Below are 115,343 nucleotides of genomic sequence, written 5' to 3' on the forward strand. Positions count from 1 at the left end.
AAGTTAGGAATGATAGGTTGGCATCATTCACTCCATCTATTTTTTTAACAGCCTCTTCAATCTTTGCTGCACAATTTGGGCATAGGTCATCACTTTCTACTTTATATTTAACTTTCATTATATTCTCCTATTCTTTTATTCTTTAATATGTTCTAATCCTGTCATAAAAATCGTCTTGACGTGGTCATCGGCAAGTTCGTAGTATATTGACTTGCCACTTCTCTTGGAACTGACCAAATTGTTATCCTTCAAGCTCTTTAGCTGGTGGCTTATAGCCGACTGGCTCATATCCAAGATTTCTGCAATTTCGCCTACAGAAGTAGGCCCACTAAAAAGCACATTCATGATTCTAATCCTAGTCGAATCACCAAAAACCTTAAAAAGATCAGCTAAATCAAATAAAATTTCCTCATCTTTGATAGTTATCATTATCACCTCCGTTCATATGAATATATGCTTATATGAACATTATAGCATATGTCTTTCTAATGTCAAATTTATATGTGAATAATTTTAATATATGAATATTTGACTTCTGTCTTTGTTTTAAGTCTAATAATCCTATCAATAGTTCTAATTTTGAGTATAAAGTAAATATATGATAATATAAGAAAAGAATAAATATGGATAAAGCAAAAATTGAAAAAATTATTGGTATTATAGCTATGCTATTCTCTGTTTATATGTTTTTTGATAAGAGAGGCGGACTTGGTTTTATCGTACTTCTAATAGGTGCCGTAGTTTATGGACTAGACAAAAAGGAAGAAGATGGCAATCAAAGATACGTACCTAATTAAGTTGACTAATCTCCCAAGAAAGGGAGATTTTTTATATATTCATAAACCTATAGGCAAAAAGCTAAAGCGAAAAAAGCTTCCTTGGCTGGAGTGAGTGTAAATGAACGTAAACAAGAGGTCCATATAAAACATCCTTCCTCGAATGTATCATATAAAAAATCAGAGATGCCAAAACAAAGATCCTTCCTCGACTGGAGTGGATGTAATAAACGCAATGGAGAAGCCTCTTGAGATATAGTAAAAGTATAATTCTTTTAGACCCAGCATTATAGTAATTCTCATAATTACCCCCATCTCGAAGGAGGCACGACTGAGAGATCTACAGTCTGTGATGACATGCGGGTATAAAAGTTCAAGTTATCTACTTAAATAACTAAATAACAAAAACTCAAATCAAGCACGTCTCAAGGTTCTGTAGACCTCTCACATAGTCCTCTATGAGCCGGACGGGCTTTTTTCGAGGTGGCGTAACTAGGGGATTTTTAATAAGAATAAAGATTATGTTAAGAGGTGCCTCGACTACGCTAGACATAAGGGGAAAGAAAACGAAGTTTTCTCTCCCCTTCCCTTGCTTCGACCAAGGTGGAGAAGCCTCTAGCATTTACAAATATCAAAACAGTATATACCTTCAGATAAACTTAAACAGAAACTACGCCATCTCGAGCTTGTCGAGAGATCTACAGTATATGATGACATGTAGATATAAAAGTTCAAGTTATCTACGTAAATAACTAAATAACTAAATCTCCAATAAAACACGTAGACCTCTCGTCGCTTCCCTATATAAGCTCTGTCGAGGTCGCGGAATGAGGAAATTTCTAATAAAAAATTATATGGTAGGAGATGTCTCGACTACGCTCGACATAAGGGGTAAGAAAACGGAGTTTTCTCTCCCCTTCTATTATTTAGAAGCAAGCCCGTCCGGCTCAAGAAGGACTGTCGAAACCTCGTGCAATTAAATATATTATAAGAACATCAAACATAAGTTGATAACATAGTCAAAATAGTATCATTTACAAAATATTTTCTTAGGATTTTATCCACCTATAGTAAATAATTGTTTATTAACTATCCCACTTGGGTATTATTTTTACTAGTAAGAAAGAATAATAATTTAAGGAGTTTTTATGAAAATTCAAGATAGATATGATTTGTATATTAATGGCGAATGGATTAAGCCAGCATCAGGCGAGTATATTGATGCGATAAATCCTGCTACAGGTGAGAAAATTGCTGAGTTTGCTACTGCAAACAATGAAGATGTAGATAGGGCGATTTCCGCTGCTAGGGCATGTTTTGAAGGAGAATACGGATCTTTCTCTAAGGAAGAACGTGCAAGCCTCCTATTTAAGATAGCCGATAGGATCGAGGAAAACTTAGAAGACCTTGCCACAATCGAGACTATGGATAACGGTAAGGCAATTCGTGAGACTAAGACAGTTGACCTTCCTTGGGTTGTAGATCATTTTAGATATTTCGCTTCCCTCTTAAGAGCTGATGAAGATGAAATTTCTAAGCTAGACGGAAGATTTGTTTCAATTAGAAAAAGAGAGCCACTTGGAGTTGTAGCTCAAATGATTCCTTGGAACTTCCCACTTCTTATGGCTGCCTGGAAGCTTGCGCCAGCTATAGCCGGAGGAAACACTATAGTAATCTCCCCTTCTTCAAATACATCTATAGGTCTACTTGAGATGATCAGAAGAATCGAAGACCTCCTTCCAAAGGGACTTATCAATGTTGTAAGTGGTAGGGGTTCTGTTACTGGGGAATACCTCCAACACCACAAGGGCGTGGATAAGCTTGCCTTTACAGGTTCTACAAGTGTTGGCCGCCATATTGGTATTTCTGCAGCAGAAAACTTGATTCCTTCAACACTCGAGCTTGGTGGAAAGTCAGCTCATATCATCTTTGACGATGCCGATATAGAAAAGGCCCTAGAAGGTGCGCAAGTTGGAATCCTATTCAATCAAGGAGAAGTTTGCTCAGCAGGATCTAGACTCTTTATTCAAGAAGGAATCTACGATGAATTTGTAGAAAAACTTGTTAAAGCCTTCGAAAATGTAAAAGTAGGCAACCCTCTAGAAGAAGGCACACAAATGGGTGCTCTAAGAGATGAGAAGAGAATCCCAGTTATAGAAGAATTCATCAAAAAAGCAAGAGATGCTGGAGCAAAAGTTCTTACAGGTGGTAAGAGACTTACAGAAAATGGCCTAGATAAGGGAGCCTTTTTCGCACCTACTATCCTTGCCGACGTTCCAGAAGATAATGATGCTTACAGAGAAGAGATTTTTGGACCAGTTGTTGTAATAAAGAAATTCAAGGACGAGGACGATGTTATTAGAATGGCTAATGACTCCCACTACGGCCTTGGTGGAGGAATCTACTCCAACGACCTATATAGGATAATGGATGTTTCAAATAGACTCAAAACCGGAAGAATTTGGGTTAACACCTACAACCAATTCCCAGCAGGCGCACCATTTGGTGGCTACAAGGATTCTGGTATAGGTAGGGAAACAGATAAGCTTGCCCTCGATGCCTACAGCCAAGTTAAAAATATCATCATAGATTCTTCCAAAGAAAAATTGGGTTTCTATTAAAATACTGAAATTAAAATACGCATGTTAAAAGCCAACCCTTTATTAGATTTGCTCAGAGGGTAGGCAAAGTAGATTTGATTGAAACTTATCCTATCGTGAAGCTACCCTTATCTCGACTAAGCGAGCGAAGCGAACGCATGGAGAGATCTCATTAGATTTCTCCACTCACTACGTACTCTGACTCGTTACTTAGTAACTTTTCCGTGCTTTCGCACTAGTCAGAGGGGTAAATAGCCAATTCAATGGCTATTTACCTGGTCGAAATAAGGGCGATTTTTACTTTTGTCTACAGTTTAAGCCAACCCCTTAGTGGATTGGCTTTTACTTTTAGAATGAAACTTTAAATATCAAGGCTATGACGCAAAGTATAATAGCAATTGGTGTATAGATATATTTTCCAATCTTGTACCAGCTATCACCGTATTTTTTAGAAGACCCTTGATTGATCTCACCTATTAGCTTATCCTTAGCCAATACATAAAACCAAGTCACAGCTCCTATAGAAGCTCCAATTGGAATGATGTAGATTGAGATTATGTCCATAAATGGTCCCCATTGGCTAATCATTTCCATATTGACTCCCAAGCCAAAAACGAAAATTCCAATTAAGACTAGGGCGATATTTCTTTTTATCTTTGGATACCTGTTCATAAGCGACTCTGCTACTACTTCAAACATATTTTGTAGGGATGAAATACCTGCAAGGATCACCGCAAGATATAAGATTATTGCAAATAATCTACCTAAGAACATATCTTGTAGGATGGTTGGTAAGACTTGGAACAATAAACCTGGCCCTCCCGCCTGATCCATCTTGTAGACCATTATAGCAGGGATTATAACGCAGGATGATAATAAGGCCGCTATAGTATCTAGAAGACCAGTCATTTTTGATGAAGATACAATATCTTCGTCCTTGCTTAGGTAGGCTCCACAAACTATCATTCCAGACCCTGTTACAGAAAGGGAGAAAAAGGCCTGGCCCATTGCTTGGACTATGGTATTTATATTAAGAGCATCACTGTCATATCTAAACATATATTTGTAACCTTCGATTGCCCCATCTAGAGTTAAAATCTTAATTGCCAAAATAACAAAAAGAACAAAGAAAGTAGGCATCATGAACTTATTAGATTTCTCTATCGTCCTAGCCCCTCCTATACAGGTAATTAATGTTAGCACAATAATGGCAAGGTGAAATCCAACTACTGAGTAAGGATTTTGGGAGAAGCTATCAAACCAAGTCGCTGTATCAGCTTCCATCAATGATCCAGTAAGAGAATCGATTAAGGCCTTACTTATATAAGAAACAATTACAGCATAGCCTACTGCTATAAGCAAGGAACCCAATAGAGGGATAAATCCTATATATTTTCCTATAAGGGTATCCTTATTCTTACTTTTAAAAGATTTATAATAAGCACCCAAGGTTCCAGTCCCTGCAAGTCTACCAACAGCAAACTCACTAGATAGTCCAACATAGGAGAAAATAACTATAAATACCAAATAAGCTAGGAAAAATACTAGACCTCCTTGCTGGAACTTGTAAGGAAAACCCCAGACGTTTGCCATGCCGACAGCAGAACCAACCGCTGTCAATATAAAACCAATTTTTGAATTAAATTTATTCATATAAACTCCTTAACTTTAATATGTCTATATCGCTTTAAAGTATGTTAGTATTATATCCCAAACTTTATATAAGTAAAGTTTTTTCTAAAATTTCCATTTAAAAAATCCCCGAGGGGATTTTACATTATTATTGTCAAAAGACAAATCACTATAACAAGTGGTGTATAGAGATACTTTCCTATCCTATACCAACTCCCACCATATCTTCTAGTAGAACCTAGGTTGATCTCTTCTATTAGAGTCTTCTTGTCCAGAACATAAAACCAAGTTATAGCACCAATCATAGCCCCTATAGGAATGATGTAGATTGATATAATATCCATAAAAGGACCCCACTGGCTTATTTTTTCTATATTCATACCTACTAGAAATACCAAGGTCGCTATTGCTATTAGGACAATTTTTCTATCCAATTTTTTAAATACATAAGTCACTGACTCTACTACTACCTCAAACATTATTTGAAGTGAAGAAATACCTGCAAATAATACAGCAAGATAGAGGATGATTGAAAAGAACCTTCCTCCTTCTATATTTTGTAGGATGGTAGGTAAAACTTGGAACAAGAGCCCCGGACCTCCTGCCTGATCCATAGAGAAAACTATGACAGAAGGAATCATCACAAAGGCAGCAACCATTGCAGCTATTGTATCGAGAAGTCCTGTCATCTTAGATGAATATATTATATCCTCGTCCTTGTGAAGATAGGCCCCACAGATCATCATAGCAGAGCCTGTAATAGATAAGGAAAAGAAGGCCTGACCCATGGCTGATACTACATTTCCAGTACTTATCATCGACCTATCCATCCTAAACATATACTTATAACCTTCGATAGCGTTTGGTAGGCTGATGATCTTGATAGCAATAACAATAAAAAGGATGAAAAAGGCTGGCATCATAAATTTACTTGATTTCTCTAAAGTTTTGGCAGAACCAAGACAGTTAATCAAGGTCAAAATAATTACTAAAAGATGATAAGGCCAAACTGAAAAGTCCCTTTCAGATAAGTCCCTGTACCAACTTCCTACATCAACATTCATCAAAGTCCCAGTAGCAGAATCAACCAAGGCCTTGAAAATATAGGCAACTACAACTGCATAACCAATTGTAAGAAGTATAAGGCCAATAAGAGGAAAAATTGATATGGCTCGTCCAAGCCTAGGGCTTTTTCCCTTGCTTTCAAAGGCCTTCTCGTAAGATCCGATAGTGCCTGCCTCAGCAATTCTTCCTATAGCAAACTCACTTGAAAGCCCTACATAGGAAAAAAGACCTATAAAGAAGATATAGATTAAGAGGAAAAAAAGTCCCCCTTCCTGGAGCTTGTAAGGAAAGCCCCACACATTGGCCATACCAACAGCAGATCCCACCGCCGTTAGTATAAAGCCAAGTCTAGAATTAAATTTGTTCATATTATTCCTTTCTATAAATAAGCTAGTAAAAGTAAAGATTAAACAAAATCTCTACCCATTAATGCCTATGGCTTAATAATCATTAAGAGATCTCTCGACTGCGCTCGAGACTAGGGTATGTAAGAAAACGAAGTTTTCTAAAATTATTAGAACTCCATTCGGCCTTCTTTTGACCTTTGTTTCTACAAAACAAAGGTCACTACACTATTTGTCTATAAGACAAACAGTAGCCCAACAGGAGGGCGACCTTATTTCGACTGAACGAAGTGAATGGAGAAATCTAATTGTATTAAAGATATCAGAATATAATCGTGTATACATTTATATAATAGTTAAACAACGAATACGCCATCTCGAAGGAGGTACGACTGAGAGATCTACAGTCTATGATGACATGTAGATATAAAATTTCAAGTTATCTACTAGAATACCTGACTAACAAAGTCTCAGACCATACACGTCCCAAGGTTCTGTAGACCTCTCACCTAAAGTTCGAGGTGGAGGAATTGGGAATTTTTAATAAAATATATTATATAGTAAGAGATATCTCGACTTACGCTCGACATAAGGAGAACTTGATGAGATATCTCGACTACGCTCGATATAAGGGCAATGTGGGAAAGCTAGCTTTCCTACCCCTTCCCTTGCTTCGACCAACGTGGAGAAGCCTCTAGCTTTTACCAATATCAAAACAGAAAAGTATAACCTTGAGATAAACTTAAACAGGATTTACGCCATCTCTAATGGAATTGTCACAGTAAGCATAGCTAACTGATGAAACCGTGCCGGGCGGTCGGGCTTCGATTTGGAAAAAATCGAATTAGTGGGACTTATTTGAAAAATAAGTTCCAAGAACTCGAAGAGTTCAAAATCGAGGCTTTGCGAGGCGAAGTCCTCCTAGAGCCGGACGGGCTAGTCTCTGAGCCCGAAAACTACCGTCGACAGAGCGCAGCGACGAGAGGTCTAAAGTCTATGATGGCATGTGCATTATAAAGATTAACCTATCTACGAGAATACCTATCTAACAAAGTCTCAGACCATACATGTCCCATAGTTCTGTAGACCTCTCACATAAAGTTCGATCTACTGTAGATTATAGTTTTCTATATTAAGAGATATCTCGACTACGCTCGAGATAAGGGAATGTAAGAAAACGAAGTTTTCTAAAATTATTAGAACGCCATTCGGCCTTCTTTTGACCTTTGTTTCTACAAAACAAAGGTCACTACACTATTTGTCTTTCAGACAAACAGTGGCCCAACAGGAGGGCGACCTTATTTCGACCGAACGAAGTGAATGGAGAAATCTCATGAGAAATAGTAAAAGTATAATTCTTTTAGTCCCAGTATTATAGCTAGATACAGCCACCTCGACAGAGCGCAGCGACGAGAGGTCTCCAGTCTAAGATGACATGTAGATATAAAAGTTCAAGTTATCTACGCAGACACCTAAATATCCAAATCTCCAACCAAACATGTCCCAAGGTTCTGTAGACCTCTCGTCGCTTCCACGTGGAAGCTCTGTCGAGGTGGATAACTGGAAAAATACCCTCTCGCCAATTATTATACATAAACTGTAGTTATGAGATGTCTCGACTTAAGCCATCCATAAGGCTAGAGGGAAACTCTTATTTATATTTTTCCTGCAAGCTTTGTACTAGCTTATCATCTTCGAAGTAGTTGATGCCCATGGCTTTTTTTACTTCTTCGACCTTTTCTCTTCCAGCTTCTCTTGCTTTTGCTGTTCCTTCTTCTAGGATTTTAAATACTTTTTCTAGGTCTTTTTCGTATTCGGCACGTCTTTTTCTAATTGGCTCTAGTTCATCTTCTAGGACCTTGATTAGGAATTTCTTTACCTTGACATCTCCCAGACCTCCCCTTCTGTAATGGTCTTTGAGGGCGTCTAGGTTTTCGTAATCTGGAAGGAATTCCTTAAAGTGCTCAGGTTTTGAGAATACATCTAGGTAGGTAAAGACGATATTTCCTTCAACCTTACCTGGATCTTCTATATTGATATGGTTAGGGTCTGTGTACATGCTCATTACCTTTTTTTTGACAGTTTTTTTGTCATCTGCTAGATAGATTGCATTTCCCAAGGATTTACTCATCTTAGCCCCTCCATCGATTCCTGGCATACGTCTTGCGATTTTCGCTTCTGGAAGAACTGCCTTAGGTTCTACGAAAGTCTCTCCATAGATGTGGTTGAAGCTTCTAGCAATCTCTCTTGCTTGCTCAAGCATTGGCTCTTGATCTTCTCCTACTGGAACTATATTAGCATCAAAAAGAAGGATATCAGCGGCTTGGCTTACAGGATATATTAGAAATCCTGCTGGTAGGGATGTTTCGAAGTCCCTTAGTTTAATTTCTGACTTAACTGTTGGATTTCTCTCAAGTCTTGATAGGGTTACTAGATTTAGGAAGTAGAAGGTAAGCTCTGTTAGCTCTGAGACTTGAGATTGGACGAAGAATGTGACCTTTTCTGGATCAAGTCCCACACTTAGATAGTCTAGGGCTACTTCAATGAGATTTTCCCTGATTTTTCCAGGGTTGTCGAAGTTATCTGTGAGGGCTTGACTGTCTGCGATCATGATATACATCCTATCGTAATTACCCTCATTTTGCATAACGACTCTGTTTTTTAAGCTTCCTACGTAGTGTCCTAGGTGAAGTCTGCCTGTTGGTCTGTCACCTGTTAGTATTATATCTTTCAAAATTCCTCCTTATTTTAAAAAAACGGGCCTGCCCTATGAAAGCGCCCCATCAGAGAACTTCCTATAATTCTCTGACAGGATGCAGCTATCATTTTATAAACAGTCCCGATTATTTATCAGCAAGGAAAGCATCTATAAAGCCTTGGATGTCTCCATCCATCACAGCTTCCACATTTCCCATCTCAAATCCCGTCCTGTGGTCTTTGACCATGGTATAAGGTTGGAAAACATAGGATCTGATTTGACTTCCCCAAGCAATTTGGGAATAGCTTCCTTGTATGTCTTCGATTTTTTCTCTTTGCTCTTCTTCTTTGATCTGAACAAGCTTACTTTTCAAAAGATTCATTGCTGTCTGTCTATTTTGGATTTGGCTACGCTCTGCCTGACTTGTCGCAACTACTCCAGTTGGTATGTGGGTGATTCTTACGGCAGAGTCGGTCTTGTTTACGTGCTGACCTCCTGCTCCACTTGCCCTGTAGGTATCTATTCTTAGGTCTGATGGGTCGATATCAAGTTCTATATTATCATCAAGCTCTGGGAATACATCCACAGATGCAAAGGAAGTATGTCTTCTGGATTGGCTGTCGAAAGGGGAAATCCTCACAAGTCTGTGGACTCCCTTCTCCGCCCTAAGATATCCGTAAGCATAAGGACCAGTAACATGCATGGTGGCTGACTTGATTCCACCTGCTTCTTCATTGTTTAAATCTTTGATCTCATACTTAAAGCCGATGCTGTCGAAGTATCTCTTATACATCCTAAAGAGCATATCCGCCCAGTCTGTAGCCTCAAGCCCACCTGCACCTGCATTGATTGATATATAGGCATTGTTCTTGTCATATTCCCCATCAAGTTGGGTCCTAAGCTTCATCTGAGTGGCAAGCTTATTAAGCTTTTTTAGGGAATCTTCGACTTCTTCTATTGTATCTGTCTCTTTCTCTTCGCTCATCTCCACAAGATCAAGCATATCGGTATTGTCTACTATTCCACTTTCAAGCTTCTTGTAGTCAGCAAGTTCATCTTTTTTATTTGATAGGTCCGCCATTATCTTTTGGGCCTTATCAGAATCATTCCAGAAATCAGGGCTAGCAGATTGTTTCTCGAGTTCTTTTATCTCTTTTTCCAAGCTAGCTGGGTCAAAGAGAGTCTCCGATTAGTTTTAGTTTTTGGCTTAGATCTTCTATATCAGATCTTAATTCAAATATTTCCTTCATATTATTTCTTTATATTACCCTTTTTAGCTTCACGTTCGAGTCTTCTGCGTTCTGCTCTATTAAGACCTTCCAAGTCTTCTTCCTCTTGGTCTTCTAGGCGTTCTTCGCTAGGTCTTAGGACTTGTTTCCTTTCAATGTTTTGTCTGATCTCAACGCTTAGCATGTACTTAACAGTGTCTTCTTGGATTGATCTTGTCATATCTTCATACATGTCGAAACCTTCGTTAGTGTAGGCTCTTACTGGGTCTTCTTGTCCCATAGCTCTTACACCGATTTCTTTTCTCATTTGATCCATAGCATCGATATGATCCATCCATTTTTGATCTATTACCCTAAGTAGGATTACCCTTTCTACCTCTCTCATATTCTCAGATCCGAAGGTCGCTTCCTTGTCTTCGTATTTGGCAAGAGTCGCATCTGTAATATAATCGATTAGGTCTTGTTGGCTGTAAGAGTTGATGTTTTCGAAGTGAAGGCTCTTTACAGGCATAGCAAGTCCATGGAGATAGTTTAGTAGGGCTGTCATCTCCCAGTTTTCTGGTTTGATCTCTGGGTTAGTAAAGGTGTAAACAGCATTTGCTATTACATCTTTCATCATTGCTACAATAGTCTCTTTCATATCTTGACCAAAGAGAACTTCTCTTCTTTCGTTGTAGATGATAGTTCTTTGCTTGTTCATAACATCGTCATATTGGAGGACTCTTTTTCTTGTAGCGAAGTTGTTAGCTTCAACCCTTGTTTGGGCACGTTCTACAGACTTAGATACCATCCTAGAAACTATTGGCTCATTTTCGTCATAGTTGTATTTTTCAACAAACTTAGCCACTGCTTCCCCACCATTAAGTCTAATTAGATCATCTTCAAGTGATATGAAGAATCTTGACTTACCTGGGTCTCCTTGACGTCCTGAACGACCTCTAAGCTGGTTATCTATACGACGAGATTCATGTCTTTCTGAACCTATGATATAAAGTCCGCCCGCTTCCTTAACCTTCTCAGCTTCAGCCTTGATTTCAGGTCTAAAGACATCCTTGTAGTGTCTATATTTCTTTCTAGCATCAAGGACAGCTTGGTCGGTAGTTTCTGCAAATGAATCTACTTGTTCAAGCACATCCTCTGCCACACCCTCTCTTTTTAGCTTAGTCATAGCCATATGGTCCACGTTACCACCGAGCATAATATCTGTACCACGTCCTGCCATGTTGGTTGCGATAGTAACTTGGTTTAATCTACCAGCTTGGGCAACAATATCAGCCTCTCTCTCGTGGTTTTTCGCATTGAGGACTGTATGAGAAATACCAGCCTTTCTTAGGGCATTGGACAATCTCTCACTTGCTTCTATAGAGATAGTACCTACAAGTATTGGTTGACCTGTAGCGTGCACCTTGTTAATCTCATCTATAATTGCGTTAAACTTACCTGTTTCGTTGATATATACATAGTCTACATCATCTTGTCTTTGAATAGGTCTGTTGGTTGGGATTTCAACAACGTCAAGCTTGTAGATTTCGCTAAACTCGTCTTCTTCTGTCATAGCTGTACCTGTCATACCAGATAGCTTGTCATACATCCTAAAGTAGTTTTGGAAGGTAATTGTAGCAAGAGTCTTGCTTTCTGCCTTAACCTCAACTCCTTCTTTGGCCTCTATGGCTTGGTGAAGACCATCTGAGAATCTCCTACCTTGCATGATACGACCAGTAAACTCATCTACGATTTCAACCTCGCCGTGATTTACTACATAGTCGATATCTCTTGTCATAGTAGTATTTGCCTTTAGGGCATTGTTGATATAGTGGGCAAGCTCGATATTATCAGTATCGGATAAGTTTTCTATGCCAAAGAACTTCTCTGCCTTGGCAGTTCCCTTTTCTGTAAGGTTGGATGATTTTCTCTTCTCATCTACTAGGAAATCAACATCTTCTACCTTAAACTCCCTGTCGAATGGGTCGATATCAGCATCCTCATTAGGATCAAGGATTCTTCCTTCTAGGGTTTGGATAAACTCATTTGCCTTAACGTAAGTATCTGTAGACTCATCTCCTTGGCCAGAAATAATAAGTGGAGTTCTAGCCTCATCGATTAAGATTGAGTCGACCTCGTCAACTATTGCATAGTGAAGGTCTCTTTGAACCATATCGTCCTTGTAGATTACCATGTTATCTCTTAGATAATCGAAACCAAATTGGTTGTTAGTTCCGTAAGTGATGTCTGCAAGGTAATTCTTTCTTCTTTCAGAATTAGTTAGACCATAAACAATACATCCTACAGTAAGACCGAGGAAGGTATGTACCTTACCCATCCACTCTTGGTCACGCTTAGCTAGGTAGTCGTTTACTGTAACTACATGGACTCCCCTACCAGTTAGGGCATTAAGATAAGAAGGAAGGGTTGCAACAAGTGTCTTACCTTCACCTGTCTTCATCTCTGCGATCTGTCCATTGTGAAGAACAATACCACCTAAGAGTTGGACAGGATAGTGCTTCATTCCAAGAACTCTAGAACTTGCTTCTCTAACAACAGCAAAAGCCTCAACCAAAAGGTCATCAACAGTCTCGCCTTGGCTTAGTCTTTGCTTAAATTCACTAGTTTTGTTTTGTAATTGTACATCTGTCAGTTTTTGCATTGATTCATCTAGGGCAAGAATTTGATCGACAAGTTTCATATTTTGATCAATTTCTTTTTGGCTAAATGACTTAAAAAAATTAAATAATGCCAAATTATTCACTCTCCAATTCTCCTACGAAAGCAAATTATGTAGCTTCCTATAGGTTTTTCTATATCTTAAAGCATAAATGTGATTTATCAAATGTTTACACTTCAAATATTCGCTCCTACTACTATACCAGTTAATTTCGATAAAAAAATACTTCTTTGACATTTTTCACAAAATTTAAATACACTATTAATTATAAGGAAATTATAGATGAAAATAGGTAAAAACAAGAAGAGATGTCTCGACTTCACTCTACGGTAGGTGTATTAAATAGATCTCTCGACTTACGCTCGAGATAAGGGATTGAAAGAAAACGAAGTTTTCTCTCTCCTTCTCCCTTACCTCGACCGCAGCGGAGACTAACTATCGGAAGTCAAGTCGAAAATTAAAAAAATTAACAAATTAAAATTCATAAAAAGTTGAATAAAAACTTAATTTATTCATCAAGAATTGACTTCCGTTAGGTTAAATAACGAATTATTGGCATGACAAATAAGCTATCGTTTTTGATAGCTTAAAATTTTCTTTAAATTTCATATCTTTTTAGGACGTTTGGCTTACAAATTTCTGATTTCTATTTAGAAGGTGAAATATTACTCTAGTTAATTTCCTGGCTACGTGTGTCAGGGCTACGTAATGGTGTTTACCTTCATTTTTCTTTTTCTCATAGTAAATCCTAAATGTTTCGTCATTTTGGCATATTAAAAATGCGGCTATGAATAGAGCATCTCTTAAGTATGAACTACCTCTTTTGCTCATACTACTATAGTTTGAATGCATTGTTCCTGATTGACTGATTGATGGATCTAGACCTGCATAAGCCAATAGTTTACTTGGATTTTCAAATTTTTCTATGTTTCCAATCTCAGCTATTAGACTAGGGCCTATCTCTATTCCTACACCAGGTATACTCATTATTGGACTATCTAAACAATCTAAGAGAGGCTTAATTTCCTCATTAACTTCTTTGATTTGTTTACATAAGAATTCCAAGGATTTAATATCTTGAACTAATCTAAAAGATACAGCAGATGAATCAATCCCTATTGACCTTCTTGCAGCATTCCTAATCTCTATTGCCTTGTCTTTAGAGTGACTTCCTTTAGAAGCTTTTTTAATTATGTTGCTTAACCTTGTTAAGTTTGCCTTAGCAATCTTATCTGCAGATGGATATTCTTTTAATACCTCTAGAGTGTATTTACAAAATACATCATTGCAGATGCTACTTAATTCAGGAAATACTAAATCTAAGTGGCTTACAATAGCATTCTTTAACTTAACCCTATCACTTTTTAAAGAAGATTTGTATCTAGTTAGTGACTTAAGTTCGTAATTATGATACAATTCATTGTGAGTAGGATTAGAGTCAGTAGCTCTTAGAAGCTTTGCAATGAAGAAAGCATCAACCTTATCGGTTTTTGTATTTCTAAAACTATCAGCCTTTCTGTAAAGACTAGTTTGATAAGGGTTAAAGAAATGAATGTTAAAATTCAAATCTAGTAGAAATCTTGAAAGATTGAGATGATAGTGACCGGTGGATTCTAATCCTATTCTAATTTTATCCTTATCAAAATCAGAAAGTTTTTTTAGTAAAAAATCAAAACCATCTCTTGAATTCTTAATTTCAAAATGACACCCTTTATCAAAATTATCCTCAACAGCAAGATAGCAGTTATGCTTAAATTTAGAAACATCAATACCCAAATAGATCATAGAAAACTCCTTTAAAATTATTGTTGTGCTTCCACATAAGTTATGTCTCGTATCCTTGTACAATAAATCGTCTAGCGATATCTAACTAATTAACAAAAAAACATAGTTATGTGGTTGTAGTCTCCGCGAAATAGTCAAAGCTATAGAGATCTCACACATTCCACAACACTATGTTTAATGTATAGTATTCCATTGTTTTTTCCATAGAATGACTATAGTTATATGATACAAGAGGTCTCCCGAGAAATAGTGAAAGTATAATTCTTTTAAGCCTAGAATTAAAGCAAGCTATACTATTACCGCCATCTCGACAGAGCAAATGAAATGAGCGACGAGAGATCTACAGTCTAAGATGACGCATAAATATAAAAGTCAAAGTTATTTACGTAAATAAATAACTACCACACTCTCCAACCAAACATGTCCCAAAGTTCTGTAGACCTTTCACCTAAAGTTCGAGGTGGAGGAATTGGGAATTTTTAATAAAAAATACATTATATGGTAAGAGATATCTCGACTTCACTCTACGGTAGGTATATTAAATAGATCTCTCGACTTACGCTCGAGATAAGGGATAGGAGAATATACGCTTGAGATAAGGGATTGAAAGAAAACGAAGTTTTCTCTCTCCTTCCCTTGCTTCGACCAAGGTGGAGAAGCCTCCCACTTTTACCAATATCAAAACAGAAAAGTATAACCTTGAGATAAACTTAAACAGGATTTACGCCATCTCTAATGGAGTTGTCACAGTGAGCATAGCGAACTGATGAAAATCCTTAATCGAGGATTTGCGAGGCGAAGTTTAGCTGAGCCCGCAAACTACCGTCGAACGAATGTGAGAGATCTACAGTTTAAGATGACACGTAAATATTAAAGTCAAAGTTATCTACGTAAATACATAACTAACAAAGTCCAAAGAGATGTCTCGACTTCGCTCGACATAAGGGGAACGTGATGAGATCTCTCGACTACGCTCGAGATAAGGGTGGGTAGGGAAGCTAAATATCACAAAAGAAAATCCCTCAAGAAAAGAAGGCCCCTAGGGGCCTTCCTTCCATCTATAAGTTTTATAATGTATAAGTTATCTTCTATATATTATTTAAGCCTAGGAATGATTTGTCCGTAGTCTCCTTTTCTTCTCTTGTATACTACTCTTACGTCTGCATCTTCACTGTCTAGATATACGAAGAAATTGTGGTCTAGAAGTTCCATTTGTAGGATTGCTTCCTCGGCTGACATTGGCTTAACGTGGATTTCCTTTACTCTTTTGATGTTTATATTATCATCGTTTTCCTCTTGTTCATAAGGCTCTAGATTTTCGAACTTTATGCTTTCTCCGCTTTGCCTATCTCTCATAAGTTTTGTCTTATTCTTCCTTATTTGGCGGAGCAGACCGTCGATATTTCTATCGATTGCTGTTGGATAAGTTTCATCACTGGTTTCAGATCTTAGGATTCTACCATTATCTAGGAAGGCTGTAGTTTCAACTACGAAGTCATTTCCTTCTTTGGCAAACCTAACATCCATTTCTTGTTGGTCATGGAAGTATTTATCTAGCCTATCAAATTTCTTTATAGATTCATTTCTGATATCGTCTGTTAGTGTAAAATTCTTGGCTATTAAATTTAATTTCATAATACCCTCCTATTGTCTTTTTATTATTTTACCCATAATTACAATTAATAAACGTTTTCTTAGAATAATTAATCACTTTTTTTATGATTTCTATCCTTAATATTACTAATAATAGTGTTTGATATTTTTAATAAAGTATAATGAAGAAAGATATGTAAAGGAGTAAGAATGAAAGATACAAAATTAAGAGATATCTTAGACTATGAATTCTTATCTAGCCTAGATATTTCAGATGATTATAGAAAAATTTCCTACAAGAAGACTATAGGAAATTATAAGGAAAATAGATACGATAGCAATTTATGGATTTATGATACCGAAACTAAGGAGAACTATCAGATTACTGATGACAACAAGTCACAAATTTCTACCTTTAACAAGGATTCTAATATTGTCTACAAGAAAGAATCCACAGACGAGTCTGATATTTTCTATGTAAAAGACGGTACGGGTCTAGGACATAAGTACTTTGCTATTGACAAGGATGTCGATATGATAAAACACTTAGGAGATGACCTTTTTCTCCTAAAGGCTAAGGATAAAATAAGTAAGGAAGATAAGGAAAAGGATAAGGAAGACTCCTACTTTAAGGAAATCGACAAGCTACCTTTTTACCTAAATGGCGCTGGCTTTATTAAAGACAGGGACTCTGCCCTATATTTTTATGATAGAGAAAATGATAAGCTTGAATTGATTAAAGACCTTAAGGCAAAGGATAATCTATACTTTGTCGATATAAATGAGGATAATAGCAAAATCCTTCTCCTTGGGGGTAATTACACAGATAATTCTGTAATGGAGCTTAAGGAAGACCTCCTTCTTCTCGATACAAAATCAGGGGAAACAACTCTTCTAATAGAGAACGAATTCTCCTACTATACTGCGAGATTTATCGAAGATAGGATAATCTTTGTGGCAAGTAATATGAAAAAGGGCGGGGTCAATGAAGATTGTTTTATTTATTCATGTGACTTTGAGGGAGCTTATGAAAAAATAAGCCCAGACGATTTCGATATGGCCTTTGGTAATTCTATAGGTACTGATGCAAGATTCGGCTCATCTAAGACCTTCGCTGTAAAGGACGACAGGCTATATTTTGTAGTTACTGACTGTGAGAAGTCCAAACTTTTATCTATTAGTCATGCTGGTGATATCAGAGAAGAAATCTTAGAAGGCGTTGAAGACTTCGTCCTAGCAGATAATGATATATACTACCTTGCTATGGGAGCTAGTAGTCTATCTGAGCTTAAGAAAAAGTCTACAGGTGAAACTCTTATAACAAACAAAGTGCCAACAGAAGTCCTCCCTATTGAGACTTTTGACTTCATATCAAATGGAGACGAACTTACCGGATACGTCCTCCTACCAAAAGACTTCGATAAGAATAAGAAATATCCAACCCTTCTTTCTGTCCATGGTGGACCAAAGACAGAGTTTTCTGACATCTTCCACCACGAGCACCAAATGTTTGCAGCAGCAGGCTACATGGTAATCTACACCAACCCACACGGATCAAGCGGTAGAGGGGTCAAGTTCTCCGACATCCGTGGTAGATACGGAGATATCGACTACGATGACCTCATGACCTTTACCGACCTTGCCATAGAAAAATACCCACAAATTGATACAGACAAAATGGGAGTCTATGGAGGAAGTTACGGTGGATTTATGACAAATTGGATCATAGGTCACACCGACCGTTTCTCGGCAGCTTGTAGCCAAAGATCTATCTCAAACTGGACAAGCTTTTATGGAGTATCAGATATTGGATATTACTTCGCTCCTGATCAGACAGCAAGCGATATGTGGGACAATCTAGATAAAATGTGGGACCAATCTCCAATCAAATACGCCCCAAAGGTCACAACTCCGACCTTATTCATCCACTCTGACGAAGACTACAGATGTCCACTAGAGCAAGGGCTTCAAATGTATACTAGAATCAAGGAAAATGGCACAGATACTAAGATGTATATCTTCCATGGCGAAAATCACGAACTATCTCGATCTGGAAAACCAAAGGGCAGGATCAAGAGACTAGAATCGATCAAAGAGTGGTTTGATAAGTATCTCAAAGATGAGTCAAAATAAGCCTAAGACAAAAAAGTTTTTCCTAAATCTAATAAACAGGGTAGCAAATCATGACATAATGACCTACTCTGCAGGTCTATCCTTCTACCTCTTACAAGCATCCATACCACTTATGATGGTTCTCGTAAGTGTACTGTCCTACTTTATATCAGGTAGAGAGGATATCATATATAGATTTTTGGACTTTTTACCCAATACAACAATAGAGCTAATAGCGGAAGTGATAGATATCCTACTTATCTCCTCCCAATCTCCAACAGTAACCACCTTGACGATACTTTTTGCCCTATGGTCTGCGACAAGTGGTATCAACAAGCTAGTAAATGCGATAAATCATGCCTATGGACTCCACAAACAAAAACAAGCCATCAAACAAAGACTAATGAGCGTAATCTTTACCCTCATCTTTATAATTTTGATAGTCTTTATGTTGATATTTCAAATATATGGAACTAGTATATTGAAAATATTTAATGCCCATATCATAGGCAAACTCAACATCCACTTGGGCACAAATATCCAAAAAGCCCTAGATATGATATCATCGCCAATATTTAAGCTAATAACCTTTGTCCTTCCCTTTCTCATAATGGCCATAGCTGTCGGAGTATTCTACAGATACTCCCCTTCCAAGGCCAACAACAGAATAAGCGTCAAGGAAGCCTTCTGTGGAGGATTATTTGCAACAGTCGCCATATTTATAGCAAGCTTTATCTATTCCTACTTCGTAAACAACTTCTCCAACCAATCGCTTGTCTACGGAGCACTTGCAGGAATCCTTGCCCTATTTATCTGGCTACTAATGGTATCAACCATTCTAATCCTAGGAGCAGAATGTATAGCAGCCTACAGGGAAGGATACAAGGAAGACTATTTTGACAAAAACACCAATGCAAAAGAGAAATCTTCCCTTAAGGATAAAATAATCAAATTGATAAGGAAAAATAAGAATGAAAAATGAAATGCGAAGATTCTTCCTAAACCTCCGTCGTGAGATGGGAAAGGAAAAAATCGAGGAATATTCAGAGAAAATCTACCAAAACCTAATAAAAACCGACCTTTACAAAAATGCAAACACAATCTTTGTCTATGTATCGATGGATAAAGAAATAAATACAGAAAAAATCATCCGAAAATCCCTAGAAGACGGCAAGGAAATCTACGTGCCTTTCATAGAAGGAAAAGAAATGAAGGCAAAAAAACTAGAAAAATACGAAGACCTAGTAGAGGGAAAATTCAAAATAAAAACCACAAGATCAGATATCTCAATAGAAAACCCAGACCTAAGCCTAATCCCAGGACTCACTTTCGACAAAAGCAAACATAGGATAGGCTACGGAGGAGGCTACTACGACAAGTTCCTAGAAAAGAGCAAAACAACAAGCCTAGGCCTATTCATGAGCCCCTTCGAATCAATAGAAATCCCAACAGAAGAATACGACATGGCCCTGGACTATATACTTACAGAAGAAGGATTGTTCTAAGAAAGATATCAAAGGAGATGTCTATACTAGGCTTGACAGTAGGTAATTTAAATAGATCTCTCGACATGCTCGAGACTAGGGTAAGGTGGGAAAGCTAGCTTTCCTTCTTTTTTCCCTTATTTCGACTGAACGAAGTGAATGGAGAAATCTCTTAAGAAATAGTAAAATAATAATTCTTTCAGGACCAGAATTGTAGTAATTCTCACAATTACCGCCACCTCGACAGAGCGTAGCGACGAGAGGTCTACAGTCTATAATGACACGTGGATACAAAAGTTCAAGTTATCTACGAAATCCAAAGAGATATCTCGATTTGCGCTCGATCTAAGGGGGAAGAAAACGAAGTTTTCTCTCCTTTTCCCTTGCTTCGAAGAAAGCCCGTCCGGCTAATAGAGGACTGGAGAAGCCTCCCGAGTAGAAGTAAAATCATAATTATTTTAAAACTCATAATTAAATCAAAACTACAATTACTGCCATCTCGACAGAGCGAATGGAATGAGCGACGAGAGATCTCCAGTCTATGATGACACTTGGATATAAAAGTACAAGTTATCTACGTAAATAACTAATTAACCAGATCTCCAACCAAACACGTCCCGAAGTTCCGTAGACCTCTCGTCGCTTCCCAGTGGAAGCTCTGTCGAGGTGGCAGAATAAGGAAACTTCTAATAAAAAGGAAACTATATTGTAAGAGATGTCTCGACTACGCTCGACACTAGGGAAGGGGGGGGAAAGCTTGCTTTCCTTCTTTTTCCTTATTTCGACTGAACGAAGTGAATGGAGAAATCTCACACAGTTACCAATATCAAAACAACAAAGTACATATCTTGAGGTAGACTTAAACAGAAATTACCGCCATCTCGAACGTATGTGAGAGATCTACAGTCTAAGATGACATTTAGATATAAAGGTTCATCTTATCTACGTAAATAAGAAAATAACAAAATCCATAGAGATGTCTCGACTACGCTCGACATAAGGGTAATGTGAATGAGATATATCGACTTCGGTCTAGATAAGTCCATAAAAAAACAAATCCCTTTATCTCAATCTTCCTATCCCCCCCTTTTTTTATTTCATTTTTATTTGACAAGTTCCAAAAGCCCATGTATAATTTGAATCAAGAAAACAAACTATGATAAGAAAAGTAGATTTGATGGACCTACACAGAGAGGCTATGGTTGGTGAGAATAGTCTAGAAAAGTCGAATTGAAAATGGCCTTTGAGTTTCTTGCCCGATATTTAAGGCAAGACGTGTTCGCACGTTATAGCGATAGGGTATGTTTGTACCCGATGAGTTATTAATCGCAAGATTAATATAAATTAAGGTGGTAACACGAGCTTTAAGCTTCGTCCTTTGGGGACGGAGCTTTTTTTGATATAAGGATACATAGTTAAATTTTCTAATGGCGCCAAATTGTTAACCTGTCCCTTCCTATATACCAAATATATTATGCATGGTATAAAATTATTAGAAAATATTAAAGAGGTAAATTAATATGTCAAAAAGATTTTTAACTGTTGGATCATTACTAAGAAACGAAGAACTACTAAAATACAAGAGAGAAATTGAAGGAAGAGAAGATATCACCTATCCTTTCTACGACGACCTTCCAGGTTACAAGGAATGTGAAGATAAGTCGGTAGCAGAGATTGTCGAAAAAGAACTCGACCACGGGCTCGTTCAAGTAACAGATGGTGAATATTCTAAGTCCCTCTGGCACCTTGACTTCGTTTGGGGACTAGATGGATGCGAGAGATTCATCAACAAGACTGGATATTTCTTCAGAGAAAAAGATTCTGATGAGAAGTTTGAGACAAGAAAAGATATTGGGATTAAAATCACCGGCAAGATTTCTGGCAAAAACCACGTCTTTATCGACCATTTCAAAAGATTAAAGGACCTTGTCGATGGAAGAGCTGAGGTTAAACAATGCATCCCTTCCCCATCTCATATCTATGGCGAGTTAACAAACTTTGGATTTGTGGAAGAGTCTTCTTACTACAAGTCAGAAGAAGACTTCATCAAGGATTTAATCCAAGCCTACAAGGAATTCCTAAACGACTACAAAAACGCTGGTGGAGAAATTATCCAATTTGATGACTGTCTTTGGGAACAATTCGCAAAGGAAAACAAGGAAAACCAATACGATAACAACCAAACTGACCTTGATAAGGACCTAGCCCTTGCCCAAAAATACATCGACATCAACAACGAACTAATCGATTACGGTCACGAGCATGGCCTTACAGTCTACACCCACAACTGTAGAGGTAACTACTCATCTAGAAACTTCTCAGATGGAACATATGAATCAATCGCCGACCTATTTTTCAAAAATCTAAAATACGATAGGTTCTACCTAGAATGGGACGACGAAAGAGCTGGATCAGTTAAGGCACTCGAAGCCTTCAACAACAGAGACAACGTAGAAATCGTCCTAGGCTTTCTATCAAGCAAGACCAACACCCTAGACGATGAGAAAAGAGCCATTAACCTTCTAGAAGAAGCTAGCAAAATCATCGACAAAGACAGACTCTACCTCTCCCACCAATGTGGTTTCGCTTCATGTGACTGTGGAAACGAGCTTACAGAAGAAGAACAATGGGCCAAAATCGATCAAGGACACAGGATTGCAGAAGAATTCTGGGGTGAATAATGACAGATACTTCCAAGCTATTAAGAGAACTAAAAGATAAGAAGTGGATAAGCCTAAGTCATGTCGTAACAAGTGACATCCCCCACTTCGAGGCCTTTAACGAACTAAGAACTAAAGACATAGCTACAATAGATGAAGACGGATTTTGGGGTAACGAAATTACAATAGGAAGCCAATACGGCACCCACATCGACGCCCCAAACCACTTCGCCAAAGGCACAAGAGATCTCCTCCAAATCCCCTTTGCCGAAAGATTCCTTCCCCTATATGTAATAGATATCTCTAATAAAGTAGGAGAAAACCCTGACTACGAGATCACAAAAGAAGACATCCAAGAATTCGAAAAAGAAAATGGAAAGATCGAAGCTAAGTCCTTCGTAGCCCTAAGGACCGACTGGTCCAAGAAGTTTGGCGACAAAGACGCCTTCATAAACAAGGACGATAAAGGAATCGAGCATACTCCTGGCTGGTCCCTAGAAGCCTTACAGTTCCTAAACGAAGAAAGAAACGTCACAGCCATAGGCCACGAAACCCTAAACACCGACTCAGGCCTCAAACTCTACGAAAACAAGGCCCTAGAAGCAGAATACTACTGGCTAAGCCAAGACAAATACCAAGTTGAAGTCCTAACAAATCTAGACAAACTCCCACAAACAGGAGCAATAATAACAATCTCCTACCCACAAATATCAGAAGTCTCAGGATTTTCCGCAGAAGTTAACGCAATATACTAAACAATTACAAACATTTAATATCTCCTACAAGGCCCGGCAAAGCCCGGGCTTTTCATGTGGGGAAAAATGAAAAGAAAAAATACATATGACTCCACTAAGCTAGAAGTTATATAAATTATATGAGATCTCTCGACTACGCTCGAGATAAGGGGTAAGAAAACGAAGTTTTCTCTCCTCTTCCCTTACCTCGACCGAAGCGGAGAGGTCTCCCGAGAAATAGTAAAAGAATAATTCTTTTAAACCTAGAATTATAGCAAGCTATACTATTACCGCCATCTCGAACGAATGTGAGAGATCTACAGTCTATGAAGACATGTAGATATAAAAGTTCAAGTTATCTACGTGAATACCTAAATAACATATTCTAAAACCATACACGTCCCAAGGTTCTGTATACCTCTCGTCGCTTCCTTGTGGAAGCTCTGTCGAGGTGGGGAAATAAGGAAATTTCTAATAAAAAAGAATTTATATTATAAGAGATGTCTCGACTACGCTCGACACTAGGGTAAGGTGGGAAAGCTAGCTTTCTAAATAATTAGAACGCCATTCGGCCTTCTTTTGCCCTTTGTTCCTACGAAACAAAGGGCACTACACTATTTGTCTTTCAGACAAACAGTGGCCCATCAGGAGGGCAACCTTGCTTCGAAAAAAGCCCGTCCGGCTCATGGAGGACTGGAGAAGCCTCCCGAGTTATAGTAAAATCATAATTATTTTAAATCTTACAATTAAATCAAAATTACAATTAACAGATTGTTATTCAAAACATCATTTCAAGTACATTTTTTCAAGCATATCCCTTATCTTGTTATCTATATTGACAAATAACCCCATCACTGATATCATATATCCATCAGAAAAGTTAGGAGGCAAAATGAAAAAATTATCTATAGAAAAATTGGCAGATACTGTCATTAACAAGAGAAAAGAAAAAGGAATAACTCAAAAAAGTCTTGCTGATACTACTGGTATCAACAGGGCTATGATCAGTCGTTTGGAATCATGCGACTACACACCTTCTATCGACCAGCTTCAAGCCATAGGAGGAGTCTTGGACTTTGAAGTAGTCGATATGTTTGAGGAAGAAACATACGAAAAAGAGATTAAAGCTAACAAGAGCTACAAAATTGCCGTTGCAGGAACTGGATATGTAGGAATATCCATTGCGACTCTCCTATCCCAACACAATGAAGTTACTGCAGTTGATATTGTAGAAGAAAAGGTAGAGAAGATTAATAATAAGATCTCCCCTATCCAGGATGATTATATAGAAAAATATCTCAAAGAAAAGGACTTAAATTTAAGAGCAACCCTAGATGGCGAAGCTGCCTATAAGGATGCAGACTTTGTAGTAATCGCAGCCCCTACTAACTACGATAGCAAGAAGAACTTCTTCGATTGCTCTGCTGTAGAGGATGTAATAGAACTTGTCCTTAAGGTAAACCCAGAAGCTACTATGATTATCAAATCCACCATCCCAGTTGGTTACACTAGAGAGATTAGAGAAAGATATAAGAGTAATAATATTATCTTTAGCCCAGAGTTCCTCCGTGAATCCAAAGCCCTTTATGACAATCTCTATCCTTCAAGAATCATTGTATCCTGTGATGATCAAAGTAGGGACAAGGCAGAAATCTTTGCCTCCCTTCTTACAGAAGGCGCCATCAAAAAGGACATCCCTACCCTCTTTATGGGCTTTACAGAAGCTGAAGCAGTCAAGCTTTTCGCAAACACCTACCTCGCCCTTCGCGTATCCTACTTCAACGAACTTGATACCTACGCTGAAAGCAAGGGACTAAATACAGAAGAGATCATCAACGGAGTATGTCTCGATCCAAGAATCGGCACCCACTACAACAACCCTTCCTTTGGTTATGGTGGATACTGCTTGCCGAAAGATACTAAACAGCTTCTAGCAAACTTCGACAAGGTCCCACAAAACATGATCTCCGCAATTGTCGATTCCAACAGGACCAGAAAGGACTTCATAGCAGATCAAGTTCTAAACATAGCAGGCTACTACGATTACAATTCAGACGACCAGTACCAACCAGAAATGGAAAAAGACTGCGTCATAGGAGTCTACAGACTAACCATGAAGTCAAACTCAGACAACTTCCGCCAATCCTCCATCCAAGGAGTTATGAAAAGAATCAAGGCCAAGGGAGCAAAGGTAATAATCTACGAACCAACCCTAGAAGACGGAGACACCTTCTTCGGATCTTTAGTAGTCAACAACCTAAGCAAATTCAAAAAAATGAGCCAGGCAATAATAGCTAACAGATACGACGACAGCCTGGACGATGTGATAGATAAGGTATATACTAGGGATATATTTAAGAGAGACTAGAAGATTTTTGAGATGTCTCGACTAGGCTCGACGGTAGGTAAATTAAATAGATCTCTCGACTTACGCTCGATATAAGAGGAAAGAAAACAAAGTTTTCTCTCCTTTTCCCTTACCTCGACCGAAGCGGAGAGGTCTCATGTGTTGTACTAAAATTACAAATAATTAAAAACTTGTAATTATAGCAAGCAAACAATTACCGCCATCTCGAGCTTGTCGAGAGATCTCCAGTCTATGATGACATGTAGTTATAAAAGTTAAAGTTATCTACGTAAATATCTAAATAACCAAATCTCCAACCAAACATGTCCCAAGGTTCTGTAGACCTCTCGTCGCTTCCTCGTGGAAGCTCTGTCGAGGTGGCATGTAAGGAAATTTTTTTTAAAAAAAATACAGATTATGGTACGAGATATCTCGACTACGCTCGACGGTAGTTTGCGGATTCGACTTCGTCTCATGCTCGCAAAGCCTCGATTAAGGTCTGTCATCAATTCACTAACGTTCATTGTGACCAGAACCATTAGATATAAGGGGTAAGAAAATGAAGTTTTCTCTCCTCTTCCCTTATTTCGACTGAACGAAGTGAATGGAGAAATCTCTAGCATTTACCAATATCAAAATAACAAAGAATATACCTTGAGATAAACTCAAACAATAGCTCCACCTTCAGTGGCCCAATAGAAGACTTCCCCATCAAAAAACACCAGCCCGCAGGCTGGTGTTTTTTCCTTTCACTTATCCAATATTAAATTCTTGAGTTTCTACATTTTCCAAGTAGGCTTTTACTTTTCTACTTACCTTGCCGTCTTTGGTGGCGAGTGTTTCTGATGCTATGATTTCATCCATAGCTTGGTTTACTCCTGCATCATCGATGTTCTCTTTTGGGTTGTCGATTGAAATCATTCTTTTTGTTCCTTTTTCGTCTGCGAATTGTAGTTTTAGTCTTTTAGTCATATGCTATTACCTCCTTAAGCTAGTTCTCTTGTTTCTATCTTGTATGCCTTGTGCTCGTTCGCATTAGTCAAAGCCACATAGGCTTGGGCGAATTTCTTTAGGCCTTCGTCTGCTACTCCTTCTACTAGGCTTGAAAATGTCCTAGATAATGACTTTGCCTTCCCACTTATTTCTTCTACGATGTCATAAACAATTTTTAATTTCATATTTTCTCCTTTAATTTTCTTATTTTGTAGGCCCTACACTTATATATAGAATTTTTCGTCAAATCTTCCCGACTTTTTTGTTATTTTTTTCTAGATATCTATCCAAGTATTGCCATCGCTGTCTTTGTAGGCGACATATCTTCTAAGTCCACTGTCTTTTCCTATATAAGATAGCCAAAAATATCCTTCATTTTCTAACAGATAATCATAATATATCTTATCTCCAGGACAATAGTGGGTTATGATAGCACTATTTGTCGAGGGTCTCTCCCTAACATTAGTTATAGCATGGACTAGGGCACAGCCCTTCTTCCACACTCCCCTACTTGGAGAGATTTTCCCAACAGGTCTAAAGTATCTCTCCTCGGCTGATCTCCTACAATCTAGATAATATCCTATAAAGGAAGTCTCATCGTTTATTGAAACACCATTGTTAGTGTAGTTGCAATGAATTATGGAGCCCTTCCTTAGAAATATCCCCGTATGGCCATAGGCCCCGGCGGAATGGCCCTCGATTCCTCTTATGAATATGTCTCCCCTTCTTACATCCCTATAATCATAAATCTCCCTAAAAACTCTTCCCTTAAGCTTATATAGAGATTCAGTATTGCCAACCCTCGTCCCCCTTGGGAGAAAGCCTCCAGCTATCAAAGCATAATAGACAAAGGACGAACAGTCCAAAGCCTCTGGCCCCAGCCTTTGGGGATAGGACATTGAGTAGGTCACCTTGTGATGCTTGGATAAGGCGAAGGCAATCATTCTATCAACACTTGTCATAAATCCTCCTCTGACCTGGCCCTAGGCCAGGCTCTTCTTAATCTCATTAGTATCGATCAATATCCTGTCTATCTTCCCATTGATTTGGAAGATTAAAATAAGACAAATGGCCACAGGAAAGCCTAGTTCACTAATAATTTTAATGATGTCCATATCTTATTCGGCTTAGGATGTTCTGATGATTATGCGATGGAAAATCCTTCCATAATCAAAAGACACAAGTCCTCTTCTTCTAGTCTCATAAGTCCAATGTTATGAGAGAAGACAGAAAGTGCGCCACTCCTTTCTTTTTTATTTTTTTGCCTAAAGGCTAAACCTCCTTTCACTTATATATAGAAAAATAAGCCCAATCTTCCCGATTAGGCTTCTGGACTTTTATTGTCTGTTTTTATTTCATAAATGACTTTTAGGCAGATTAAGACCTAATAAGAGCACTTTATCCAATTAAACTTTTCTTTCCAAATAGTCTATTATGTAGGTGTCGACACAAAGAGAGCTCTCGGAAAGGAAATATTATGAAAATAACTTTGGACAATTCCGAGAAAATACTAGCAGCCTACAAGCCGCTAATACTAAAGACAGTCAAACAATTTGGTGCCTTTGAAGAAGAAGAATCCATAGACGAAGCAAGAATGATTCTTATAGATGCCATAGGGACATACGATGAGAGTAAAGGCACCTTCGGCAACTACCTCAAAAACCTCCTCCGCTACCATTTCTTAGACAAAGCCAAAACTCCAAGACCAGGCTCTATCTACGAAAAGAACGAGGAAAACAACTCAATAATAGACCTCCTCGAAGCAGAAGAAGATACAGAAGAAATAATAATGGCAGAAGAAAAGAAAAAGGAAATCCTAGAAAACTTAGAAAAAATAAACAAGAAAAACTCCCAAATCCTAAAACTAAAATTCTACAAAGACTTAACAAACAAAGAAATAGGCCAAATAATGAACATCTCCACCAAAACAGTCTTCAACAGAATAAGCATGGGCCTAAAAGAAATGAGAGAAATAATGGTGGGAGAAAAATAAAAAAAGATGTCACGACTCCACTCGATATAAGGGGTAAGAAAACGAAGTTTTCTCTCCCTCTCCCTTGTTTCGACCGCAGCGGAGAAACCTCTTGAAATTAATTCTATATTTAATTATAGAATATACACTGAGAGAAACTAAAATAACAGTTACGCCATCTCGAAGGAAGGAACGTAGTGACTGACTGAGAGATCTACAGTCTATGATGACATGTAGATTTAAAAGTTCCTGTTATTTACAAAATCCAATGAGATATCTCGACTTACGCTCGACATAAGGGGTAAGAAAACGAAGTTTTCTCTCCCTCTCCCTTACCTCGACCGCAGCGGAGAGGTCTCAGGTGTTATAGTAAAATTGCAATTAATCACAACCTTTGAATTATAGAAATTCACACATTCACACCATCTACAGGCAAGCCAACCCCCCCTCTTGAAAAGCCTTCCCTTCTCCTGTATAATTAAAGTACATTAACTGTCTTTTTATATTTTATAAAAACTATTAATGTCTGAAAGGAGGCTGCAATGAAAAGAGAAATCTTGGCCATTCTGCCTGAACCTATGGAAAGAGTGGGGATAGTCTCTCGAATCTACTACACTGACACCACCGAAATAGACAAGAGAACCCCCACCCACTTCCTCAAAAACTCCTACGACAGGAGGGGAAAGAGTAAGAAGCTCGTTGATAAGAAAATCAAAGCTAAAACCCAAATCAAAAGGAACTACCCCTACGTCATCGACAAGGACCACGTCTTCTTCGCCTTCAAGATCCGTGAGAGCAAATACGACGATCAACAAAGGGGCTTCGTCAACGTCAAATACGTAGACAAAATCCAAGGCTCAACCATAATCCTAACCACAGGAGAAGAAATCTCGAGCCTAAACACAGAAAAGACTCTCCTCTCCAACAGAAAAAACGCCCAACTCCTCTACTACATGAGCCTAGTAGAAACCATGGCAGATAACTTCATGGCTATACAATATGTGCGTGAGAATTTGATGGACTAGAATGGATATCAAAAATCCCGTAAATTATAACCAAAATAATTTACGGGAAAATATTCCTAACATGTTATTAACTTTTAATTTTAACTTAACAATTATATTTATATTTCTTCAAAAAATGTATCAGGTTTATCTGGATTGAATATCTCATTGCATGTCATAACTGTTACCAAATCTTCAGTTTCTGACAAGTTAATTATATTATGTGTCCAACCTGGGATCATATATATTGCTTCTATTTTATCTCCACTAACTTCAAACTCTACAAACTCATCTGTATTGATGTTTCTTTCCTGTATTAATCCGTGCCCATGAACGACAATGAATTGCTCCCACTTTGAGTTATGCCAATGTTGGCCCTTGGTAATACCAGGTTTGCTGATGTTAATTGATACTTGACCGCAGTCTTTAGTATGGACCAGCTCGGTAAAGCTTCCTCTGTAATCCTCATTCATCTTAAGATTATATTTGAATTTATCTTTAGGAAGATATGTCAAATATAAACTAAATAGCTTCTTTGAAAATGAACCTTCGGGCATCTTAGGCATAAGAAGACTAATAGGTTGATTCTTAAATTCTTCAAGTAAATCTACAATCTCTCCTAAAGTTATTTTGTGAGTTACTGGAACATAACAATATTTCCCCTCATTATCAAATACTGTATCGGTACCATTAAATTCACATCTATGCTCTTTACCTTCTAGTAAATCGAACATACCTTCAATTAAATCATCGATATACAATACTTCAAGCTCAGTTTGTCTATCATTTACAGTGAATTCTTCATCATTAGCGACTGCCCAACAAAATGTACTAATAGCACTATTATATTTTGGTCTAGAATGACCCATGAGATTAGGGAATCTGTACACATACACAGGAGCTCCTGTTTCTTTTTGATATTCAAAGAATAATTCCTCACCAGCTTTTTTGCTCCTACCATACTCACTGTCGGAAAATCGACCAGATAGTGTAGCTTGAATAGATGATGATAACATTATTCCAGCTTTATTATTATATTTCTTTAGAGTATCAAGGAGTGTACTTGCAAAGCCAAAATTACCTTTCATAAAATCCTCTTCATTTTCTGGCCTATTGACACCAGCTAGATTAAAGACAAAGTCAGCATTTTTGCAATATTCGTTTAAATCTTTTTCACTGCTATCAATATCATATTCATATATGCCATGAATTTTAAGATTAGGTCTTGTCCTATTTTTATCATCTCTAATATTTTTTAGATTATTAACAAGAGCTGTGCCAACCATACCTTTAGCACCAGTTACTAGAATATTCATTAAACTCCCCCTTTGAAGTAATTAGTTTTTCCTCCAAACCATTTTGTTTACAACATTAATATATCCTTGAATAATCCTTACAACTTTCATTGATACATTTTGATCTGTATAATCAGGGCATGGCTTACCAAATATAGCTCTATTTTTCATATCGATAGCCATATCAGTAGCATTTAATAATTCTTTTTTCGTAATTCCAGCTAATATGAAATTCCCTGATTCTAGAGCTTCTGGCCTTTCAGTAGACGTCCTGATACATACTGCTGCTATAGGATGATCTATGGATAGATAGAAGCTACTTTCTTCTGGTAGTGTTCCACTATCGCTTACAATAGCGAGCGCATTCATTTGTAGATTATTGTAATCATTAAACCCTAAAGGTTCATTTACCCTAACTCTAGAATCTAATTTAAATCCACTTTTCTCTAGCCTGTTTTTGGATCTAGGATGGCAGGAATAAAGTATTGGCATATCATATTTTTCAGCGAGAGAATTTATTGCAGTAAAAAGGCTGATAAAGTTCTCTTCTGAGTCAATATTCTCTTCTCTATGAGCAGATAGCAAAATATATTTGTTCTTCTCTAGATGTAACCTATCCAATACATCGCTTTGCTTAATCTTATCTAAATTCATTGTTAATACTTCTGCCATAGGAGAGCCTGTTACAAAAGTTCTCTCTTTAGGCATTCCCATTTCATTAAGATATCTTCTAGCAGCTTCAGAATATGGTAAGTTGACATCTGATATCACGTCTACAATACGTCGATTAGTCTCTTCTGGGAGGCATTCATCCTTACATCTATTTCCTGCTTCCATATGAAATAAAGGAATGTGTAATCTTTTTGCTGAAATTGCAGAAAGGCATGAATTAGTATCTCCTAATACTAAATAGCCATCTGGATTCAATTGATTCAAAACTCCATAGCTTCTTGCTATTATATTTCCACAAGTTACACCAAGATTATCTCCAACTACTGGCACTAGAATATCTGGACCAAATTCGCCGTTGTTATTTTTTAACTCAAAGTCTTTCCAAAATACGGTACTTAAATTCTTATCCCAATTCTGATTATAGTATATCACGCAGGTATCAAAATACTCTCTACACCTTTTAATAACCGCTGCTAGTCTTATTATCTCTGGTCTAGTGCCAAGTCCTATACAAAGTTTTGTCTTTCCATTATTTTTCCATTTAAAATTATAATTCATAACTTATCTCTTTAATCTTCTAGAAGTCTTTCTTGAATATAGTCTAATTTTGCTATTTCTTGAATAGTTTCTTCAAGGTTTAATCTCCTAGTATTGTTGCTGTTAAAAGATGTAATTTTTTTTGTATCAGAATTACCATCACTAAAGTACTTATCATAGTTAAGGCTTCTATTATCTGATGGAACTCTATAAAAGTCTCCCATATCTACTGCTTTCAAACATTCTTCACTTGTTAATAAAGTTTCATACATTTTTTCACCATGACGTATACCTATAACTTTTATATCTTCTTTTGTTCCTCCAAATAATTTACAAACTGCTTCAGCCTGTGTCTGAATAGTGCAGGCAGGTGCTTTTCTGATTAATAAATCTCCATTCTCACCATTTTCAAATGCAAAAATTACAAGATCAACCGCTTCTTCTAAGCTCATTATAAATCTAGTCATATATGGTTCAGTAACAGTAATAGGATTTCCGGATTTAATTTGATCAATCCAAAGTGGAATTACAGATCCTCTAGAACACATAACATTTCCATAACGTGTGCAACAGATTTTAGTTTTCCCAGAATTTCTAGACTTTGCAATAGCTACTTTTTCTTCAATAGCTTTAGACATTCCCATAGCATTAATGGGATAAGCAGCTTTATCTGTTGATAGACAAATAACTGATTCAACCCCTTCTTCTATTGCGGCAGTAAGTACATTATCAGTTCCCACTACATTTGTCTTTACAGCCTCCATTGGGAAAAACTCACATGATGGCACTTGCTTTAATGCAGCTGCATGAAATATTAAATCAACACCTCTAATAGCATTTCTACAAGATTCTAAATCTCTCACATCGCCAATATAAAATTTAATTTTATCAGCGACCTCAGGCATAGTTACTTGAAAATGGTGCCTCATATCATCTTGTTTCTTCTCATCTCTTGAGAAAATTCTAATTTCTCCAATATTCGTTTTTAAAAAACGATTTAAAACTACATTACCAAAAGATCCCGTACCGCCAGTTATCATTAAAATTTTATCATCAAATAGTTTGTTGTTCATTTCCTTAACTCCTTTATCATATTTTCCCAAACAAAATTATTATATTAATTAAGCACTTACACATAATAGCTACTATTAAGTTAGGTATCTATCAATTAATCTCATTTTTAAAATATAAAACATAATTTCTTATTTTATCCTTATTAAATATATTACCATATGGGTAATTAATTGGATTAACCCAATGATAATAGTTATCTTGTTCTATATATGCGTTAATGTTTTTTATCGTCTCAACGTTTAAAGACAGTATTATTGCAATTATTAATGGATAAACCTTAGTATTACCTAATTTAAGTCTAACTATTAGTTTTGTTTTGCTTTTCTCGTAATTATTAAATGCTAACGGTAGCAATATAGTTTCAATAGATTTCATAGGCATAGTTAGACGTTGTGACAATGTACCAGAAAAAGATAATATTAAAAATAGAGAGAACCCTATAACATATATATAGTAGAGTAGATCTTCTACAACATCTTTTTCATCATTTGATTTATGAAATTTGTATATCGTATACATTAACAACAATCTAATAAGAACTGCCATTATACTAAATGAATTATTTATATATATATAAAATCTAAAATCTCTAAAATATTTATCAATAATTCCACTATAAGCTATTACCATTCCTATAATTGAAAAAAATATCAAATATTTTTCTAATAGAATTTTCCTACAGCTAATTAATATTGGTATTATTATTAAAATCAGAGCTCCATTATGGATAAATGATAAAATAGATATCAGAATAAAATATTTAACATAATTTTTATTTAGCAAATATTTTATCCCAAAACCTATGAATATTGACATTACTAGCCCTTGTCTTAATGCAGAAAACATATATGTTAAATAATAGGTAGGATATAGAATTAGTAAACTAGTTACTATATAAGGTGAATAATTATAAATAGAGTAGCATACAGAGGACATCATAATAATTGACAACATTATGATAAATAGTTCAAAAGATATATTAGCCCTCTTAAGCAATACCATTATTGCATGCCATCCTATTTCACCGTGAGTTAGCTCATTTATAAACAAACTAGAATATGAATTTGTCTTAAGATATTGTGTGTAGTATGCGAAGTAATCCGTGCCTTGACCATATCTGAATGAGAGAATTAATGTTAACACTATTGAAAGTATAATAAAAATAATTTTATTCTTTTTTAATTTATTCAATAATTCAACGATTGAAAATAAAGTAAGTATTATTAACAAAGCAACGTACACAGTTCAACTCCAATTCCATGATTTTATATAATTTAAACATTTCTCAACTCCATTAGTTAAGTTCTATAGTTGTTTTATATATTAGATTCTAATAAAATAGATATTATTAAAAAACAATTTACAATATATAATAATTGTATCCTTAATTAAAGTAATCAAATTTATATTTTAATACTTCGTTTTGCAATATTTTTATACGAAAAATATTTTTTAGAATTTTTTTCAGCTATATTTTTCATGTATTTATATTTTTCTTTATTATTTACTAATTTTTCTATATTTGACTCAATCTCATCAGCTGAATCAGTTTCTAGATAAATTACGTTCCCTCCCATATCTATATGATTTGTCCCTAACCATCTTTTAATAATCATAGGTTTGCCTAAACCAGCTGCCTGTTCCCAGTACACTGAATGTCTTCCTGGGAATATTACAAGATCACTAATTGATAAATATAAATAAGATTTTTCTGTGTCTGCCCAATCTATATGATATATATTATTAGTTAATAAAGATTCAAATTTATCTTTCAGTTCATTAGATACTGGACCAAATATAAGGAGTTTAATATTTCTTTTATTATTCTTTACATTTATTCTATTTACTGCTTCCATTAGCAAAAGCGTCTGTGATTTAGCTATATCAATTTTTCCACCAGTTACTATTAAAAAATCATTACTTTTAAGTTTCAAATCTAACCTAGCTTTACTTTTATTAGATTCTAATTCGAATTTTTCAACTAATTCATCATCTGCACCCATAACTAATAGATCACACTTATCTTCTGGTATATTGTAAATATCAGCCATAAATTCAACTCGTGCTGGCAATACTCCATAAAATTTTCTAACATATGGAACTAGTTTTTGAGCATAGTGTCTCCAGATTAATTTATGAAGTATATTCTTTGAAACCCAATTTGTAGCACTATTTGAAAAGTCGGCATGATTGTCAGCATTCGCGTTAACTCTAGGATGAGCTTTTAGATACTTCACAATTACTGAAGTATCCACAAATCCTAATCCATGAATAAATAAAAATTCTGGATTTGTTTTTTCAATAGATTCATATAACGATGGATATTTCTTAATTTTTTTTGTGAAGTCGTCTTTTCCGCTCATTTCTATTCTCAATATTCTTATACCGTCTTCATTTACATACTCTTCTCTATCATCTCTAGCCAGCTCTCCGTACTGATTCCATACCCAGTGAGATGTAATAATAGTTACATCATGACCATTTTTTTTCTGATATTTTGGTAGTAGATTATCTTGATAATTCCATCCATCTGTTACAGGTGCTAACAAACATATATTGGTAATTCTCATTTTTATCCTTCCTCATAAAGCATCATATAATTTTTAATCATATACTTAATATCATTTTCTTGTCTATCGAAATTAAGTTCTATATGTTTGCCTCCCAATGCCTTTACTTCATTTATAACACTATCTATGTCAAACTTATCAACAATTATCCCTCCATATTTTTCTATTATTTCAGGACTACCGCCTGTTTTGTAGGTTAAGACTGGCGTTCCACATGCCATTGATTCTATATTTACTGTTGGATAATTTTCGCAATAAGATAGATTCAAAAGCAAATCTGCTTCAGAATATATTTTTGCTAATTCCCCTACTGTATCTGTTTTTTTTATCCCTATTATATTGGAAGGTAAATTATTGCACTGTTCTTCTGAAAGACCAACTAATACTATCTTAAAGTTACTATCGAGTTTATCTGCTAACTCATAATAATCTAATAGACCTTTATTTTTATCCCAGGCTGTAGCAACTCCTAATAATATTATCTCATTTTCTAACTTATATTCCTCTCTAAATTCACTATCAGATTTTTTAAATATATTAGTATTAATACCATTATTTATTACTATTGTTCTGTAATCTTTTAAATATGATTTTTTCACCATATTTTTTAGCCATAATGATGGTGTAACAATAGTTAAATTAGGTGTATTGATAAAAATACTTTTCTTTTTATTCCAATTTTGATTAGATCTATCAATGCAAGACTTTGGGTATTCATTTAGCAAAGGACAATTATAACATCCATCTACCCATCTTGTACAATTTATAGAATCACAATATGCTGTATGACCCGTAAACGACCAACAATCATGTAAAGTCCATATAATTTTTTTTCCAGAAATCTTAAGATAATCAAACAAAACTTTTATATTTATATAATATCCATGTATATTGTGTAAATGAATGACATCCGGATCATAGTCTTTTATCCGATCAATAAATCTCAATGTTACAAACTTACTACCAAATCCAGATGCATCGAATATTCTTGATTTAAATACGTGAGTATAAACATCTAAATCAAATCCAATCCTATATGATATATCCTTGTATTCGATTGGTACTTCACCCCTACCATAAGCAATTCTAACATCATGACCCTGTTCAATTAATTTATCTGCAAGATCCGAACATATCCTTCCGGTGCTCTTTATACCACTTACGACATTTATAAATAAAAACTTCATAATTTCCCTTTTAACATCTAAATATTTTTTACCTTACTTTCTATTCTCAAAAAAGCTTTATTTACATTAAAATTTTGATTTAGATAATCAAACGAGTTATTTTTTATCATATCTATATCCCCATAATCAAATTCATTTTCTATTATTTTAAGAACCTTCTTGAAAGTAATAATACTGTTATCATTAATCCACCAGCCAGACCTACCTTCAACAATATCACTACCAATATCTGTATTGGGATCTGTTATAGCAAGTATTGGTAATTTCACTTGCATATATGTTATTATTCTGCTAGGATAATTAGGAATTGTAAACCTATGATCTAGCGATATTATTCCTACATCAGAAGATGCAGCAACATTATCAAATTCATCTTTTTCTAATCTATCCATTAGTATAAGGTTTGATAGATTTTGATTCTCTTTAGCCTTCGAAATATATTCATATTCTGTACCATTACCAATAATCAAAAATATGATATTTTTAAATTCTTCGGCATTTTTTATACATTTAATCAAAAATTCAATTCCTTGGGGTTTTCCTAAATTTCCGCCATAAAGAAATATCTTCTTGTCTAAAGGTAAATTATACTTTTTTCTAATTTCATCAGATTTATCTTTAGTAATACTTAGATCAATAGGATTAATAGAATTTGGGAATATTTCAACTTTATCTTTAATAATATCGTTATTATTTATAATATAATCAACATTAGCCTGTGACATGCAACCAATATAATCAGAAATCCTATATAATTCTTTTTCTTTTTTTCTAAAATATTTATAAAAAATACTATTCTTACCAAAAAAACCTAAATCTACTGCATTTTGAGGAAATATATCCTTTAACATTAAGTAAGTTAGTGCATCATCCCTATTCTTTAGATATTTTATTACATTACTAAATGTTATAGGAGGTGTAGGGTAAAGTACGATATCAAAATTTATATCTTTTAAATATTTTTTTACCGCATTAATATATAACCTTTCTATATTAATAGTTGATATTCCTTTTTCTATCTTATTTGTTTTAGTTATATTCCCAATTTTAATATTGATGTAATTAACTTTATCAACAATATAGAGCCCCTCTTTTTGTCCTGAATAATATCTCTTTTCTATTGGATTCATAATATAAACATCATATTTATTATCAATAAATTTTTTTAGAACACTAGTATAAATATTGTTAGAATTTATATTTGCTGGTGTTATACTAATTAAAGATAAAAATATAAGTTTTTTCTTTTTCAATTTTTCCTCCTTTAAGATCTACTGTCACTTATTGTTTAACTTATTTTTCCATTAACAAATAAAAAATTATTTTTAAGGTCTTCTATCTCATCTTCAATAGTATAATTCTCTCTGGTATTATCAGCATTATTTATAATAACCAATATCGTTCTACCTAATATTTTAAGGTCAGTTAGAAGACTAATATTATCCACATATTTTAAATCAAGGTTTATTCTATCTATAATATTTAAATCTTTTCTACCGCTAACTTGTGCAATTCCGGTTAATCCTGGACGAACTAAAAATCTCTTTTTCTGAGAATCTGTATAATATTTATTGAGTATAGGTAACCAAGGCCTAGGACCAATAAAGGACATATCACCTTTAAGTATATTTATTAATTGAGGGAGTTCATCAAGTGAAGTTTTCCTTATAAATTTTCCAATTTTTGTAATTTTGTCAACAGTTTTGAAATCATATACGTTATTATCTGCCTCCATAGACCTAAATTTTAACAATATAAAGTCTGCACCATTTAGTCCTGTTCTAGATTGTTTGTATAAAACAGGTCCCTTGCTATCAATTTTTATTAATATTGATAATATCAAAAATAATGGCAGCAATAGAATCATTAAGAACAAAGATAATATTATATCTAATAATCTTTTAAATTTTACATATACTCGCATTTATTCTTCCTTATAAGTATTTTATTAATCATAATTATTTCTATTATTTCGTCTTTCAATATAGGAATTTATTAAATTTATAAACTCTGGTATTTTAAATAAATATATTCCAACCAGATATATAACTCCAGCAACGAGTACAGAAACAAATAAGCTTATAGTGCTGTTATATGCTATTGTCATATAATCAAACAGCATTTTTGCAATATAAGAAATAGTCACTGATAATAATAGTATTTCAATCAAAGACTTAGTTGCAGCATTATTTCTAGGCTTACCTATCTTTTTATAAAATGCCAATAATAATAATATCGAACCTATTATCGTTGAAATACTTGTTGATATCGCTAATCCATTCAATCCAATTTTTTTTGCTAAAAAGTAATTTAAAATCAAATTTAATAATTGCTGTATTAAAATTACAACCAGAGGCGTTTTTGAATCACCTAGTGAATAAAATGCATTTGATATCAATTTGATAAGCGAAGAAAATATTATAAATGGTGCATAACAAACAAGTAAGGAAGCTACTATAACCGTATCTGAACCTGAAAATGCACTTCTTTCAAATGCCAAACTTATTATAGGTTGTGATAGCATCATCATTCCTAAAGTAAATGGAACCACTAATAGCATGGCAAAAATAATAGCAGAGCTAGTCATTTTTCTTAAATTTATTATATCACCCTTCTGACCTGCAGAAGCTATATCTGGAAATGTTACAGTTGTTACAGATAGAGTTACTACTGACATGATAAAATTAAGCATTGTCTTTGCATAAAATATTTTCGATATACTCGATACTCCAAAAAAAGCAGACGCCATAGAATTATCTACAATAATAGATATTTGATCAGCAGCTGTCGATATTATAATTGGTATTACAATTCCCATAAGCTGTTTTATATAATAGTTATTAAAATTTATCTCATTATTATATACAAATCCTAATTTTTTTGCAGCAAATGGAAACCTAATGAATTGAAAAATGAATGCAAGTAAAGCTCCAATTATTAATATATACGGATTCGAGAAAATCGCAGACAGTATTGTTGCAGTTATAATGAAAATATTTAGAATAATCCCTGATATTGCGGGATCTATAAAGTTACCTTTTATATTGAGGTACCCTCTTGTAACTGAAGCATATAGGAGTGCAAATATAGATATAATGATTATCCTAGTGTAGTTAACTGATATCCTTAAATTATCACCATCTAAATCAGGAGATAAAACTAAATTAATAGATTTTGCAAAAATAAAAACTAATAAAAATATTATAGCTCCATAAATCATTAATATATTAATGAGATTCGAAGTAAACTTAGACGCTTCATCGTGACCCTTGTCATTATTAATTCTATTATAAATAGGTATATATCCAGAAACAATACCAGTAGCTACAACTCCAGTAAGCATTGTTGGAATTGTAGTAGCAGTAGTATAAATTGACTTGAGCTCCCCAGCTCCAATATAAGCAGCCATTACAGACTCTCTAACAAATCCTAATATTTTTGATAAAATTGTAATTAACATCAATACAATTGTCGTTTGTCCCATTTTCTTTCCTTATTCTTATTCTTTTCTATTTTTTTAATTATGTAGTAAAAATGTTCTAAATGTACTATACTTAGGCTATGATATTTTACAATATATTTCCTATAAAGTTTACTTACTTAAAATAATTATAAATTAATTTCATATAGTGTCTGCTCGATTATATCAGAAACTGGATTAATCTTTGATTTATACAAAATAAATAAGTATATAATGACTGATAATAATATTGATACAATTAATCCTAATCCTAGACCTATATATGATTCGAAAAATCCGTAACTAATATTAGCCACAAGTCCCATAAAGATCGCTGCTAGGGTGATTTTTCCTATGGACTTCATATTTCTTACATCTTTTACTTTACCAAACTTCTTGAAATAAACAAAGATTATTAACAAGCTTCCTACGGCAGTCGACACGGAAGTTGCTATTCCTATACCGTCTAGGCCTATTTCTTTTGCAAGAATCCAGTTGAGGCTTACGTTTATAGCCTGCTGGATGAGGATTACTACAAGAGGAGACTTGGAGTCTCCTACTGCGTAGAAGCTGTTTGAGATTATTTTCATAAAGGTAATGAAGATAATGTAGGGTGCGTAGGATACTAAAAGTGATGATACGAGGGCTGCGTCATGGGCCGTGAAGGCGTTTCTCTCGTAGATTAGGCTAATAATCGGCCTTGCTAGAGTCATCATGCCGAAGGTGGCTGGGATTACTAGGGCAAGGGTTAGGATTAGGGTGCTTGCTGTCTTTTCCTTCATGGCGTCGATTTTTCCTTCATTACCAAGTTTTGCCACTTGGGGGAAGGTGATAGTGGCGATGTTGATTGTTACCACTTCTACGATAAAGTCGAGCATGTTTTCTGTGTAGAATACCTTGGCCACTGTGTCGATGCCAAGTATGCCTGAAGCCATGGACTTATCTATTAGGACAGAGATTTTGTTGGCTGCGTTGGATATGATGATTGGAATCATGATGGCAAGGAGGTACTTGATGTAGGGGTCCTTGAAGTCAAGCTTCCTCTCATAGGAAAAGCCCTTCTTCTTGCTGGCAAATGGGAATCTAATAAACTGGACGATGTTTCCTATAAGGGCTCCTATAATCAATATATATGGATTGTCAAAGACTCCCGTAAGAAGGGTTGCAGATATGACGAAGATATTAAGAATAATCTCTGTAATAACAGGGTCGATGAAGTTATTTCTTGCGTTGAGAAATCCTCTGATGACCGCAGAGTAGAGAAAGGCAAAGATTGATACCGCCATGATCCTAGTAAAGGATGTGGCCATGTCGTGGGTTTCGCCTATAAGTTTGGGTGAGAAAATCTTAGATATGGGACCAGCAAATATTATTATTAGAAGAAAGATAATAGCACCATAGACCATTAGGACATTGATAAGGTTGGAGGTAAAGCTATTGGCCTCAGCCTCACTCTTGTCCGTACGGATCCTGGTGTAGACTGTGATGTAGGCAGAGACAATCCCTGTTATGACGGTATACATCATGATATCAGGGATAGTGGTGGCAGTGACGTAGATGGACTTGATATCTCCTGCACCAATGACCGCTGCCATAACAGATTCACGGACAAAGCCAAATATTTTTGATAAAATTGTAATAATCATCAACAAGATTGTGGTGTGTCCCATATCTTTTCCTTTTTTGTTTGCTTATATTGCTTGGTTAAATTCGTAATTGCTTAGATTGGTTGAACTTTTTTATTTGCGTGTCGTCATAGACTGTAGATCTCTCACATGTGTTCGAGATGGAGATTATGTGATTTCTACTGTATTCCGAAGTAGTAAATTAACTTTTTTTTAAAGTAACACGTGAGGTTTCTCCACTTCGGTCGAAACAAGGGAGAGGGAGAGAAAACTTTGTTTTCTTTCACCCTTATATCGAGCTTAGTCGAGATATCTCCTTGGATTTTGTAGATGAAATAGTCTTTATTATTTACATGTCATCATAGACTGTAGATCTCTCACATGCGTTCGAGATGGCCGTAATTGTGTGAAATGCTACAATGCTAGGCCTCAAATAATTATACTTTTACTATTTCTCGAGAGGCTTCTCCACGTTGGTCGAAGCAAGGGAAGGGGTAGGAAAGCTAGCTTTCCATCTTTACCCTTATGTCGAGCGTAGTCGAGACATCTCTTATCCTATAATATATTTTTTATTAAAATTTCCTCATTTCGCCACCTCGAACTTTTTGTGAGAGGTCTACAGAACCTTGGGGCGTGTTTGGCTGGAGATTTTGTTGTTTAGTTATTCTCGTAGATAACTTGAATTTTTATATCTACGTGTCATCATAGACTGTAGATCTCTCACATGCGTTCGAGATGGCGTAATTTCTATTTGAGATTATCTCAAGGTATATACATTGTTGTTTTGATATTGGTAAATGCGAGAGATTTCTCCACAAGGTCGAAATAAGGGAAAGGAGAGAAAACTTTGTTTTCTTTCACCCTTATATCGAGCTTAGTCGAGATATCTCCTTGGATTTTGTAGATGAAATAGTCTTTATTATTTACATGTCATCACAGACTATAGATCTCTCACATGCGTTCGAGATGGCGATAATTGTGTTAAATGCTACAATGCTCGGGCTCAAAGAATTATACTTCTACTATTTCTCGGGAGGCTTCTCCACTGCGTTCGAAGCAAGGGAAGGGGTAGGAAAGATAGCTTTCCATCTTTACCCTTGTGTCGAGCCTAGTCGAGACATCTCTTTGGATTTCATAGATGAAATAATCTTTGTTATTTACATGTCATCACAGACTGTAGATCTCTCACATGCGTTCGAGATGGCGGGTAATTGTGTGAATTGCTGTAATTCAAAGTTTTGGATTAGTTACACTTTTAATATAATACGTGAGACCTCTCCACTTCGGTCGAGGTAAGGGAAACGCATTGGTTGAGGCGTTTTCCTTACTTATTGTTTTCCTCAATATTATTATGAATATTTTCTATGGAGTCCTTGCTTGGGACCATCATGTAGAGGCTCGCGTTTGGCATTAGGTAGGAGTCTAGGTCCATAGTTCCTTTTCCTTTTAGGGCCTCGCTTTCTATTTGCCATTCGCCTCCGTCGGCTAGTTGTTTGTTGACTAGCTCTATCATTTTCTCGTATGGCACATCTGTGTTGACTGATTCTAGGGCTATATCTGCTATTTCGTTGAAGTTTAGGAGCATTTCCGTGCTTAGCATTTTTCTTATGATTCCTGTTAGGACTCGGGTGTGGTTTTTCCCTCTGTCGAAGTCTCCTTCTTCTAGCTTGTATCTTTCTCTGGAGAAGGCAAGTGCCTTGTCCCCGTCCATTTCTATCTTTCCTTGAGGGAAGTCATAACCTCCATGGGTTGAAGTAAAGACTGTTGGGTTATCAACAGTGATTCCTCCAAGGGCGTTTATTAGATCTACTAGAGTTGTGAAGTTGACCTTGCCATAGTAGTCGATCTTGATATCTAGAAGTGCCTCTATGCTCTTGATTGAAGTATCTACTCCGTAGAGACCCGCATGGGTTAGCTTATCGTATTTATCCCCTTCTCCTCCTATTGATAGGTAGGTATCTCTTGGGATGGTTGTAATTAGGATTTTCTTATCTTTTGGATTGACACTTAGGACCATGTTGACATCAGACCTTGATACGTTGGATAGGCTACCTGATGTGTCGATTCCTGATAGGAAGACGTTGAAGGATTGATCTTCTGCGACTTCTTTCTTTTCTTCTTTCTTCTTCTCTACTCCTTTTACTAGAACAGACTCGAGTACACGGGTTTTCTCTGAAAATCCCTCGATTGTCTCATCTAGGATTGGCCTAAAGGATTCGTTAAGAAGCATGACCTCAGCATCTCCATCTAGTAGGGCTGTGGCAGAAGCTTGATAATTGTCGAAGTTTCTTTCAGTTAATTCCTTCTTATAATCTTCCTTGTACTTGGCAAAGGCCTTGGAGGAATTGTCCTTATCCATGTCTCCCGCTGTGGCGATTTCCTTATCTCCTATGTCTGCAAGGCTTTTAATTTCAGAATCCTTCAATACAACATAGCTCATCTCGTTGGTATCTTGGATAGCCTTGTTGTTAATATCAGAAACTGTCTTGATAGACTTGTTGGCATAGGATAGGAAGGTGATCTCACCTATGCTTAGGATTAGAAGGAATATAATTATGATAGCCTTCAACACGTTCGAGTTTTTCTTTCTAATAAATCCTATATACAAAAAAATACAAAGAATTATCCCAATGGTAACGGCTATGGCCAGTCTATATTTGTGAGGGAGAATCTTGTATTTGTATAGGAAATAAAAGAATATAACATTGATTATGGTAGCCAAAATGACTACAGTTTTTGTAAAAATTGATTTCTTCATTTTCTTTCCTTATATAATATATTAAATGTTTCTCTGAACAATAGTATAACAAGCTGATGATTTTGTCAAGATTATGTATGTGAAATTTTATGAGATAAAGCTGATGATTTGTAAAATTATGAGTGATTTGATTTTGATAGCTATGTTTTTTCGTAGACAACTTGAACTTTAATATATACATGTCGTCTTAGACGTGAGACCTCTCCGGTCCTCTACTAGCCGGACGGGCTTGTCTTCGAGGTAAGGTTGCCCTCTTGATGGGCCACTATTTGTCTGGAAGACAAATGGTGTAGTGCTCTTCGTTTCTCAGGAACAAAGGGCAAAAGAACGCCGAATGGCGTTCTAATAATTCTAGAGAAAACTTCGTTTTCTTTCCCCTTATGTCGAGCGTAGTCGAGACATCTCTTATTAAATATTCCACTTTCCACCTCGAAAAAAGCCCGTCCGGCTCTGAGAGGACTATGTGAGAGGTCTACAGAACCTTGGGACATTTTAGCGCTTAAATTTTGTTAGATATATATTTTCGTAGATTACTTAATCCTTATTATTGAAATGTCATCATAGACTGGAGATCTCTCACATCCGTTCGAGATGGTATATTATTAGTTTAAGTTTGTTTTCTCAGAATATAGATAATTATTTGATAACGGTGACTGCGTGAGGCTTCTCCACTCACTGCGTTCGGTCGAAGCAAGGTTGCCCTCCTGGTGGGCCACTATTTGTCTGGAAGATAAATGGTGTAGTGCCCTTCGTTTCGTAGGAACAAAGGGCAAAAGAACGCCGAATGGCGTTCTAATACTTTCTAGAAAACTTCGTTTTCTTTCCCCTTATGTCGAGCGTAGTCGAGACATCTTCTTTGTATTTCGTAGATAACTTAATCCTTATTATTTACATGTCATCATAGACTGGAGACCTCTCAGTCGTGCCTCCTTCGACGAGGCGGGCAATTGTGTAATTGATATAATTCAAGGTATTTAGTTATATGACCTTTTAATAAAAAGTATGAGATTTCTCCGTTCACTTCGTTCAGTCGAAATAAGGGAAAAGGGATAGAAAACTTCGTTTTCTTTCATCCTTATATCGAGCGTAGTCGAGATATCTCTTGTCTATCTTCCCTTTTTTCCGCAATTTAAAAGGGCTGTTGCAAAACTATGAATAATCATCGTACCATCGTTAGAAGGTTCTCTTAGGAAATTTTCAGTGGTGCCTGCCGGCTGATGGAGGCAAAATTTCCGTGGAGGTTTTCTAACGATAATGGTACGATTTATTCATTCTGCAACAGCCCTTTGTTCATTAGTATTCGTAATCGTCGTTTCCTAGGTAGGCGTCTTGGGTGAAGTTTATGCCTAGTTTTCTTAGCATGGATCTTTGGCTGTTTTCTAGGAGGACTGTAGAGTGGGCATCTAGGCCCTTTAGTTTGCCAATTTGTTCTATAGCCATATGGCTTAGGGGATTGGTTGTGCCTGAGATTGAGAGGGCTATTAGCATTTCGTTGGCTGATAGGGATGTTTCTTTACCTCCCAGAGACTTTGTTTTAAGATTTGAAACTGGCTCTATGATGTGTGGTGATATCAAGAGAAGGTCGTCGTCAAGTTTTCCCAGCTTCTTTAGGGCATTTAAGATAGCAGCTGATGGGGCTGATAAGAGGTCGCTTTTCTTTCCTGTAATTATCTCTCCTGATTCAAGTCTAATAGCGAAGGCTTCTCTTCCAGTCATTTTCGCCTTTTCTCTCGCCTTTACTGCGACAGCCCTATCTTCTGGGCTTATTTCAAGCTGACTCATTAGCATTTCGATTTTTTCTACTGCATGATAGCTTTCTTTGGCATATCTAAAGTCAACTAGGGTATTGTAGTATCTTCTGATAATTTCTTCCTTGCTGGCACGCTTCGCTTCTTCCTCATCTTCTATGCAGAACCCCACCATGTTGACACCCATATCTGTTGGAGACTTGTAAGGGCAGGTGCCCATGATTTTCTCGAACATTTTCTTAAGTATAGGGAAGGCCTCTACGTCTCTGTTGTAATTTACGGCAAGCTCCCCATAGGCATCTAGATGGTAAGGGTCAATCATATTTACATCGTCGAGATTCGCTGTAGCTGCCTCGTAGGCCATATTTACAGGATGCTTGAGGGCGAGGTTCCATATTGGGAAGGTTTCAAACTTGGCGTAACCTGCGTTGATTCCAGCTTCATGGTCCAGATACATTTGGGATAGACAGGTTGCCATCTTACCTGAACCTGGTCCTGGTCCTGTGATAACCACTAGGGGCCTTGTGGTCTTTACTCGCTCGTTCTTGCCAAAACCATCCTTAGATATAATGTGGTCGATGTTGTTTGGATAACCTTTGATATCGTAGGTCTTATAACTTGCGATTCCTAGGTTGTCCAGGTATTTTTGGTACTTTATGGCCTTGGGTTGGTTATCAAATTGGGTTATGATAATTCCATTTACAAGAAAACCATAATCCTCAAAGGCTTCCTTTAGTCTTATAGTTTCCGCATCATATGAGGTCTCGTTGTCTCCTCTGATCTTGTTGTTTTCAATATCGTTGGCATTGATGGTTATTATAATCTCACAAAGGTCCTTGAGGTTATAGAGCATCCTGAGTTTTGAGTCAGGTAGAAAACCAGGAAGCACCCTTGAAGCGTGGCTATCATCAAAGAGCTTTCCTCCAAATTCCATATAGAGCTTATCAAAATGAGAAATCCTCTCCTCAATCTTTTCCGACTGCAATTTTATATACTTATCATTATCAAAAGCTTTCTTCACGTCATCCTCCAATCATATCTAAATATTATACCAAGATTTGTGGGAGATGGAAAGATTTGGGGAATTAAATTTGTACTAGAGATCACCCACCCCTTATTCCGACCATGGTGTAGAAATCTATTCTCCCCCCCCTTACTTCGACTGTAATGGAGAAGTCTATCACGACCCTTATTTAGACCATATAGGAAAAATTTTCCACTCTCCCTTATTTCGACCATCATGGAGAAATCTATTCCCCCCCTTACTTCGACTGGAATGGAGAAGTCTATCAATAATTATTATAAGCCTAGTTAAATTCGAGATCTCTCGACTCCGCTTCGCTTCGCTCGACGGTGGTTTGCGGACTCAGAGGCAAGCCCGTCCGGCTCTAGGAGGACTTCGCCTCGCAAAGCCTCGATTAAGGTCTGTCATCAATTCACTATCGTTCATTGTGACCAGAACCATTAGATATAAGGGTAAACTCATATTTAAGAAATTATTTTATTATAGAGAAAATATGTTTTCCAACAATTCCCTTACTTCGACTGGAATGGAGAAGTCTCCACCTTATTTCGACCATCTTGGAGAAATCTATTAATCATTTTTAAGCTTAGTAACCTTGAGATCTCTCGACTCCGCTTCGCTTCGCTCGAGATAAGGGTAAATGTGAAGCTTAGATAAGCTCGACATAAGGGGAAAAGTGAAGCTTAGATAAGCTAGATATAAGGGCTTATTGTGAACCCTATATATGATTATTCAATGCTAATTAATACTAGCCAACAATATCCCAGTATAAGTCTTTTCTTTCTGGATTTAGGCTATCTATTAATTTATCTTTTTTAGCCCTCGACCGTTTACTTACTTGCACTTCTCTACCTCTTGCTTCTTGGATACTTTCGTAGAATTCGTAGTAAACAAGTTTAGTCACATTGTATTTATCAGTAAAGCTTCCTTTATCAAGATGGTTCTTATGTTCATATACTCGTTTAATAATATTAGTAGTTGAACCTTTGTATAAAACATCGTTTGATTTGTTTGCTAATATGTAGAAATATCCAGACATGTTTAACTCCTTTTTTTTTATTTTATCATATTTTATCCATTTTGAATTTTTTATTAAGAGATCTCTCGACGGTGGGTAATTTAAATAGATCTCTCGACAAGCTCGAGATGCCACCTTCGGTGTCAGTTTGCGGACTCAGAGGCAAGCCCGTCCGGCTCTAGGAGGACTTCGCCTCGCAAAGCCTCGATTAAGGTCTGTCATCAATTCACTAACGTTCATTGTGGCCAGAACCATTAGATATAAGGGTAAACTCATATTTAAGAAATTATTTTATTATAGAGAAAATATGTTTTCCAACAATTCCCTTACTTCGACTGGAATGGAGAAGTCTATTCGGTTATTGTTAAACTTAGTTAATTTTGAGATGTCTCGGCTACGCTCGACATAAGGGCAAAAGCGAAGCTTAGCTAAGCTCGAGATAAGGGGTAAATGTGAAACTTAGATAAGAATAACTATAAAGGAAATTTTGCTTTCCAACAATTCCCTTACTTCGACTGGAATGAAGAAGTCTATTAGATTATTTTTGAATTTAGCTAACTTTGAGATATCTCGACTTCGCTCGACGGTAGTTTGCGGATTCGACTTCGTCTCATGCTCGCAAAGCCTCGATTAAGGGCTGCCATCAATTCACTAACGTTCATTGTGGCCAGACCCATTAGACATAAGGGTAAACTAATATTTAAGAAATTATTTTATTATGTTGGAAAATATATTTCCAACATTCCCTTACTTCGACCGAACGTAGTGAGTGGAGAAGTCTCATCCTCCCCACACAAAAAGCCCTAATCCGCACAGGATCAGAGCTTACTTTTTCTTTATTTATCTTCCATTTCTTCCCAGCCTTCAGTTTTGTATTCGTTTCCTTCTGGGTCTATCCAGAAGGCTTCTACTTTGTTTTCAGCTGCTTTTTTTAGTCCTGTCTCGTGGTCTACTATGAAGAAGTAGGTTGAGAGGGTGTCTGCTAGGGCTATGCTGTCTGCTTTTACTGATACGGATTTCCATTTGTCGGATGGGTATCTTGTGGCTGGGTCTATGATGTGGTGGTAGTTTTTGCCGTCTACTGTGAAGAATCTTTGGTAGTCGCCGCTTGTTACTACTGATGTGTTCTTGACGTTTACTATTGTGGAGTATGGATTTTCTTTATCTTCTAGGAAGGGATTTTGGACTGCTATTTTCCAGTTTCCTTCGCTGTTGTTTGGGTTTTCTCCTATGATTACGTCATCACCACCTACAGATAGGATTCCTCTTTCAAATCCTGCTTCTTTTAGTTTTTCGGCCATTTTTTCTGTGGCGTAGCCTTTGCCGATTGCTCCTATGTCTAGTTGGACGTTTGGGTCGTTGATGTAGACTGTAGAGTTTTCCTTGTCTATTTCAATGGCATCTATGTTTTCGTGCTCGCTTTTTTTGATGAGCTCATCTTCTGGTGGGATTGCTGCCTTTTCAGGATTATCTATGGACATCTCCCTGTATTGGTGCCACAAGCCTAGGAGGGATCCCATAGCTACGTTGATGTTTCCGTCTGTTAGTTTGTACATCTCTTTCGAGTATTCGATTAGCTCGATTATTTCAGTATCTACCTTGACTGGTTCAATTCCTGCCTTTTCGTTGATTGTTCTGAAGTTGTTTACTCCTTCGAAGGAATCGTAGGAGTTGTAGAGCTTGTGGTATCTGGCTAGCTCTTCTTCTAGGACGTCACACTGTTTCTTGAAGGCCTCTTCATCATCAGAGTAAGTTAGAAGGGTAGTTACTGTGTCGAAGTAGTCGTAGTAGGTCTTGTCAAGTTTTGGCACTTCGGTGCTTTTCGCATCTTCTTGATTCTCTTCGATCTCTTTTTCATCTCCTACTTTTGCATCTTCTACTTTTGTCTCAGCTTCCGCCTCTTTTTCCTCTACTTTTTCTTCAGCTTGGCTTACTTGGTCCTTCTTATCTTCTGTTTCATTTGCTCCATTGGCACAGGCTGTTATGACAAGGGCCATGGCCAAGGGGTAAAATATTTTCTTTATTCTCATAGTTTGTTTATGTTAATTGTCTCCATGTCTTTGTTAACTGGGATTGATTCTTCAAGAGCCCATGTTAGTAATATATCCGCTGCTGCCTTGTCTCTAAAGGAGTTCCATTGTCCTTCAAGGCCTTGTTCGTAGACTATATCAAGGAATTCCTCTCTTGGGGCGATTCCCTCGTAGTTGTCTAGGAAGTTATCCCTCTGGTGTCTGTCAAGGCTTGCAACAAAGGCTTCTCTTAGTCTCTGACTATCTAGCTCGTCTGCTGTTGGCATTAGCAAGAAGTTTTCTACGTCTGCGTCTATATCTATATAATTTTCTTCTATATCTTCTGCGGTTTGGATCTCCTTGTTGATTCTTATAAAGTCAAGGGATTCTGTATTCAACCACATATTCTTAAGATATGAATCTTCATCTATCAAGGTCCATTTTTCAACTAACCAGGATAGATTGATTGGTTTTCTTACTTTCATATTATTTTACTTTTAGTACTATTGCTTCGTATTCCCAAAGCTCCAATACTAAATTGTTTCCTTTCTCTATTTTTATATTTCTCTTATCCCATCTGCTTCCGCCGTAGGTCTCAGAAAGTGAATCCAAGACTTCAACGAATTCCAACTCTTCATCGTAAGGGATCTCGAAATTAGCCTTGTAGGTGTTGGTCATGTTTAGGACTACAAGGTATCTATCATCTCCGGCTTTTCTTTCATAGGCGAAGACAGAATTTATATTATCATCTACTACCTTCCAGGAAAATCCATCTTCTTCGTAGTCTTTTTCGAAAAAGGCAGGACTTGCTTTATAAAGGGCGTTTAGGTCCTTGACATATCGGTGGATGTCATCATGGGTTGGGAATTTTAATATATCCCAATTAATCGATTCATGCTCATTCCATTCATCAAATGTAGCAATTTCGTTGCCCATAAAGCTGAGCTTCTTGCCAGGATGGGTAATCTGGTAGGTGTAGAGGAGCTTAAGTTGTTTGAACTTCTCCTCGTAAGAGCCTGCCATTTTGTTAATCATAGCTCCCTTCATATGAACTACCTCATCGTGGCTTAGTGGTAGGATAAAACGTTCGTTGTAGAAGTAGAACATCGAAAAGTTGATATTTGCCTGGTGATCGATCCTATTTATGGAATCTGTCTTAAAATATCTTAGAGTATCGTTCATCCAGCCCAAATCCCACTTGTAGTCAAAGCCTAGTCCCCCATCTTCAACCCTGCCTGTAACTTGTGGGTAGTCTGAGGAGTCTTCTGCTATGAGCATAACATTTGGGAAGGATTCATGGATGGTTTTGTTAAGATCCTTGATAAATTCGATATTGTCCTTGTGGACTCCACGATTCTTGTTGCCATTGTAGTGGATCATGTAGCTTACTGCGTCGATTCTTATTCCATCAAAGTGGAAGTTTTCTAGCCAGTAGCTTACAGCAGACTTCATAAAGCTTCTGACATGACCCTTGGAGTAGTCGAAGTTATTGGATCCCCACTCGGAGTATTTGAGGTCGGGATAGATTGATTCATACATTCCAGTCCCATCAAAATGATCTAGGCCAAAGTAGTCGCTAGCAAAGTGTACTGCTACCATGTCGAGGATTACCCCGATTCCGTTTTGGTGGAGAATATCAACGAACTTTTTGAGATCTACTGGGCTTCCAAAGCGGGAGCTTGTCGCAAAAAATCCGCTCGATTGATAACCCCAGGATGGATAGTAAGGGTATTCGGTTATAGGCATTATCTCTACATGGGTGTAGTTCATTTCCTTGACATAGGATACTAATCTATCTACTATGTCGAGGAAATTAACATTGTCATTGTATCTTAGCCAGCTTCCTATATGGATTTCGTAGATATTTAGTGGCTTATCGAAGTTCTTATCCCTGTTTTTGATAAATTCTTCATCGGAGAAGTCGTAGGAGTCATCTGTTATGATACTTGCAAAGTCGCCTTCCTTGTCCATAGCACGGGCAAAGGGATCGGTTTTTTCCACCCAATTTCCCTCATGGACTACTACATATTTGTAGTAATCTCCAGGATTCGCATCAAGCTTAATAAAAAAATAACCGTACTTGGTGTTTTTGGTCATCTTGGTATTTTCCCAAGAAGTAAAATCTCCCTTGATGTAGACTTCGTCAGCATTTGGGGCAAGGAGTCTAAATATATACATACCGTCAGTATCTTTGTGTGCTCCCCAAATATCAGCTCCCATAGACGAATAACCCGCGAGATAATTCTCTATATGATCATGGTTAGTTTCTGTAATATTAACTTTCATTTTCTTCCTCAATCAAATGTTTAATGTGTCTTTTGAGGATTTGAATTCCCTTTAGGTTCTTCGCTCCTCTTGGAATAATTATATCTGCGTATTTCTTGCTTGGCTCTATATAAGTCTCATGCATTGGCTTAACTTGGCCGATGTATTGGGTAAGTACAGACTCAAGTGATCTGCCACGCTCCTTGGTATCTCTTAAGATTCTCCTTTGTAGCCTCACATCGCTATCGGCATCAACAAAGACCTTGGTGTCTGTAATAGACCTGATTCTTTCATCATATAGAACAAGGATTCCTTCAATTAGGATAATCTTTGTTGGCTTAATCTCAATCGTATCCTCGCTCCTAGTGTGGATATTATAATCGTAGGTCGGCATGGCTATAGTCTTACCTTCGAGCAGTTTTAATAAGTCCTTATAAAATAAATCATTGTCGAAGGCGCCTGGGTAGTCATAATTAAGCTTAGCCCTTTGCTCAAAGGATATGTCATCATGGGCCTTGTAGTAATTGTCGTGACCTATTACAGTCAAGTCATCCTTAAAATAATTTGCAATCTCTCTTACAATGGAGCTTTTGCCAGAGGCCGAGCCCCCAGCAATTGCTACAATTTTTACGTCTGTCATAGTTTGATCTCGTTTACGATATTTCCCTCTAGATATTGATAAAGGTTGTCGAATACAATGTCTGCCCTAATCTCCATGGCTTCCTTGGTGTAGAAGGCAACGTGGTTGGTTAGTATTACATTTTTGGCATTTCTTAATGGATAGTCTTCTGGAAGTGGTGGTTCCATATCGAATACGTCTATACCTGCTCTTAGTTTGTCTTCATTGAGAAGCTTAGCTAGGTAGTCATTATCTACAACAGCTCCCCTAGCACAGTTTATTAGAACAGCCCCTTCCTTCATAAGGTCTAGCTCTTCTTCTCCCAAGAATCCCTTGGTCTCCTTGTTGTTTGGTATGTGAAGAGACACTATATCACTTTCCTTAAGTAGAGTATCAAGGTCGACATATTCTACTCCCTTGGCTTTTATTTCTTCCTTTTCTGTTCTTGAGTAGGCGATTATCTTGCAGCCAAAGACACTCAAAAGATCGATTAGCTTTGATCCTATATTTCCTGTTCCTATTACACCGAAGGTCTTGCCCTTGATAAGCTCACCTAAAAGATAGTTATTTTCTCCATCGAAGATATTTGACCTATTTTCGTTAAACTTCCTCAAAACAGAGATAGTAAGGCCTATTACAAGCTCTGCCACAGAATCATCAGAGTAACCGCTAGCATTTAGGACCTTGATTCCCTTTTCCTTACAAGCATCGAGGTCGACGTGGTCCACTCCAGTGAATGCTACATCGATTAAGTCTAACTTTGTATTATTAATCACTTGGCTAGTAAGAGGCTTGTTGGTGATGATGGCTATATTAGCGTCCTTTAATCTTTCGATTTTTTCCTCATCACTTCCTGCACTTTCTTCAAAATATTCAAACTCATGGCCTAAAGATTCAATTTTTTCTTTATGATTTTCAATAATTTCTCTATCAACTTCTAATGGATCAATTAGACTAATCTTCATTGTATTCTCCTTTATTCAATATTAATATCGTTTACTTGCTATTATTATACTCTTCTTAGGCATATTTAAATAGAAAATTCATCTTGATTAATTACTAACTATACTTGCCTAGATGATGATAATGTGATAAATTATTAGTATAGAAATAGAAAGGAATAGGTATGGCAGTTGGATTAGCTTTTACAGATGGTAAATGTTTAGAGGCTCTTCATTATTATTGCAATGTGTTTGGCCTAGAGGAACCGAAAAAAGTCATTAGATACAGTGATTTCGAGAAATACAATCACCCAAAAGAGATAAAAGATAGGATATATAATTCATATCTGGATATCTACGATAACAGAATCTACCTCTATGATGTGACTAATGACAAGTTGATTAATAGAGGAAACAATGTAAGGGTTGTAATCGAGACGACTTCTGATAACCTCTACAGGGCCTACATGAACTTTAGAAAAGACTCCACAGTAACTATGGAGCCTCAGAAAGTGAATAAGAGAATATTTACGACTTTGATTGATAAATATGATATTTCATGGCAATTTATAGCAGAAATTACAGAATAAGTCATTTGTTTGATTTATTCTTTTTCTTTTGCCTTAAATACCTAAAGAAGGTTTGAATCTCAAAGAGAGCTTCTTCCTCCATTAGACCGAACTCCGCATCGACAAAGTGAAGCTGACTCCTATCGCCGCAGACATTGGTATTGGAACCGCAGGCCCCTCTCTTGTGATCCCTAAGAGCTACTACAAGCCTATCGATTCTCGAATTGATAATGGCACCCGCACACATAGAGCAGGGCTCCATAGTAACATACATGGTGCACTCCTCTAGTCTGAAATCATCCATCCAGGCACTAGCTTCCCCTATAGCCATAAGCTCGGCATGCTTTAGGGCACTTTTCCCCTTATAGGTGAGATTGTGGCCACGGCCTATGATTTTGCCATCATACACAACTACAGCCCCTACAGGAACCTCCTCAATAAAACGAGCGACCCTGGCTTCATTGATAGCTTCAGCCATAAAGAAATAATCCTCCTTGGTAAAGGTATTTTCAGGAATTTCTTCTATTTTATCTATATTATTTTCAATATTATTATCTTTGCACATGATTTCCTTCTTTGATTTTTTAGATATTTTAACTTCTTTATATGTCTATGTAGACTGGAGATCTCTCACATGCGTTCGACGGTAGTTTGCGGGCTTAGTTGCACTTCGCCTCGCAAAGCCTCGATTAAGGAATTTCATCAGTTCGCTATGCTCACTGTGACAAATCCATTAGAGATGGCGTAAATGTGTGAATTACAATAACTATAATCCTTAAAATAATTATACTTTTACTATTTCTAACGAGATTTCTCCATTCACTTCGTTCAGTCGAAATAAGGGAAAATAGTTGGAAAGCGAGCTTTCCCACCCTTCCCTAGTGTCGAGCGTAGTCGAGACATCTCTTTTCATCCCCCTTATGTCGAGCGTAGTCGAGATATCTCTTATTAAATATTCCACTCTCCACCTCGAAAAAAGCCCGTCCGGCTCTGAGAGGACTACGTGAGAGGTCTACGGAAACTTGGGACGTGTTTGATTTTAGATTTCCTTATTTAGTTATTTACGTAGATAACTTTAACTTTTATATCTACATGTCCTCATCGACTGTAGATCTCTCGTCGCTCATTTCATTCGCTCTGTCGAGATGGCGTAGCTTTTGTTTGAGTTTATCTTAAAGTACATACCTTGCTGTTTTTTTATTGGTAAATGTGAGAGATTTCTCCACTCATTCCATTCGGTCGAAATAAGGGAAAATAGTAGGAAAGCTAGCTTTCCTACCTTACCCTAGTGTCGAGCGTAGTCGAGACATCTCTATAGCAATTTTCATTACAGAAGTAATCTTTTTTCCTCACAAAAAAAGCTGTTGTTATCAACAGCCGTAATTTGGTGTACCGAAGAGGATTCGAACCTCCGACACCCGCCTTAGGAGGGCGGTGCTCTATCCAGCTGAGCTACCAGTACAAATAAAGGACAAAAATGCGTCCTCTATTATTATATTGTTTTTTATCTTGCAATCAATACTTGGACCAAGAAATTTATATTATTTTCTATATTTCTTGTAATTTTAGAAAATAGGCTTGCTTCTTCGACGTCCTTTTTGGCTATAAGATCGATGGTGTGGGATTCGTTATCGTAGGATACATCTACCTTACCTAGGACTTCTCCTTCTTTGATTGGTGCCTTAATCTTATCATTTAGGCTAATCTTTGTAGCTACTTTCTTGTCATCCTTGGATATGATGCTTAGGTTTTCTTTTGGGAAGAGCTCTATGTAGCCTTGCTTGGCGCTTACTTCATCTATAGTCTCTAGGCTAATGTTTGTATCTAGGACTTTCTCACATGAGTAGTATCTGGATACATAATATATCAAATCGCTCATTACGCTATCTCTAGTATCTTTTTGGTCTGCTCCCATCACCACACCTATAGTCCTAAACTCATCGTTGCCATCGAGCTCTTTCATGTCGGTAGTTGTTACCAAGCAGTAGCCTGCCTGGTCTGTTGTTCCAGTCTTTAGGCCATCTACTCCTCTTATTTCTCCCCTTAGGGGAATGGTTGAGTTTTTCTTGATACCCTTGCCTGGAATATTTACTTCATCCATGGTCGAATATCCTAGGATATCTGGGTATTTCTTTACTATTTCAGAAGATAGTTTGAAGAGGTCTCTGGCGGAAGATTTATTTTCCTTGCCGTCATCTGTACCTATCCCACTAGCATTGTAGTATTTTTGGCTGGTAAGTCCTAACTCTTCTGCCTTCTCATTCATCATTTGAGCAAATTTATCTTCACTTCCTGCCACAGTTTTTGCTAAAAGATGGGCGCAGTCATTTCCACTAACTGCAATGAGACCTTGGAGGAGTTCCTCTACTGAGTAGGATTTATTTTCTTTAAGTCCTAGGGCGGAGTACTCCCAGCTTGTAAGCTCTTCAGCTCTCTTATCTGCCTTGACACTTGTGTTTAGGTCAATTTTTCCCTCATCTATTGCCTCTCTTACTAAAAGAAAAGTCATAAGCTTGGTAAGAGAAGCCATAGGTAGAGCTTCATCGGCGTTTTTCTCGTAGTAGATATCGCCTGTTTCTTCATTTCCTATAAGGTAGGCTGTAACATTTTCGTCAAGTCCTACTACCCTTCCTTCTCCCGCGGCAAGGGATGTCGTTCCAGTAAGTGCTAGAATTAGGGCAAATACCAGGGCCGTTATATTTTTCTTAATCTTCATAATCTACCCCAAAAATGATTCGAGTTTTCTATAGTTCTTACGCAAAAGTTCAAGTGCCTTGACATCGGCCTTCTTGTTGTAGGCAAAACCTAAGTTTTCTGCCTCAGCCATGCCTACTTTTCTGAATAGGCCACAAGCCTTAAAGAGGCAGTTATAGATATCCAAAAGCTCGTTAGTATTGTAGCTTAGTTCCAAATCCTCTCTGTATTCCTTACTTAGGGAATTGATAAGGCTTGATCCGTCCTTGCCCATATCTCTTAAGCCATAGAACTTATCTATAATATGGAAGTTGAGCATTTTGATTAGCTCGTAACGCAAATCATCCATCTTGATAGAAGCTGCTATAGGATCTTTCTGGTTGACATATAGGGAAACTTCGATAGCATTGGCGAAGAAATTATCCACACAGGATTTAAACTCATATTCCTTAGGCATGTCGAATTTAAAGTCTCTATTAGGAGAAAGTTTCTTCTCGCCTGCCCTATTGTAAATAAATTCGATATCGCTTGGAAGGTTCTTAATGAAGTCCTCTGCCAAATCTTTTGCTATAATTGACTCAGAAATCTTTATATTATCTTCCTTGTATACATCTATTATAGTATAATTTTGCTTATTCTTATCGACTTCGAAGCTATCCTTTCTCCTATTGATAAGGATAATATCATCGAAGAGATATCTGATATCTTCTTCGAGCTTTCCAATAATAACTTCATCGACAACAGTATACAAATCAATGAACTCATCATTTGTGTTTGATTTAAGGTAAAATATAGAAACTATGGAATCTTTGTCCTTGGCATAGTCTACAAATCTATTTTTAATTTCACTTTTCATCTATAACCCAGCTTTCTATAAAATTCTTCAAAAGTCTCGCTGTAAGTCCCCAGATTACAGGTTCTGTATCATAAAAGTACAAGTCACTATAGCCTCTCCAGGCCCTATATTCCTGGCCATTAGGAATCTTGTCGAAGGGGAAATCCTCCGGATAGTCTACCTTGTAAGGCGACCTGTATCTGATTGGTGGATTATCTTTCAGATAGTCTATATCCACAGCAAAAACTGACTCTACTTCTTCATTATACTTTATATCTTCAAAATTTTTCTTAATTCTGCCATAAAAACTCTTCACATGCCTGTAAGATGAATTAAGACTCATAGAAGAATATCCCATATATTCTATATCGTTATAATCTAGACAGAGTTCCTCCATAGTCTCCCTGAGAGCTGCTTCCTTAAAGTCCTCATCTTTCTCAAGTCTCCCTCCAGGGAAAGACACCTCGCCTGGCTGACTAATATGGGCGCTTCTTACCTCCAAGAGAATATGGTCCTTACCGTCAATCTCAATTATCGGGATAAAAACCGCGAAATTTCTCAATTTATTATAAAAATCGTCATCAACTAATAATTTTTTCATAATATCTCCTATAATAAATGATATTAAATTAGGGAATCAAAGTCAAATATATAATAATAAATTTATATTTGGGTATAATAGTAGGGAAAGTAATTTTAGGAGGAATAATGTTAAAAGAATTTAAAGAATTTATAGCACGTGGTAATGTTATTGACATGGCTATAGGTATAATTATGGGATCTGCCTTCACAGCGATTGTAAAAAGCTTGGTAGATGATATCCTAATGCCAATCATATCAGGACTTACAGCTGGTATCAACTACGAGGATATAGTAGTTAATATAGCTGGAGCAAGCCTAAAAGTAGGTAACTTCATCAACGCTGTCATATCATTTTTAATTATCGCCTTTGTAATGTTTATGATCGTTAAGGCACTAAACGCAAGACACAAAGACGATGAAGAGGAAGAAGTAACAACAAAAGATTGTCCATTCTGCAAAAGCGAAATACCAGTAGAAGCAACAAGATGCCCACACTGTACATCTAAGCTTGCTGACTACAAAAACGCAAACGAATAAGAAAAAAACTAAAGCCGCGGAAAGCGGCTTTTTGCTTGGGGAAATTTAATCTTTATTAGATAGGTAGTTTATAGATTAAGTACTTTCTATACTACACTGTAGATCTATAGTCTCTTCGATTTATAGGTCTTGTGTTAATTGGATTATAAACTATAACTAAAAGTTTTAAATTATTCCACTTTTAATATAATATGTGAGACCTCTCCGCTGCGGTCGAGGTAAGGGAAAAGGAGAGAAAACTTTGTTTTCTTTCCCCCCCCCTTATGTCGAGCGTAGTCGAGACATCTCTTACCTTCCCCCTTGTATCGAGCGTAGTCGAGATATCTCTCTTATCAAATATTCCACTCCGCCACCTCGAACTTTATGTGAGAGGTCTACAGAACCGTGGGACATGTTTGATTTTAGATTTTGTTATTTAGGTATTTACGCAGATAATTTGAACTTTTATATCTACATGTCATCATAGACTGTAGATCTCTCAGTCGTTCCTCCTTCGAGATGGCGATTAATAGAAATCTATACTTTAATTTAGGTTATATAATTAACTGCTCTTTAGAAGTAATGCGTGAGGCTTCTCCGCTGCGGTCGAAGCAAGGTTGCCCTCCTGATGGGCCACTGTTTGTCTGAAAGACAAATAGTGTAGTGACTTTTGTTTCGTAGAAACAAAGGTCAAAAGAACGTCGAATGACGTTCTAATAATTCTAGAGAAAACTTTGTTTTCTTTCCCCCCCTTATGTCGAGCGTAGTCGAGACATCTCCTAGTCAGTACATCTCCTTCTCAATCATAGCCTAGACATCTCTTTTTATCTCTTCTTTTCCTTGACATAGTCACATGAGGAGCATTTTATTTCGTCTGTGGACCTGTTTTTCTTGTGGATTAGGAGAGAGCCGCATTTTGGGCATTTTTCTCCTGTTGGTGGGTCCCATAGGGCGAATTCGCATTTTGGGTAGTTGTCACAGCCGTAGAATCTCTTGCCTCTCTTGCTGACTTTTTCTATTATTGTTCCGTCTTCACATTCTGGGCATTTTACTCCGGTTGATTTTACTATAGATTTGGTAAAGTTACAGTCAGGAAAGCCGGTACATCCTATGAATTTCCCGTTTCTTCCGTGTTTGATGGCAAGGGGCTTGCCACATTTTGGGCATTTTTCGTCTAGGATTTCATCTCTTACCTTATAGTCCTTGCCGTCCTTTTTGACACCCTTCATGTCTTTTTCGAAGTCCTTGTAGAAGGACTTTAGTGTTTCTTTCCAGAATCTATCTCCTTCTGCGATATTATCCAAGGCATCTTCCATTTCCCTGGTGAACTCTACATTTATTACATCGTCGAAGTTCTCCTGGAGGAAGGTATTTACGGTTTTTCCTAGATCTGTTGGGAATATTGATCTTCCTTCAAGTTCTACGTAGTTTCTTGAGATGATTTGGTTGATGGTTGCAGAATAGGTTGAAGGTCTGCCTATGCCGAATTCTTCTAGGGTCTTTACTAGACTTGCCTCTGTGTATCTTGCTGGAGGCTTAGTGAAGTGTTGGTCCTTATCGATTGTTTCGGCACTTATTATGTCTCCTTCTTTAAGCTCTGGTAGGATATTTTCGTTTTCTTTATTTGCCCCCAATTTATTGAAACCTTCAAATAGGGTGATTTTCCCGTTTGTCTTAAATATTAGGGAATTATTGTCGAAGAGGACTTGGGTTGATAGGAATTCGTAGTCTGTCATCTGGCTTGCTACGACTCTTTCCCAAATCATCTTGTAGAGCTTATATTGTTGGTCTGTTAGGTATTCCTTAATCTCTAGCGGATTTCTCCTGATAGAGGTAGGTCTTATTGCCTCGTGGGCGTCTTGGCTGCCCTTTTTCTTGCCCCCATAGGTGTTTCCCTTGCCAGCATATTCTGGCCCGTATTTTTCCTTAATATATGAGAGGGCTTCGCCTACAATCTCCTTGGATATCCTATTTGCGTCAGTTCTCATATAGGTAATAAGACCCACACTTCCATCTCCTACATCTATACCTTCAAAGAGCTGTTGGGCTAGCTGCATGGTATATCTTGTAGAAAATCCTAATCTGTTGGAGGCGTCTTGTTGGAGGGTTGAGGTTGTGTAAGGCTTTTGAGGTTTTCTTCTCTTTTTAGTCTTGGTAATTTTTACAACTTCAAACTTATCCTTATCGATCTTATTGAGGACCTTATCCGCTCCGTTTTCATTGCTTATTTTTATTTTCTTGTTGATTTGTCCATAGAATTCTGAGTCGAATTTCTCCCCAGCTTCCTTGTGGTGGGCTGTTATAGTCCAGTATTCTTCTGGAACAAAATCGTCGATTTCCTTTTGCTTATCTACTATAAGTTTAAGGGCAACTGATTGGACACGGCCAGCAGATAAGCCTGCCTTGACCCTCTTCCAGAGGATTGGGCTTATTTCGTAACCTACAATCCTATCCATCACTCGTCTTGCCTGTTGGGCATCAACAAGGTTTTGGTCGATTTTTCTTGGGTTTTTGATGGCGTTTTTGACATTTTCTTTGGTTATCTCGTGAAACTCTACCCTGTTTTTCGCTTCAGGGTCAAGATCTAAGAGAAATTGCAAATGCCAGCTTATGGCCTCTCCTTCCCTGTCCGGGTCTGTCGCAAGATAGACATTTTCTGCCTTTTTCGCTTCTTTTTTTAGTTCATTTATAGTTTTTGCTCGTCCCCTAACCTTGATATATTCTGGTTCAAAGTTATTTTCTATATCCACTCCAAACTTACTCTTTGGAAGATCACGGAGGTGGCCTACTGTTGCCATTACCTTGTAGTTTCTTCCGAGCATTTTTGAGATAGATCTGGCCTTGGTTGGAGACTCTACTATTACTAGGTTCTTAGCCAAATACTCACTCCTTTATACTAAATTCGTTATTTCCTATATTTTCTATATAATCCTTAAGCTCAAGCGATGTGAGGAGGAAATTGATTACGTCAATCTCTTCATCTAAACCACTAGCTATAGTGTCAGCGCTTGAGTTGGGGTAGTTTACAATGTATCTTACCACTTGGGCCTCTGCCTTATCAAGTTTTGAATAATCAAGACTCCTTCGACCTAGGTCCAAACCTCTCATATAGCCCAGCTCTTCTATTATATCTTCTGGAGAAAGGACGAGCTTGGCCCCGTCTTGGATCATCTTGTTGGTCCCTTTTGAATAGATGGAGTTGATATTACCGGGCACGGCGAAGACTTCTTTCCCTTGTTCTAGGGCACACCTTACAGTAATCATGGTCCCCGATTTTTCCTTGGCTTCAATCACAACTGTACCTAGGGATATGCCTGATATTATCCTATTTCTCCTGGGGAAGTTAAAGGCAATAGGCTCTGTTCCTAGAGGAAATTCTGAAAGGATTAGTCCCGTCTCTTCGATTCTCCTGTAGAGGTCCCTGTTTTGTTTAGGATAAATCTTGTCGATCCCACAACCTATAACGCCGATTGTCCTCTTGCCCACATCAAGCGTTGCCTTGTGGCAAGTCGCATCTATCCCATAGGCAAGGCCTGACACTGTTGTAATTCCAGCCATAGCTATACTTTCTGCCAAGTTCTTACATGCCCATCTCCCGTAGTCCGTACACTTCCTCGAACCTACGAAGGCTATGGAATTTTTGTCAGCCTCTTCGTCAAACTCTCCCTTGTAATACAAGACAGCTGGCTTATCTTCTATATATAGGAGGTTTTTAGGATAAGCTTCATCGAGCATGGTGACATATTTGTAGTCCTTCTCATAAAGCAAGTCCAGATATGACCTAAAGGCGTCGATACTTTCCTTATCAAAAATCTTCCCGTAAATCTTATCTGTAAGGAAGTCATAATAGGCCCTATCCTTGTCGAAAAAGTCCACAAAGCCCGTCTTTTCGTAGAGGTCTAGGATTGTCTGATTGTTCAAATATATGTAGTTTAGGTATAAAATAATTTCGTTTTTGGTAAATTTAAAAGGCATTTTCTATATAATTAATCTCTCCCGCATCCGCTATAACTTCAGCCACATCAAATCTCATAAGCAAATCTGTCATATTGTTTTCTATAAGGAAGGCCTGGCTTGCTCGGATGATTTTCCTTTGCTTACTAGGAGTAACAGCCTCGGCAGGACTTGCAAAGTTGGCATTCTTCCTAGTTTTAACTTCTACAAAAACTATCATATCGGAAAACTTCGCCACTATATCTATCTCACCGAAGGGCTTTCTGTAATTTCTGGCAAGGATCTCATAAGACTTTTCCTTTAGGTAGTCTTCGACGAGATTTTCCCCATAATCTCCAAATTCTTTCTTATAGGTCATAGATACTAAGCTGCCTTTCGTGGAACTTCCTCAAGAAAGTCTGCCTGTGGATAGGAGTTTCTCCGAACTTTTCTAGGCCCTCGTAGTGCTTTTTGGTCCCATAGCCCATATTAGTCTCGAAGGAATATCCAGGGTAGATTTTTGAGAAATTGATCATAATATCATCACGCCTAACCTTGGCAAGAATTGATGCACAGGAGATTGCATATTCATTTAGGTCCCCCTTTACTATATTCATCTGAGGGATATCAGTATTTATCCTTTCCGCATCTATAAGGACGATTTCTGGGCGAACTTTAAGCTTGTTTAGAGCATCTTCCATGGCCTTGTGGGTGGCGTTTTTGATATTAAGCTCATCAATCAAAGAAGGATTGGCATAGCCATAGGCAAAGTCTATGGCATCCGCTAGGATCTTCTCCTTAAGGCTTAGCATCTTCTTTCTAGTAAGCTTCTTCGAATCCGTAACATCTTTTATATGAGAATCTCTTTTCATAATCACAGCACAAGTTACTACAGGACCTGCCAGAGGTCCCCTGCCCACTTCATCAATACCAGCTATAAGCTCGTAGTCTTCATGGACCTTTTTCTTTATAGCATCATCGTATGGTGAATATCTCATGCTTTTTCCAAAGTAATCTTGCCAAGCTTACCTGATCTAAAGTCATTTAGGATAATATTGGCAGTTCTAGTATAGTCAAAGTCTCCACCAGAAATAATTGCCCCACGCTTTTTGGCTATGGCCTCATAGATTTCTAGGGCAGGGAGGGCAGGATCAACTCCGTATCTTTCGACTAAGGCTTCTGGATTATTTTCCTTCATTTCCTCCAAGAACTTAAGGATCAAGTCCTCGATATTTAGGACCTCATCTTTTATAGCATTGGTAAAGGAAAGGTGGAGGCCGATTTTTTCTTCAAACTTAGGCCACAAGATTCCAGGAGTATCGAGAAGTTGGATATTAGATCCAGTCTTAATCCATTGTTTGGTTTGGGTAATACCAGGACGATTACCAACCTTGGCTCCCTTTTTCTTTGAGACCTTGTTGATAAAGGTGGACTTGCCAGAATTTGGCACGCCTACGATCATCATCCTAATCATAGGATTGTCAATATTCTTCTTCTCGTTTTTCTCAAACTTATCCTTAAGGAGGGTCCTAGCTTCCTTATATATCTTATCCACTGGGACATTTTCCTTTGAGTTCATCAAAAGGGCAGGAATCCCTTCTTCCCTAAACTTCTTAACCCATTTCTTGTTTTCCTCAGGATCTGATAGGTCGGACTTATTCATTATAATCATCCTTGGCTTGTCAGCCACAATATCATCTATCATAGGATTTCTAGATGAAATTGGAATCCTCGAATCGATAATCTCCAAGACCACATCTACTAGCTTCAAATTATTTATAATAATCTCCTTGGTCTTTTTCATATGACCAGGAAACCAGTTAATATTCATCGTCATTATATCTCCTCCGTATTCTCTTCTATATATTATACATAAAATAGCTATACTTTTACAAGAAAAAAGACCTAGGCAACTTAAGCCCAGATCTATAGACTAAAATTCTTATTATTCGTAGGGATATTTTCTTCCGGAAAGGATAAGGTTAATACTACAAATAATATAAGAAAGAGGAGATTGAGAGCTAATTTTTTCTTAGATATAATCTTTCCCTCAAAGTGAAGCTCATAGCCTATATTAAAGATAAGCATTAGAAGAAGACCAAATGGATAAGGCGGGTGGTTCACATTTGTCCCCAAAAGCCCGAAGATTATAGGAAGAGTTAATCCCCTTCCTATACTTCTTGACTAAAGATTCTAAATCATCTGCTTACTTATCTATCCTCTCACAAAGTACTCAAATAAGCCCATTAGTTATAAGGGCAAAACATATAACTAGAAATGACCTCTTCTTTTGATCAAAATCAATTCCCTTATTCTTTCTCCTTAAAAGAAAAGTCCCAAGCTCAACTAAGATAAAATATATAAGAGTCAAAAACACTAACCTAACAAATTTCATAATCCCTCCTTCTATCTATTAAAATCCTACCCGAAATAGATAAATAATAAACGAAAATTTTCTCTAACTATAAGCAGACTGATATAAGATATGGCCCTCTTCCAAGTATAGGAAGTTAGAGCAAATAAGACCGCTGTATATACAATGGAAAACATTGCAACTTTTGTCCTGAGATTTAAATATGATATACTTAATTGATTATTTTACTCTCCAATATATTTTTTAGGCTTGAAGTTTGTTAATTATCCGCTTTAAATAATATCTCATGTCTTTATTATTAATACAATCATCTAATAATTATTAAAAGAATCGCTTGTTCTGACCCTTTTTAATAGATATCTAAAGCATATCACTCCCAGAATTATCCATACTGTATTAGAGATCAAATAATCTACTATTAAAGAGCTTTCTATACTCTGTCCAAGATACATCTGTCTCATTATTTTTATGCCTGCATTAAATGGGATTATGTTAAATAGTCTGCTTCTCACTTCTATCATATCTGATAAAAAAATCAACACTGATTGTAAAATAAATACTAGGCTTCCTATTTCTTTTTCTATTAGAGATATACCTCCTAATAATAGTCCAAGTCCGTACATTCCTATTAGAGCAGGGAAAGCTACTAGGTAAGATAAGAGTATGTATAATATATCTTTTGTATCTGCCTTTATATATAGAATAAATATTAGGAAAATAACGAAAAAGCTTAAAAAGCTTATTATTAAATATGTAAGCATCTCAATAAAGAGTAGTAGTTCTGCCGAATATTTGCTCTGCATTTTTAATTCAAGAGTTCCCGATACTGACTGTCCCCTAATATTAGCTGAGCTCCAACCTAAGGCAGTTGTCGATATTTGCCAAAATATAAAACCAATGAGAACTATCATTTTCCCTGAATTAATATCTATTCCATAAGAGTCAGCAAAGGCCGAGTCAAGACCTGTTATAAATATCGAAAATAATACTATGGCAAATATTAATATATCTGTTAGGAAACTAACCCTATAACTTCTTATCTTTTTTATATCCAAACTAAGTTCAGTTTTGATTAAATTTATATAGTCCATACTTTCTCCTAAATAATTGAGTTAATTTCCCTAAACATTTCTCTTATTTCATCATTGGTCATTTGTGAAGAATATTGATATGTATTTTTGCCTTTCGATATAAACGTATAGTTGTCTGCGATATCACTTATAAAATCAAGGTCATGGGTTGAGATTATAAATTTTCTATCTGTATCTTTAGATACTTTTAGTATTATATTTTGTAAGTTGAGCTTGGCATCTATATCAAGTCCATCAGAAGGCTCATCTAGAATGATTATTTTGCTATCTGAGCACAGGCAGCACAACAAAGAAGCTTTCTTCTTCTCACCAGTAGATAGGTCTCCTACATTTCTATTTCTAAATTCTTCCATAGATAGTAGCTTGCTATAAGTATCGTACAATTCCTTTACCCTTTTGGAATCTATTCCTTTCAATGCTCCGAAATATCTAACATTGTCATAAACCGAATTTCTAAATCTTAGACCCCTGTCTCCTGATTGCAGGAAGGATATATTATCCCTTGCCCAGATAGGATAGTCCTTAGCTTGGAAAGATGAATGTATTTCTCCGCTTTCGAAATAATAAATTCCAGATATAATTTTTAGAATAGTAGTCTTACCTGCTCCATTCGGACCAATCAAGGCTAAAATATTATTATTATCGAAATTAATCGTCCATGTAAAATTATCTACCGCTAGTCTATTTTTATAATATCTACTTATATTATTTAATGTAATTTCCATAAGATCTCCATTTTGAAATTATTTTGATCATTTAATGTATGTGAATGTATATATTTAAAATATAACTTATAAAAATAATACGATATTATGATAAATATTTCAAATGCATATGTGGATAGAGTCCGTATAATTGTGTAAAAAGAAAAGGTCATTTGAAACCTAAACTAGTACAATGCTTTTAACCAACAAAAACCAACTAGGAGGAACAAATGACCCAATTACACTTTACAATTAATCAAGAAGAAATACAAAATTTAATTAATAAATCTGTAGATAATGAAATTGCTAGATCTATCTTAACAAAAGTTTTTAATGAACTTATGGAAAAAGAAAGAGATGAATATTTAAATAACAAAGCCTATCAAAGGGATTCTAATAGGACTAGCTATCGTAATGGCTACTATGAACGCGACTACACAACTAAAATAAAAACATTAACCTTAAGAGTGCCTAGAACAAGAGATGGTAAATTCAGGGCACAAGTCTTTTGAAAGATATCAAATAAATGAAAAAGCACTAATTCCAACCATGCTAGAAATGTATATTCAAGGAGTATCAACAAGAAAAGTATCCAAAGTAATAGAAAATATGTGCGGCAAGACATATTCTAAATCCTTTGTATCATCCCTAACTAAAGAACTTGACGAAGAAGTAAAACTATGGAGAAATAGCGACCTAAGTGCTACTATGTATCCCTACATAATGGTAGATGTAGTATATATAAAAGTAAGGGAAAACAATCGTGTAGTATCAAAGGCTTGTCATATTGCAATAGGAATAACTGAAAAAGGAAATAGAGAAATCATAGGCTTAGACCTAAGCTCTAGCGAGAGTGAATACTCCCGGTCAAACTTCTTTGAATATTTAAAATCTAGAGGACTATCTGGACTCAAAATGGTAATATCAGATGCTCACAAAGGGCTAGTAAAAGCAATAAAAGAAACAATCATAAATTTAATATGGCAAAGATGTCAGGTACATTTCTTAAGAAATATCCTATCGAAAGCACCAAAGAAAAACACTGAAGAATCTAGGAATGATATCAAGACTCTGTTTAAAATCCAAGATATAAACTTGGCAAGAAAATTGAAAGATGAAATATTCTTAAAATACGAAAATGAAAAGAAATTTCAAAACTCCTTAAACACCTTAGATGAAGGATTTGAAGATGCTTTTGCATATCTAGCTAACGATGTAATTCATAGTAGACTTAGGTCAACAAATTGCTTAGAAAGATTAAATCAAGAAGTTAGAAGACGAGAAAAAGTCGTTAGAATATTTCCTAACGAAGATTCAGCCATGCGCCTAATAGGCGCAATCCTCATTGATATCAATGAGGATTGGATAACATCTTCTAAATTGTATGTTAGAATGAAATAGTAAATATTGTGCTAGTTTAATTTACACAATATTATGGACTTGACTTATAATTTATAATATTGTCAAGAAAATAATTTATCGAATAATTATTTATATTTTCCAATTATCTAATTCACTTAGACAGAATACAACAAATTCATAATTCTACTAACGATATTTTATAGTTCAAGGACTTTCTATGGATATTATTTCTCTTAACAAGTCATTTGAATTTTCATTCAATCTTTCTTAACTTAAACAGCAAATTCAGTAAGAATGAATTACTGCTTACCCATGAATAGGTTTATCAGATCCTGTTAGTAAATATGATTATTCGTACACTAATAGTTTCTTTAGTTCCCTAAATTTCTGACTGAATTAATCACAGACTACCTTCTTGCTACTTAATGTTCAGTTCGTGAATACATTCATTTTTTATACGTTTAAATCTATAACATGATCAAATTTATCTAACTCCCTAGAATCATGTGTTACAACTATCCATAATTTCTCGCTGTTTTTTAGTAAATTAAAAAATACAGTTTTTGATTCATCATCTAGCGCAGAAGTCGGTTCATCAGCAATAATAATGTCGGCATCTTTGTTCAAAGCTCTGATAATAGAAAGTTTCTGAAGCTCTCCACCTGATAGATTAGTTATAGTCTCATATTTATTAATATAATCTATGTTGAAAGCTCGAAGACTATCTATGACATCTTCATTTATATTGTAATTGAAATTTTCTGATAAAGTCCCAGAGAACAAAAAAGATGACTGAGGTATATATGAAACTCTATCAAATATTAATTTCTCTGAAATCTCCTTATACTCTATATCTTCTATGTTTATAGTTCCTCTATAAGTTTTGTATAGACCTGCTAAAATCTTTAACAAAGTAGATTTCCCGCTGCCGTTTTTACCTACAATAGCGTAAGATTTTCCCATTGAAAATTCCATATTGAAATTATCAATAGTAGTTTTTTTTGCTGCCTCATATGTAAAACTCAAATCATTAACAGATATTCTTTTAATTTCCCCTTTAATTGATTTTCCTTTTGGATTTTTGCTGTCCATTATAGACTTAATTCTTTTAATAATGCTATCACATGCTTTAATCTGAGTAAATGCACCTGTAATAGAGACAATAGGCTCAAAAGAGTAACCAATTAATTCTATACTAGCTATCATTAATCCTATGGAAAGCTGTTCCTTATATATCAACCAGGCCCCCAAAGCATAACCTATCAAATGTATTAACAAGGTTGACTTCATTATGGTTCCATTAGCTACTTGTGCTAAGTTCATTCTACTTTCTCTTGCTATTTCTTGATAATCTATTTTCATCTTCATCTTATTAATCACCATTCCACTAAGTTTAAAAAACTTCATAATCGCAAATCCATTGGCAAATTCATTTAAGCTGTCACTCATTTCTTTTACCCTTTCTAAATAAGTATTATTTGAATGTTCTATTTTCTTTGAGAAAGTTATTGTGACCAATGAACTGATTAATACTAAACCTACTAGCAAAATAATAAACAGCTTATGAATTTGAAGTAGACTTATCAAAGATAAAGTTAATAGCGACAGATTAGTAATAATATCTAGGATTGACCTTAAATAGTCGCTTTCTATAATATCAAGATCCTTAAGAAAAAAACTATTTATACCTAGCTTCTGTTCTCTTAAAAAGTTCTCATACATTTGCTCATACCAACCAGTTACTAATTTATTTTTTATTTCTATATTCCTATTTTTAACCCATCTATTATCAACCTTTATATGGATAAAGTAAAAAATTGCTTGTAAAATTAGAATTCCTAATGAAATAAATATGAAATGTTTAGACTGATTGAAATTCTTTTTACCAAGATTGTCTATTATAGCCGACATGGAAAGGCTAAAGCCAATGATTGAAGCAGAATGAATAAATGATACAATTATTGGCTTTAGTAATGTTTTTTTATCAATTAATTTATTTGACTTCATTTCTTTGACTCTTTCTACCTGATAAATAGAAAATTATTAAAGTTACGAAGAATGGTAAAAGCAAGTCTCCAATGCCCAGACCTTCAACTGTTCCGATTGCAATGTTTTGGGAACCTAAATCTAAGCTATTCTCTACTATGGTTTTGTATCCCCCTCTTCGATAAAATAGATAACTACCAACTCCATAAACTAGAGTATAAATGATTGTATCGAGCAAGCTGCAATGAAAATTATAAATTATTCCATCGTTCTTTCCCTTTACTATATATATAGCTCCTAGCAATATAGGCGAGATTGCTATCACTAAGTATGTAACAAAGTTTAAATTATTTGATAATAGATTCATAAAAAACATTGCTAGTAAGCTAGAAATCAATACTATAATTGATGTTTTTTTCATATTATTCTCCTTTTGTATCATTAAATAAGACTACTCGCATAAATATTATATAGCCAATGTATAACGATATTATTTTTTAAGTCTCTAAATTTATAGTATATGGCACATAGGAATGCTGTTATAGGTAATCTATAAATTATGTTTTCTAAAAAACCAGCCCCTGAATGTAATACAAATACAAATATTAATCCAGATATAACGTGTGCTACTATACTCTTATTTACCATCTTCTCTAATATGAATGTAACTATCCCTCTATATAGAAATTCTTCAGCAATAGATACACTTATATTTTGCAATATAACAAGATTTAAGAGCTTATCGCTATCGTACCTTTTGGATAAAAGATAAAATATCACTATAGCTATAATTGATTTTAATATAAAATAAAAATCTATTTTGATTTTTTTTATACCTAATTCATAGTAGTTAAAGCTATATTCTTTCTTTAAAATATAGATTGGAAAAATTATAAAACCAAGTAATAAAGAAAAAGCCGAAAAAATAATAACATTTGTATCACTTGCGTTTCTAGTTAAGGTCAATAATAAAACTAAGGATATACCTGTTATTGACATTGAGCCAATTACAATTGTTATTAAATCGAAAATTTCTAATTTTTTCTTAACAAAAAAGTTTTTTATTTTTTTTGATATAGTCATATTTTTCAAATGATTTTTATTAGATGTAGTCATTTTTTATCTTTTTATGTCCAATATATGAAACCACTAGCAATATAATTAAACTCACTCCTATAGATGTCAGTGTAATCTTTAGTACCTGAGAATAATTTATCCAATCATTAAAGTCTAAAATATTTTGTAAATGATATTTCGGCATCAAATACTTAATTATAGGGATTGAAGATCCTAATATTTGACCATAAAACAAAGCCACAGATATAACAATTGTTTGCAAGGTTCTGAAAAATAAGCCTAAAACCAAACTTAAATTCACAAATGCTACCAGTTCAAATACAATTGCTAGCATTGACATCGCCATGTAAAAACTATATTGGTCAAAGAATTTGCTGGTTATTATACCATCATCCTTTACGAGTAGTTTTAATATCACAATCGCAATTACAATGAATGCCACTAAAGTTATTAACAAAGATTCAGTAACAACTCTTTGCTTTGTCCTCAACAACTTAGTTTTTGATTGTAATTTCGGAAAGTACATCATATAATATCCGCTTTCTAATTCATATGCCAAAGAGTTAGCAGCAATAACTGAATAAAATATATGAAATATACCGATACTTGAAGCCATACCTAAGCATACTGATACCATGGTAAATATCGAAATTCCTCCAGCTTTATCGTATTCCATTTGGGTAGCCATATCTGTGTAAACGATGCTATAAGCAAATATCAAAGGTACTAAAAGCGTCAAAAAGGATATGTAAAACTCGGTCCTATGATAATTTTTATATCTTTCTACTTTCAATAACCTCATTTTAGCTCCTCATAAAACATATCTACCAATGATCTATCATTTGTTTCTATCTCTATTATTTTCATATCATTGTTGATAATACATGAAAGAAAGTCATTTACCAGCTCATCTTCATCTAATAAGCATATTACATTATTATCTTCAAATTGGATATTCTTATATCCTGAAAAAACATCTTTTTTTACTTTATCAAGAATCAGCCTAAACTCAATTCTCTTTTTCATAGGACCATCATAAGATACAGTACCGTCTTTAATTAAAATAATATGGTCACATATTTCTGCAACATCATCTAAATCATGGCTAGAAAATATTATCGGAACCCCTTCTTTAGCCTTGTTTGAAATAGCCTTCTTTACTATATCTTTTCCTATTGGATCTAGTCCAAGAAAAGGTTCATCAAGAACGGTAAAGGTTTTTGAAGTTAATAAAGCTTGGGCAAGTCCAAGCCTCTGTTTCATACCGTATGAATAATCCTTAACTTTCTTCTTTTTAGCATCCTTTAATTCTACTATTTCTAATATTCTATCTATTTCTTCATCAAGTTTTTCATTTTCGATTTTTTCATCCAATTGAAGCAATAATTTTAGGTTTTCATAGCCTGTCAAATAGTTTAAAAAATTACTCTCTATTAATACTCCAAAATCTTTAACAAGTTCATAATTTGACTTTAATTCTTTTCCATTGACCTCAATGGTTCCTTGCTCATAAGGGTGTATTCCAGTTATTGCCTTCAATAAAGTTGATTTACCAGCACCATTTTTACCAAGTAATCCTATTATTTCTCCTTCTTTAATTTCAAAATTCACATCAGACAATACTTTCTTGCCACAATAGATCTTACCAAAATCTATAGCCTTTAAGAAAATAGATTTATTCATGTCTTTCTCCTAATTTATTTCATTTCCCTTATAAGAAATCTAGGTCCACAAACACCTAAATTAATTTGTGGACCTAGTATCTTAATTTAATTATACTCCGAACACTCCAACTGTTACTGGTATCCTCCAAACTTTAAATGTTCCACATCCTTTTTTATTATTGCTTGAAAATAACATTTGGTTCACCTCCTCTTTTAATAAATTTCCGTATGTTAAAGGGAATTAAAAAAGCTACTAAAATAGGCTTTATAAGTCCCACAAAGCGGATCAACGCTAGTAATGTTACCATCGGTGCAATACGCTCTATATCGGCATCCCGCACCACACAAGTAGTTATATTGGCATTCTTGGCAACTATCTATATCATCTACAGTAAACTCTACTACAGGATTTAATTTGCTTTGATCTAATATATCTTTCAATCTATTTTCTTGAACATTTCCTAATATAAAATCTTTCTCTAAAAACATATGGCAAGGAGTTACATTTCCATCAGCATCAATACTTATAATGCTCTTTCCAGCACCACATGATTCCCTACACCCTAATTGTCCCTCGATTGATGAATCAAGAACTCTAAAGTTTGACTCTTGTGTAATTCTAGATAACTTTTCATAATCTGACTTTTCTAATATGAAATCTGAAAACATCTCATCATCTTTACTAACAAATAAGCTTATATTCATAGAAACATTTAAATTATCTACTATTTTCTTATATTCATCTAAGTAATCTATGTTCTTCTTATGTATGGTCACAATAATATTAGTAGGTAAATATTTTTGAGCTTCTTTTATATTATCCATTGTTTTATTGAATATTCCTTCATCTCTTATGAAGCATAGGTCTTCTTTATAAGAATCCAAAGAAAATGATATAAAGTCAATGTAGCTACTTAGTTTCTTCCAGTCAATATTATTAATAGTTCCGTTTGTAATTAGATTTATATTCGATATAGATAAATCTTCCTTTGCATACTTCATTATATCTAATATATCCTGTCTCAAAAACGGCTCCCCTCCAGAAATGACTAAGTTATTAACTCCAACTGACTTTAATTCATCCAATATATGCTTCATTGATTCTGTATCTAAATCTAATAGACTATTCCTCATATCTTCAAATGAATAGCAGCCTACACAATGTAAATTACATCTGTGAGTTACATGTAAATACGCTGATTCTATTCCATTTTCTAAATCACTAAAATATCCTCCTTCAATAAGTGCTGCCGTTAATTCTGGATTTTCGAATTTAATTTTTTCAATATCACAACCATCTTCTTCAATATTTTTAATTAAATCATATCCATTTTTATTAAGACCAATTATTGAAGACGTAGATGTGTTACCGATTATAGGTATACCATTTATTTTCATCCATCTAATGTTATTATTAAGTTTTTCTTTGCTCATTTATCCTCCATCACAAATTGTATAATAAGTATTTATTAGTATAATCAATATTTTCAGCATATAACTAGCGATTATGTGCTTTAATTTTTCACTTAATGTTTTATACTATGTTAAGTTCAGATATCATAGTCTATTGTATTCACCTTTTACTTATTTTTATAATATATCAAATTAGGGCAAATTTCAAAGGCACATATGCCTTTGACAATCAAGATATTATTAACTAAGATTTATATAAGGCAAACCATTAAATATCAAGAAATATAATTAATCTTGTTATTTGTGACTTGTCAAGGAATACTAATCTTTAGGATTAAAATTATTTACGATAAATAAATATTAGGAGGTGATTTTATAAAAAAGCTTAAGAGATTCTTATTCTTTATTTCTTTATTTGCAATAACTTATATATGCTTTACTAATGTATCCTATGCTATTTATGGCAACGAAGATGATATAGATATAAAAAGCATTGAATGTTACTCACCGATTTGACAAATAATAAAGTAGCTAGTTTAAAAATGAATTTAATCTAGCTACTTTTTTTAAGGTTTGTAAATAATTTTGTTTATTTTCTCATTTATTGCCATACTAAGTTTTAAATTTTTGCTATATTTTGAAAGAATAATAGTTGAATGCAAACTTTTTTCATAATTTTCATTTGCTCTATAAAGAGTTATAAATTTTACAAAATTAAGATAAATTAGTCCATCTATTGAAGATAACTCACTTGATAATATTAATCCTTCATTTATTGTTTCAATTGTTTTGTTAAAATTTCCATAATGCTTATAGAAATTTGCAAGATTATTGCAAGATGCTATTTTTATCATAGAGTCCTTATTTTGATTTTTACACTTTTCAAGTATTTCTAGTGAATCAATGTTTTTAAAAGATTTTGAACTTGTAGCTATATTTAATAAAATACGTAGTTCTATAGGATATAAGTCTACAGTAGAAAAATTTCCCCTCTTTATCTTTGACGAGCTTAGGTCTTCAAAATGATTTTTTAAATACTCATCGCTTACTTCAGCGTTAAGATATCTAATAAAAAGTTCCAGTAAGTCTATCTCATATCTTTTTGCTTGGAGATCTCTACTATCTTTTATCGAGTTGATTTTATCTAATAAATTCGTTCTTGTTTCTTTGCTTAAAAATACGGCATTGATATCAAGTGATTTTTTTATATCTTCTAAAATGCACAAATTCCCATAGATATATTTCTTATATAAACTCAGAACATCAATTCCATATGCTTTAGACAACTCTATTAAGCTATCTACAGATGCGGATTCAATCTCTCCTCTTTCAAGTCTTCCTATAGATCTTTGGCTCAAATTTGCAATTTCTGCTACATCAGATTGCCTAAGACCTTTTATTTCCCTTATTTCTATTAGTTTTTTGCCAAATTCTTTTCTTTTGTCTGTCATCTTAGCCCCTATGTATCTATAATTTAATATAATAATATCATAAATCAGGCGGATAATAAATGAATAATCTCATTCTATCAGGATAATTGGTTGTATTTTGAAAAATCAGAAAAATTTAAAATTAAAAAGGACCATTGCTTATATAACAAAAGTCCAATGTTAAATTCAGAATCTTTTTCAGAGATTTTGTAAGGAAAGTAATCTTTTTAGAAGCAATGCTCGTTTTCCTCGCATCACTTCTAAAAAATTACATAAGGTTTCTCATCAGTTTTTACTTCGCAATCTTTGCTTGCTCGAAAAACTGTGAGAATCGAAAAAAACATCGCTTACGATGTTTTTTTCTACCATTAGTAATTTGTTTTTTCTTTAACTTTAGCTGCCTTACCTTGACGATTTCTAAGGTATTTAAGTTTAGCTCTTCTTACCTTACCACGTCTAACAACGTGAAGTTTTTCGATTCTTGGTGAATGATATTGGAATGTTCTTTCTACTCCAACTCCGTAGCTGATTCTTCTAACTGTGAAAGATTTGTTGATTCCACCTTCATTGATATAGATTACAGTTCCTTCGAAGTCTTGGAGTCTTTCCTTATCTCCCTCTTTGATTCTGTAGCTTAGTCTTATTGTATCTCCTACGTTGAAATCGAAGTTTTCTTTACGTAGGTTTTCTTGTTCAATTTTTTTGATTAATTCCATCTTTGCTCTCCTCTCGTAAGAATTTCTCGTATAAGTCTGGCCTAACTCTTTTTGTTTTCTCTATTGCACTTTTCCTGTTCCACTCGGCTATCTTCTTGTGATCTCCGCTTACAAGCTCGCTTGGAACGAAGTATCCGTTGAAGTTTCTTGGCTTTGTGTATTCGTCTTGTTGCAAAAGAGTGTTGTAGTGGGAGTCTGTGGTTAGAGATTCCTTCTTTCCTACAACTCCATCTATGAATCTTGCCATTGAATCTATAAGGACCATGGCTGGGATTTCTCCGCCTGTTAGGACATAGTCTCCTATAGATATTTCGTAGTCGACATAGTGGTTGGTAATTCTCGCATCAATTCCTTCGTAGTGGCCACATATTATTATTAGATCTTTGATTTCTGCAAAGTCGATTGCTAATTTCTGATTTAATTTCTTGCCTGCTGCTGACATGAAGCAGACTTTTGATTTTGGTTTCTTTACAGACATCAAACAATCATATAGAACTTGTGGTTTGATAAGCATACCGGCTGCCCCACCGTATACTGTATCATCTACGTGATTGTGCTTGTCATTACTGAAATCTCTTATGTCTACTATATTTATTTCTAGTTTATTGTTCTCGATTGCTTTTCCTATTACTCCATAAGTCTTTAAGAAGTCAAAGCTTTCTGGAAATAGGGTAAGTATGGTAACTCTATTCATAATCTCTTAGGTTATCTACTTCTATTTTGTTATTTGCTATATCAACATTTGTGATAACAGTTTTTAAGGCTGGTAGTAATATTTCTTTATTATCCTTAGTTTCTATGACATAAACATCGTTTGGATATACTCCAGATATAACGTCTTTGACCTTGCCCACTTTTTGCCCATTGGAGTAAGTGTCAAGTCCTATGAGCTTGTAGATGTAGAATTCATCATCCTTAAGCTCTCCTAAGTCTTCTTCTTCTATAGTTATGTCCTTGCCAACTAGTTTTAGGGAATCATTTATATCGTTATATTCGACAAATTTTATGACCTTTAGGCCCTTTTGGTCGAAGGATTCTTCTATAGTGAGAAGTTCATCTCCAATGTAGACCTTACTTCCCTTATCGAATCTTTTCTCATAATCAGAAAATGATTTTACTTTTACATTTCCCTTGATTCCATGTGTTGTTATTACCTCAGCTACTGTTATTCTCATATTCTTATGTTGACCTTAACATCTTCCTTGATTGCACAAGCACGGGCTATGGCTCTTATGGAATTAATGATGTTTCCATGAACTCCTATAACTCTGCCCTTGTCGGATTCTGCAACGTGGATTAGTATATCTACTTCTCCACCATCTCTACTTTCTTCGATAGATACAGCATCCTTATCTTCTACTAATTCTTTAACGATTAGTTCTACTAATTCTTTCATCTTATGCTAATACGTCGTTGTCTTTGAATAGTTTTTCAACGATAGATGTTGGTTTTGCACCATTTTGAATCCATTGTTTAGCTTTTTCGTTGTCTACTCTAAACTCTTTTGGATTTGAGATTGGGTTGTATGTTCCAATTTCTTCGATGAATTTACCATTTCTTGGGCTTCTTGAATCTGCTACTACAACTCTGTAGAATGGTTTTTTCTTTTGTCCCATTCTCTTTAATCTAATTTTAACTGCCATTGTTTCCTCCTATTGATTTACTTAAAAGAAAGGCATTTTCGGTAGTTTTCTGCCTCTTTTGTTGGCTTTCATGCCTGTCATTTTCTTCATCATTTTCTTCAGTTCTTTGAACTGTTTGAGCAATTTGTTAAGTTCTTTGATGTCAACTCCTGAACCCTTGGCTATTCTTTCTTTTCTGCTCTTGCCAATGATTTCAGGTTTTTCTCTTTCTTCCTTGGTCATGGAACTTATGAGGGCTTCGATTCTAACAAATCCCCTATCGTCGATATCAACTCCCTTAAGCATCTTGGAGTTAACTCCTGGAATCATTGCAAGTAAGTCTTCCAATGGTCCCATGTTTCTTATCTGTTGAACTTGTTCCATAAAGTCATCCAAGGTGTAAGTTTGCTCACGCATCTTACGTTCTAGTTCCTTGGCGTTTTCGATAGATAGCTCTTTTTCAGCCTTCTCTATTAGAGATAAGACATCTCCCATGCCGAGGATCCTGTTTGCCATCCTATCTGGGTGGAATGGCTCAAGGTCTTCGAGCTTTTCCCCAACACCGATAAACTTGATTGGTTTTCCTACAACTTGTCTAATTGATAGGGCTGCACCACCTCTGGCATCACCGTCTAGCTTTGTGAGTACTACGCCTGTGATGTCTAGGTAATCGTCAAAGGTCTTTGCAACATTGACCGCTTCTTGTCCTGTCATCGCATCGACAACAAGAAGTATCTCGTCAGGATTTACTGCTTCTTTAATATTTTTAAGCTCATCCATTAGGTCCGTATCAATTTGTAAACGACCAGCCGTATCGAGGATAACCACATCGTGATTGTTAAGTCTTGCATAATCTTTAGCTTCTCTTGCAGTCTTAACTGGATCTTGCTTATCCTTATCAAATACCTCTACACCAGCAGTTTTTCCTACAACCTTAAGTTGTTCTATAGCTGCAGGTCTGTAGATATCTAGGGCTGTAAGCATTGGGTTCCTGTTTTCCTTCTTTAGCTTAAGTGCAAGTTTACCCGAATGGGTTGTCTTACCAGAACCCTGTAGACCTACCATCATAACCATGTGTGGGGTAGATCCCTTAAGGTCAAGCTTGGAATTTTCCTTACCCATAAGAGCGGTTAGCTCTTCATTTACGATCTTTACTACCATCTGTCCTGGTGATAGGGAAGTCATAACATCTTGCCCAAGTGATCTTTCCTTGATTGTCTTTACAAAGTCCTTAACGACCTTGTAGTTAACATCTGCTTCTAGTAAAGAGAGTCTTATCTCTCTCATAGCGGCATCTATATCTTTTTCACTTAATTTTCCTTTGCCTGTAAGCTTTCCAAGAGTCTCCTGGAGTCTTTCCGAAAGGCCTTCAAATACCATAGCATCCCTCTCTAAATCGTGTCTATTACGTCCGTTATTTTACTAATTGCCAATTCATAATTTGAACTTTCCATCAGCTCTCTTATACTAATAAGAGCATCTTTCAGTTCCTCGCGGCTTTTCAGTAAAGAAAGCTCATCTTCAAACTCAAATAATTTATCCTCAGATCTTTTGATCATATCCGAAATAGCTTGCTTGCTCCTATCAGTATTGTCAGCAATCTCTTGTAGGGATAAATCTTCGTTATAATAACAATTAATAACATCTCTTTGTTTTTCATTAAGAAGTGCGCCGTATATGTCAAATAATTGAGCCACTTTTACTATTTTTTCCATAAAATCACCTGTCAAGTCTTTTACTTGACCCAAACATTATACACCCTTTATAAAGGTGAGTCAAGGAAAAATATTGACTAGAAAAAATTGTTTTGAGATGTCTCGACTACGCTTCGCTCCGCTCGACATAAGGGGAGCTTTCTATCATCATCCCTTACCTCAAGCGAACCCTCTTCCCCTTATCCCGACCGAAGTGGAGGGATCTCTTTTTAGCTGTCTCGACTGCGCTTCGCTCCGCTCGACATAAGGGAGTTGATGGTTATAATAATAAATTATAAAAAACAGGATATATGGTCCTTCCCTCCATTATCCCGCCGAACTTACTCCTCCCCCTATCCCGACCTACCCCCCTTATCCCGACCGAAGTGGAGGGATCTCTTAGACTTATTCGGCTACAATCTTCACAAGACAATATAGGGGCCCAATAGAAAAAAGACCCGGATTCCTCCGGGCCAGCTCTCTATGGAAGGTTAAAGAATGGGTTGGACCAACCCCCTCTTTCTTCCTTATTATTCTCGCTTGGTTGAGCCTCATTAAACTCGTCTATGTTTGAAGAGTCTATATTAAACTCTACGTCGATTTCTTTCTTAGATCCATCTCTATAGACAGTAAGTTTCGCCTTATCTCCTACTGCATAGGATAGTAGGGCCTTTCTTAGGCTGTTCATATCCTTTACAGCCTCACCATCTATAGCGGTTATCACGTCGCCTTCTTCGATATCACTATTTTTATCAAAGCTTGATACAACATATACGCCGTAATCAGTTCCTAGCTTTTCGGTATTAAAGTTTGGAATTTGTTTTATATAATCAACAGATTGGCCAGTAATTCCAAGATAAACTGAATTAAACTTACCAGTCTTTCTTACCTTTTCTATAACTGGTTTTACTATATTAATAGGAATAGCAAAACCAATTCCGTCGCTATTACCTGCCTTGGCAGTATTAATTCCTATAAGCTCTCCCTTGGTATTAAGTAGGGCACCACCAGAGTTTCCTGCATTTATGGCAGCATCTGTTTGCATTAAACCATCCATGCTTACTCCTGTATTAAACTTCACAGTTCTATTAAGACCTGAAATGATACCACTAGTTACTGTTGATTGAAGCTCAAAGCCTAAAGGATTTCCGATAGCTATAGCCTTATCTCCAATACCAACCTCATCACTATCTCCTAGCTCAATTGCTGGAAGATTATCCTTTTTAACCTTGATAATAGCAAGATCTAAAGCTGCATCATTCCACACAAGCTCAGCCTCACTAGTCTTGCCATCGGAGAAAAGAACATTGATTTGGCTCACATCGCCATTGCTTACAACGTGAGAGTTAGTGACTATATAACCATCTTCTGTAACAATTGAGCCAGAGCCGATTCCTTCAACATAACCAGATTGTTGGCCGAAGAAGGTATTTTGGGTAACTTCAGAAATCGTATTGATTCCTACCACAGAGTCAATTGACTTTTTAACAACAACAGATTCGATTGAATCATCCGCATTTATATTTATATCTTTCTTTGAATTTTCCTTATTTTCCTTACTTTCTATCTGCTTTGGATTATTTTCACTTTCAGCAATGTTATTATCATTATTAGCTGCTCCACCTAGGAGAAAATAAATAACAAAGCCACCGATAACAGCTCCCAAAAGGGCTGAAATAAAGTGTGAAAATCCTCCACCAGACTTATTTCTTCTCATAAAACTACCTCCTGTTTACCATATCATACTAAAAATTTGTGGCGATACTTTGTCATATCTATTAAATCTGTATAAATTTTATGTCACAATATTATAGTCCTTTATATAGTATATGGTTGGTAAGCCAATAATCAAAACATTTCTTTACTATATGACAGCATATACTCAGCAAATTAATCCATTAACAAAACAATTTTTGAAATAAAAAATCCTTTAAATTCACCAATTGGTAGACTTAAAGGATCTTATATCATTATCTTCTATATATATCTTTTCTATGGCCTACATCTATTGCTAAAACAATAAGTTCATAATCTCTAATTTCACAAATCACCCTATAAGAGCCTATCCTATATCTCCAAAGTCCTTTATATTCACCTTGCAATGCCTTACCTATACTTCTTGGATCTTCAATATCATCCAGTTTAGACTTCATATCTCTTGCGAGCATAAGGCCAAGATGTTTATCCATTTTCTTAATCTTTTTCTTAACATCAGCGGTAATTACAAGCCTATAGGTCATTTTCCAATTCCATTATAAGATCATCAATAGAATAAGTCTTAGGATCTTTTTCAAAATCTTCTAAAGCCTTAATTCCTGTTGAATAATCAAGTTCATCTTCTATTTTCTCAGCCAGAGCACTCTTAAAAAGTTCAGATAGACTCCTTCCTGTATGCTTAGAATAAGTTTTAAAAAGCCTCTTTTCTTCCTCATTTAATCTTAAAGATACCACACTCATAAAACCCTCCTTAAGTTTGTTTATATTATACTACAATGTAATACATTGTCATACTTTAAAATTTTTTTTAAAAATAAACTAGTTTTTCTAAATACTAATTAAAATTAAGCACAAAAAAACGCCGATTTCTCAGCGTCTATGTTTGGTGCGGGATAAAAGCGACGCTAAGATTTAAAAAATACACAATGCTAGATGATGACTTGCTAGCACTAGGTGGGGTCGGCTGGGGCTGCTTGTAGGTTGCCCACACGTTGCCCACAGAGCTATAAGAGGACACTCAGTCCTCTTTTTTCTTACCCTTAACTTCTTTTCTTAATTTTTCTCTATCTTCTTTTGGAGGCAGATATTTATCCTCTAAAACAAGTCTGCCGTTATAGTAAGCATCTTCAGCTGTATCAAATCCCGACTTGGTATAAACTTTTCCTTTAACAGTTAATTGAGCATAATATTTATTGTGCCTTTTATCTAACATAACACCTTTAAATCCAGATTTATTATTTTTATATGTCTTATCATTAAATCTCAATATTTGTACACCGTCTATCTGTACATCTGATACCCTAGTATTAACACCAGATTTTTGTAAATAATTTTTACGGCATTGATTGCACCTAACAACATCACCATATTTCAAACTTTTTGATGTAACATTTATAAAATTCCCACAATCACATTGGCACTCCCAATAAAAAGACCCATACTTATCTTTCTGCTGAAGCCTCCTTCTTACTGTTAATTTACCAAATTGTTTCCCCTCTAAATTCTCTTTATCTAAGGCTCTATTTTTTGGTTTCCCATAAATATTTTCCCGATTTTTTCTAGTTTTAATTGCTTCTTCTAGAGTTTTGCAGTACTTGCTCAATATTTTCCCATTTTTTGTAAATGTTGCTCTGTACGGGGATATCTTACTATCGCTAGTGTAGCTAACCCCTCTAGGCAAGTCTTTACTACTCTTTGCCATTAGGATTTTCCTTTTTAAAAATGTCTATCAAATCATCAATATCATTTTTAGTTGCATGATGTCTTACAAAAGTTTTGGCATTAGACCTGTATCTGTTTATTTTTGTCTGTTCGGGATTTCTTTTTTTATAATTTTTAGAGGCTCTGCGTTGAGCCTCTGTTGTTTTTAATTTAGTCATTATGCTCTAAAACCATTTTCTTTTGCAACTGTGATGTAATCTTCTAATTCAGTTAGTTCTACTTCATTGTATTCTACATCTTCATCTTCTAGGTATTGCATAGCATCTGCTAATTCTTTCCACCAGTCAAACTCTTCTGCATCTTCAAAGTATTGACCTTGTTCATCTTCTGCTAAGTAGTCGCTTAAGTCTTCAAATGTTTTAATTTGTTCTAGGTTTTCAATTTCTGCTAAATATCTTCTTGTGTCTGTCATTTTTAATCTCCTTTTATATTTCTTTATCTTATATTTATATTATAACACGGGGGTTATATATTGTCAAGTCTTTTATGCTAATTTTACAGATACTGTCTAATCACCATTTGCTAATTGTTTCTTTCGTTTCTTACCTTGTTGAACTCTTTAGGGTCACACAACAGGTTTAAAAAATCCATAAATTCCATTTCCATGTCTAAACTTTTTACATGCACTTTATTTGATTTATTTAGTTCATCATATTTATCTTTAGTTTTAGATACATCTTTGTTTCTTGTCATTTTTAATCTCCTTTTAAATGTTTATCTTTATCTTTGTTACTTATAGTATACCACGGGGGTTATATATTGTCAAGTGCTTTTTTTACTTTTTTCCTATCTTCTTCATTTAATTTTACAATTTTTAATGCAGTAGCTTGCCAAGATTTATAATCATACCCTCTATTATTAACTTCTTTGCTTATAGCATTGTTTACTTTAGCAGAATTAACTCTAGCCATTCCTACTTCGTATTTATATTTATCAGTTATTTCTTTCTGGATTATTCTGTATAGTTTTTTAACCTCTTTGTAATTTTGTAACTCTTGATTTGTAAATGTTGTTTTCATTTATTTCTCCTTTTGTGTATCTCTTATGTTACTTATATTATATCACACGGGTGTTATATGTCAAGTTTTTTTTCATTTTTTTTTAAGATATTTTTAACTTTTTTCTAAGAGACTCTGTACCCCTTGTAATCACTAGCCTAAGCTCTATTTTGCGATATAAGCGTTTTTTATTATTTAGGCATACTATAGGTATACTAATTTTAAGTATAAATGAAGATATTTACGATATTTTCGATTATCGCGACAAGATTTAGATTATAAATTCAAATTTTGGCACTTTTTTGGATTTACGCACAAAAAAAGAGATAACCCCAGGTGCTTAGGATTCTATCCTAGCATTAATCCTTCTCAAGTTATCTCAAATTCAGCCTTGATAGACACTTCTATCTTTCCACTACTCACGGAGGGACTTTTCCGCTTTCCAACTAGTCTTATATACTATACTACAAACAAAAAATCCCACCACAAGGCGGGAAAATTTGTGCCAGCTTCCGCACGGCAGTTCATCTTATTTATATTATACCATTCAAAAAAAGCCCCACCAACATCAAGACGGGGCGGGCAAGAGATTTCAGAGGACTTTTTGTCCTTTCATAATTATAATGATGTTTTTTTACTTGCCTTGTTAATTGCATTATACTTTAATCTACTAGATTATACTATTTTTTATTTTTGCTCTCCCAGACTTTTGCCTCGATCGCTTCATTTAAGAACTTGTTAGAGTTTTCAAATTCCTGTTCAAGGATTTTCTTTGTTTCATCGTCGAGCATTTCTATAACTTTGACCTTAGTAGAGTTAAAAGCTTCTTCTGCTTCCGCCTTTCCAAAGCCTCCTTTATCTTTTAGATCCTGTACAAAGTTTTGATTTGTGATATTGACTGCAAGTGTTACTATTTCTAGGGCTTTTTCAATAGCTCCTCTTACTCTTTCGTCCTTGATTTTAGCTTTGTTTTCATTTACATATTCTGTAAGGTATTTTAATCCTACAAAAAGAGCTGCTGTTAGTACTGTTAAGATTATATTTGTTAGTATATCGTTCATTTTTTCCTCCTAAATTTCTGTACTAAAAAAGCGACTACAAACGTAATCGCTTAATTCTTATATGCTTAATTTATATAAAGCTAATTGATTTAAAGAAATCCCCTCATCCTCTGCTTCTTCTGCTAGTTTTTTATGAAGTGATTTAGGCAATCTTAAATTAAATTTACCTGAATATGTCTTATCAACTGGTTCTGGAATTTTTTCTTTATCTTCAATCATCACTTCCAAATTGCTTGCTAGCATTTCCATTACTAAATTGTAGCATTCTTCAAGGGTATCTCCATCTGCCCTTACTTCAGGTATTTCTTGAACTTGCCCAAAGTAATAATCGCCATCCTCATCTTTAACTTTATGAATTTTGACATTCCATGGTAAAGATAAATAATAGTTTAACTCTTTCATAAAAATGTATTTGACTAGTCTTAGGGGAGCTAATCCTCCCCATCTAGTATTTTCAGTAGGTCTTCAACTTGATATTTCCTTACTGGGTTTCTAGCTAAAACCAAGTTAAAAACTTTACCGTCTGACTTTCTTTTGAAAACTTGATGACTACCAGCGTTGGATTTTCTTCTTTCAAACCCTTCCCATTCTAACACTTTTTCAATTTCGTCCGGACTAATGTTATTGGGGCTGGTCTTCATCTTCTTGATAAGCTTATCTTTTTTAGTCAAATACTTTTCACCTCCTGCTATTATAGTACTATATATGGTATCATTTGTCAACTAAAAAGTTAACCACGGTCTAGTGTCTCCACTAAGTCTTCTATAAGCTACATATCTTCTTTGACCGCTCCATGAGATATAGGATATCCAACGATACCCGTCTCCTTCATATACGCTGTCGTAGTTGATTTTAGCCCCCATAGGGTAGGTTGCCACTATAGCAGAGTCAGTACTGGCATCTGCTCTGACATTTACCGCACATTGAGTCCATGCGGACCAGTGTTCTTCTTTGATGAATTTCTTACCGCCTGTATTAGCCTTAGGCTTGCTTACACTAGGTCTAGAAGTGTTAGGATATCTAGGTCTAAAATATCTCTCATTCCAGCTCCTTTGCCTATCTAGGTAGTAGTCAATAGTATCTGCATCGTTGTATGAAATGCCGTCGTTAGTGTAGTTAGAGTGGACGATTCCGTCCTTTTTGTAAAACATTCCTGTGTGCCCAGCAGCTCCTAGGCTGGTTCCCTCTCCACCTCTGATAAAGATATCACCAGGTCTAACATCTTTGTAGCTGTAGATCTCATCTAAATAAGTTCCCTTTAATTTAAAGAGTGTCTCTGTATTACCTATAGGTGTTCCTTTTGGCAAGACTCCACCTGCTATAAGTGCATTGTATTGACTTGATGAACAGTCATAAAAATCAGGCCCATATCTATTCACCATGTCGTAGTGGATTCCTCTTGATCTGTGATGGTTTTTATACCAGTCTAGTGCTTCTTTTACTCCCATAATTACCTCCTTGTGATAATGCTTGTGATTAGTTTTTCGCTAAATTTCAACATTCTTTCTTTTCCTTGTGCATATCCGTGTGCACATCAAAAGGACTAGCTTGTGCTAGCCCTCATTGTCCTTCTCATTATCAATTATAATATTATCAACTTTAGTATTTAAAACAGTAACATCCTCTTGTATTTTCTTGACCCCTTGCTTAATCTCAGCAAGGGAAGCTCCAGAAGAAGTAGAGTGTACCTCTAGTTTCTCTGATAATCCGCCTAGTTTGCTATTAGTTCCATTAGTACTTACCGCAAACTTTTCAGTAAGATCAATTAGCTTTTGGTTACTTTCTATCTGTAACTGCCTATCTTCTCTCCTCTCCTCTCTTTTCGTATTAGTATCATCTATATATGTCTTCAAGAAGATTGCTGCTATTATTACTAGCGGACCATTTTTAACTATAGCTGCTGCTAACCAATCAAGTGTCATTTTATCACCTGCCTTTGTATCAGTAACCTATTAATCAACCTTCAATTAAATTCCAACCGTCAGGATATCCGCTTGGACTATAGGTGTTATTGTCTATGATTGACTCGTATATAGCCCCTTCAAAGCTTACCTTGTCCCCTTTCTTGTAAGCATCATGAGCCCCTGTAGGTTGCTTAAATTCTCCCACTACCTCAGTTTCTTCTCCATCTTGATTTGTGATTTTGACATCAAGGAACTCTTTATATAGGGCTGGTGTTGATGATGGAATCCAGGTCCTTTGGCTTCTATGTTCTTGTATAACTTCATAGATTCTTCCCTCAAAGTTAAACTTGTCGCCTTCCTTGTACTCTTTATTCTCTTGGTACTCTTCGTATCTAGATAGGATTTCTTCCTTTTGATCGTCGGACAAGTCTTTAGCAAGGGTTATGGTCTTAAGTATAGACTTTATTGATTGTTCTTGCTCTTCCTGTCTTTGGGCTAGGTCTTCAAGGGCCCTTGATGGATTAAATTCCCTAGCAAGCTTTGCGATTGCCCTTTGCTCTAGGATTTCATCGTCAACTTCCGTCATATCTCCCTTAAAAGATACGACAAAGTCCCTATAAGGCTCTTGTAGTGTGAGTCTTACTTTAGTTTCGTCAGTTCCTGTGTAGTATGCTTTTTGTATTCTGTACATATTCGTACCTCCTTAATTTTTATATATAAAAAAGAGAGTCTAAGCTCTCTTAATTACCTTGGTTGTATTTCTTTGTAATCTCCTTCGGGTGGGAGTAGGGGTCGTTTGTCTTTAGGTAAGTCTCCTTTAGATGATACGAAGATATCTCCTATTTCCCCTTCAAACAAACAAATGCTTTCTAGGGTAACATTAGCCCCGCTACTTGACCTTATGTGCATAGGTCCTGTGATTTCCGAACCTTTTAATTCTATATAATTAAAATCACCTTTAGTTTGATAAGGCTTATATTGACCCTTATAGATATCTATATTACCTTCTACACGGCCAAAAAAACCTATATAGTAGGTCTTATCATTATTTAGTGCTAGGGTGCTTTCTCTTAATTTATCTATGGTAAATCCGGCCATAGATGTTCTTAAATCAGTTACATATACTCTATTATCCTTTAAGCTAATATTTGCCATAGTCTTGTCATATACATATTCTGGAATTTGAAGTCGTCCACCATTGAGTAGTAGGTTGTGCTTAACTAACATAAAGCACCCCCATTCTTAACTGGTCGAAATCGACTAGTTTTAAGCTTAGAGTGGGTACACTTCCTGGAATACCCCCCCCCCCGCTAGATAAATGGCTTGTTTACTAGGTTCTAAGTCCGTTTTGCTAGGAATGTAAAAGCTATTTCCATTACTTACTTCTAATTTACTTTGGGTTAAATAAAATGTTTTTCCTAAATCGTATTCTTTGAATCTTATAAACCAACTTAATGTTTTATATGTTTCTGGAATATTTTTTGTCACCAAAGTAAACTTATAAAATTTAGGTTCATTTGTTCCTGCTGGATAGTGTATAGTTCCAAATTGATAATAAGGGGCATCACTATAATGGACAACAAAATTTCTATCCTTTTCTAAAGGTTCTTTAGGTGCAAACCAGAATGATAAAGTGGTATTTCCGCTTTTAAAGTTATTCCAAAATTCATCTTCTATCACAACTCTATAGTCGTATACACCAGTATTTTCCATTCGTGTTACTTCTATTGTATTTTTATTACTTTTTTTAATAAAGTTTCTATTAATAATCACGCTGCAACCTCCTTCCTATAAGAAGATTGCCTAGGGAACTTAAGAGATTGGGAATATCTCTTCGAACGTACCCCCCCCCCGATAAAATATTGACGTTTAGCCGTTTCTAGGGTTTTTTCACTTGGAACAAATATGGGATTCCTGTTTTCACCTTCTACAATTTCGATTTCAGACCATTCAGCTCCCATATTATTTGTTTTTGAAGATAAAGCGGTATAGCACAATATGGAGTTCGCTTCTGCTATATAAGTAAAGGTAAAAGTTAAAAATCCATCTTCTATAGATTTTACTTGATAGGCACCGTAACTTTTGTACCTTTCATTATGACCTTGGACAATATGGACAAAATTGTCAATTTCTCGTCCCTCTCCTGGTATTTGTTTCATTTTGCAAGAAAAAGTATAAGTCTCTCCTGCTATCAATTTAGTTAAATCACCAATATACCTTGCCATAGTCATATCTTTAGGCTCTGCAATAATTTTTCTATCACCTTCGTACAAATTAGGGTTAATTAACATAAACCAACCCCCTTGTCTCCACTATAGAGGGTAGACTTCGTGATACCCCCCCCGATTGGGAAAATGGCTTGATTCTCGGGTTTTACGTTGCTTTTATGTGGTAAGTAAGGTGTCATCTTGTCTCCTTTTTCTAGTTTTATATTGGTGTATCTAGCACTTACACCATCAGTACTGCCAGTCAACCCTGCATAACAAGCTATTCTATGTGTAGAATCTCCTTTATATACAAAAGTTAAGCCACTACGATTTTTTGTACTAAACATTGAAATTTTGCTATAGACTGTGTAAGTTTTATCAAACACAATAACTTTACCTTCACTGCCTTCGCTTAAATCTAAATTAGCTGAAAAAGTATAGGTGGCACCTTCAACTAAATTAAGACTATCTAGGAATACCGCCCCATATCGATAAGCGATATCCTTTGCTTCTAAAACTATTGATGATTGTTTGATTAAATTCTCATTAACAATCATAGCCCCTCCTCTCTTATAACTGACACCTTATCCTCTGGCATAGTAACAGTCGTAAAAATCATCTCCCCAGTAACCTTCTTGCCAAAATCAATTTCATAATCTTTAATTTGGGGATATACATGGATAGCATATCTTAAGTCTTCGTCGGTCATAGAGTAAAAAAGGATAACTCCTTGGCTGGTTGACTTTATTCTGAACCTATACTTGTCTGAGTCGACATTGACCCTCAAAAAGTCATTGGCTACCAGTTTGCCTATCTCTTTAGGCTTAAATTTTACCTGTCCGTCCTCAATGTATGGGTCTAGGACATATACCATATCATCTTGGTACTTGACCTCACTATCAAAAATAAGGTCCTTAAGCTTTTGTACTTCATCATCTACCTCTGTCTTATCTGCTTTAGGCTCTAATTTTTTATCTATATCCTTATCAAGATTATCAAGCTTAGTCTTGTACGCGTTAGTAAAGTTATTATCACTAAGTCCCTTGCCTGGCTCTTTGCTTACATAGTCTTTAAGTAGGCCCGCTACGTCCGTTTTTACTGTATCAGATATATTCTTAGCCTCAGAGTCTATATCTTTAAGGGCTTGGTCTTTCTTGCTTCCTATAAGGCTTATCGCTTCCGTGCTACTGGTTTTTATCTTATCACTTTCTGCCTTGCCAGCTTTCCTTATATCGCTTATACTTTGGCTTTTACTGGCTTCTATATTCTTTAGATACTCATCCCCTGTAGTTGATACTTCTCTAGTTTTGGTATCGACATAAGAGGTAAATGTGTCCTTCTTATTTGTTATAATCGTGATAGTTTGCTTGAGCTTTTCATCAGCTTGCTTTTGGACATCTGCTGTGATTTCCTCCAGGGTTTGCTTTGCTCGCTCGGCTGTTTCTTTGTCTGGTAGGTTCTTAAAGCCTTGGGTAACTCTTACAATTAGATCCCTATCACTTGGAAAGACATATCCGGCCACGCTTATATCAAGAAGATAGTCATCTACCGCAAGATTACCGGGCAATGAAAAAGAGACTTCCGCACCTTTTACTGTAGTGGTCGTCTCCCAAAATTTACCATGATTTGTATATAAGGCTACCTGTGCCGACTGGCCATCAAGCTTTTTCTCCCTACCTTTGGCATCTTGGAGGATAAAGGATAGGACAGAGGACCTATCAGCCTGCTTGATGACGGTACCGCCCTCAATTTGCCTTAGATTAGTAGTATCCATCTACTCACCTTCTTTTTCGTCTTCTTTGTCTTCTTTATTTTCTGATTTTTCTTCCTTAAGTTCTTTTAGTTCTTTTCTTAATTTGTCATTTTCTTTTTGTAATTTTGCTATTTCAACTATGCACACAGCATTTTCATAATCTCTTGCTTTTAATTTGTCCGCATATACTTGCACAATTGGGTCCATAAATCCTCCTATATTATTTAGTAGCTACTTCTCTTAAGCTTCCGCCTACGCTTACTTTTACAACTCCATCTGTATTGATGAAAATTCCATTGCCATCATAATTTTCAAGAGCTATTCCGTTGTTGTATTCCCTTAATCGCATTCTCTTAAAGTGTATGATATTTTCAAACTTTGATTCTCCCTTAAATCTCACACCCTCATTCATAATAATGGGGTGGGCCGCTCCTCCATCTCTCGTATAGTTCCATCTATCAAAAGACATATAGCGTATCCATCTTCTAGAATCATTATCATAGTAAGTAAATATCATTTGTCCTGTAGGATAATGCCCCATATTGAGAGAGAATTGACTGGCATCATCTGTATTAGTTGTAACATTTATTTCTCCAAATCGCTTCCCAGTCCATCTGTCGTCGCTCCACGTTACTTGGTTGTTAGCTATGTGTATACCAGGCTCCCCATAGCCATTTAAGGTTGTGAAGTCCCCTCTTACGCTAACATTACCCGTAAGGTCAATATTTCTCGCTTGTATTTTGACCGCTTCGGGGGATTGATTGATTTTGGATATGATCTCATTAGCAGAGACCTTACTTTCTAGGCCATATTTGGTTAACCTCACCTCAGTAGATAAGGAACTTATGTCTTTTTCTACACTCCTTATTATTGCACTTATAGCATTATCTGTTTGAGTTATGGTAGTATAATTTTTGCTTACATAATCTCTTAAGCTATTGACTTCGTTATTGGTGTGCTCTATACTAGCTCCAACCTTTGCATCTACCCCTTTTGTGATAGATTCGACACTAGAAGTGATGCGGTTGTCTGTCTGCTCTATCTTTGACTTAGCTTGGGTTATCTCTTTGGATAGGTCTCCTATATCCTTATTGACTAAGGTCTTTAAGCTCCCTACCTCTTGACTTATTTTCTCGTCTGTCTGGGTCTTGGTGGAGTAGTTAGCATTTAGATACGTTTTTATGCTAGCTTCTGTATCCTTTCCCATCTGATTGATAGCTTGTTCTTGGGTCTTACTTGCACTAGTGATTTCCGCTGTGATTTCTTCTCTAGCGACTTTAAAATTGCTTTTAATACCTAATATCTCTTTATCGATAATCTGATACTTATTTTCGGCGGTGGTATTAAAATCATCAAATTTATTAGACAATTCGCCTAGTTCTATATTAGCTTCACTTATGCTCTTACTTGCACTTTCAAGCTCTAGGGCTAGGAGGTCGTGCCTTTTCTTAAAGTCAACCTTAGTATAGTCTATGCTATCCCCTAACTCTTTCTTGACCTTGGCTAAGTCTTTATCTATTTTATCGTTGATATTTATATTATTTTCGCTTATACTTGCTTTAATTCCTTCTAGACTATCAGCAAAATCTTTATTAGCTGTAAGCTGGTCCTTTAGCGAAATATTTATACCCTCTATAGTCTTGTCAATCTCTAATTGCTTATCTATTATAGGCTTGGTTTGGCCTGTCTTAGGGTCTACATAGGTTGTTGATTCTGTTATGGACTCATATATCCTGCTATCAGTTTGTTCTCTTTCAGTCTTGTAAGTCTTAAAACTATCATCGGTATATCTTTTAGCAGTAGATACAGAGCTTTTTATAGCTTCATCTGTGGTTTCAAACCTTACCCTGGTTTCCTCCCACATTTCTTTTGTAAGTTCTATAGTCTCTTTTACATCATCAACTATGTCTACTGGTCGATTAGCCAGGGTCAACTCATTTTCAAAAGGCTTATATGGATAAAATCTCCCTCCTGTTATCCTAAATCTTTCTTTGGTCTTCCTATCTTTGTCTATAAGATATACATAGTCTCCAACCTCGTATTTTTGAGCATAGACACCTACTGCTTCGGATAAATCTTTAACCTTAAGTTTTATTGTCATTCTAGGTCTAGATAACACTTTAAGTTTTTCCGCTGCCGCTTCTTTAAGGTTCTCGATGTTTGTATATCTTTCATCTTTCCAATGGTAGGTTATAGTCTTCCAAGAATAGGACTTGTCCTCCAGATAATCTTTGCCATTGTTTATTTGATTAATTTTAAGGCCGTTCATACCCTCAGGAATTATCCTGGTAGCAAACTCAAAAGATTCTTCCGTGATATCTTTATCATCAATATTAAAGTCATCCATAAAGTAAGCCCCTCTGTCGGTGCCTAACTCTTTTCCCACTATGATTTCTTGTTTGCTTGAATTGATCTTGTACTCATAGTTAAACTTCTTTATAGCTTCACTAAAGACCTGCCAACTATCTTTATGGTCTGCTGTAATTGTCCTTCTCTCTTTGAGATTTCCGACAATCTTATAAGACCAACCCTGTGGTAAGATTCCTTTTAAAATATTTTCAAAAGTCTGATGCGGAAAGTTTAAACTCTTATTAAATTTAGCTTGTAAGGTGTAGACTGCTTGCCTACATTCCACCTTATAACCGCCATAAAAGGGCTCGATGTTCTTTATATCATATAGCTGGCCATCTTCGATTATTTGGCTTTCCACCTCAAAAAGATGTCTATATTCCTTAGGTATTTCAAAGACAGGGCTTATTAGTTCGTTTATGCCTACATCAAAATATAGATTTCTATAGTAAGAGAAAACAAACTGTTCATCTATATCGTTTTTATAAACTAGCATAAGACCCTCCCTTCAAATTCTAAGAAGCACCTAAAGCCTTCTTTACCTTCTACCAATATATCGACATAATCGGTGATATATGGAAAGCTTATTATATTAAATTGGTCTTCCATATTTGCTATATGTAGCCCCTTTTCAGAATCTATAATCGCTTCTCCATCTAATCCATGGACGCTTATATCATCATCAAATCCCTTGATTCTCACTTCATACGGCGTTTTGCCCTCTAACCTTATTCTGCAAGGAGTAGGAAGATTTCCGTTATTGTAAATCCTTACTGTTTCGCCTATAGGGATTTCATTAACTTGCGTATTAAGCATGGCTATTGCTTGACCCTTAAAAGTAACATTTTTGTAGAAATATCTCGTTTCCACGCTCTCAGCTAAGAATCTACCTTGATAAAATATTTCATTATCAAAAGTGATTTTTGAATATTCTAAAATACTAGATACTTTATTTCTGTTTTTTCTTATTTCTTCTTTAGTTCCTTTAAATTCTATAGTAAAAGAGACAGGGGCGAAAGCTGTCCTCTTTTTACTATAAAAAACTAGACCACTATCAGTCTTAAACTCATCTCTTACGACTTCGGTATTCCCGATTTCAGGATATGCCAAAACATGAGCCTGATATGGCCTTAAATCTTTAATTAAATTAAAAGCTATCACCCTCTACGCCTCTTTTCTTTACTAATTTCTTGGCTTACAATTGGAGCTACTGCTTTTCCTATTTCTCTAGAATCTAGATTAATTACACTTGTTACAGCTCCATTTGTAACTTGTACTTCTACTTCTTGTTTATTTTGTATAGATCCACCTGCAAGGCTATAAGCTAAGTCTGTGCCTAGTTTGCTATTATTCAGTAGGACTGTTTTCTTTGCTTTATCTCTAATAGCTTCCATGGTATTTCGTATCTTTTTAACTGCAAAGCCTTCTTCATCTTCAATACCTATTCCTAGACCTTTTGTAAGCATTCGTCCGACTTCGTCCCTCATTACTCTAGAAGGGGAGTGTATAGCTGCTGCTCTTTTAGCTGCCCATACTGCCGATTGCATAACTGAGACCGCAGCTGATATTACACCAGACCTACCGCCATATATACCGCCAGCAAGACCTGACATAAGATTATATCCAGCAGAAGAGAAAGAACCTCGATAGCCATTTACAGTCCCTACCATGCTAGAACACATTGAAGACACGGTTGACTTGGCTCTGCTTGCTCCTCTACTTATAGCTGATACAAGGCCATTCATCATTGAGTTAGCATTTGACTTTACTTGGCTTGATGTATTTCTCATCTTTGCGTTTATACTGTTACTCATGTTGTTAAACTGATTTTTAACCTTATTAGAGCCACTTGTAACCGCAGAGGCAAAGTTATTCATCATGCTTCTAGATTGATTTGAAACATTAGAACTTAGGCTACTAAAGGTTGAATTTATTCTAGATTGCAAACCGCTAAAAGCACTTTGTACCCTATTAGCTCCGCTATTTACACTAGATGTTATATTGTTCATCATGGCGTTGGCACTTGCACTCGCTCGGCTAGATGTAGCATTTAGAGCTGATTGGATTTGATTACCCATAGAGTTTACATCAGCTACAACCTTGTTAGCTCCAGAGCTTATAGCAGTAGTGTAGCCATTCATAGCTGTACGTCCTGCATTTTCAAATCCAGGAACCTTACTATCTAAAGAGCTTACCGCTCCTTGTCCTACTGCTTCGGTTGAAGCATCTACTGTAGGCTTGGATAAGTCTATACCTCCCGCAAATTGATTGCCTAGCTCGTTACCTTTGGTTTGGGCTTCTTGACTACTTGCATCAAGATTATCTGTTGCAGTTTGCCCTAGCATTTGAGACCTAGTAGTTACATCCATAGTTGAGCGTCCGATACCGTCAGCAAAGTTCGTTCCAGTATTTAAACCCGATTGTTGAGCGTCATTGAATAGTAAAGACGATCTAGCCTCTAGAGGATTAGCAAAGGTAGTTTGATAAGCACTGGAAACATTAAATTCCCCACTTGATACACCTTCGCCATAGGCACTTGCGTTTTTATATCCTAATTGACTCAAAGCTTCTTGGATATTTGCTTCGCTTAGCCCCATATTTTTTAGGGCTATATAGGCTTGTTCTGCTGTTGCACGGCCTGCATCAGTACCTGCACCAAAGCCTTCCATATTTAAAAGTCCAGCTTGGTTCATAGCTTCTACAGCTTGTAGAGATGTAAGACCTGAGTCGATTAATTGTCTGTATACTCCTAAAGCAGCTTCACTTGCTGAACCAGAACCTTGGGCAAAGGCATCAACATTTATCTGACCTTTGCTAAACATTTCATCAAAAGCTTCTAATTCGGTAAGTCCCATATCCATCATAGTCTTATATTCACTTAGGATACTTTCTTTACCCTCGGCTGTCCCCGTTTGATAGCCTTCCATATTCTTTCGGGCTATTTCGGTAGTTTTTTCTACAGCTTCTATTTCGCTAAAGCCATCCTCCATAAATTGTTGGAGAATTTCTCGGTATGTCTGTCCGCCTTCTTCTGTACCATTTACATATCCATCGATGTTAAGGCCAGCAATCTCAAAGAACTTTTCAGCTGCTTCCATTGTATCAAGACCAGATGTTCTTATGGCTGTGTAAGCACTTCTAACATTTTCTGAACCTTCGTATATAGCTTGGGCGTATTCTTCTACGCTTGCCTTACCTTCTTGCCTAATAATAGCTCTAGCGTCTGAGTCTGATACTCCACCTTGGATTAGGTCTTTGTAGGCTGTTGAAATGTCTGTAGTTCCGTCTTTTAGACCATCAACAACACCTTGGACCATGTTTTCTCCAGTAGGCTTAGTTTCAGCTCCATCTACTGAATCATTAACTTTTTTAGGTAGGTCTTTAGCCTTGTCGGAAACTTTATTTTCGTTTTCTTCCCAACCTTGTTTGATACCGTCTATAAAGGATTTACCTATGTCTTTAAGCTTACCTACACCAGCTTTCAGCTTACTGCCTAGTACTGATATAATCCCTTTAGAGTGAACATCTGCAAAAAAGCCTTTAGCTGCATCTATACCGTCGCCTATCTTACTAACTAAAGATTTCCCGACATTCACGAGGGCGGAAGCTCCTTGCTTAATCTTGTTCGCTATTGATCCTACGATTTTACCTGCAGAATTAGCAATCTTTGGTATATCGAGGTTAAATCCTTTTATTATAAAGGCAACTAATATACCACCTACCGCTATAAGTCCTATAGGATTTGATAAAATTCCAGCTATTAAAGGTATTATTTTAGCTGCTAAACTAGAAATAAGAGCAAATCCTTTAGAAACACCGCTTCCTAAAGATTTCATAAGGCCACTTCCGACCGTTGCAAGCTTACTTCCTCCAGCTTTATTAATTCCAGTCGATAGAGTAGTAACTATATTCTTACCGATACTAGATATCTTTCCAGAGCCTGTCTTTATGCCCTCTATTAAAGGTGTTATAGTTTCAAGGCCTGCCTTTTTCATAGATGAGGCTTTTCCGGATATACCTTTAGCTATACTGTCTACAAGCTTTCCGCCTGCAGTATTTAACTTCAATCCTTTATCATTAAAAGACTGTATCAAATTACTAATTACACCATCTGCAGACTTACTTACCGCTACTTTCTCTCCAAGTATTCCTTTAGCTAATGACGCCATCATTTTCTTAGCTACCGCTGGGCCTTTAAAGGCTGCAAAAGCTATGGATAAAGCCATTAATATTTGTGGAACAGCTTTCACAACGACGTCAGGATTTTCTGCTATCCCTCTAGCTATGGCTTTAAGTAGGTCAAGCCCAACTTTTAAAAGTTTTACAGCATTTCTATTAAAGCTTTCGGCTAGTTTTCCTATAATTTCTATCGCTTTTGGTACTAAGATATGAGCATTTGCTGTAAGTCCTTCTGCAAGTTTAACTAAAATATCTCCGCCTACATCAAAGAGTTTTGCTCCTACTTCCATAAAGGCGGTTACTAGGGAAGTTATAATCTCGGCTGCACTATTTGCTAGCTTATCAGAATTCTTTTGTAACCCATCAAGTAAGCTTAAGATTATAGTCTTACCTGCCTCAATAAACTTAGGAGCTTTACCAGCTATCGCCACCGCTCCTTCTGCTATCATATCACCCAAAACCTTAGGAAGTTGCCCTATATCTCTTGTAACAACCTTGTTGAGTCTATCAACCTGCTTAGTTACTGATTGGACTACCTCTCTAAAAGGATTATCGACATGCTCAAATAAAGCTATTCCTAGCCCCTCTAAGGCAGACTTTAATATAGTTAAATCGCCCTTAAGGTTGTCGTTCATGGTCTTAGCCATTTTCTCTGCAGCACCTGTGGAGTTATTGATAGAGTTAGTGAGTTTGTTAAAGTCCTCATCTGAAGCCTTTAAGACCGCAAGCATACCTGACATTGATTCTTTACCAAACAATGTAGATGCTGCTTGTATTTTTTGTTCTTCGCTTAACCCTTTGAAAGACTCTCTCATTTCACCCATAAGCTGATTGAAAGGCTTAATTTCTCCGTTGGAGTCAGTTATAGATATACCAAGCTTATTCATTTCATCTTGGACTTGTTTTGTTGGGCTTGCAAGTCTAGCTAGTGCGTTTTTCAAAGAAGTTCCTGCTTGTGACCCTTTGATTCCTTCGTTAGCCATTAGTCCGATAGCTACACCAACATCTTGAACTTTGTATCCTAACGCTCCCGCTACTGGTGCCACGTACTTGAAGGTTTCACCCATTAATGATACGTTGGTATTTGAAGCGGTTGAAGTCGCTGCCAAGACGTCGACAAACTCACTTGTATCTTGTGCAGTTAGTCCAAAGGCAGTTAAGGCGTCCGTTACAATATCAGAAGTACGTCCTAAATCCTCACCAGAAGCAGCAGCAAGGTTCATAATTCCGGGCAAACCATCAATCATTTCTTGGCTCTTCCAGCCTGCCATACCCATGTATTTTAAGGCTTCGGCTGATTGGGTAGCAGAGAACTTTGTTGTAGCTCCCATCTCTTTGGCTTTGCTTCTTAAGGCTTCTAGCTCTTTGCCTGAGGCACCTGATATAGCTTCAACTTCGCTCATAGCAGCGTCAAAGTCTGCCCCTGCTTTTACTGAGTAAGCTCCAAAACCTGCAGCTGCCACTCCAGCAGCCTTAAAGCCTGTCTTAATTCCACTTACCGCCTTATCTGTAACACTTTTTATGCCGTTACCTGCTGCATTTGCCATAGCGGTAAGAGAAGACAAGCCACTTTTAAATCCTGAGGTGTCTAGCTTGGTATCAAATAGCAGTTTACCATCACTCGCCATATTTCACCTCACTTTCTTTATATTTGCATGCTTGCCATCATAGACCTTGCAAAGGATCTTTCTTTTTCCTCCTCGGTTCTTTCATCTGGCAAAGCATAAAGCTTTTTCATTTGTCTATAGTATTTCTTTTCATCCTTGCTCATCTTAGATGTAATTTTCATGGATCTAAAAGACATTATTTTTGAGAAAAGACACTCGTCATTAAGACTATTAAAAAGAGCCTTAAATTCCCACCAGTGAAGATTAGCGGTAAAAAGATTGATATTGTAGCACTCCATATAAGCTGAGTAGATATAAGACCAGTCGTGTTCATATGAATAAACCTTACTAGGGTTACTAAAGTCTGAATCATCCTCCTCGCTCTCTTTCTCTTCTTTGCTATTTTCTATCTTTTGACCTAGTCCATAAAAACTTAATAAGCCATCGAATAATTTTTCCAAATCGTCTAGACTTGTAATGGAAAAGTCATCTACTAAACAAGTATCTAAGACCTCCATAATTTGCTTATCTGCTTTCATATCTTCATCTAGCATAAGCTCTTCATACTTAATCCAAACCCTAAAGTCGGTGTTTATAGCTATCTTTCTGCCATTTACATCTATAGAGCTTGGTAGTCCTTCTATAAACTTATTCACTTCTCATCAACTATAATTCCGTCTACTGCTTGCGTATGCTTGGCAAAAGCAAATGATTGAGTAAGCTTTTCAAGCTCCTTATTAGCCTTATCCACTTCCTCTACCAGATAATTTCCTATAGATATATAGTCAGTTAGTAAGAGGTCATCTCCTCCAAATACCTTTTCTTGAATTTTATCCATAGCCCCAAATCCTAGGATTGTATCATAAGCCTTTCTAAGGGCTTGTTTAGCCTCGGTAGAAGACATTGTATTGAAGTCTAGATTTCCCATATCAGTAAGCTTCTTAGCTAAGTCTGTATCATGTTCAACTTCATATCTTAGCAACTGTTCATTTCCATTAAGATCTTGATATTCGAATTCAAAGTTAATTAAGTGTCTTTTTTGTCTTTTAAATGCCATAAAATTCTCCTTTTATATCTTTATTTGCAAATTTTGAAAATAAAAAGGGAGCTTGTCGCTCCCCTAAGTTCTACATTGTTTCTGCGTGTGCTGGCTCGCCTTCTGCCTTACCCTCAGTAAATTTAATTGTTAGCCATTCAGAATCTCCTTCTTCTAATTCGGCGTACCCTTCAATTAATGAACCATTAGCTTTAAAAGAGCCTGAATATTGGAAGGCATCTGTCCCATCTCCCTCTGAATCAGGTACTATGGTGTGGTTTCTCTTAATAGCAAAGTATTTGCCTTCTTGACCTTCAATTGCCTTGGCAAAATTAACTACTACAATATTTACTGTGGCATCATCCGCTAGTAGCTCCTTGTCGAAAACTTCTTGAATTCTATCATGTACTGGATTGTCCTTGTATCTGTCTAGGGTGAAATCAGTTGAAGAAGTCATACTAGTTGATGAGGTTCTCTCTGATTTTTCATCAACATATTTTCTTGAATATTCTTCAGTTTCCTTAGAAGTTGGTAGGTCTGTAAAACCTTTCATTCTGTAATATTTTCCGTCTACTTCCATAAAAGAAACTACATCAGCTCTTAAAACTAGACCCTTAAATTCTTTTAAATTTTGTATTGTTTTTCCATCAGCCATTGTTTACCTCCATATAGACTAATCTCATTTGTATTTGATATTGACTAGAGCCCGTTTCAGCACTAGACAAGTATCCGTTTGTTACTATTTCCAGCTTGGTTGGGTATCTCTCCCCCTCTAAGTCTGGATAAATTTCTTTGTAGTTCTGTTCCTGTATCCACTCAATCAAATCATCAAAAAAAGCAGAGTTTTCTAGCTGCGTAACTAGATCTCCGCTCATGTGATTTCTTGTAGTAAAGATAAATCCAAACTGCTTAAGTTCGTCCCCATCTACATATTTTTTAATTGTTGGATTAATAGGCTCAGAGTAGATTCCGTACTCTAAGGGCTGGTCCCCTAGGAAATCTACACTAAGCCTTACATCATCTTCTAAATAAGGGCAATCTAAGAAATATTCCCTTATACTTTCTATAATTGACTTCATTTTGCTTTAGCTCCTGCTATACTTGCTGCACCTCTAAGGATTGAGTCTTTATGACTTGACTTCATACGCTCAAACCAGCGGTTGCCCCTCATGGGTGCCCCTTGGAAATTAGCTGGCTCATAGTACCATCTTTTCGCATAAGGCGTTTGTTGTACTATCCTTCCGCTTCCTATACTTGTTTGAGTAGTAACTGACCCTATAAGAGTTCCCACATCTTTCGGGGTATAGGGGTCCATTCTTCTTATGCACTCGCTATCAATAAATTTCTGGACCTCTCCACCTGTTTCTAGGTCTCTTTTCTTTAGGGCTTGTACTTCGTTAAAATCAAATTTACTAAAATTAATCATTAGTTCGCTCCTATCCTGGTGTGCTGCATTTTCTTAGATCCAAAATCATAGACGTCGGAAACAGTAACAATCTTAGCCTTATACTTAATTGCGTATTCTTTAGCGGTCTTTAACTGCTCTATTTCTCTTTCGTTATCGTTTCTGATTAATAAATCCTCTACATCCACTTCTCTAAGAAGCTTTTCAGGTATAAAGCAAGTTATCTTGTCTATATCGTCTCTATTTCTACCTGTACGATTGGTGTTTATCCCTCTAGTTTCCTCCCAGTGGCAAGGATAATTTCCTAAAACTGCATAAACATTTTCTCGATTAACTATTTTCTTTTTAACTATCGTTACCTTCGCATTAGTTAACATCTACACCTCTGTACATTAATCCTGTATGGATAAAAGCTTCTTTAATCATTTGATCTATAAAGCCTGCCACTATTCTATCTTTCTTATCTGTTGACAAGGTGTTAGCTTGTACATATTCCACTTTATGTTGGCCTACAGTCTCCGATTTGATTTCTCCTGATGAATTACCCTCTGAATTATTTAAAAGCCCTTTATCTTTAAAATAGAGCCCATTTATAATATCTTCTGTAACCTCATCAATCCTTTTCTGTAAGTTCTTGTCTCCTTCGCTTATCCTTTCGAAAGTTAAAAAGTCTATACGCCTTCTAATCCGTCTTTGTAAGGATAAGAAAAGCCCTTCGGTTATCTCAACCTCTGGGCTTCGCTTTTTAAATTCTTCATAGGTTAACATAAATTAACCCCTTTCTGCTTAAGCTTCTGGGCTAGCTGGTTCTCCATCAGCTGGTTTTTTAGCTTCAAGTTTAGTTAGTACTCTAGCAATTGGAATTTGCTTAAGTGGGAATGTACCATCTTCATTTTTAACTACTTCCCAGTTAGCACCTTTCTTAAGTTCTGCTTCAGTTGGTGATAGTGAAGCCATAGAAGCCTCAGTAAAGGAAATGCCTCTAGGAGCAAAACAGAATCTGTCCCTAGTATATAGAGTATCTTCACCGCCGTTTTTCATTGGATTCCTGTCAGTCTCATAAGGCACCTTTGCACCTGCTTTAGTGTATTCAAAAGCTCCTTGCCCAAAGATATAGGTTGTGTACTCACCTTCAGCACTTACTGGTAGGGAGTCATCAATGATGATTGGTCTACCATTTAGATTAGCAAGTGCCAAAGGTCTTTCTATTCCTCTAGCGTCTGTATATTTAGCGTATTGGATTAAGTTCAGATTCTCTAATTGAGTTGCCACAGCTGAGTTCATAATAGCAGCGGCAAAGTTCTTCTTCCTTGCTCCAAATGCCTGTTGTAGAGCGTTATTTAATGTTACTTGACCGAATACATCATCTTTGTATGTGTGACTATCTACAAACTCCTTATCTTTTGCTTTAGACATAGAGAAGATACCTTCAAGGATTGCAAGAAGTGAATCTTGTTTAAGGTCTGCCCACCAATCAAGAAGTTGATTAGCAACAGTTCTCATTGGGTCATGTCCGCCTGTAATATCAAATACAAAGTCTTTTTCAGTCCATGCGTGAGCCCTACCGATTACTACTCTTTTTTGGTAGAAAGTATTAGTTGAATCTGAACTAATATCTGTTTGTCCGTCGTAGTTATCAGCGTCCCCTGATAGAATCCCAGCAATTGGAGTAACGATAATATTACCTCCCACTTGCTCGTCCATTCTAGTTTTTAGGTCTGGTCTTTCTACAATAGCAGTAGAATTTAATAGTTCATTAGTTCTTTCTCTTTCGATTGTGTCGACATATTTTTCAAATACTTCTGCATTAAAATATGTTTTGTCAAATAGTTTAGGCATTTAAACCTCCTATAAAATACCTTTCTTGTTAGCTTTGAGCATTTCTTCATAGGTCATATCCTTAAGTTCCTTATCTCCTAAGCTTTGAGACCTACCCATGCTTCTTTGCTTTTGCTCTTCCTCGACTTTAAATAGGTATGAGTCGCTTTCTTTTAGCCCCTCTATTTGTGCTTTTAAGTCGTCATTTAGGTTTTTAGAATCCTTTAGGCTATCGATATCAAGTAAAGCTTTAGCTGCCTTTAAGTTTCTACTGCCCGCATTAACTAAGCCTAGATCAATGGCGTTATTTAGGTTGATTCTTTCAATGTCTTCTTTAGCCTTAATTTGTGCTTCCTCATACTTGTTTTTGTATTCCTCCGCACTTGCCTTAATGGAGTCTATATCCATATCTTTGAAGGCTTCTATTTGCTCATTTGCACTTTCTACTTGGGACTTGTAATTTTCATTTTCAGTCTTTAAGGTCTCATATTGATTTTTTAAGTTGTTGTAATTTTCTACTTCTTGACCTCTTAGCTTGAAAACTTGTGCTATCTGCTCATCATTTAAACCTATTTCTTTGAGTTCTTCTGTCTTCATAATCTCTCCTTATCCTAAGCTTTTTAAGTCGTCGCTGTGACTTTAGATGGTGATTTCCTGCATTTTAGGTCTGCTTCGACCATGGCAGGCTGACTGGGATTTGAACCCAGACTTGCGGTTTTGGAGACCGCTATTCTTCCTAGTTAAATTATCAGCCCATAAAAAAAGACGGTTCTCCACCGCCTTATCTTCTTATTCCATTGTTCACGTTATAATATCTTTGCTTCTTATCAAGTTTCTTAAACTCTTCCTCTGTCAGTATCCTTTTCATAGCTAACTTGTACTTTTTTTATATGGATATTTATTGCTGTCGATTAGTCTTCTAACATTTAAAGCATCTTTTTTGCATAAAAAATGAGCGTGTTGCTCATAAGCACCGCCTTCTCTGATTAATATCCATTTTCTTTTAGGTAGTTTTGGATAATATTTTATTGTAAGTTTCATGTTATCTTGTAAAAGTATTAAGACTATTAGCCCTAAGGCTTCCAGCCCTGTTAAAATTCTTATAAAGCTGTCTTTGTCTTTGTAATCTAACCTGGGCTATCGTCTTGCTTTCTTTATCTCCTACCTTGCTATACATCATAACTCTATGCTTGTATTTCCTGATAGTTCTTTCTATTTGTCTTTGCTTTTGGGTTGCTTCGTAATAAGTGTATTCTTTATCTTCAAACTCGAAAGGCTCGGGATCTATGTCTTCAAGCATTTCTTTAGTCCATGCTCTTTCTGATATCCCTTCAAAAAACGGATACCAATTATGCCTGCAATTTGCACCCATGAACCCCGTTACATCTCCATAGCCTATATCATCAAGGCTTAGGTATTTGGTGTTATCCCCTGATAAGGAAACAATCTGACCCTGCCACTCTGCGTGAGATGGTCTCGCTCCAGCGTGTGCGGATATCTCCATAAGGTCTTGCTCCATTTCTTTTGCATTTGCCAAAGATATTTCCCCAGTCATTTGATTAAGAGTAGTCCTTACAAGCATCTTACTTGCTGACTCAACCGTGTAGTTTCTTCCCGATTGCTGGTAGTTTATTACTCTTATCCCTGAATCTGATAGGTCGTTTATTAGACCTCTTACTACTTGTTGACTAGAAAAAGCCCCGCTTGCAACTTTAAAGGTTGCTTGATTGAGTGTTTTCTTATAAAAATCATTAAGAAGGATACTCTCACCATTGTATACCACTCCTAAAGATTTTGTTATATTAGCGTTTCCTAAGATAAGCCTTTCCATGGCATTATCTACTATGTTCTCAGCATGCTTATTCTTGCTTAAATCCACTAATCTTTTATTTACTGACCTATAGGCCTTCACCTCATCTTCGTAGTGCTTTAGGCTCGATCTATTGACTATATCCGATATCTCTTCGTCTATATCCTCAAGATGAGGCTTTAAAAGACTTTCTATTTCCTCTGTAGTATATCCATTTTGAATTAATACTTCCGCCTGTCTTTCAGCAGTAGCAGTTAAGTAGCCGTTCTTCTTTATTCTTGTAGCTATATCTTCTAAGATATCATCTTCTAAGCCTTGGTATAGCTCGATAAGGTGGTCGGTTACCCTTTCCATGTATTCTGGGCTTAGCATTATTCTTCCTCAGCTATATCGCTTCTATTCTCTTCTACTCCTGCCTGTATATCTCCTAACTCATCATCAGTAACACCATATCTCCATTTTAGATATGCTTCTGGCTTTAAGATACCTGCGGCAACTTCCTGTAGCCTTATCTTTTGCTCGGTTTCTGAGTCCACTACAAGGCTATCATCAAAGTCAAAAGACACTTGGCAGTCCTCTTTATATGGGATGGATAACTCCTTATACCAATACTTTAATATTTCTATAAAATCTTCTAAACATATTGCCAATTCATTTTGTATATCTTTAACGGTTGAATGGGACCTTTGCTGACTGGTTTTAATTTCAGTAGCTGTCTTGGCAGTAAATTCCACGTCTGATAAAGTCCCATTAGCAAGTCCACATAAGAACTCGATTCTCTTTAAGATCTCATTAAGACCATTAAAAAGTGAAGAATCTCTAATATCTGGGCTAAACACTTCATAGAAGTCTCTTCCTCCGTCTCCCATATCAAGGCCTAGGTTTCTGAATAGCCTTTCCTTACCTGCAGGAAGTTCATTTGCATTTTTAAGGGCAGTTATATCTGCGTCAATAGCAAGTTCCGACCCCTTATACTCCCAAATAATTCTCTGGTACTGTTCGTCTGCGTCTTGGATTAAGGATAAAGCCCTAGCAAAGCATGAGATACCCTCGTTAGAGTCTAAATCAAGGTTATTAGCCTGTGGGTTTTTAAAGTAAGCAAACAATGGCCTGTCTGAATCAACTATCATCTCTTCCGCCATGTCTGCCCACTCTTCCACCACTCCTAAGCTTATCTTATCCCCTAATACCTCTTGATTATTTGATAGGTAAGCTGTATTTGTGATTAGATATTCATCATCTATCTTGTGTTCTTCAAGCCTAGTAAAGAAGATATCTTTATCTTTCTTATCTTTTTTCTTTATCCTATCTATAAAAACAATATGATTGATTTCTCCAAAGCTTGTAAATCCTAAAATTATAAATTTATTAGCTGGAACGATATCAATATCAATAAGCTTTTTTGAATAGTCTTCTACATAAGGCTTAACTACAATCCCACCTAATGCTAGTCCGTACTCGGTAAACTTCCTTATGTGCCTAATGAACTTTTGATATATGATATCAAGGTTTTCATCATCCACCCTAGTTTCTAGCTCCATAGTTGTTAGCCTTGCAAGTTCAGATGATATCGCTGCACATAAATTTAAAGATTGCGACGTGTCGGCGTCCCTCATATCTTCTAGCCAAAAAGGTTCACCGTGGTAGCAGTCTAGCCATATCTTATAATTATTTTCTATATTGAGGGCAAGGCTACCCAGCCTCTCCCTTATTTCTCTATCTAACATCTTTGCTCCTAAGCATTCATCAATACCTTTATAAACTTCTCCATGGAGTACTCAAAGGCATCTAGGGTATCTATATCACTTGTACCATCATCAAGCCTTATATCCTCCATTTCTTCTTCCTTCCATACTGCAGTAGATAAAGCATCTTCTAAGCTCTTACAGTTTTCGGTATAAAAAAATCTATCAGAAGCCACCAAAGTATTAACAAGTCTTATCCTGTCGTTGATTGGGTTCTTGATAGAATTCTTAATCTTTATATTTAAATTTGCATCTAACAAGGCTTTTTGCATGCCCTTGATTAATACTTGTTCGGCACTATCTGCATATATTAGGTCGACATTGCCATAAGTAGATTGAATAACTCTTACAAAGTCGATTAGTTGATTATATAAATCTGTAGGCTTATCAGGTTCTAATCTCTCAGACCTTAACGCATATACCTTTTTAAATCCTCGACTTATGCCTGTACAAACAAAAGCGTGTTTTGAATTATTGCCACCAAAGTCCACTCCAATCTGTATCATCTGTAATTCGTGAGGTTTTTCTTTAATTAGATAGTTTTCCGGACCATGAGCAAACTGCTTATATATAAGCCCCTCAGCTACTACCCTAAGTCCTTCTATATCCCTCTTATACCAAACAGAATTAGGGTCATACTGGAGTTTTATCTCCTTCTTCCTTTGGTCTGAAATATTTATATTGTCATCAATTGTAAAGTGCTTGTAATTATATCCGCCAAAATCTATTCCATCATCAAGCATTTCCTGATATTTATCTATATGATCAGCATAAATAAAATGATTAGGACTAGACGGGTTTAAGTCCCAAAAGAACTTCCTTCTTTTAGCTGCTGCTGTACGGTTAAAGGCTTCCTTGATTGAGTCCTTGTGGTGTAAGTTTATCTCTGTAGCTATCCACATACCGAAGGAATTACCACGTATCTTTTTATATGAATCAGCCTTGGCAGCACCAGCAAATATCACTATTCTTTCTCTAAATTTTGTATAAGGGCCTTTAATAATTAAGGCTTCATTGCCTTTATGTTTTCCCCATCTGCATTGCCCACGGAAAATGTATTCTAATCCAAAGCCATTGGCATCTCCTATGTTTAGTTTGGCGTTTGCAGCAGTTGACCCTGTAGCAAGGTGCAATCTATCCTTGGTCGTCCTTAACTCATGGGCAAAGGCATATATATTGTCTACAGTCTTTCCCGCCCTTACAGCACCCTCTGCAATATTATAGGTATTATCTTTACAGTTCCTTATGTAGTCGATATGCTTATCAGAAAAATTAAAGGGTATGGTTTTTCTCTTCTTAATCTTTTCCATAAATCATACCATCTATATCGTCTAAGTCTTCAACCTCTTCTGATATACCTTTCATGATTTCAATTTCTGTCTTGGTCTTTTGAATTTGAGTTTCTTGTTTTTCTTTTTCTAGTCGTTTCGACTCATTATCTACAGAGTCGTAGCCCGCTCTATCTAATATGGTTTTTATAGCTTCTAGTTTGACAAATTCACTATCGGCATCAATTAAATCTTTTAGTCCTCTCATTGCGGGAGCTACTAATTCTTTTAAGAACTCTCTTTGAAGTTCTTCTTTTTTATTTTGAAAGTCCTCTTGTTTTTTCCACCTCGATACAGTTTCTTCTCTTACATCAAGTTTTTTAGCTATTTCTCTTTGTGATAGATTGGTGAAAACCATTAAATTTATAGCTTTATCCTGTTTGCTTGCCACTGTGTTCCCACCTCTCAAAACTTGATATTTTTTGATTCGAATAATGGACGACTTCGTCGATATTTATTACTCCATATTTATATAACGGCGACGTAAAGTTCGGGTTAAGTTTTAGCATTAATTTCGCAGCGTTTATTTTATCTCTAGCTTTTACACTATTTAAATATAACCAAGCTGAGTTAAATATAACGCATCTAATAACGTCTTCCCTGTTGGATACATCGATATCTTTTTTGTTTTCTTTATCAACTAGATTACAAAATCTCTTTTGTTTGTTAGTGAGTTTTAATTCTAAATCCTCTACTAAATTTGCTCCATCCCCACCGATAGTCTGGTTATAACCATCTCTATAAGAGTTATAATTAGAAATATGCTTCACTTCTAAATCAAACAATTCATCTTTAGAGTGTGCCATGTCTAATACTTCAATAGAAAAGTTATTTTTTCCGTATTTCCTTATAGCTCTTCCTATATATGAGTTCGCTTTACAATGTTCTTTAAACCTATCTGATATATTTCTAGTGGTTATGCCGATGTATTTTTTATTATTTATTGTATTTGTAATTAAATAAACCACTCCGTAAGGGTTTAAAACCTCATATTTATATTTCTTCAAAGCATACCACCTCCTACTTTTGCTACTCACTACCTAAAAATATTATCGAGACTACCATGTAAATTTAGTTAAAAGAAAAATTGAAGTAACCGCTAGTAGTTTTTATACAAAAGGAGAAAAACATGGTAGCCTGGATAGTACTTTTAGGCATAATAAAAGGCGGTATTTCTACCGCCTCATGATTACAGAGTTAAACACTACTAATATTGTCCATTTGTTTATTTAGTTACACTTTAACATTCTACTTAAATCATATCATTTAACTTAATTTTGTCAACCTTTTACTTATCTAAAATAAGTATCTTATATAATTTAAGCAAAGCAACATCCGACTTCTTCCATATGGCATTGTGAGATACCCCATACTTTGTAGCAAGGCTTCTCATGCTTTCTGCTCCATATACCCACTTTTGATATATAATCGCTTCAAGCTGTGGATTATCTATCATCTTGATAGCTTTCCTCATGGATCTAACCTCTTCCTTTGTATGGTCGATTTCTTTTTCGATTTCTTTTATCTCATCTAACACCTTGATAATCTTATCTTCCTGCGATGAACCACCTCCTTTAATAGGGTCTGTATTGCCAAGGCCTGACCTTACACCATCTATACAATCTCTCTTCTTGATTATTTCATCTTTCTGAGCTTCAATGAGTGCAAGATTGGCCCCATAGATTGCCAATTCGTCTTTTACTAACTGTTTTCTTCTCTTATTTCTTTCTTGCTTTAATTCTCTTACAGATTTCCCCAATTTCTTCCTCCATTAATCAAGCATTGCTCTTACTTCCTTATCGATGTACAGTTTATAATTCCTATCAATCCTTTTCTTCTGACTATAAGGCACTCCTGCTTTCCACTTAAAGCTCATACAAGCAACCCTTAGGCTCTACAGTAACAGGCTCATAGTGGTACATACAATCATCACGCTTGCCTTTCTTGCCTATATAAATCTTGGCGTCTGCTATGTCAGCAAAAATCTTGTCGACCTTAAAAGAATTGTAAACAAATTTAAAAACAACATAAACAACCTTATCTACCACTAGATCCAAATCCTTTCTCCCTTCTATTGTCATAACTTGTTTGTAAATTGAGCCGCGTTTCAGCACTTACATCTGTAAGCTTTTCTATCTTCTTAGCAAGGTTATAATCCACCGCTAAATCTCCTGCGAGCAAATCTCCGTACTCCTCCACACTTATACCTAGTTTTTTAGCATAGTCGTCAAGCATGATATCCCCCAGGTACTCGCCTGGTGGGAAATATCTTGTATCGCTCTCATGCTTCTTATTATTCATCTTCTAAATCCTCTTCTTTGATAAAGGTTCCATTAATTGTGCGGCCTTTCCTTTTGCTTATCTTTTCATACGCCATGGACAAACACTCCATAGGATCTATATCTAACTGCTTACAAAGGATAATCAGCGTAACAAAGATGTCTCCCATTTCAAGTTCCATATTTTCTTGAGTTTCTATTTGCTCATAATCAGAATAAACCTCCTCTGGAGATTGACCAATTCTACATAAATAATCAAACTCACTCTTAAACTCAAAAACTTCCTCGATAAATTTCATAAACTGCTTATCAGCATTTTCGCTATGGAGCAAATCCTTATCATCTGCCCATTCCAAAACGAACTTTTTTAATTCTTCAAAATTCATCTAACCCAATCCCCCTTTTTAAGGCTAAAAACTACAGCATTATCATAATTTCTTTCCTCAAAGTATATTTTTTCTATATCGTAATATTCGTATCCATAATTTTCTAAATAGTTAACGTTGTCTAGCTCAATTGAGCTTTCTTCATCAAATTGTTCTAAAAATTCAATGAGTTCTTTAACTTTCATTCTTTTTTCACCTTATAAATGTCTTTCTTCGTATTGATATTTCTTTGTTGTTAAGCTACTACTACCATCCCTATTAACAACACGCCTCATACCTTCATCTGTTTTTAAATAGTTAAAGTAATAAACCTCTTTCAAATCTTCCTCAGTATAGTCTTCCTTTGGATTAAGTTCTATCCATCTTTTGATTAAAGGCTTAGTATTATACCCTCTTGAATAAGCCTCCTTCTCAAATTCTTTCTTGTTCATTTTTTAACCTCAATAGCCTAAAGTAACAGAAACCGCTTTATCTTCTTTTGAATAGTCTATATCTACCACATCTATATCAGTATAAACCTCTTCACTTTCACTATAGGATACAAATACATCTTCAAACAACTCAAATTTCAACTCGCTCTCTGGGTCAAAATCTTTGAAATCTTCTAAAAAATCTTTTATTTTCATTCCGTAAACTCCAATTTATAATCTAAAATCCTGCTATCGGTTTCTACTTCCTCGGTAAGTAAATACTCATCTATCCAATTTTTTATATCTTCTTTTAAATTAACGTTTTTTATATTTTCTTTAATTACTGCTATGTCCTGGTCGCTAACTTCTTCGTAACATTCATATCTAAAACTAATCTTGCACTTTCTCATTCTTCCACCTCTTCTAAAATCTTCTCTAACCTTGATAATGTAGATCTTGCCATTTCTCGATCTCCCATATATAAATGACGCAAATCACGATAACCGCCATAGTGTGTTAAATCTCTAAAACATAACAATAGATTTTGACACTCCACCTCTGTTAATTCAAAAGTAATATTATTTGCTATTAACTCCTTATTTAATGTCAAAAATACACTAAGTGAATCAAATTCCCATTCGGCCGTTCCTACAAAAGTCAATCCATGTTCAGTAATCTCTTTATCACTTTTCTTATTATCATATATCAAGGTATCATTAAAATTATCAACTACCCCTATCTTTAAGTGCATCTGGTATTTATATTGTGCTTTTTCCATGGCCGCTAGAATACACCTAAATTCATAACTCTCTTTACTAAGATAGCCCGCCGGTTTATAACCATATTTACTTGGTAGCTCCCTTGTTCCGTAAATGTAGTATTTCATTCTTCCACCTCTTTTAGAGTCCATACTTCTAATTCATCTTTTAGAATTTCTAAATTTTCTTTAACTTTTTCTTCATAATAGTTTTGTGTATCAGCTCCTGTAGAAGCCATAGACCATATCAGATAACGTAAATGCCTAATATCTTCTTTAAACTCTATTTTATAAGCTTTGTAAGCCATTAAATAATCTTCGATTTTATCAACCATATCTACGATTTCACAAGCATCGCCAGGTGTAGCATAGCCTAATCTGTTTACCTTTTTAATAATTCTTTCTGTGAGTTTTAAAATCACGCCTCTTTTGTTTTTGGTCATTCTTCCACCTTATCTAATAATTACCTTCATATTCATTGCCTGATATTGCCATAATCACAACAAGCTGTTATTGGTTCTAATACACCTTCAATTGTCCAACTGATGTAGTAAGTATAGTCCTCTTTATCAAATTCGATATTGCCATAATCACAACAAGCATTTTCGAAAGAACCTTCATCGGTGAAGATATCTCCTTCATATATTTCTTTTCCGTATTTATCTTTTAAGTCAATGGATTTCATCAATGTTATATCGTTTGTAAGAAATATAGTTTCTAAATTTCCATCTCCATTAAAATCAACTAAAATAGTGTTTTCATTCATAACACCAATATTATAAATCATTCTTTCATATCTATGAAAATAAGCTCTAAATTTAGGTATCATTCTTCCGCCTCGCAAAATTCTTTAACAGCTTCCAACATTTTCTTATCCTTATCATCTTTTTTTTCATCTGTTAGGCGATTGTATACTCCTCCCTCGGGCGTCTTAAGTAACCTTATACTTTTATTAAAAGGTTTATTTTTTCTTTCGAGAGTAATATTTATTTCCTCACCTACAACCTTATAATCGCAATCTTCAGCAATTTTCTTAAGTGAGTCAATTCTCATCTTCAACCTCCACCAAGTAAAAATCAGTTAAATTATTAGCAAACTTTTTCTTAACTTCCTCAATTTCTTTAAGGGTAAATTGCTTATCCTCCCACCTAAACCTAAAATAAAACTTCTTTTCTTCCTCCCTATCCTCTGGAGGTGTCTCGGCAAGCTCCATAGCCTTTAGAATAATATCTAACTCATCTCCACAAAATCCCTTTATATTTACTTCCAAAACTCCAGGACGAAGTTTCCCGACTTTAATTTCAATATCATAATGTTCTTCTGAATATTTTCTCGCAGTTATAGAATAGTTATTTTCGTAATATCTGTAGCCATTGTCTTCTACTATTTTCTTATATTTTTTAGTCTTCATAATATCTCCTTCTCAACTCTTGTCTTTTTTACTCAACTTTTTAAAACGTTGATTTTTACTAATTTTAATTAACTTTTAAATTCCTACTCAACTTTTGGGCCTTTTACTCCCCGTCTCTACTACCTAAAGGTGCATAATAAATGTCTCTAATTTTAAATGCCACTACAGAATAATAATAGTCTCCATTTCCGTTATCAGCATATAAGTCCGCTTGTGCTATCTTGTTTTGATTGTGAATAAATACCACTTCTTGCGTAGTAGAGGATTCATCTTCGCAATAATTTAAAGCAGGTTTATTAAATCTTATATCCGTGATAACTGCTTCTAATTCAACGTCTTTGAACTCTCCGTAAGCCATAGCACAGCAGTCATATTCTGTCATTTCAATATTTATGATTGACCCATCATCTAGTTTTAAATGATCCTTACTCCACTCAATAATTCTTTTCCCTACAAGCCTATCAATCATTTCTTGTTTGTCTTTATACTCAATTTCGTCGTAGCACATTTCTTCCTCCTTATCCCAAATAAGCCCATTGCCTATATACTAGAAATAAGAATCTTAAGCATATAAGTATCAGTATTCCACTACTAACCATCTTAGCTCTCTTCATGTCTGCTATCTCACACCCCTGCTTTACAGCGTAAACCGCCATAAAGTAGGTCAAAACTCTTATCATTTGAGGACTCATGCTCTCTTAACCTCCC

At 35.9% G+C, this 115,343-nt stretch carries 119 protein-coding genes, 2 tRNA genes, 1 pseudogene and 1 other annotated feature (1 of these 123 cut by a window edge); of the genes and pseudogenes, 13 read left to right on the forward strand and 109 right to left on the reverse strand.

The window, feature by feature from the left end; translation table 11 throughout:
- Positions 1-118, reverse strand: the 5' portion of a protein-coding gene (locus C7D97_RS03965) for a cation transporter (RefSeq protein ID WP_040398200.1). Its footprint begins 107 nt before the window's first position; 118 of the gene's 225 nt are visible here — the first part of the coding sequence; the start codon lies at positions 116-118; its stop codon lies off the left edge, out of view.
- A gap of 17 nt (positions 119-135) precedes the next feature.
- Entirely contained in the window at positions 136-429 is a 294-nt protein-coding gene (locus C7D97_RS03970; RefSeq protein ID WP_105300829.1) for an ArsR/SmtB family transcription factor, read from the reverse strand.
- Positions 430-623: 194 nt separating this feature from the next.
- Here C7D97_RS03970 and C7D97_RS10490 point away from each other — a divergent pair, with 194 nt between their 5' ends.
- Entirely contained in the window at positions 624-797 is a 174-nt protein-coding gene (locus tag C7D97_RS10490; RefSeq protein WP_158679111.1) for a hypothetical protein, read from the forward strand.
- Positions 798-1,924: 1,127 nt separating this feature from the next.
- Complete coding sequence (locus C7D97_RS03975; protein ID WP_105300830.1) at positions 1,925-3,397, forward strand: aldehyde dehydrogenase family protein; 1,473 nt, start codon at positions 1,925-1,927, stop codon at positions 3,395-3,397.
- Positions 3,398-3,724: 327 nt separating this feature from the next.
- Here the strand turns inward: C7D97_RS03975 and C7D97_RS03980 are convergent, their stop codons facing one another.
- From C7D97_RS03980 to hpf, 7 genes are all read right to left on the reverse strand, one after another.
- Complete coding sequence (locus tag C7D97_RS03980) at positions 3,725-5,029, reverse strand: sodium-dependent transporter (protein WP_105300831.1); 1,305 nt, start codon at positions 5,027-5,029, stop codon at positions 3,725-3,727.
- Positions 5,030-5,148: 119 nt separating this feature from the next.
- Positions 5,149-6,441 (reverse strand): sodium-dependent transporter, encoded by a 1,293-nt coding sequence (locus C7D97_RS03985; protein ID WP_105300832.1) that lies wholly within the window; start codon positions 6,439-6,441, stop codon positions 5,149-5,151.
- Positions 6,442-8,068: 1,627 nt separating this feature from the next.
- Positions 8,069-9,151, reverse strand: coding sequence for a tryptophan--tRNA ligase (gene trpS / locus C7D97_RS03990; RefSeq protein WP_105300833.1), 1,083 nt, complete (start codon positions 9,149-9,151; stop codon positions 8,069-8,071).
- A 109-nt stretch (positions 9,152-9,260) separates the two neighbouring features.
- Positions 9,261-10,365, reverse strand: a protein-coding gene (gene prfB / locus C7D97_RS03995) for a peptide chain release factor 2 (RefSeq protein ID WP_105300834.1) whose coding sequence is annotated in 2 segments (ribosomal slippage) — positions 9,261-10,289 and positions 10,291-10,365 — 1,104 coding nt in all. Because the reading frame shifts where the segments join, the coding sequence is not laid out codon by codon here.
- 1 nt (position 10,366) lies between these two features.
- The gene (secA, locus tag C7D97_RS04000) at positions 10,367-13,081 is read right to left on the reverse strand and encodes a preprotein translocase subunit SecA (protein WP_105301853.1); all 2,715 of its coding nucleotides are present in this window, start codon (positions 13,079-13,081) and stop codon (positions 10,367-10,369) included.
- 540 nt (positions 13,082-13,621) lie between these two features.
- On the reverse strand, positions 13,622-14,791 hold the full coding sequence (locus C7D97_RS04005) for an IS110 family RNA-guided transposase (RefSeq protein WP_105300835.1): 1,170 nt from the start codon (positions 14,789-14,791) through the stop codon (positions 13,622-13,624).
- A gap of 1,095 nt (positions 14,792-15,886) precedes the next feature.
- Positions 15,887-16,426, reverse strand: coding sequence for a ribosome hibernation-promoting factor, HPF/YfiA family (gene hpf / locus C7D97_RS04010; protein WP_105300836.1), 540 nt, complete (start codon positions 16,424-16,426; stop codon positions 15,887-15,889).
- Positions 16,427-16,594: 168 nt separating this feature from the next.
- On the opposite strand from hpf, the gene C7D97_RS04015 reads away from it, so the two are divergent.
- The 6 genes from C7D97_RS04015 (at position 16,595) to C7D97_RS04040 (ending at position 25,742) form a co-directional block, all read left to right on the forward strand.
- Positions 16,595-18,517: an alpha/beta hydrolase family protein gene (locus C7D97_RS04015; RefSeq protein ID WP_105300837.1), complete on the forward strand. Its 1,923-nt coding sequence runs from the start codon at positions 16,595-16,597 to the stop codon at positions 18,515-18,517.
- A complete protein-coding gene (locus C7D97_RS04020; RefSeq protein ID WP_240308887.1) occupies positions 18,486-19,478 on the forward strand; it encodes a YihY/virulence factor BrkB family protein in 993 nt (330 codons plus the stop codon). The genes C7D97_RS04015 and C7D97_RS04020 overlap by 32 nt, the downstream gene beginning before the upstream one ends.
- Entirely contained in the window at positions 19,468-20,001 is a 534-nt protein-coding gene (locus C7D97_RS04025; protein WP_105300838.1) for a 5-formyltetrahydrofolate cyclo-ligase, read from the forward strand. The genes C7D97_RS04020 and C7D97_RS04025 overlap by 11 nt, the downstream gene beginning before the upstream one ends.
- A 1,126-nt stretch (positions 20,002-21,127) precedes the next feature.
- Positions 21,128-21,362: a binding site (T-box leader), on the forward strand.
- 138 nt (positions 21,363-21,500) lie between these two features.
- Positions 21,501-22,661: a cobalamin-independent methionine synthase II family protein gene (locus C7D97_RS04030; protein ID WP_105300839.1), complete on the forward strand. Its 1,161-nt coding sequence runs from the start codon at positions 21,501-21,503 to the stop codon at positions 22,659-22,661.
- Entirely contained in the window at positions 22,661-23,395 is a 735-nt protein-coding gene (locus tag C7D97_RS04035) for a cyclase family protein (RefSeq protein ID WP_105300840.1), read from the forward strand. The genes C7D97_RS04030 and C7D97_RS04035 overlap by 1 nt, the downstream gene beginning before the upstream one ends.
- An 871-nt stretch (positions 23,396-24,266) precedes the next feature.
- A complete protein-coding gene (locus C7D97_RS04040) occupies positions 24,267-25,742 on the forward strand; it encodes a nucleotide sugar dehydrogenase (RefSeq protein WP_105300841.1) in 1,476 nt (491 codons plus the stop codon).
- 732 nt (positions 25,743-26,474) lie between these two features.
- Here the strand turns inward: C7D97_RS04040 and C7D97_RS04045 are convergent.
- The 3 genes from C7D97_RS04045 to C7D97_RS04055 all read right to left on the reverse strand — a co-directional run bounded on the left by C7D97_RS04045 (position 26,475) and on the right by C7D97_RS04055 (position 27,676).
- Positions 26,475-26,693 carry a DUF2922 domain-containing protein gene (locus C7D97_RS04045; RefSeq protein ID WP_105300842.1) on the reverse strand — a complete coding sequence of 73 codons (219 nt, stop codon included), beginning with the start codon at positions 26,691-26,693 and terminating at the stop codon, positions 26,475-26,477.
- Positions 26,694-26,707: 14 nt separating this feature from the next.
- Positions 26,708-26,899, reverse strand: coding sequence for a DUF1659 domain-containing protein (locus C7D97_RS04050; RefSeq protein ID WP_105300843.1), 192 nt, complete (start codon positions 26,897-26,899; stop codon positions 26,708-26,710).
- A gap of 90 nt (positions 26,900-26,989) precedes the next feature.
- Entirely contained in the window at positions 26,990-27,676 is a 687-nt protein-coding gene (locus tag C7D97_RS04055; RefSeq protein ID WP_105300844.1) for a peptidoglycan amidohydrolase family protein, read from the reverse strand.
- A 515-nt stretch (positions 27,677-28,191) separates the two neighbouring features.
- Here C7D97_RS04055 and C7D97_RS04060 point away from each other — a divergent pair.
- Entirely contained in the window at positions 28,192-28,707 is a 516-nt protein-coding gene (locus C7D97_RS04060; RefSeq protein WP_105300845.1) for a sigma-70 family RNA polymerase sigma factor, read from the forward strand.
- 521 nt (positions 28,708-29,228) lie between these two features.
- A complete protein-coding gene (locus tag C7D97_RS04065) occupies positions 29,229-29,711 on the forward strand; it encodes a hypothetical protein (RefSeq protein ID WP_105300846.1) in 483 nt (160 codons plus the stop codon).
- A 98-nt stretch (positions 29,712-29,809) separates the two neighbouring features.
- Here C7D97_RS04065 and C7D97_RS04070 read toward each other — a convergent pair whose 3' ends face one another.
- From C7D97_RS04070 to C7D97_RS04160, 18 genes are all read right to left on the reverse strand, one after another.
- Positions 29,810-31,006: a polysaccharide biosynthesis C-terminal domain-containing protein gene (locus tag C7D97_RS04070; protein ID WP_105300847.1), complete on the reverse strand. Its 1,197-nt coding sequence runs from the start codon at positions 31,004-31,006 to the stop codon at positions 29,810-29,812.
- Positions 31,007-31,027: 21 nt separating this feature from the next.
- Positions 31,028-32,215 (reverse strand): UDP-N-acetyl glucosamine 2-epimerase, encoded by a 1,188-nt coding sequence (locus tag C7D97_RS04075; RefSeq protein WP_105300848.1) that lies wholly within the window; start codon positions 32,213-32,215, stop codon positions 31,028-31,030.
- 11 nt (positions 32,216-32,226) lie between these two features.
- Entirely contained in the window at positions 32,227-33,267 is a 1,041-nt protein-coding gene (locus C7D97_RS04080; RefSeq protein ID WP_105300849.1) for a polysaccharide biosynthesis protein, read from the reverse strand.
- A gap of 91 nt (positions 33,268-33,358) precedes the next feature.
- Positions 33,359-34,510 (reverse strand): EpsG family protein, encoded by a 1,152-nt coding sequence (locus tag C7D97_RS04085; RefSeq protein WP_105300850.1) that lies wholly within the window; start codon positions 34,508-34,510, stop codon positions 33,359-33,361.
- 161 nt (positions 34,511-34,671) lie between these two features.
- Positions 34,672-35,838 (reverse strand): glycosyltransferase, encoded by a 1,167-nt coding sequence (locus C7D97_RS04090; RefSeq protein ID WP_105300851.1) that lies wholly within the window; start codon positions 35,836-35,838, stop codon positions 34,672-34,674.
- Positions 35,839-35,840: 2 nt separating this feature from the next.
- Positions 35,841-37,025, reverse strand: coding sequence for a glycosyltransferase (locus tag C7D97_RS04095; RefSeq protein WP_105300852.1), 1,185 nt, complete (start codon positions 37,023-37,025; stop codon positions 35,841-35,843).
- Between the two features lie 17 nt (positions 37,026-37,042).
- Complete coding sequence (locus C7D97_RS04100; RefSeq protein ID WP_105300853.1) at positions 37,043-38,278, reverse strand: glycosyltransferase family 4 protein; 1,236 nt, start codon at positions 38,276-38,278, stop codon at positions 37,043-37,045.
- A gap of 35 nt (positions 38,279-38,313) precedes the next feature.
- Positions 38,314-38,949: a sugar transferase gene (locus tag C7D97_RS04105; protein ID WP_105300854.1), complete on the reverse strand. Its 636-nt coding sequence runs from the start codon at positions 38,947-38,949 to the stop codon at positions 38,314-38,316.
- A 24-nt stretch (positions 38,950-38,973) separates the two neighbouring features.
- On the reverse strand, positions 38,974-40,509 hold the full coding sequence (gene murJ / locus C7D97_RS04110; protein WP_105300855.1) for a murein biosynthesis integral membrane protein MurJ: 1,536 nt from the start codon (positions 40,507-40,509) through the stop codon (positions 38,974-38,976).
- Between the two features lie 125 nt (positions 40,510-40,634).
- Complete coding sequence (gene murJ, locus C7D97_RS04115) at positions 40,635-42,155, reverse strand: murein biosynthesis integral membrane protein MurJ (RefSeq protein ID WP_105300856.1); 1,521 nt, start codon at positions 42,153-42,155, stop codon at positions 40,635-40,637.
- Positions 42,156-43,434: 1,279 nt separating this feature from the next.
- Entirely contained in the window at positions 43,435-44,868 is a 1,434-nt protein-coding gene (locus tag C7D97_RS04120) for an LCP family protein (protein WP_105300857.1), read from the reverse strand.
- Between the two features lie 1,293 nt (positions 44,869-46,161).
- A complete protein-coding gene (locus tag C7D97_RS04125) occupies positions 46,162-47,637 on the reverse strand; it encodes a DUF1846 domain-containing protein (RefSeq protein WP_105300858.1) in 1,476 nt (491 codons plus the stop codon).
- Between the two features lie 751 nt (positions 47,638-48,388).
- A complete protein-coding gene (locus C7D97_RS04135) occupies positions 48,389-48,679 on the reverse strand; it encodes a GIY-YIG nuclease family protein (RefSeq protein WP_105300860.1) in 291 nt (96 codons plus the stop codon).
- An 815-nt stretch (positions 48,680-49,494) separates the two neighbouring features.
- The gene (locus C7D97_RS04140; RefSeq protein WP_105300861.1) at positions 49,495-50,688 is read right to left on the reverse strand and encodes an FAD:protein FMN transferase; all 1,194 of its coding nucleotides are present in this window, start codon (positions 50,686-50,688) and stop codon (positions 49,495-49,497) included.
- Positions 50,685-51,152: a UPF0158 family protein gene (locus C7D97_RS04145; protein WP_105300862.1), complete on the reverse strand. Its 468-nt coding sequence runs from the start codon at positions 51,150-51,152 to the stop codon at positions 50,685-50,687. The genes C7D97_RS04140 and C7D97_RS04145 overlap by 4 nt, the downstream gene beginning before the upstream one ends.
- 1 nt (position 51,153) lies before the next feature.
- Positions 51,154-52,953: a 1,4-alpha-glucan branching protein GlgB gene (gene glgB / locus C7D97_RS04150; RefSeq protein WP_105300863.1), complete on the reverse strand. Its 1,800-nt coding sequence runs from the start codon at positions 52,951-52,953 to the stop codon at positions 51,154-51,156.
- A complete protein-coding gene (gene udk / locus C7D97_RS04155) occupies positions 52,943-53,572 on the reverse strand; it encodes a uridine kinase (protein ID WP_105300864.1) in 630 nt (209 codons plus the stop codon). The genes glgB and udk overlap by 11 nt, the downstream gene beginning before the upstream one ends.
- Entirely contained in the window at positions 53,569-54,516 is a 948-nt protein-coding gene (locus C7D97_RS04160; protein ID WP_105300865.1) for an NAD(P)-dependent oxidoreductase, read from the reverse strand. The genes udk and C7D97_RS04160 overlap by 4 nt, the downstream gene beginning before the upstream one ends.
- Positions 54,517-54,677: 161 nt before the next feature.
- Between C7D97_RS04160 and C7D97_RS04165 the strand changes: the two genes are divergently transcribed.
- Positions 54,678-55,082: a VOC family protein gene (locus C7D97_RS04165; RefSeq protein ID WP_105300866.1), complete on the forward strand. Its 405-nt coding sequence runs from the start codon at positions 54,678-54,680 to the stop codon at positions 55,080-55,082.
- A gap of 1 nt (position 55,083) precedes the next feature.
- Here C7D97_RS04165 and C7D97_RS04170 read toward each other — a convergent pair whose 3' ends face one another.
- The 5 genes from C7D97_RS04170 to C7D97_RS04190 all read right to left on the reverse strand — a co-directional run bounded on the left by C7D97_RS04170 (position 55,084) and on the right by C7D97_RS04190 (position 59,191).
- The gene (locus C7D97_RS04170) at positions 55,084-55,626 is read right to left on the reverse strand and encodes a nucleoside deaminase (protein WP_240308888.1); all 543 of its coding nucleotides are present in this window, start codon (positions 55,624-55,626) and stop codon (positions 55,084-55,086) included.
- A gap of 820 nt (positions 55,627-56,446) precedes the next feature.
- Positions 56,447-56,523 (reverse strand) — tRNA-Arg (locus tag C7D97_RS04175).
- Between the two features lie 42 nt (positions 56,524-56,565).
- A complete protein-coding gene (locus tag C7D97_RS04180; protein ID WP_105300867.1) occupies positions 56,566-57,777 on the reverse strand; it encodes a D-alanyl-D-alanine carboxypeptidase family protein in 1,212 nt (403 codons plus the stop codon).
- A 3-nt stretch (positions 57,778-57,780) separates the two neighbouring features.
- A complete protein-coding gene (locus C7D97_RS04185) occupies positions 57,781-58,611 on the reverse strand; it encodes an aminoglycoside 6-adenylyltransferase (RefSeq protein ID WP_105300868.1) in 831 nt (276 codons plus the stop codon).
- Positions 58,601-59,191, reverse strand: a complete 591-nt coding sequence (locus C7D97_RS04190; protein WP_105300869.1) for an NUDIX hydrolase — start codon at positions 59,189-59,191, stop codon at positions 58,601-58,603. The genes C7D97_RS04185 and C7D97_RS04190 overlap by 11 nt, the downstream gene beginning before the upstream one ends.
- Before the next feature lie 107 nt (positions 59,192-59,298).
- Here C7D97_RS04190 and mscL point away from each other — a divergent pair, with 107 nt between their 5' ends.
- The gene (mscL, locus tag C7D97_RS04195) at positions 59,299-59,709 is read left to right on the forward strand and encodes a large conductance mechanosensitive channel protein MscL (RefSeq protein WP_105300870.1); all 411 of its coding nucleotides are present in this window, start codon (positions 59,299-59,301) and stop codon (positions 59,707-59,709) included.
- Between the two features lie 803 nt (positions 59,710-60,512).
- Here the strand turns inward: mscL and topA are convergent.
- From topA to C7D97_RS04235, 8 genes are all read right to left on the reverse strand, one after another.
- On the reverse strand, positions 60,513-62,567 hold the full coding sequence (topA, locus tag C7D97_RS04200) for a type I DNA topoisomerase (protein ID WP_105300871.1): 2,055 nt from the start codon (positions 62,565-62,567) through the stop codon (positions 60,513-60,515).
- Between the two features lie 4 nt (positions 62,568-62,571).
- Positions 62,572-63,663, reverse strand: coding sequence for a DNA-processing protein DprA (gene dprA, locus C7D97_RS04205; RefSeq protein ID WP_105300872.1), 1,092 nt, complete (start codon positions 63,661-63,663; stop codon positions 62,572-62,574).
- Complete coding sequence (locus tag C7D97_RS04210; protein ID WP_105300873.1) at positions 63,653-64,000, reverse strand: YraN family protein; 348 nt, start codon at positions 63,998-64,000, stop codon at positions 63,653-63,655. The genes dprA and C7D97_RS04210 overlap by 11 nt, the downstream gene beginning before the upstream one ends.
- Positions 63,990-64,619 (reverse strand): ribonuclease HII, encoded by a 630-nt coding sequence (locus tag C7D97_RS04215; RefSeq protein ID WP_105300874.1) that lies wholly within the window; start codon positions 64,617-64,619, stop codon positions 63,990-63,992. Before C7D97_RS04215 ends, C7D97_RS04210 begins: the two co-directional genes overlap by 11 nt.
- Positions 64,616-65,452, reverse strand: coding sequence for a ribosome biogenesis GTPase YlqF (ylqF, locus tag C7D97_RS04220; RefSeq protein WP_105301856.1), 837 nt, complete (start codon positions 65,450-65,452; stop codon positions 64,616-64,618). Before ylqF ends, C7D97_RS04215 begins: the two co-directional genes overlap by 4 nt.
- Positions 65,453-65,854: 402 nt before the next feature.
- Entirely contained in the window at positions 65,855-66,016 is a 162-nt protein-coding gene (locus C7D97_RS10495) for a hypothetical protein (RefSeq protein ID WP_158679112.1), read from the reverse strand.
- Positions 66,017-66,306: 290 nt separating this feature from the next.
- On the reverse strand, positions 66,307-67,086 hold the full coding sequence (locus C7D97_RS04230) for an ABC transporter (RefSeq protein ID WP_105300876.1): 780 nt from the start codon (positions 67,084-67,086) through the stop codon (positions 66,307-66,309).
- A gap of 8 nt (positions 67,087-67,094) precedes the next feature.
- Positions 67,095-67,811 (reverse strand): ABC transporter ATP-binding protein, encoded by a 717-nt coding sequence (locus tag C7D97_RS04235; protein ID WP_105300877.1) that lies wholly within the window; start codon positions 67,809-67,811, stop codon positions 67,095-67,097.
- A 209-nt stretch (positions 67,812-68,020) separates the two neighbouring features.
- Here C7D97_RS04235 and C7D97_RS04240 point away from each other — a divergent pair.
- Positions 68,021-69,191 (forward strand): annotated as a pseudogene (locus C7D97_RS04240) (IS256 family transposase).
- A 414-nt stretch (positions 69,192-69,605) separates the two neighbouring features.
- Here C7D97_RS04240 and C7D97_RS04245 read toward each other — a convergent pair.
- From C7D97_RS04245 to C7D97_RS04570, 66 genes are all read right to left on the reverse strand, one after another.
- A complete protein-coding gene (locus C7D97_RS04245) occupies positions 69,606-71,159 on the reverse strand; it encodes an ATP-binding cassette domain-containing protein (protein WP_105300878.1) in 1,554 nt (517 codons plus the stop codon).
- Positions 71,146-71,559, reverse strand: a complete 414-nt coding sequence (locus C7D97_RS04250) for a hypothetical protein (protein ID WP_105300879.1) — start codon at positions 71,557-71,559, stop codon at positions 71,146-71,148. Before C7D97_RS04250 ends, C7D97_RS04245 begins: the two co-directional genes overlap by 14 nt.
- Before the next feature lie 20 nt (positions 71,560-71,579).
- Positions 71,580-72,254, reverse strand: a complete 675-nt coding sequence (locus tag C7D97_RS04255) for a CPBP family intramembrane glutamic endopeptidase (protein ID WP_105300880.1) — start codon at positions 72,252-72,254, stop codon at positions 71,580-71,582.
- Entirely contained in the window at positions 72,241-73,017 is a 777-nt protein-coding gene (locus tag C7D97_RS04260) for a hypothetical protein (protein ID WP_105300881.1), read from the reverse strand. The genes C7D97_RS04255 and C7D97_RS04260 overlap by 14 nt, the downstream gene beginning before the upstream one ends.
- Positions 73,014-73,898, reverse strand: coding sequence for an ABC transporter ATP-binding protein (locus C7D97_RS04265; protein ID WP_105300882.1), 885 nt, complete (start codon positions 73,896-73,898; stop codon positions 73,014-73,016). Before C7D97_RS04265 ends, C7D97_RS04260 begins: the two co-directional genes overlap by 4 nt.
- A 212-nt stretch (positions 73,899-74,110) precedes the next feature.
- Entirely contained in the window at positions 74,111-75,313 is a 1,203-nt protein-coding gene (locus C7D97_RS04270) for a radical SAM/SPASM domain-containing protein (RefSeq protein ID WP_105300883.1), read from the reverse strand.
- Between the two features lie 545 nt (positions 75,314-75,858).
- Entirely contained in the window at positions 75,859-76,743 is an 885-nt protein-coding gene (locus C7D97_RS04275) for a helix-turn-helix domain-containing protein (RefSeq protein ID WP_105300884.1), read from the reverse strand.
- 347 nt (positions 76,744-77,090) lie between these two features.
- Entirely contained in the window at positions 77,091-77,438 is a 348-nt protein-coding gene (gene rplS / locus C7D97_RS04280) for a 50S ribosomal protein L19 (protein WP_105300885.1), read from the reverse strand.
- Positions 77,416-78,132, reverse strand: coding sequence for a tRNA (guanosine(37)-N1)-methyltransferase TrmD (gene trmD, locus C7D97_RS04285; protein ID WP_105300886.1), 717 nt, complete (start codon positions 78,130-78,132; stop codon positions 77,416-77,418). The genes rplS and trmD overlap by 23 nt, the downstream gene beginning before the upstream one ends.
- Positions 78,125-78,613: a ribosome maturation factor RimM gene (gene rimM / locus C7D97_RS04290; RefSeq protein WP_105300887.1), complete on the reverse strand. Its 489-nt coding sequence runs from the start codon at positions 78,611-78,613 to the stop codon at positions 78,125-78,127. The genes trmD and rimM overlap by 8 nt, the downstream gene beginning before the upstream one ends.
- Complete coding sequence (locus C7D97_RS04295; RefSeq protein WP_105300888.1) at positions 78,610-78,834, reverse strand: KH domain-containing protein; 225 nt, start codon at positions 78,832-78,834, stop codon at positions 78,610-78,612. Before C7D97_RS04295 ends, rimM begins: the two co-directional genes overlap by 4 nt.
- A gap of 1 nt (position 78,835) precedes the next feature.
- Complete coding sequence (gene rpsP, locus C7D97_RS04300) at positions 78,836-79,081, reverse strand: 30S ribosomal protein S16 (protein ID WP_015778225.1); 246 nt, start codon at positions 79,079-79,081, stop codon at positions 78,836-78,838.
- A 21-nt stretch (positions 79,082-79,102) separates the two neighbouring features.
- Positions 79,103-80,440 (reverse strand): signal recognition particle protein, encoded by a 1,338-nt coding sequence (ffh, locus tag C7D97_RS04305; protein WP_015778226.1) that lies wholly within the window; start codon positions 80,438-80,440, stop codon positions 79,103-79,105.
- An 11-nt stretch (positions 80,441-80,451) separates the two neighbouring features.
- Positions 80,452-80,775 carry a YlxM family DNA-binding protein gene (gene ylxM, locus C7D97_RS04310; protein ID WP_015778227.1) on the reverse strand — a complete coding sequence of 108 codons (324 nt, stop codon included), beginning with the start codon at positions 80,773-80,775 and terminating at the stop codon, positions 80,452-80,454.
- Positions 80,776-81,235: 460 nt separating this feature from the next.
- Entirely contained in the window at positions 81,236-82,471 is a 1,236-nt protein-coding gene (locus C7D97_RS04315) for a S1C family serine protease (protein ID WP_105300889.1), read from the reverse strand.
- A gap of 253 nt (positions 82,472-82,724) precedes the next feature.
- A complete protein-coding gene (locus C7D97_RS04320; RefSeq protein ID WP_105300890.1) occupies positions 82,725-82,994 on the reverse strand; it encodes a type II toxin-antitoxin system RelE family toxin in 270 nt (89 codons plus the stop codon).
- Complete coding sequence (gene relB, locus C7D97_RS04325) at positions 82,984-83,211, reverse strand: type II toxin-antitoxin system RelB family antitoxin (RefSeq protein ID WP_105300891.1); 228 nt, start codon at positions 83,209-83,211, stop codon at positions 82,984-82,986. The genes C7D97_RS04320 and relB overlap by 11 nt, the downstream gene beginning before the upstream one ends.
- A 277-nt stretch (positions 83,212-83,488) precedes the next feature.
- Positions 83,489-84,172 (reverse strand): hypothetical protein, encoded by a 684-nt coding sequence (locus C7D97_RS04330; RefSeq protein WP_105300892.1) that lies wholly within the window; start codon positions 84,170-84,172, stop codon positions 83,489-83,491.
- Positions 84,159-84,350, reverse strand: coding sequence for a hypothetical protein (locus tag C7D97_RS04335; protein ID WP_105300893.1), 192 nt, complete (start codon positions 84,348-84,350; stop codon positions 84,159-84,161). The genes C7D97_RS04330 and C7D97_RS04335 overlap by 14 nt, the downstream gene beginning before the upstream one ends.
- A complete protein-coding gene (locus C7D97_RS04340) occupies positions 84,350-84,604 on the reverse strand; it encodes a hypothetical protein (protein WP_105300894.1) in 255 nt (84 codons plus the stop codon). The genes C7D97_RS04335 and C7D97_RS04340 overlap by 1 nt, the downstream gene beginning before the upstream one ends.
- A gap of 110 nt (positions 84,605-84,714) precedes the next feature.
- The gene (locus tag C7D97_RS10500; protein WP_158679113.1) at positions 84,715-84,885 is read right to left on the reverse strand and encodes a hypothetical protein; all 171 of its coding nucleotides are present in this window, start codon (positions 84,883-84,885) and stop codon (positions 84,715-84,717) included.
- 59 nt (positions 84,886-84,944) lie between these two features.
- Positions 84,945-85,211 carry a hypothetical protein gene (locus tag C7D97_RS04345; RefSeq protein WP_105300895.1) on the reverse strand — a complete coding sequence of 89 codons (267 nt, stop codon included), beginning with the start codon at positions 85,209-85,211 and terminating at the stop codon, positions 84,945-84,947.
- 659 nt (positions 85,212-85,870) lie between these two features.
- The gene (locus tag C7D97_RS04350; RefSeq protein ID WP_105300896.1) at positions 85,871-86,251 is read right to left on the reverse strand and encodes a protein-tyrosine phosphatase family protein; all 381 of its coding nucleotides are present in this window, start codon (positions 86,249-86,251) and stop codon (positions 85,871-85,873) included.
- A 57-nt stretch (positions 86,252-86,308) separates the two neighbouring features.
- Positions 86,309-86,653 carry a type II toxin-antitoxin system HicB family antitoxin gene (locus C7D97_RS04355; RefSeq protein ID WP_205408053.1) on the reverse strand — a complete coding sequence of 115 codons (345 nt, stop codon included), beginning with the start codon at positions 86,651-86,653 and terminating at the stop codon, positions 86,309-86,311.
- Between the two features lie 29 nt (positions 86,654-86,682).
- Entirely contained in the window at positions 86,683-86,922 is a 240-nt protein-coding gene (locus tag C7D97_RS04360; RefSeq protein ID WP_158679114.1) for a hypothetical protein, read from the reverse strand.
- 51 nt (positions 86,923-86,973) lie between these two features.
- Entirely contained in the window at positions 86,974-87,699 is a 726-nt protein-coding gene (locus C7D97_RS04365; RefSeq protein ID WP_105300899.1) for a peptidoglycan amidohydrolase family protein, read from the reverse strand.
- Between the two features lie 105 nt (positions 87,700-87,804).
- A complete protein-coding gene (locus C7D97_RS04370; RefSeq protein ID WP_105300900.1) occupies positions 87,805-88,173 on the reverse strand; it encodes a hypothetical protein in 369 nt (122 codons plus the stop codon).
- Positions 88,174-88,207: 34 nt separating this feature from the next.
- Positions 88,208-88,846 carry a carbohydrate-binding protein gene (locus C7D97_RS04375; RefSeq protein WP_105300901.1) on the reverse strand — a complete coding sequence of 213 codons (639 nt, stop codon included), beginning with the start codon at positions 88,844-88,846 and terminating at the stop codon, positions 88,208-88,210.
- A gap of 53 nt (positions 88,847-88,899) precedes the next feature.
- Positions 88,900-89,382 (reverse strand): hypothetical protein, encoded by a 483-nt coding sequence (locus C7D97_RS04380; protein ID WP_105300902.1) that lies wholly within the window; start codon positions 89,380-89,382, stop codon positions 88,900-88,902.
- A gap of 45 nt (positions 89,383-89,427) precedes the next feature.
- On the reverse strand, positions 89,428-89,928 hold the full coding sequence (locus C7D97_RS04385) for a hypothetical protein (protein ID WP_105300903.1): 501 nt from the start codon (positions 89,926-89,928) through the stop codon (positions 89,428-89,430).
- Positions 89,925-90,446 (reverse strand): hypothetical protein, encoded by a 522-nt coding sequence (locus tag C7D97_RS04390; RefSeq protein ID WP_105300904.1) that lies wholly within the window; start codon positions 90,444-90,446, stop codon positions 89,925-89,927. Before C7D97_RS04390 ends, C7D97_RS04385 begins: the two co-directional genes overlap by 4 nt.
- The gene (locus C7D97_RS04395; protein WP_105300905.1) at positions 90,440-90,919 is read right to left on the reverse strand and encodes a hypothetical protein; all 480 of its coding nucleotides are present in this window, start codon (positions 90,917-90,919) and stop codon (positions 90,440-90,442) included. The genes C7D97_RS04390 and C7D97_RS04395 overlap by 7 nt, the downstream gene beginning before the upstream one ends.
- Complete coding sequence (locus tag C7D97_RS04400; RefSeq protein WP_105300906.1) at positions 90,916-92,136, reverse strand: hypothetical protein; 1,221 nt, start codon at positions 92,134-92,136, stop codon at positions 90,916-90,918. The genes C7D97_RS04395 and C7D97_RS04400 overlap by 4 nt, the downstream gene beginning before the upstream one ends.
- The gene (locus C7D97_RS04405) at positions 92,137-92,322 is read right to left on the reverse strand and encodes a hypothetical protein (protein WP_105300907.1); all 186 of its coding nucleotides are present in this window, start codon (positions 92,320-92,322) and stop codon (positions 92,137-92,139) included. It lies immediately after the preceding gene.
- A gap of 13 nt (positions 92,323-92,335) precedes the next feature.
- Positions 92,336-94,960, reverse strand: coding sequence for a phage tail protein (locus C7D97_RS04410; RefSeq protein ID WP_105300908.1), 2,625 nt, complete (start codon positions 94,958-94,960; stop codon positions 92,336-92,338).
- Positions 94,954-95,625, reverse strand: coding sequence for a hypothetical protein (locus C7D97_RS04415; RefSeq protein ID WP_105300909.1), 672 nt, complete (start codon positions 95,623-95,625; stop codon positions 94,954-94,956). The genes C7D97_RS04410 and C7D97_RS04415 overlap by 7 nt, the downstream gene beginning before the upstream one ends.
- Positions 95,622-100,271: a phage tail tape measure protein gene (locus tag C7D97_RS04420; RefSeq protein ID WP_105300910.1), complete on the reverse strand. Its 4,650-nt coding sequence runs from the start codon at positions 100,269-100,271 to the stop codon at positions 95,622-95,624. Before C7D97_RS04420 ends, C7D97_RS04415 begins: the two co-directional genes overlap by 4 nt.
- Positions 100,272-100,288: 17 nt before the next feature.
- The gene (locus C7D97_RS04425) at positions 100,289-100,906 is read right to left on the reverse strand and encodes a Gp15 family bacteriophage protein (RefSeq protein WP_105300911.1); all 618 of its coding nucleotides are present in this window, start codon (positions 100,904-100,906) and stop codon (positions 100,289-100,291) included.
- A complete protein-coding gene (locus tag C7D97_RS04430; protein ID WP_105300912.1) occupies positions 100,903-101,307 on the reverse strand; it encodes a hypothetical protein in 405 nt (134 codons plus the stop codon). The genes C7D97_RS04425 and C7D97_RS04430 overlap by 4 nt, the downstream gene beginning before the upstream one ends.
- 70 nt (positions 101,308-101,377) lie before the next feature.
- On the reverse strand, positions 101,378-101,941 hold the full coding sequence (locus C7D97_RS04435) for a hypothetical protein (protein ID WP_105300913.1): 564 nt from the start codon (positions 101,939-101,941) through the stop codon (positions 101,378-101,380).
- Positions 101,934-102,365, reverse strand: coding sequence for a hypothetical protein (locus tag C7D97_RS04440; RefSeq protein WP_105300914.1), 432 nt, complete (start codon positions 102,363-102,365; stop codon positions 101,934-101,936). Before C7D97_RS04440 ends, C7D97_RS04435 begins: the two co-directional genes overlap by 8 nt.
- On the reverse strand, positions 102,362-102,712 hold the full coding sequence (locus tag C7D97_RS04445; protein ID WP_105300915.1) for a minor capsid protein: 351 nt from the start codon (positions 102,710-102,712) through the stop codon (positions 102,362-102,364). The genes C7D97_RS04440 and C7D97_RS04445 overlap by 4 nt, the downstream gene beginning before the upstream one ends.
- Complete coding sequence (locus C7D97_RS04450) at positions 102,712-103,068, reverse strand: hypothetical protein (RefSeq protein WP_105300916.1); 357 nt, start codon at positions 103,066-103,068, stop codon at positions 102,712-102,714. Before C7D97_RS04450 ends, C7D97_RS04445 begins: the two co-directional genes overlap by 1 nt.
- Positions 103,058-103,459 carry a head-tail connector protein gene (locus tag C7D97_RS04455; RefSeq protein WP_105300917.1) on the reverse strand — a complete coding sequence of 134 codons (402 nt, stop codon included), beginning with the start codon at positions 103,457-103,459 and terminating at the stop codon, positions 103,058-103,060. The genes C7D97_RS04450 and C7D97_RS04455 overlap by 11 nt, the downstream gene beginning before the upstream one ends.
- An 18-nt stretch (positions 103,460-103,477) precedes the next feature.
- The gene (locus C7D97_RS04460; protein WP_105300918.1) at positions 103,478-104,530 is read right to left on the reverse strand and encodes a major capsid protein; all 1,053 of its coding nucleotides are present in this window, start codon (positions 104,528-104,530) and stop codon (positions 103,478-103,480) included.
- Positions 104,531-104,539: 9 nt separating this feature from the next.
- Entirely contained in the window at positions 104,540-105,106 is a 567-nt protein-coding gene (locus tag C7D97_RS04465) for a phage scaffolding protein (protein WP_105300919.1), read from the reverse strand.
- 82 nt (positions 105,107-105,188) lie between these two features.
- Positions 105,189-105,264 (reverse strand) — tRNA-Trp (locus C7D97_RS04470).
- A gap of 287 nt (positions 105,265-105,551) precedes the next feature.
- A complete protein-coding gene (locus tag C7D97_RS04480; protein ID WP_105300920.1) occupies positions 105,552-106,691 on the reverse strand; it encodes a phage minor capsid protein in 1,140 nt (379 codons plus the stop codon).
- Positions 106,691-108,046, reverse strand: coding sequence for a phage portal protein (locus C7D97_RS04485; protein ID WP_105300921.1), 1,356 nt, complete (start codon positions 108,044-108,046; stop codon positions 106,691-106,693). Before C7D97_RS04485 ends, C7D97_RS04480 begins: the two co-directional genes overlap by 1 nt.
- Before the next feature lie 8 nt (positions 108,047-108,054).
- Entirely contained in the window at positions 108,055-109,374 is a 1,320-nt protein-coding gene (locus C7D97_RS04490) for a PBSX family phage terminase large subunit (protein ID WP_105300922.1), read from the reverse strand.
- A complete protein-coding gene (locus tag C7D97_RS04495) occupies positions 109,361-109,783 on the reverse strand; it encodes a phBC6A51 family helix-turn-helix protein (protein ID WP_105300923.1) in 423 nt (140 codons plus the stop codon). Before C7D97_RS04495 ends, C7D97_RS04490 begins: the two co-directional genes overlap by 14 nt.
- Positions 109,764-110,399: a GIY-YIG nuclease family protein gene (locus C7D97_RS04500; protein ID WP_158679115.1), complete on the reverse strand. Its 636-nt coding sequence runs from the start codon at positions 110,397-110,399 to the stop codon at positions 109,764-109,766. The genes C7D97_RS04495 and C7D97_RS04500 overlap by 20 nt, the downstream gene beginning before the upstream one ends.
- 281 nt (positions 110,400-110,680) lie before the next feature.
- Positions 110,681-111,151, reverse strand: a complete 471-nt coding sequence (locus C7D97_RS04505) for a hypothetical protein (RefSeq protein ID WP_105300925.1) — start codon at positions 111,149-111,151, stop codon at positions 110,681-110,683.
- 106 nt (positions 111,152-111,257) lie between these two features.
- Positions 111,258-111,449, reverse strand: coding sequence for a hypothetical protein (locus C7D97_RS04510; protein WP_105300926.1), 192 nt, complete (start codon positions 111,447-111,449; stop codon positions 111,258-111,260).
- The gene (locus C7D97_RS04515) at positions 111,430-111,693 is read right to left on the reverse strand and encodes a helix-turn-helix transcriptional regulator (protein WP_105300927.1); all 264 of its coding nucleotides are present in this window, start codon (positions 111,691-111,693) and stop codon (positions 111,430-111,432) included. The genes C7D97_RS04510 and C7D97_RS04515 overlap by 20 nt, the downstream gene beginning before the upstream one ends.
- Positions 111,686-112,057 carry a MazG-like family protein gene (locus C7D97_RS04520; RefSeq protein WP_105300928.1) on the reverse strand — a complete coding sequence of 124 codons (372 nt, stop codon included), beginning with the start codon at positions 112,055-112,057 and terminating at the stop codon, positions 111,686-111,688. Before C7D97_RS04520 ends, C7D97_RS04515 begins: the two co-directional genes overlap by 8 nt.
- Positions 112,054-112,242, reverse strand: a complete 189-nt coding sequence (locus C7D97_RS04525) for a hypothetical protein (protein ID WP_105300929.1) — start codon at positions 112,240-112,242, stop codon at positions 112,054-112,056. Before C7D97_RS04525 ends, C7D97_RS04520 begins: the two co-directional genes overlap by 4 nt.
- 12 nt (positions 112,243-112,254) lie before the next feature.
- Positions 112,255-112,488 (reverse strand): hypothetical protein, encoded by a 234-nt coding sequence (locus C7D97_RS04530; RefSeq protein ID WP_105300930.1) that lies wholly within the window; start codon positions 112,486-112,488, stop codon positions 112,255-112,257.
- A gap of 9 nt (positions 112,489-112,497) precedes the next feature.
- On the reverse strand, positions 112,498-112,683 hold the full coding sequence (locus tag C7D97_RS04535) for a hypothetical protein (protein ID WP_105300931.1): 186 nt from the start codon (positions 112,681-112,683) through the stop codon (positions 112,498-112,500).
- The gene (locus C7D97_RS04540) at positions 112,680-112,877 is read right to left on the reverse strand and encodes a hypothetical protein (RefSeq protein WP_105300932.1); all 198 of its coding nucleotides are present in this window, start codon (positions 112,875-112,877) and stop codon (positions 112,680-112,682) included. The genes C7D97_RS04535 and C7D97_RS04540 overlap by 4 nt, the downstream gene beginning before the upstream one ends.
- A complete protein-coding gene (locus C7D97_RS04545) occupies positions 112,874-113,353 on the reverse strand; it encodes a hypothetical protein (RefSeq protein WP_105300933.1) in 480 nt (159 codons plus the stop codon). The genes C7D97_RS04540 and C7D97_RS04545 overlap by 4 nt, the downstream gene beginning before the upstream one ends.
- Positions 113,350-113,667, reverse strand: coding sequence for a hypothetical protein (locus C7D97_RS04550; protein ID WP_105300934.1), 318 nt, complete (start codon positions 113,665-113,667; stop codon positions 113,350-113,352). The genes C7D97_RS04545 and C7D97_RS04550 overlap by 4 nt, the downstream gene beginning before the upstream one ends.
- Positions 113,668-113,699: 32 nt before the next feature.
- Positions 113,700-114,053, reverse strand: a complete 354-nt coding sequence (locus tag C7D97_RS04555) for a YopX family protein (RefSeq protein ID WP_105300935.1) — start codon at positions 114,051-114,053, stop codon at positions 113,700-113,702.
- Entirely contained in the window at positions 114,050-114,277 is a 228-nt protein-coding gene (locus C7D97_RS04560; protein ID WP_105300936.1) for a hypothetical protein, read from the reverse strand. The genes C7D97_RS04555 and C7D97_RS04560 overlap by 4 nt, the downstream gene beginning before the upstream one ends.
- The gene (locus C7D97_RS04565; protein WP_105300937.1) at positions 114,267-114,635 is read right to left on the reverse strand and encodes a hypothetical protein; all 369 of its coding nucleotides are present in this window, start codon (positions 114,633-114,635) and stop codon (positions 114,267-114,269) included. Before C7D97_RS04565 ends, C7D97_RS04560 begins: the two co-directional genes overlap by 11 nt.
- A 103-nt stretch (positions 114,636-114,738) precedes the next feature.
- A complete protein-coding gene (locus C7D97_RS04570) occupies positions 114,739-115,143 on the reverse strand; it encodes a DUF7448 domain-containing protein (protein ID WP_162841576.1) in 405 nt (134 codons plus the stop codon).
- Positions 115,144-115,343 lie beyond the last annotated feature (200 nt).

It is taken from the genome of Anaerococcus marasmi (genome assembly GCF_900290195.1).
Classification (GTDB): domain Bacteria; phylum Bacillota; class Clostridia; order Tissierellales; family Peptoniphilaceae; genus Anaerococcus; species Anaerococcus marasmi.

Bases quoted from the DNA above. Each gene is read 5' to 3' on its own strand.
- C7D97_RS03970 (WP_105300829.1), bottom strand. From the start codon at position 429: ATGATAACTATCAAAGATGAGGAAATTTTATTTGATTTAGCTGATCTT.
- C7D97_RS10490 (WP_158679111.1), top strand. From the start codon at position 624: ATGGATAAAGCAAAAATTGAAAAAATTATTGGTATTATAGCTATGCTA.
- C7D97_RS03975 (WP_105300830.1), top strand. From the start codon at position 1,925: ATGAAAATTCAAGATAGATATGATTTGTATATTAATGGCGAATGGATT.
- C7D97_RS03980 (WP_105300831.1), bottom strand. From the start codon at position 5,029: ATGAATAAATTTAATTCAAAAATTGGTTTTATATTGACAGCGGTTGGT.
- C7D97_RS03985 (WP_105300832.1), bottom strand. From the start codon at position 6,441: ATGAACAAATTTAATTCTAGACTTGGCTTTATACTAACGGCGGTGGGA.
- C7D97_RS04005 (WP_105300835.1), bottom strand. From the start codon at position 14,791: ATGATCTATTTGGGTATTGATGTTTCTAAATTTAAGCATAACTGCTAT.
- hpf (WP_105300836.1), bottom strand. From the start codon at position 16,426: ATGAAATTAAATTTAATAGCCAAGAATTTTACACTAACAGACGATATC.
- C7D97_RS04015 (WP_105300837.1), top strand. From the start codon at position 16,595: ATGAAAGATACAAAATTAAGAGATATCTTAGACTATGAATTCTTATCT.
- C7D97_RS04025 (WP_105300838.1), top strand. From the start codon at position 19,468: ATGAAAAATGAAATGCGAAGATTCTTCCTAAACCTCCGTCGTGAGATG.
- C7D97_RS04030 (WP_105300839.1), top strand. From the start codon at position 21,501: ATGTCAAAAAGATTTTTAACTGTTGGATCATTACTAAGAAACGAAGAA.
- C7D97_RS04035 (WP_105300840.1), top strand. From the start codon at position 22,661: ATGACAGATACTTCCAAGCTATTAAGAGAACTAAAAGATAAGAAGTGG.
- C7D97_RS04040 (WP_105300841.1), top strand. From the start codon at position 24,267: ATGAAAAAATTATCTATAGAAAAATTGGCAGATACTGTCATTAACAAG.
- C7D97_RS04045 (WP_105300842.1), bottom strand. From the start codon at position 26,693: ATGACTAAAAGACTAAAACTACAATTCGCAGACGAAAAAGGAACAAAA.
- C7D97_RS04050 (WP_105300843.1), bottom strand. From the start codon at position 26,899: ATGAAATTAAAAATTGTTTATGACATCGTAGAAGAAATAAGTGGGAAG.
- C7D97_RS04055 (WP_105300844.1), bottom strand. From the start codon at position 27,676: ATGACAAGTGTTGATAGAATGATTGCCTTCGCCTTATCCAAGCATCAC.
- C7D97_RS04060 (WP_105300845.1), top strand. From the start codon at position 28,192: ATGAAAATAACTTTGGACAATTCCGAGAAAATACTAGCAGCCTACAAG.
- C7D97_RS04065 (WP_105300846.1), top strand. From the start codon at position 29,229: ATGAAAAGAGAAATCTTGGCCATTCTGCCTGAACCTATGGAAAGAGTG.
- C7D97_RS04070 (WP_105300847.1), bottom strand. From the start codon at position 31,006: ATGAATATTCTAGTAACTGGTGCTAAAGGTATGGTTGGCACAGCTCTT.
- C7D97_RS04075 (WP_105300848.1), bottom strand. From the start codon at position 32,215: ATGAATTATAATTTTAAATGGAAAAATAATGGAAAGACAAAACTTTGT.
- C7D97_RS04080 (WP_105300849.1), bottom strand. From the start codon at position 33,267: ATGAACAACAAACTATTTGATGATAAAATTTTAATGATAACTGGCGGT.
- C7D97_RS04090 (WP_105300851.1), bottom strand. From the start codon at position 35,838: ATGAGAATTACCAATATATGTTTGTTAGCACCTGTAACAGATGGATGG.
- C7D97_RS04095 (WP_105300852.1), bottom strand. From the start codon at position 37,025: ATGAAGTTTTTATTTATAAATGTCGTAAGTGGTATAAAGAGCACCGGA.
- C7D97_RS04105 (WP_105300854.1), bottom strand. From the start codon at position 38,949: ATGCGAGTATATGTAAAATTTAAAAGATTATTAGATATAATATTATCT.
- murJ (WP_105300855.1), bottom strand. From the start codon at position 40,509: ATGGGACAAACGACAATTGTATTGATGTTAATTACAATTTTATCAAAA.
- murJ (WP_105300856.1), bottom strand. From the start codon at position 42,155: ATGGGACACACCACAATCTTGTTGATGATTATTACAATTTTATCAAAA.
- C7D97_RS04120 (WP_105300857.1), bottom strand. From the start codon at position 44,868: ATGAAGAAATCAATTTTTACAAAAACTGTAGTCATTTTGGCTACCATA.
- C7D97_RS04135 (WP_105300860.1), bottom strand. From the start codon at position 48,679: ATGTCTGGATATTTCTACATATTAGCAAACAAATCAAACGATGTTTTA.
- C7D97_RS04140 (WP_105300861.1), bottom strand. From the start codon at position 50,688: ATGAGAATAAAGAAAATATTTTACCCCTTGGCCATGGCCCTTGTCATA.
- C7D97_RS04145 (WP_105300862.1), bottom strand. From the start codon at position 51,152: ATGAAAGTAAGAAAACCAATCAATCTATCCTGGTTAGTTGAAAAATGG.
- glgB (WP_105300863.1), bottom strand. From the start codon at position 52,953: ATGAAAGTTAATATTACAGAAACTAACCATGATCATATAGAGAATTAT.
- udk (WP_105300864.1), bottom strand. From the start codon at position 53,572: ATGACAGACGTAAAAATTGTAGCAATTGCTGGGGGCTCGGCCTCTGGC.
- C7D97_RS04160 (WP_105300865.1), bottom strand. From the start codon at position 54,516: ATGAAGATTAGTCTAATTGATCCATTAGAAGTTGATAGAGAAATTATT.
- C7D97_RS04165 (WP_105300866.1), top strand. From the start codon at position 54,678: ATGGCAGTTGGATTAGCTTTTACAGATGGTAAATGTTTAGAGGCTCTT.
- C7D97_RS04170 (WP_240308888.1), bottom strand. From the start codon at position 55,626: ATGTGCAAAGATAATAATATTGAAAATAATATAGATAAAATAGAAGAA.
- C7D97_RS04180 (WP_105300867.1), bottom strand. From the start codon at position 57,777: ATGAAGATTAAGAAAAATATAACGGCCCTGGTATTTGCCCTAATTCTA.
- C7D97_RS04185 (WP_105300868.1), bottom strand. From the start codon at position 58,611: ATGAAAAGTGAAATTAAAAATAGATTTGTAGACTATGCCAAGGACAAA.
- C7D97_RS04190 (WP_105300869.1), bottom strand. From the start codon at position 59,191: ATGAAAAAATTATTAGTTGATGACGATTTTTATAATAAATTGAGAAAT.
- mscL (WP_105300870.1), top strand. From the start codon at position 59,299: ATGTTAAAAGAATTTAAAGAATTTATAGCACGTGGTAATGTTATTGAC.
- dprA (WP_105300872.1), bottom strand. From the start codon at position 63,663: ATGCCTTTTAAATTTACCAAAAACGAAATTATTTTATACCTAAACTAC.
- C7D97_RS04210 (WP_105300873.1), bottom strand. From the start codon at position 64,000: ATGACCTATAAGAAAGAATTTGGAGATTATGGGGAAAATCTCGTCGAA.
- C7D97_RS04215 (WP_105300874.1), bottom strand. From the start codon at position 64,619: ATGAGATATTCACCATACGATGATGCTATAAAGAAAAAGGTCCATGAA.
- ylqF (WP_105301856.1), bottom strand. From the start codon at position 65,452: ATGAATATTAACTGGTTTCCTGGTCATATGAAAAAGACCAAGGAGATT.
- C7D97_RS10495 (WP_158679112.1), bottom strand. From the start codon at position 66,016: ATGAAATTTGTTAGGTTAGTGTTTTTGACTCTTATATATTTTATCTTA.
- C7D97_RS04230 (WP_105300876.1), bottom strand. From the start codon at position 67,086: ATGGACTATATAAATTTAATCAAAACTGAACTTAGTTTGGATATAAAA.
- C7D97_RS04235 (WP_105300877.1), bottom strand. From the start codon at position 67,811: ATGGAAATTACATTAAATAATATAAGTAGATATTATAAAAATAGACTA.
- C7D97_RS04245 (WP_105300878.1), bottom strand. From the start codon at position 71,159: ATGAAGTCAAATAAATTAATTGATAAAAAAACATTACTAAAGCCAATA.
- C7D97_RS04250 (WP_105300879.1), bottom strand. From the start codon at position 71,559: ATGAAAAAAACATCAATTATAGTATTGATTTCTAGCTTACTAGCAATG.
- C7D97_RS04255 (WP_105300880.1), bottom strand. From the start codon at position 72,254: ATGACTACATCTAATAAAAATCATTTGAAAAATATGACTATATCAAAA.
- C7D97_RS04260 (WP_105300881.1), bottom strand. From the start codon at position 73,017: ATGAGGTTATTGAAAGTAGAAAGATATAAAAATTATCATAGGACCGAG.
- C7D97_RS04265 (WP_105300882.1), bottom strand. From the start codon at position 73,898: ATGAATAAATCTATTTTCTTAAAGGCTATAGATTTTGGTAAGATCTAT.
- C7D97_RS04270 (WP_105300883.1), bottom strand. From the start codon at position 75,313: ATGAGCAAAGAAAAACTTAATAATAACATTAGATGGATGAAAATAAAT.
- C7D97_RS04275 (WP_105300884.1), bottom strand. From the start codon at position 76,743: ATGACAGACAAAAGAAAAGAATTTGGCAAAAAACTAATAGAAATAAGG.
- rplS (WP_105300885.1), bottom strand. From the start codon at position 77,438: ATGGAATTAATCAAAAAAATTGAACAAGAAAACCTACGTAAAGAAAAC.
- trmD (WP_105300886.1), bottom strand. From the start codon at position 78,132: ATGAATAGAGTTACCATACTTACCCTATTTCCAGAAAGCTTTGACTTC.
- rimM (WP_105300887.1), bottom strand. From the start codon at position 78,613: ATGAGAATAACAGTAGCTGAGGTAATAACAACACATGGAATCAAGGGA.
- C7D97_RS04295 (WP_105300888.1), bottom strand. From the start codon at position 78,834: ATGAAAGAATTAGTAGAACTAATCGTTAAAGAATTAGTAGAAGATAAG.
- rpsP (WP_015778225.1), bottom strand. From the start codon at position 79,081: ATGGCAGTTAAAATTAGATTAAAGAGAATGGGACAAAAGAAAAAACCA.
- ffh (WP_015778226.1), bottom strand. From the start codon at position 80,440: ATGGTATTTGAAGGCCTTTCGGAAAGACTCCAGGAGACTCTTGGAAAG.
- ylxM (WP_015778227.1), bottom strand. From the start codon at position 80,775: ATGGAAAAAATAGTAAAAGTGGCTCAATTATTTGACATATACGGCGCA.
- C7D97_RS04315 (WP_105300889.1), bottom strand. From the start codon at position 82,471: ATGAGAAGAAATAAGTCTGGTGGAGGATTTTCACACTTTATTTCAGCC.
- C7D97_RS04320 (WP_105300890.1), bottom strand. From the start codon at position 82,994: ATGACCTATAGGCTTGTAATTACCGCTGATGTTAAGAAAAAGATTAAG.
- relB (WP_105300891.1), bottom strand. From the start codon at position 83,211: ATGAGTGTGGTATCTTTAAGATTAAATGAGGAAGAAAAGAGGCTTTTT.
- C7D97_RS04330 (WP_105300892.1), bottom strand. From the start codon at position 84,172: ATGGCAAAGAGTAGTAAAGACTTGCCTAGAGGGGTTAGCTACACTAGC.
- C7D97_RS04335 (WP_105300893.1), bottom strand. From the start codon at position 84,350: ATGACTAAATTAAAAACAACAGAGGCTCAACGCAGAGCCTCTAAAAAT.
- C7D97_RS04340 (WP_105300894.1), bottom strand. From the start codon at position 84,604: ATGACAGACACAAGAAGATATTTAGCAGAAATTGAAAACCTAGAACAA.
- C7D97_RS10500 (WP_158679113.1), bottom strand. From the start codon at position 84,885: ATGACAAGAAACAAAGATGTATCTAAAACTAAAGATAAATATGATGAA.
- C7D97_RS04345 (WP_105300895.1), bottom strand. From the start codon at position 85,211: ATGAAAACAACATTTACAAATCAAGAGTTACAAAATTACAAAGAGGTT.
- C7D97_RS04350 (WP_105300896.1), bottom strand. From the start codon at position 86,251: ATGAACGATATACTAACAAATATAATCTTAACAGTACTAACAGCAGCT.
- C7D97_RS04355 (WP_205408053.1), bottom strand. From the start codon at position 86,653: ATGAAAGAGTTAAACTATTATTTATCTTTACCATGGAATGTCAAAATT.
- C7D97_RS04365 (WP_105300899.1), bottom strand. From the start codon at position 87,699: ATGGGAGTAAAAGAAGCACTAGACTGGTATAAAAACCATCACAGATCA.
- C7D97_RS04370 (WP_105300900.1), bottom strand. From the start codon at position 88,173: ATGACACTTGATTGGTTAGCAGCAGCTATAGTTAAAAATGGTCCGCTA.
- C7D97_RS04375 (WP_105300901.1), bottom strand. From the start codon at position 88,846: ATGTACAGAATACAAAAAGCATACTACACAGGAACTGACGAAACTAAA.
- C7D97_RS04380 (WP_105300902.1), bottom strand. From the start codon at position 89,382: ATGTTAGTTAAGCACAACCTACTACTCAATGGTGGACGACTTCAAATT.
- C7D97_RS04390 (WP_105300904.1), bottom strand. From the start codon at position 90,446: ATGTTAATTAACCCTAATTTGTACGAAGGTGATAGAAAAATTATTGCA.
- C7D97_RS04395 (WP_105300905.1), bottom strand. From the start codon at position 90,919: ATGATTGTTAATGAGAATTTAATCAAACAATCATCAATAGTTTTAGAA.
- C7D97_RS04400 (WP_105300906.1), bottom strand. From the start codon at position 92,136: ATGGATACTACTAATCTAAGGCAAATTGAGGGCGGTACCGTCATCAAG.
- C7D97_RS04405 (WP_105300907.1), bottom strand. From the start codon at position 92,322: ATGGACCCAATTGTGCAAGTATATGCGGACAAATTAAAAGCAAGAGAT.
- C7D97_RS04410 (WP_105300908.1), bottom strand. From the start codon at position 94,960: ATGCTAGTTTATAAAAACGATATAGATGAACAGTTTGTTTTCTCTTAC.
- C7D97_RS04420 (WP_105300910.1), bottom strand. From the start codon at position 100,271: ATGGCGAGTGATGGTAAACTGCTATTTGATACCAAGCTAGACACCTCA.
- C7D97_RS04430 (WP_105300912.1), bottom strand. From the start codon at position 101,307: ATGGCATTTAAAAGACAAAAAAGACACTTAATTAACTTTGAATTCGAA.
- C7D97_RS04435 (WP_105300913.1), bottom strand. From the start codon at position 101,941: ATGGCTGATGGAAAAACAATACAAAATTTAAAAGAATTTAAGGGTCTA.
- C7D97_RS04440 (WP_105300914.1), bottom strand. From the start codon at position 102,365: ATGAAGTCAATTATAGAAAGTATAAGGGAATATTTCTTAGATTGCCCT.
- C7D97_RS04445 (WP_105300915.1), bottom strand. From the start codon at position 102,712: ATGATTAATTTTAGTAAATTTGATTTTAACGAAGTACAAGCCCTAAAG.
- C7D97_RS04450 (WP_105300916.1), bottom strand. From the start codon at position 103,068: ATGTTAACTAATGCGAAGGTAACGATAGTTAAAAAGAAAATAGTTAAT.
- C7D97_RS04455 (WP_105300917.1), bottom strand. From the start codon at position 103,459: ATGTTAACCTATGAAGAATTTAAAAAGCGAAGCCCAGAGGTTGAGATA.
- C7D97_RS04460 (WP_105300918.1), bottom strand. From the start codon at position 104,530: ATGCCTAAACTATTTGACAAAACATATTTTAATGCAGAAGTATTTGAA.
- C7D97_RS04465 (WP_105300919.1), bottom strand. From the start codon at position 105,106: ATGAAGACAGAAGAACTCAAAGAAATAGGTTTAAATGATGAGCAGATA.
- C7D97_RS04480 (WP_105300920.1), bottom strand. From the start codon at position 106,691: ATGCTAAGCCCAGAATACATGGAAAGGGTAACCGACCACCTTATCGAG.
- C7D97_RS04485 (WP_105300921.1), bottom strand. From the start codon at position 108,046: ATGTTAGATAGAGAAATAAGGGAGAGGCTGGGTAGCCTTGCCCTCAAT.
- C7D97_RS04490 (WP_105300922.1), bottom strand. From the start codon at position 109,374: ATGGAAAAGATTAAGAAGAGAAAAACCATACCCTTTAATTTTTCTGAT.
- C7D97_RS04515 (WP_105300927.1), bottom strand. From the start codon at position 111,693: ATGAATAATAAGAAGCATGAGAGCGATACAAGATATTTCCCACCAGGC.
- C7D97_RS04520 (WP_105300928.1), bottom strand. From the start codon at position 112,057: ATGAATTTTGAAGAATTAAAAAAGTTCGTTTTGGAATGGGCAGATGAT.
- C7D97_RS04525 (WP_105300929.1), bottom strand. From the start codon at position 112,242: ATGAAAGTTAAAGAACTCATTGAATTTTTAGAACAATTTGATGAAGAA.
- C7D97_RS04530 (WP_105300930.1), bottom strand. From the start codon at position 112,488: ATGAACAAGAAAGAATTTGAGAAGGAGGCTTATTCAAGAGGGTATAAT.
- C7D97_RS04535 (WP_105300931.1), bottom strand. From the start codon at position 112,683: ATGAAAATAAAAGATTTTTTAGAAGATTTCAAAGATTTTGACCCAGAG.
- C7D97_RS04540 (WP_105300932.1), bottom strand. From the start codon at position 112,877: ATGAGAAAGTGCAAGATTAGTTTTAGATATGAATGTTACGAAGAAGTT.
- C7D97_RS04545 (WP_105300933.1), bottom strand. From the start codon at position 113,353: ATGAAATACTACATTTACGGAACAAGGGAGCTACCAAGTAAATATGGT.
- C7D97_RS04550 (WP_105300934.1), bottom strand. From the start codon at position 113,667: ATGACCAAAAACAAAAGAGGCGTGATTTTAAAACTCACAGAAAGAATT.
- C7D97_RS04555 (WP_105300935.1), bottom strand. From the start codon at position 114,053: ATGATACCTAAATTTAGAGCTTATTTTCATAGATATGAAAGAATGATT.
- C7D97_RS04560 (WP_105300936.1), bottom strand. From the start codon at position 114,277: ATGAGAATTGACTCACTTAAGAAAATTGCTGAAGATTGCGATTATAAG.
- C7D97_RS04565 (WP_105300937.1), bottom strand. From the start codon at position 114,635: ATGAAGACTAAAAAATATAAGAAAATAGTAGAAGACAATGGCTACAGA.
- C7D97_RS04570 (WP_162841576.1), bottom strand. From the start codon at position 115,143: ATGTGCTACGACGAAATTGAGTATAAAGACAAACAAGAAATGATTGAT.